The following is a 114,263-nucleotide window of genomic DNA, read 5'->3' on the forward strand; positions in this document are numbered from 1 at the left end:
TTGTTCTGTAATTACATTAGATTTTATAGCCATATGCCATGCAGCAATAATGGTATCCTGTGTTGTTACATTATCGCTCATAGACCAGCCAAGGATTTTTCTACTGAACAAATCAATAATAACAGTTAAAAACATCCAACCCTGTTTGGTTTGAACATAGGTGATCTCCGATACCAAGACCTGGTTGCCCCAAAAACCTTAAAGTCCTGGTTAAGGATATTGGGTGCTATGGGTAGTTGTGTTCGCTGTTTGTCGTAATCTTGAATTTACGTTTCCTTCTGGCAAACAGATTATTGACCCTCATTGCCCTGGCTACCCTGGGTCTTGAGACACGAGGACCTCTTTTTAACAATTCCGCTTTAACGCTAGGAGCGCCATAACTCCCAAAGCTACCTTCGAAAATATAACGGATAGCCGTGGTTATGACCTCTTTTGGATGGACCCCGTCCTAACCAATTGTAATACCCACTTTTACTTACCTTGAACATTTTGCATATCTTCTTAAACTGGAAATTTAAATTTATGGTGTTTTACAAACCTATATTTCTCCAGTCTCCCTAGAAGAAGATGGCCATTGCCTTTTTTAAGATGTCGCGCTCTAGTTCGGCATTCCTTACCCTTTTCTTCCACTCGGCTATTTCTTTTTATTCATCGGTGAATTTGGGGTTGCCCTTGCCTGGGAAACTATGCTTGCCATATAAATTAGGTTCCTTCCGCCAGCGGCTCAATACAGAGGTAGGTATATCCAATTCTCTGCATATTTCCACAACGCTACCACGTGCATAACTCAACGCAATAGCCTTTTCCTTAAAATCTAAGCTGTACTTTCTTTTTTCTATAGACATTTTTCAAAGTTAATTTTAAAAGCAAACACGCTCTTAACTTTATGTCCAGTTAAATATAGTACGTCCAGAAAGGTACTGCCGCTACTTCAAGGCCATAGTATTGGGGAGTATTTTGCCGAAAGTCAATTTTATTTAACCCACTCCAAACTATTTTTCAAAATTGTTTTATACGCTTCAAGTTCATGTGCTCTTTCATCATGGCCCAAGGTATTCCCTATTATTTTTGCCTTGGGATGTTTTACAATCCAGACTGAAGGATATTCCTCACCCGATTCTAAACCCTTGCTTATTGCTAGTACTTCAATCTCAGCATCAGCATCCTTCTCCCATCTGTAAAGTTCATCAACTATCCTGAATTTAGATGGAACACCTTTCATTATTGGGTGATTAGGCTTTACAACTATTACTTCGAATTCTTGTAACGCTTCATGTGAACGAGATCCACCACCAACAAGCTGTTTGTTATATTCGGGCCAATCTTCCCAGTTGTACCATGTGCTTGGGTGATAAATTAGCATATTCAATTTTCCTGCGTTCACTTTAGAAAAAATTACCTGTTTTGAAGTTAGATTTAAAGGTTGATTATTAGTGAGCATCAATACGTCAACTGCTGGAATTAATACATCCATTTCATTAGGATTCTCTGTAAAAATAACCGTATTCGCACCATTTTCACTTAGTACTTTGCCGTCAACTTCACCAAATAGTTTTTTAAAATTGTGTGAGCCACTTCCTCCTGTGACGGCAATTTTGGCTGCATCTTTTTTATCGGAAATATAATATCCCGAAGATGCATCGTTTTTATAATCTTTTGGCAATTCTTGAACTTTGCACCCGAAAATCATTCCGAATAATAATAAAATCACTGCTTTTTTCATTTTATATTTAATTTATCGTTCTGCTTTATATTTAATTTGGGCTTTCATTTCACAAATATCACTACTGTAACCTTAATTAGATTCTGGGGCTGTTACAATAATTACACCTTTCATGAATCGCCAATGACCAGGAAATGTACATACGAAAGGATACGTACCAGGAGTATCGGGCAAGGTGAAAATTATGGATCCGCTTTCGTTCGGGCCCAACATCTCAGTAGCTCCCAGAACATATCTAGAATTCGGTACATAGGCCATTTTTATGGCATCCGGAGTGGTAACGAACTTATCTACAATAGACCCGAAAGCCCCCAAGCTTCCCGGAGTCACCACTACAAGATTATGGGGCATTTGGTCGACATTCTCCAATTTGATTTCTACAGTCTGCCCTGCGACAGCTTGTAACTCCGTTTTGTCAAAGGCCATTTCTTGACTCACCGTTTTTAGATTAAAGGTGACATCAACTTTAATTTTTCCTATTGTACCAATTCCAACATCGAAGTGCTGACCACCACCTGTATTCTTACAATGAACTGCGATTACATTTTTTCCTTTTTTAAATAATTGATTTTTCTCTTTATCTAGCTTCATATATTTATAGGCACTATTGGCGCCTTTTTCAGCTATTAAAAGTTGCCCGTTTACATACATTTCGTAATCGTCGTCATACGAGATTTTTATCACCGCATCCTCTATTTCTTGATTAAGAGTCACTTCTTTGCGTAACCAAATATCGTCAGTGGTCCATTTGGTCTTTGTACGTTCCTCATCGTGGCCACCGAACATTCCTTGCCCTTTTTTCCAAGAACCACCTACAAAGTCTACTGACATCCAATTGTCTGCTGGTTTTTCTATGGTATAGCTCCAGATGGTCAATTTTTCTTCTGCCGACGGTACTACCATTTCTACGGCCGTAGCATCTACCTCTTCATGGTTTAGCTCCCTAAAATAAACTTTGGTCGCGGCGTTCAACCATTTATCTGTACTATTGGAATCATCTTTGACCACTTTTTCCATTTCTGTATACAGGGCCGGGGACTCCGGCAATTCACTGGCAGTTAGAATAGCGGCAAGTCGCAGTTGTGGGTCGGTGTCCGTTAGAAGTCCGGATGAAGCAAGAAGCTCGCTACCTTCGGCCGTTTTAGGCAATAGGGAGATGGCCGCCCTTTTTACTGCATATCCTCCGCTTGTCAATGCATTTACTACCGCTTTATCTGCCTCTGTATTATTTGTATTGACCGCTCCAAGGCCATCCAAGGTCCAAAGGGCATGCAATACGGTGGCGTTCAGTCCATTTTTATCGGTTTTAGACCGGTCATTGGCCAATGTAATGAGGTCTGGAATCAAGGCGGTTTTTTTACCTTCCACTATCAATCGCTGTGCCGTGGTGCGCCAGAACAGGTTGTCGCTCTGCAGTCCTCCAAGAAGTGCTTTAGTATCATTTGGATTTAGTTCCGTTATTTCGGAATCGTCACTATCATCGTATCTGATGACGTATATTCTGCCATGGCCATAGTCCCTATATTTGTTAAGGTGGGCATTGCCCTCTCCCTTATCGGCATTCCAAATTTGGTTGTCCATACCCCTTTTATCGGGGTTGTGCTGTATTACCGGATTGTACCAATCTGCCACCCATAGGTTACCGTCCGGACCTGTCTCGGCAAATACCGGTGCGGTCCAAGCATCGGTGCTAGCAAATATATTACCACCATCGACTTCGATATACCCAGCCCCGTCCTTTACGATTTTGGCCATATGCACCAAATGCCCCGTTGGCTCGCTTACGTACATCTGGTTCTGGTATTCCTCCGGATAATTTCTTGCGGTGTAGAAATTTGACCCGGCGGCTGCGGTATAACCTCCACGAACATCCACTTGTTGCAATGGGATGGTATCTGCCGGCGAAATCTCATAGTGTCCCTGTATGAAATCGGCATTCAGGGCCCATGAGGGCATTTTATCCAGATATTCATAATGTTTTAAGGGTATGCCCACATAACAGGCATGGTTGTTATTGGCGGTAGAGCCGAAAATCTCAAAGTTCTCGTTATAGCCCATGCCCCAAGTATTGTTGTCAAATTGGCCTATTGGCTCCAAGTAGGAACCATCCCTCCCAAAGCGATAGACACCGCGTTCGAACTTTACAGGTTTGCCTTGGAATTGGTTCTCGAAACCGGAATAACCCACGGCGCCCCATATCGCATTGTCTATCCCGTATCTTAAACTGGACGGCCCAGCATGGGTATCGAAGGTGCCAAAACCATCAAAGAGCACGGTGCTCTTGTCCATTTTGTCGTCCCCGTTAGTGTCCTCCAAAAACACCATATCAGGTGCCTGAGCTACAATTACCCCGCCATTGACCAGCACAATTCCGGTAGATAGGCCTTGCTTCGTAGCAAAATCGGTGAACTTGTCGGCTTTGCCGTCCCCGTTGGTATCCTCACAAATGGTTATGCGGTCACCGCCTACATCGTTGGCAAGTTCATGCGGGTAATCCTTGGACTGCACCACCCAAAGGCGTCCCCTTTCGTCCCAAGTAAAGGCTATGGGATTGATGATATTGGGTTCCGCCGCAAAAAGTTCGGCCGTAAACCCTGCCGGAAGCTGTATATGCTTTTGGCTATCTTCCGGACTTAAGGGAACTTGTATCCGAGGGTTTTCCCCATCATACGCCAAGGCCGGGGGCGGTTCCTTTTCGGTGGTACAGGAGACGAATATATGCGTACCGATTACGAGTACTAACAGCGGTAAAATCGACTTTCTCATTTTTTCTATTTTTATTTTTCCATTAATGCTTCATTAGGGTCAACACTCCATGTCGTTGTGCTGACAGTTTATTTAGATCGATAACCGGAATAAGGTTCTTCATTGCTTACATCCAAAGTGCCGGCTCCCCATCCAGCGGGCGGGGAAAGAATGGCGAGAAATTCTAACTCCCCTTCTCCACCATTAAAAGTGGCATGCACCACATCTGCATCTATATAAACAGAATCCCCAATTTCCAATATTTGCATTTCATCCTCTATCCATTGCTCTGCTTTTCCTTTTAGGATATAAAGGATTTCATGCATTTTAGGATGCCTGTGAAAATCATGGCCGGCACCCTCAGGCACAACGACCTTTACCATATAAGACTCCGCATTTTCTGCACCATCGGGATGGTAGTGCCAATAGTGATCGCGGCCAAAGGCCTTCTCGAATAGCATATCTGTTTCTTTTACGAACTTCCAGTTTTTGCTCATTGGGTACTAGATTTTAGATATGAGACGTGAGGTATTATATTTTTGGTAAAATAACTTTAAATCATTGATAGCCATATTATTACAATATCCCATGTCTTATAAAGTCAACTTCTTAAATTCTTTTGTCAGGTTCGTTAAGGAAGCTTCCACTCCCATCCTTTCTAACGAGGATGCTCCTACAAAGCCATGCAGCCCTGTAACATGGTCTAAAGCATAGCGAACATCTTCGGGTGTATTTATTGGGCCTCCGTGCGCCAAGAAAAAGGTATCATGGTTCGCTTTTTTGACCGCATCCACAATTTTTTGCGTACGTTCCAACGCTCCGTCCATAGAAACCGTGGCTCCCGTAACCCCTATAGACCCACCTACCGTAGTTCCCACATGGGCAATAATTGCGTCGGCACCAGCATCCGCCATTTGTATCGCTTCCTCTGGTTTGGCCACATAAACAATAGAGAACAAATCCATGCGCGTTGCCAACCGTACCATTTCAACTTCTTTTTCAAAGCCCATCCCTGTTTCTTCAAGCACATTTCTGAAGTGACCATCTATGATGGAGTGCGTGGGAAAGTTGTTTACCCCAGAAAAACCCATATCCTTTACCTTACTCATAAAGTGCCACATGCGTCTGCGCGGATCACTACCGTGTACCCCGCATATAACAGGGATTTCCTCTACTACCGGCAACACCTCGAACTCCCCGATTTCCATAGCTACCGCATTGGCATCCCCGTAGGCCATCATCCCAGCAGTTGAACCGGCACCGGCCATGCGGAATCTACCAGAGTTATAAATAATAATAAGATCTGCACCACCTTTTTCTATGAATTTTGCACTGATTCCGGTTCCGGCGCCTGCGGCAATGATTGCTTTCTTTTGATTTACAACTTTTTGTAACCGATCTCTAACTTCCTGTTTTGTGTAAGGGTTTCCCTTTCCTGTCCATGGATTTGCCATATTCTCTTCTTTAGTTTAATGTGTATATAGATTTGTATTCAATTGTTATTCTTTTAGTTCTACTTGTGTATAGCCTCCCCGCTTTTTAAAATAAAGGATTAGAATAAGATATCCGATTGCCATTACCACTGGCAGCACTGCGGTACTGACCAAAGCACGGCCAGCGCCATAAAAGCCGGCTTGCTCAACCGGTGCCAAGTCTTCGTCCACATGTGTTTTTGCAAGGTTCCACCATTGACTGAGCGCACTTAGATTTTCATTACTTTCCAACTCGTTTCCCGTACTTTCCCAGCGTTCAATATCGGATGCCAATTGGTCGCCGTCGCTTTTTAAAATGGCTACTTTACTCCCGTCCAGTCCTTTTATCGGTTCAAAAAATAAAAAACTGTTTTCATCATCTGCCTTATAACGATCATAGGTGTCCTTGGATTCTATTTCTATCTTTTTGGATGCAAAGTAATCCTGTTTATAGCCAATCCCGGGACCGCCCAATAGACCTGCGGACAGCATGCCTACGCCCCCAAGAATTCCCATGGTCACGGCACCACCTTTAGGAAAACGCTCCCCGACAACACCCAACATGGTTGGCCAAAAAAATGATTTGGCAATCCCATAAATGGTAACGGCGAACACCATTACAAGACCTGTTGTGGAGTTGCCCAAAATATATAGGCCAACAGCACCGAAAATAGAACAAACGAATAATAGGCCCAAGGGAGAAATGCGTTCAACTATAGGCCCTGCAAAAAAACGGAGTACGAACATTAGGGCGGATGCATAGATAAAAAGCAACACCCCTTTAGTAGGGTTTTGAAGTATATTTCCTGTGATGTTCTGTATCCAACTATCGGTGCCCAGCTCCACATACCCTACCAATACCATTAGGAACAAGAGACCTATCAATACCGGGGAGGCGAATTGCCGAAACATTTCCTTATACCTTATACCCGCCGCAATTGTTTCCGATACTGGGAATTTTTCCTTGAAAATAACAAACCCATAAATAAGTACCGGGATAAGGAAGAAACTCATTAGGACCTCCCATGGCACTAGACCATGAAAGGCAATGGTTAACAATCCGCCTAAAATCATACCTCCCGGCCAACCGGCATGAAGGATGTTCAAGTAGTGTGTCTTTTCTTTGGGAAATAAGTTGGCAACTAAAGGATTTATGACCGATTCACAGATACCGTTCCCGACTGCAAACAGGAACGTGCCGGAAAAGAGGCACCAATAGGCCGCTTCTTTACCCATAGCATCAAATACAAAAACGGTAACGACCGTCACAATCAAAGAGAGAAAGTGGATAATAAAAGCCAGAACCAGTAGGGGTTTATATCCAACACGGTCTACGATAAGACTAAAAAGAATGATTATCACCCCAAAACCAACAAAACCTCCTCCTGTAATAGAACCCAGTTCTGTCATTGTAAAGCCGAACTGGTTACCCCAATCAATTAATATTGCTCCCCGTACGGCAAAGCCTACACCTGCGGCCAAGATAGTAAAAAAACTTGCGAACAGTAATCGGCTTTTACTAACACTACTTTTTTCCATTTTGAGTGAATCTAATTGATTATTTACAATGGTTTGTTTGTTCTCTTGGTTCTTTATATTCCTCTACTTTTATCTATTAATTCTAACAATTCCTTTACTGCATATTCTGCAAAAAGAGCAGTGTTGATATTTGTGTTTACTTCTACTATTTTGACTGATTTATTTACATTTTTCCTTATCGAATCAAATAATACTTCATCTATTTTAGGGTCATGAAATACTTCTCCTTCACCCCCAACTTTTGACAAGCCACCAAGAGGCAATAAAACGGTTACAGGGCCTTTTGCTATATTAATTTTATCAGTAATTATTTTTCCTAAAATAGTATTTTCTTCAACATTTGTTCGCATTAGGGTTACATCGGGAGCCCAGCCAAATAAGTCTCTATTCTTATATTTTTCTGGTACAGTTGATAGCGTCCCAAAATTCACCATATCAATGCAACCTGGTACTACAACTTGCGGTATTCCTAGTTGCCCGGCAGCAGTCAAACGTTCAGGGCCTGAGCTACAAATTCCACCACAAAGTTCATCGGCCAATTCAGTAGTTGTTAAATCAAGAATTGCATCAAAAACTCCATCTGAAGTCAACGCTTCCATAGTTGCACCACCGGTACCCACTGCATGAAAAGCAAGCACATCATATCCTTTTGATTTTAAAACTTGGATACAAGCATCAGCAGCAATCGTGGTATTTCCAAAAACACTAATCGCAATACTACCCTTACTAGTATCATCTTTCTGAATGGTTGTTTCCATCATACCATATAAGGCACCTGCAGCCTGACTAATTATAACCCTGCTTATATTATTTAACCCAGCTACATCAACAATGGAGGGTATTAGAACCACGTCTTTATCTCCCACTTTTTTAGATAAATCTTTAGTAGCCAATGTGCTTATACAAATTTTAGGAATACCAAATGGAACTGCGTTGATCGCTTTTAGCGTCACAAAAGTTCCACCACCACCACCCATTCCTATAATACCATCTACCTTTCCTTCACCTACTAAATCAGCAATAATTGATTCCGCTCCTTTCCCCATTAATTCTAAGGCCAACCCACGGTCATTACCTTCACGTATTTTTGAAAGTTCAGCACCCGCATTTAATGCAACCTTTTCTGCCCTGAAATTCACAGGAAAAAGGTTGGTTGTTCCCATTACTCCAGTATTTATAGTTATTACCTCGACACCTTTGCTAACTAAACAGGTATACATATACTCAAAGTCTGCACCTTTGGTATCGAAACAGCCTACCATAACTACCGTATGATTCTTTGTTTCATATTTATTTGATAGTACTTTCATTTTATTTTTATTTTTCAAAAGCTGAAAACGCGGAGTTCAACCCATAAGTGCAACAGATTTACTTTTTAGGAATACAATAGGTTTGTTATAATTAAATTTTCTAATTGGTCTGTAATTTAGTAATCTTTCCACTTCTTTTATTCTTTTGACCGATACTTCTCTCAGGTCGATTTTCTTAGGGAAGAATCTTCTAACGACGCCTATCCTATTCTCTACCGTTCCTTTGTCCTGTGATGTGTATGGTCTCGTAAAATAGATTTTCACTCTTAGGTCTTCTGCGATTTTAATGTGTTAGGGAACTTCTTTTCCATTATCGAAAGTTATGGTCTTTATCCAGGAAGAGCTGAAATTTATGAGTCTCTTGTTCATTTTTTCATACACTTCATCAGCACTTTTACTCTTTAATTTCTCGAGCATGGTTACAAGGGTCGTTCTATCTGTCATAACCAATAAAGCGGATTTATGATTACTTCCCATCATAAGGTCAACCTCGAAGTCCCCGATACGAAATCTTTCCCTAACGACCTTTCGACGTTTGTCTATGCCGACGCGTCCTTTAATCGCACCCCTATTATCCTGGATATTACTGTGCTTTTGTCTGCGTCCGGTGTGACAATGATATGTCTTGGACTTTGCGTACCAGGCGATATTGCGACCGGCCGTGCGTCAACGTTTAGGGATGTTACGTTTGAGTTCACGACTTATGGCACTCTTGTTTACACCGATTTGAGCGCTATTTTATCATGTGTCAAGAACTTAGTGTATGCTATTGTTTATGGAGCTTAGCGTAAAAAAAAGCACAAACGCTTTGGAAAGTCTTTATTTGAAATGCTATATACTGTTTTTCTTCTCTTTTTTAAACATAATGAGAACGTTGCACGGCGTTGGATATATTGTATTGATTCCATATCTATTATGTGCGAAAATTAGTAACACATCCGACCTTAGCCGATAGCATTTGTGACATGCATTTACCCTGCGGGCCACTATTGTTATAAAAATGAGCACAGGTATCGTTGCACAATTGGGTAAAGACCCAATAAATGGTGTAGTAGTCCTCAAATTTATTTTATGTGTTCGTAGTCCTTTTTTTTAGTTTATACTAGAATTTCACGTGCTTCCGTTAGTAGGGCTTTACGTACTTCCAGATTAATACCCAATGGTAATTGCGCCAAACCCAGAATACGCCGTAGAATTTCGATGGCCATAAATTGTTTACACAAACCCTCATTTAGCGGCGCCAAATCAGTATACATTTTAAGTGCCTTTTCGATTAAGTCTTGGGGTTGAGCAGCCATTTTTAAATGCGCAAGGGTTACCCCTATCTCAAATTCAGGATCCCCGAAAAACGAAAATTCCGGGTCTATTATCTTAATTCCGTCACTTGTTTTTAACCAACTTCCCGGAAAATAATCTCCATGCAATAAAGTCTTACCATCGCTTAAATAGCGGTTCCCTAGTATTTGAACCTTATCGTGTAATATCTTATCCTGCTTAAATTCCTGGCCTACACCCTTTAACCCTGGAAGGATTTCATCGAGGTCAAGACCATTTTCCTTAAGAAAGGGATAAATAAAGATATGCTCATGGTTTAATTTCCGCATTTCTTTGTTGGGAAGCTTTTTCTCGGTAGTATTAGAATTTATGCTGGTATGGAGTGTCGCTACAAAGGTCATGATTTTTTCCAGTTCCACATCTTCCAAAATTTTGTCTTTTTGATATAAGAATGAATAATCCACACCATCACCTAAATCCTCTAGGTTGAGCACATGGTTATCATTATCTACTCCCAACAGTTGTGGCATTTGTTCCCTTAACACATCATGAGCGGACACCAAGGTGTAGAACTCCGCCTCTCGCAGGGCACGCTCTATGGGAGCAGCCACATGGGGATATTTCTCCACATAAGCGCGACTTTGCTTTATAACGAAACTGCGTTCACCGGTTTTAACCCGAAGCGTAAAATTCATATTTCCCGCGCCGGGGATTTCCACAGCAATTATCATTTCGGTACCATGTAGCCAACCTTGTCCCTTTAGGTAGGACTCTAATACCGTTTTGTCCGTTGATAACTGTTCCGCTTTTTTCAAAATTCTTTCTGTTTTCTGTTTACTTTATAAGGCTGTCCATCAATTTTTGATGATAATCATATACCACATCATAACAATAGGTTACTGGAAACCCAACAGTTTTATCACATATCAAGTACTGCTTATACGTATTTTCCGGTGTATCCAAAAGCATATCGTTAGCGTGAATTTTTAGATGGGCATTCAGCTCTTCAATAACTAAATCTTCTGGCGCAATCAGGTAGTGACTTGCCAAGACGTCAAAAGGATTAAAACCGTTATCACCACTCACCAACCATTGTTGCAACCATGGCTGGGATTCTTCTGAAAGCCAATCATTTGCGGGACGGCCATTTTTTAATTCACCCAAATCCTTGGCCGTAAGCCAGACCTTATTAGAAATTTCAAACGGGCAGAGCACCACTTTTACACCATGCTCGAATAGTACCCGAAAGGAATCGTTATCCAAATCGAAATTAAGGTCGGGGGCATGTCTGGATACCGGTTGACCGATTTTAAAGTACGAAGTGGGCGTACGCCTACCCGCAACAAGAACTACTTCCTTTATCTGTGATTTTAGCTCTGGATACAGGAGCAATAAAATACCAATATTGGTTGCCGGACCTATCGCCATTATGCTCAACACTTCATTTTTTAAGGCTTCTGCCAACGCTTCCACGGCTTCGTTGGTCACTACTTTTTTTAATCTTATTTTTTCTCCAGCACCTTTAAAAACCGGAATTTCATAGGGTGCAAATTCAGTTGCCATTTTATTGCAAAGTCTGTAGGCATCATCAATTTTAGTGTTGCCAAAGACTGCACTAATCCCGTGTATCTTAATCGTATCTGCATAAAAAAGTTGCAGTATGGCGTAACCATCGTCTACATCGCTATAACCTTCTTTATGGTATCTTTTCATCCCTACGGAAAGGTCCGTATCTATCCAAACATTTTTTTTCATATCATTTAATTTAGGCTTTCCCAAAAATTAATTTCTTCCTGAACGCCCGTCGTAGTATCGTTTATAAATGCATTTTTGTCTTCGTAAACCTTAAGGTTTCCCGCTTTCATGAATCCTATTTTATCGCCTATTAATAAAGCTTCCTTCAGGTCATGTGTTATAAAAAGTGAGGTGATATTATAAGTTTTGGTCAAATTCTGAAATAGCGTCTGCATCCGTTTTCTAGTTCCTGCATCCAAACTACCAAAAGGTTCATCCAACAATAATAAAGAAGGATTTGTGATTATTGCGCGCCCAAAAGAAACCCGTTGCCGTTGACCGCCAGAAAGTTGATTAGGCATTTTTGTAGCCTGCCCTTCCAATTCCAAACTGACAATAATTTTATCCACCTCCTCCGTTATTTTTGCTTGTGGTAATTTCTTTAATCGCAGTCCAAATGCAATATTTTCAAAAGCATTCAAATGAGGAAAAAGAAGGTCTTCCTGATATAGGTAAACGATATTACGTTTTTCAGGTTTTTTCAAAGTAACTGCTTCTCCTGCCAATAAAACTTCCCCATTATCAGGTTTAACAAGTCCTGCAATCATCTTCAACATGGTAGTTTTGCCACAACCCGATTTCCCTAAAATACTCAGGGTCTGATGCGCGTCCAAGGTGAAATCCAGATTTTTTACGACCTGTTCCTTCTTAAAACTTTTAGTAAGATTGCGAACTTCCAGAAACATTAAATAGGGTTTTTAAATACATAGCGTTTATTGAAGTACAGTAATATAATAGGCGGAAAAATCAACAAACAACAGGCCAAAGCGCCATAATAATAATTGGATTCCTTTATGAATAGAAATACCTTGATGGTTAGCGTCTGTACTTTTCCTACGCCTATTATAGAGGTTAGGCCATACTCAAACCAAGAAATCAAAAACGTTTGAAAAAAGCACATCAACAACATACTTTTTGCTAATGGTAAAATAACTTTTATGAATTTTTGAACTGGACTACCGCCGAGCGTAGCAACCAAATCTTCATAACTGCGGATTTTTTTATTCCAAAAACTACTAAAAAAAAGCAGCGCATAGGGAAAGGCGATTAAAAACTGTGCAACTATTACACCAGTGATATTGCCAAATAATCCTAGTTTTAAGAAAAAGTAGCTAAGACAGGCCGCGAAAACTACCGGTGCCAATATATATGGAAAATAGGTCAATAGAGTAAGGACCCGCTTGCGGGGATGGTAATAGACCGTGCGGCTTAACAGAAAGCCTGTAAGGGTAGAAATGATGGCTACCGAAAGTGATATTATTAAAGAACTAAAAAAACTTTCCAACAATCCTACTTCGGAACCCAATATTGTGTTCCAATTGTTCAGCCCCATGTATTCTGGTATTAAATCAGGAAAACGCCAACCGCTCATAAATGATAGCAAGACCATAAAAGCGAATGGAAACAGTACTAAAATTACGAACAAACTTAGTATAAAAGGCTTCCAATTAAGTCTCATAGGCTCCATGCTTTTTAGGTAAGAACAACATTATGGCGGCCAATGTAACTATTACCGTGTAGATTACGGCTGCTACGTACCCTTCGGATATTTTGGTTAAATCATACTGTTTAATCTCGCGAATGATTAGAACCGATAACATCTGTGGCGCTTCTTGTCCTAAAATCAAAGGAATCTCATAGGCGCCCAGTAAAAAAATAAAATAAAGAACGATAAGTACCCAAGTTTTCTGGAGCAGAATCGGCAAAAACACCTTGCGTACTACTTGATTTTTTTTTGCGCCTAGCGCCTGCGCGAGAATTGATAATTCTTGAATACGCTCATTTTTATAAACGTTCATAAACAGCAACACAAAAAAAGGCAAGACTATGGTCGTAAAGGCCAAGATAATACCAATGGCATAGGCATCATTGACCAAGTCTGGAAATTCTACTGTAGTTTCTGTCCATCCCAAATTATAGCTTATTCTAGAGAAAAATCCACCCTTGGAGAACAACTGCAACGTAAAAAATGCGGCCACCACACCGGGAATTGCAAGCGGAAGGTAGGAGATATAGGAAAGAAACTTCCTCTCCAACTGATTTCTGAACTTTAGGATAATCCATAAGGCTCCGCCAACGGAAATAAGTAGGGAAATGAAGGCAATTACAGCACTATAAAGGAAGGATTTAAAAAACTCCCCCGAAGCAATAACTGCCTTCCAAAACTCTAGGGTAAACCCGGTGTTCACGACCCCGATAATGCCAAAACTATATAAAATTGCATACCCAAAAGCAGCAGCAAAAGGCACCACACCGATGAGGACAAATAAACCTAGGCTTATATTTTCAGATTTATTTTTCAATCACTTTTGTTCTAAAATCTTCGTATAAACGTATCATATATTCTGGTGCAGGTTCTGCAATGGCATATTCCGAAAGTTCTTCCAGTTTAATACCATATTGGCGACCGGGTGCGTTCTTAAATTTATCCTGCCATTGTTGTGGTAATTTTTTTACATCCAAGATAGTGTTAGAATCCATCCCGTTGGCCCTGGCCTTTTCAAATTGTGCTTCTGGTGATATCATAAAGTTTATGACCTGCATAGCGGCCGCTTTTTCAGTAGCGTTACTTAAAATCCCTAAATAATTGGCGTTCTTTATGGTTCCGTTTTTCCAAGGATATGCTTTTGTGGTATTTGGGTAAAGGCCACTAGTAACACGTTCTTCAACACCACCTTCACTAAATCCATAGGTTATATTTACTTCACCGTTGGCAAAAAGTTGACTCATTATACTTTGTTCTTTAGGAAAAGTAGTTCCTTCTTTCCAAAAATACTGTTTATTCCCGTTCACCCAATCCCATAGCTGTCCACTTAGCTTAACATATTTATCTTCATCAAATTCGCCATTAAGACTGGTTGGGCTTCCTCCCAATTCCGCAAGGAAACTTTTCATTAGCGTCATACCGGTAAAATCATTGGAAATGGTGAACGTTCCAGGATGTTTTTTAATATAGGCTTCCAGTTCATCAAGTGTTGCAGGTGGGTCGTCAGCTTTTGTAGCATCATATACCATCGCAAACTGACCCATGCTCCAGGGAGCCTCCATACCTTTAATGGGCTGTTGAAAATCAGTACTGACAAACGGGTCATCAAAATTAATGTATTGGCTATTGGGCAGTTTTGATAAAAATGGGCCCCAAAGGGCATCTATGCTTCTTAATTGAAAAAAGGTCTCACCATTGATCCATACGATATCCACTTGACTTTCGGTAATCCCTGCCTGCCGCTCACTCATCGCCAGCTGAACAATCTCGGGCCCTTGACCACCACTTATTTGTAGGTTGACACCATACTCTTCCTTTACCGTAGGGATTATATAATTATTAATATACTCATTGATGACCGGACTTCCCTGCCACATCATAAAATTGACCGTTTTACCATTGGTCGATTTTGAAATGGTTTCCCAATCTTCGGTTTTTAATGCCTGATTGTCTTTTTTGTTTTCCGAACCGCAACTTAAAAGTGCTGCACACAATATGACAACTAATACTATTTTCTTAATCATAAACATCCTATTTTATTTAAAATGCGACCCTGAAAATTTATCCAAGGTCACAAGTCCAATACTTTACATTTCCCACCAATTTTTGATGTTGATATTATCACCTCCTATACGGGATACGGCGGCATCATAATTTACTTTGTTCGCGGCCTGTTCCGATTCAGGATACAGATATCGTGATGGGTATTGACCATCGTTAAAATTGTCAGACCCTGGCGTTAATGCAGGGATACCCGTACGCCTAATATTAAACCAAGCCTCATGCCCCACCATAAAAAGGCTGAGCCATTTTTGAGTTAGGATTTTTTCCAAATTTGCGTCCGTATTACCGTTTAAGGCAATAGCGCCCCTAGTAAAGTAATCCACAGGCACCTCTGTTCCATAATATGCAAAATGAGCCTGTATCGCATTTTGGTAATACGTTTGCGCATCCCCGGTTATGTAACTCCGTTCTGCTGCCTCTGCCAACGCAAACTGTACTTCTGAATACAACATGATTTGGGCATCTACACCATCTGCCCTAGTCCTAAATCTATCGGACATTATGGAAATATCATTAAGAACAATACCCCGCTCGCTAATCGTTTGGGTACTCAGGCCATTTGGTAACCCCTTAAATTCAGGATTGCCTGCAAGAACACTCTCTGGTGTAGGATTAAAGAAAACTGCAATTCTGGGGTCATCCCAACCCTTTAGAATGGTCTCAACGGTTTCGCTCATTTTCAAGCCTTGATAAATACCTGTAGAAGCGCTAAACAATGGGAATTGGTTTGGTGCCCCACCTAGATAGGGTACTATCGCATTGTCTTCATTTGATTGCAAAAGTAAATTTTCATCTGCTAATTGTTGCAGTTTACTAAAATCCGTTAATCGTTTACTAATACGCATACGAAAACGCACCTGAAGGGAATTGGAAAAACGTACCCATTTAGAAAGGTCATTACCGAACATGATATCTCCACGGATACTTTCGCTGGTATTCTGTAAAAGTGCAGATGCAGCTTCTAACTTAGCCAAAATCCCATTTTCCGGGTTGGTGTAGATACTTTCCTGCGTATCGTAAACCGGTGTAAAATTTAGGGCTTCGAATTTTATAGCTTCACTAAAGGGAACATCTCCCCATATATCAGTAAGTTGTGAAAAAAGATAGCCTCTTAAAATATCCGCTACACCATCGTAGGCATCGTTATATCCAGGTAAGGTTTTCATGGTCTCCAAGTCGGTCAGAAGTCCATAAATGAGGTTCCAGTATCCACTGTTCCCCCCTAATTCATATCTGTCTATGCGCTCAAACTCAACATCCGCATTAAATTGTGCCAAATAATTATTCAGTCTTAATCCTTGATTATAAGTATTCTCATTGGTTTCCGCCGCAATAACGTTGGTCAACAAAAATTCTGGACTTACTTCCTGTGGAGCGTTTGGATTATCGTTAATGGAATCAAAATCCTCCGTGCAGTTCGTAAAGAAAAGACAGGGTAAGAAAATCGATAAAAGTTGTAGATTTTTCATTGGAATATTCTTAAAAATTTGTTTTTAGGCTTACACCAAAACTTCTAGTTGATGGGTACGAAAAGTCATCCACACCATACACGATATTACGTTCTTGTAGGGCATTGAGCTCCGGGTCAAAATGTGGATTCTCCGTAAATAACAATAGGTTACTACCGATAAGACCTATTTTTAAATTCTCAACGCGTAGGTTTTTTGCTATTTTTTCGGGAAATGTATAGTAAACACTTAGTTGTCTAAGTTTTACATAAGAAGCATCATAAAGTGCACTGGCCTCATTACCACGATCATAAAATGCATTGTTGAACGTACTCGCAGCAACAGCCGTGGTATTTGGAGCGTACTGAGGATTTTCTGTAGTACCCACGTTTACCACACCATTACCGATTACACCGTTACCATCCACAAATTGGGTGGTATCCAAACCACCTTCACGACCCAATAATGTTTCTTGTAACACACCAGAAGTACTTCCCAAGGCTTTTATACGCGAAACGATGGTACCACCTTGTCGCCAATCGAACAACATGGTAAAATCAAAGTTTTTGTACGAAAAACTGTTGTTGAAACCTATGGAGAAATCCGGGTTATAATTACCTAGTTTGCGAAGGTTCCCATCTTGTATAGGTAAACCGTTTGCACCATAAAGATCTTGACCATTAATTTGCACAAAACCCGTACCATACATATCGCCTACCCTCCCACCTTCACGGGCAATATAGAAAACCGTATTAGAGCCACCACTTCCTGAAAATACACTTGCCGTAGCCGTTACAAATTGGTCTACCCCTTCCGGAAGTTCTGTTACCACACTTCTAAATGTGCTGAAATTTAAGGCCGTATTCCATGTGAAATCTGCGTTTTTAATAGGTGATGCGTTTAACATCAATTCTATTCCTCGCGTTCTTATTTTACCTCCATTCTCATTAAAACTTGCAAATCCGCTGGAATTAGATACTGGTCTAGAAATAATCTGGTCTTTACTGACATTTTGATATACAGAACCCTCAAACTGTATCCTACCATTTAAAAACCATGCCTCAACGCCACCTTCATAGGCGTCTAAACGCTCTGGTTTAAGATTTGTATTCTTCAATACCGTTTCATTGGTTACCCTAAAGTTAGAGCCATAATTACCATTGAATTGAAAGGTTTGGGTATTCTGAAAAGGATCTGTATCATTCCCTACAGATGCCACACTTAATCTGAATTTTAAGAACGAAATTGGGTCAGGAAGTTCTAAACTTTCTGAAGCAATGTAACTTAGACCTCCGGAATAATACCCAAAAGAATTACTGCCTTCTGGCAAAGTACTGCTCCAATCATTGCGATAGGTTAAATCGATATATAATTCACTTAGATAATTAAAATTAGCCGTTCCGTACACACTGTTAATCCGTTTGTTAAAATTCTCACTGTTGCCTTGCAAAGGGGCTCTTGAGTTCGCTAAAGTATAAATCTCTGGCAAGGCAAGTTGGGAAGCTTCCGCATAGGCATAGTGAATTTTTTGATCTAAACGGTTGGCACCCGCCGTAAGGGAATACTCCCAATTACTATTTATTTTATTGTTGTATACAAATAAAAAATCTGTGTTCATTTCCGTAAAACGGATATTATCTTCCCTATAGGACCCAAAAGGGTTTGCATTGGTACTCACTGCCCTTCTAAATTCCCTATTGTCGTTATAGGTATCTAGTCCTGTCCGCACCTTTAGAGAAAGATGTTCAGAGAAATCATAGGTTGCGGATACATTTCCCAAAACGCGGTTCTTAGTATAACTATTCGTGTTTTCGTTTAGGGTAAGATATGGGTTGGTCAACCACAGATAGTTAATATCGAAATGTTGACGGCCCACCTGGCCAGCCTGCCAATAATCCTTTAGAGCAGCAATATTTGTTTGGCGACCTGTCCAATTAAAACCATATAGTACATTCTCGTACCCGTAGCCCAAATTTGGACGATTACCGCTACGGGTATTGATGTAATTTACAAAGGTGTTTACCTTAAGATTTTCAGTTAAAACCTGGTCAAGGCTCAATGCTAGTCCATCCCGTTTAAGATCTGTATTCGGTAAAATTCCTTCATTGCGCAAATTGCTGTAGGAGATTCTAGTACTCCCCTTGTCACTTGTATTACTAATCGCAATATTGTTTTGATAGGTGATACCCGTATTAAAAAAGTCTTTAACATTATCCGGTCTTGACACCCAAGGTGTAGGTGTTATGTCCGTATACGAACCGTCTGGAAATGTGCGGGCAATTACATCGCCACCACGCACAGGATTGCCATTTATATCTACCGATTGACTATCGAATTGTGGAATTAGAAGGCCAGTATTCAAACGTGGGCCATAGCTACTGATGCCCCCATCACCTATACCTGCGCCTACTCCGTTTTGAAATGCGTAGTTACCATTTGAGCCCAAACCGTATACATTCTGATAATCCGGTAGTGTTAGCAAGGTTTCAATAGTGAAATTACTATTGATACTTACCCCAAAACCTTTGGCCCGGTTTCCTCGTTTTGTAGTAATCAGCACTACCCCATTTGCAGCACGTGCTCCATAGAGGGCAGCTGAACCAGCACCTTTAAGGATGGAAATGGATTGAATATCGTCCGGACTAAATTCTGAACCTCCATTACCAAAATCGACCTCTTGTAAAGCTCCATTGTTGGCAAGATCACTTGTAATCTGTTCATTGCTAATCGGTACACCGTCTACTACAAATAAAGGTTGATTGCTACCACTAAGGGAATTCTCACCACGAATTACAATTCTCGAAGAAGAGCCGACGCCGCTAGATCCATTGGTAATCTGTACACCCGCTACTTGACCGGCCAAACTATTAACCAGATTTGTTTGTGAAACTGTTGTCAGTTTTTCAGAGTTTACCGTAGATACGGATGACACGAGAGCTCGTCTTGCCCGTGCTATACCTAAAGCGGTGACCACCACCTCGTCCAACTGTTCTTGGGAAGGGAATAAAGTGAGTTCGTTTGGCACATTACCCCTCACAACTTGAAAATTCAGCGTGCTAAATCCGATAGAAGAAATTTGAAGCGTAAAATCATCCAAGCTTGTTGTCAGACTGAAGGATCCATTTTCATCTGTAGTGGTATAATTTAGAGTTCCTTCTTCGTATACAGCCGCATAAGGTATAGGTTGACCACTAGTATCTATAATTCTTGAATTATAGGTGTTTTGTTGTGCATACAGGGATAGTACAAATAATTGCATTGAAGCAATCAGTATTGATTTCATAGGTCCTTTAGTTAAATTACTCGAATATGCAGTTTATTATAAAAACGATAACTGCAAAAAAATGATACGGAAGTAATTAAACTGTTGGTGGTGCTCTAAGACCTACATAAGAATATCGGTTAGAAGACGGTATAAAATCATGGGAAATTGGAAAGTCGTTTTTTACAGATGCAATAATCGCGCGGAGGTACCTACTTAAAACTGTCCTTGAATTATTTTTAGCATAATAACGTGCATCCTTACGGGAATCAATATCAGTTAGTTCACAAAGTACATCAAATTTGATTTTTTGAGAGTCAACATAATTTTTAAGAACCTTTTTTAGGTTCGATGTTTGCCATGGCAGTTGCAAAAATACTTTTTTATCGAAAACATCCCTATTGATGCCTAACAGATAAAAACCCCCATCCCTGGATGGCCCAATAACCAATTTTTTAGTACTTAATTTTTGTATTGCTTCCTGTAGCAATCGAACACTAAGATCAGGGCAATCATTACCAATTGAAACTACATTTTTATAACCTGCATCAAAGAGTTTTTGAAAGGCGTTAGTAAATCGTGAGGAAAAACAACCCCCAGTTTGCTGGCGTTCGTCTATCCAAAAAACATCGATACCACTTTGCATCGCGAGCTTTCTAGTCTGTTCAATTAAAATATTGAAAAAAGTGGTATTCTCTTCTCTGGAATTTTTGTCAAAAAAGTACTTCCTTTCTATTTCCTTCTCTGCTGAAAGGGAAAAAACTAATAAGGCAGTATCTTTTTGATTCAAATTCATTTAACAGCAATTCCTTTCAAGACTTTCAGATTTCGAAAGTAAAACATTTAGTTGGACAACGAGTACTTTTTAGTACTAACGAGAATTTTAATAAAAGGTTTTAGTACACATCGAAATTTCAGAAATAGAGCGTTTTTAACTAAAATTAGATTTCCATTGTTAATCCAACAAAGTAAAAATCCATCAACAAAAAATATTAATTTGTAAGGTTCTTAAATGATGATACAAATATTACATTTTTTAAATGAAAAATAACGGATTTGACTTAATCGTCATTGGTACAGAATCTGCAGGATTAGGCTCTGCTTTAGGCATGCTCAAAATGGGTATGAAAGTGTTGATGGTTGACGCTCTAAAACCCTGACTTAAAAATATTGGACTTACATTACTCCCTTTGGACAATCTCTTTGCTTGTCATAGCGTTTCTTGCCTTTAAGGTTTCCGGAACAGACGAGCTTCGTGAAGAATCGTTTTCCAAAGGACGGCAAGAGGCCATAAAAAACCTTAGGGATTATTTCGATGAATATCCGTCGCATTATAAAGAGTATGAACAATGGCTCAAAAAAAGGGATAGTGTTTCAAATCAAAAGTAGCGTGCGCCTTATTTCGATTTTACTTTACGCTTATCTGCCGGAACACTATAAAATCGAAACAGGAACCGTGTATAGGTAAGTTATGGTAAGATTTGGAGACAACCTATTTACATCCTCAAGAAAAGCCCACCCTAATTGGTTTTGATATCAAATATCACCAAATCTATTCATTAAAAAGAGTACGCCGAAAATAATTGATTTGTGTTACCTAGAATTAAAAAAGCCGACTCATAACAGTCGGCTTTCCGGTTGTACAGGCGGAGAGACTCGAACTCTCACACCGTAAGGCACTAGATTCTAATGTAGTTCGCAACTCTAAAACTCTTATTAATTTTACAAAAGTCTAAAAAGCTACAATGCTGCTGCTAAGAATTCAAAACAGCATCCAAGGCATCATCGGCATCCTTATGTATAAAATTTGCCTGATATAGAATCGTAGTTTTCAAAGCGCTATGGTGATATAGTTTTTGTAAAAGGGAAGGCGAGATGGCATCTCCTGCAATATTCCTGAACGAATGGCGGGCAATATGATAGGTTAGGTTTTTGTTAACCCCACATTTTTCGGTAATCTCCTTTAGGTATTTGTTAAGTACAGTGGTTCCATTACGGCTCTTAATAAATACATCTCGCTTGTTATTGGGATTCGCTTTTTTTAAATAAGGGAAAATATAATCGGCATTTGACCCATTTGACGGTCTATAATACTCCAATATCTCCTTAGCTTGTTCCGGAACTTTAAAGCTCACAGGCTTTTCGTTTTTGTTCATGGTATAATAAAGGCGGCCGTCCAAGAGGTCTGACCATTTCTTTTGTAGCACATCCAAAATCTGGATTCTTACAAAATAATAGGAGAACAACCAAACATTACGGGTGTGCCACATGGCAAAATCTTTCTTCAATACCACATTTTCAATAAGTTTTATTTCTTCTCTTGTCAGTCCGATTTTTTGTGTTGGCTTTATTTGGACTTGCAACAAAAAAGTAGACAATTTAGATAATAGTCATGCTGCTATTTGTTAATTGTACATTTCGGTTTCAAATTCCTCTATGGTTTTATACCCCAATATGGAGTGCATCCTTCTTCTGTTGTACCAAGTTTCTATCCATTGAAAGACAGATAGCTCGCCTTCCAATCTAAGTCCATAGCTATGTTTGTATACCTATTCTACCTTTAAGCTCTTAAAAAATGATTCTGCCACCGCATTGTCCCAACAATTACCTTTTCTACGCATACTTTGTTTTACCAATCCACCATAACTTTTAATGATATCCGTAAATCTTTTCTTCAACTCGGCAATCTCACGTTGCGCGTCCGTGAGTTTCGGGTTCCCCTTACCCAGAAAACTGTTCTTCCCATAGGCACCCGATTCCCTGCGCCAGCGATTCAATACGGATGTCGGTATATCCAGCTCCCTGCATATCTCTGCAACACGACCACGTGCATAACTTAGTTCCACAGCTTTTCCCTTGAACTCTACAGTGTAATCTCTCTTTTGTTCTTTCTGATTTATATCCTAAAAGTTAAGGAATCAAACTTAAGAAGTATAAAAATAATAAGGGTTTTGTACTAAATCGAAAGTTAGTGCATCTTAATAAAATTCACCAAACTGAAAAGTAAGTGCATTTTTAATCCCTTACTATTCTTACACTAAACGTTGGCAATTATTAAACTAATAACTCATGAAAAAAATAAAGAATTACGCATCATTTTAATTACAACTTGTTTGCTATCCAGTTGTAATCAAAAGGTTTTATCTCTATCTCAAAAAGTTCCAGACACTATCCCTCAATTATTTGCACCGTCTATAGTGAACACATTCAGTATCGAATTAAATGGTGTATTTAATTCCTCCTTTTAGGAGTTCTTTTTTTCGTGAAAAATTGGCAAGAAGAAAGTAATACATCACTCTGAATTGGTTGACGATACTTGGTCTTCTCCAAAGCCAATGTATATGTTTCCTAATTCAGATTTTGAAATTTGGGCTGTTGGTATGACAATCACACAAGATGGTAATACCATGTTTTTCCTTGGAATCAACCCAGAGAATCAAGTGGATAGAGCATCACCAGATATTTATACAAGTAAAAAGATTAAAGGTAAATGGCAACTACCAACAAGAGTAGGCGAACCTATTACAACAGATGAATACTTAGAATCATATCCAACGGTGGTCGCAGATGGTAGTTTGTATTTCACATCTAACAGACCTGGTGGAGTTAGCAAAATGGATATTTATAGAGCTCAATATTTAAGAGCTGGAAAATTTGACACTCCGGTTAGTATTGGTCCTGTTGTAAATTCGGAATTAGGTTCAGGAGATACTTTTGTGTCATCTGATGAAAGTTATTTAAGCAAACGTGCCGAAGCAGCAGGAATGTATGTGTCTTTCAAAAAAAATGATGCGTGGCAGACTCCTGTTTACTTGAGTGAACTTATCAATACAAAATAGTTGGATTTTTGTCCGTATATGACTCCAGATAATAAATATTTTTTCTTCTCTAGAAGATACAGCGACCCTATTAGTAGTGGATGGCGTGGCACTACTAAAGGAGAATTTTATTGGGTAGATGCAAGTATTATTTTCAAAGAAAAGAAATAAAACAAGTGCTCAATCAACGCAAAAAATATTTTACAATAACGTTGTGCGTCATGAAACACGATAAGTATAAATTGAGAAATTGAAAAACGAGAAAGCTGAAAACCAACTAATATTATGAGAAAATCAGCCCCTTTTTAAACAAATAGCCTTACTATTTACACTTTGTATTTTAGTCATTGGAGTTCAAAGTTGTAATGAAAAGCCGAAAGAAAAAGAAGAGGCCGTTACAACTCCCAAGACAGAAATTACTTCTTCTCAATTAAGTATGGCAACTAATGAAATTTACGGTAAAGAACTTGAATATGAATTTACGGACTATGTGACAATTGACCTTACGTATGGTTCCGACACAAAACTATATTGAATTGAAAGAGAATCAAAAGCGGCTGCCAATGAGGAAATTAGCATAATTCATTTCAATAAGCATACTATAATGGAAGGCTGGAATGAAAGCGACGGAACTAAAGTTTCATTATACTCAGATTTCGCAACTGGAAAAACATATGGATATCAATTCTTTAGTGATGGCAGAATCAGAGATTTGATAGGTACTATCAGATTGAAAAGTGAGGGTAAGAAATAAAAACACGAACGCGCGACAAAACTTATCCGCAATGCCATGGGGACAAATGTGTTTTGCAAAACCTTAGCGTTAATATGTGGCAAAAAGCAAAATCATCTTCTGGGCTTACCCTATAAAAGACTTACTACAGGAACACCATACCATTTAGTTTCCTCTAAATATTTTAAAAACCAAATCCTTGCTTAGTTGTTGTCCCTTTGCTTTTTCACGAATAGAATCGTAGCTAAACCGAAAATTGCAGCCCATTTTATATTGGCTACAACCATACGCAGTTTTTCCCTTAATAATAGTTCCTTTGTTACATTTTGGACAGCTATTTTCTTCGGAAGACCTTGCCGAAACAGGAACACTTTTCGTGTTTAATTGTCTTTTAGGTTCTAATATTAGTTTAAAATTTTCATCAAGTCTAACAAGTCCTTCCACAAGGGAATTATTAACTTTAAAGCCCTTTAAATTTACCGTCGACCCTTTTTGTAACAGTCTAATGTACTGTTTTTCTGAAATGGTTTTACTTTCAAATATAAATGGAATAACAAAATCGCAATGCTGTTTAAATTCTGAACAACCATAAGCAGATTTTCCTTTAAGAATAGCACCATTCTTACATTTAGGACATTTTTCAGATGCTATTCCCGTTGTTTTCTTCACTGCTTTTTTCTTTACGCCTCCAAGCCTATTATGTACTGCTGAAATATTAGCCTTATTAGTTTCGCTTCTCACTTCATAAACCAAACGATCTACCATTTGTTTCATTTGCTTGATAAAAATCCCGGCACTAAATGTTCCTTTTTCAATGTCTTTTAACTGCTTTTCCCATTTACCAGTGAGCTCTGCAGATTTTAATAATTCATTTTGAATGGCACCTATTAATTGAATACCAGTAACTGTTGGGATTACTTGCTTTTTATTTCGTTTTATATATTTTCTACGGAATAAAGTTTCAATAATATTAGCACGTGTAGAAGGCCGGCCAATGCCGTTTTCCTTCATGATTTCACGAAGTTCATCATCATCAATCTGTTTTCCTGCGGTTTCCATAGCGCGCAGCAGTGAGGCCTCGGTAAATTGGTTTGGTGGTTTGGTTTGCTTTTCTAAAAACGACGGTTTGTGTGGTCCTTTTTCGCCTTTTTTAAATGTTGGTAACATTCCTTTTATTGACGAGGTGGGGGTCTCAAACACAATTCTCCATCCTTTTTCTAAAATCTCTTTCCCTGTGGTTTTAAACTTTATTTTTTCAGCTCTTCCAATAACGGTCGTATTAGATACATTACAATCTGGATAAAATACAGCAATAAAACGAAGCACAATAATATCGTAAACCTGTTGCTGATTGTATTGTAAGTTAATTTGAAAACCTGTTGGAATAATAGCGTGGTGATCTGTAATTTTACTGTCGTCGAAAACCTTTTTTGTTTTCTTTATTTTTTTACCCAGTAGCGACTGCGTTAATGTGCTGTATTTAGTTAATTTTTTTAATATTCCCGCTACTTTTGGGTACACATCATTTGGTAAAAATGTGGTATCTACTCTAGGGTAGGTCACTACTTTTTTCTCGTATAATTGCTGTACAATCTTCAATGTTTCGTCTGCAGTAAAACCAAACTTCGTATTACAATAGACCTGTAAACCTGTCAAATCAAATAGCCTTGGAGCATATTCATTACCTGCTTTTTTTACAGTAGAAATAATTTCGAAATCGTATTCTTTTACAATTTCCGCCAGTTTCTCTCCATCTCCGACTTTAAGAAAACGCCCTTCTTCGTAGCTAAATAACGTATCGCGGTAGAGCGTTTGCAATTCCCAATAAGGTTGTGGTTTAAAATTTTCTATCTCCTTAAACCGATTAACTAACATAGCTAATGTTGGTGTTTGAACACGACCTACTGATAATACTTGTTTATAGCCCCCATGTTTTAGCGTATATAAACGGGTTGCATTCATACCTAAAAGCCAATCTCCAATGGCACGAGAAAAACCTGCATAATATAAATTATCGTAATCTGCAGATGGTTTTAGGTTTTTAAAACCATCTTTAATGGCTTCGGTTGTAAGCGAAGAAATCCAAAGCCTTTCGACCTTACCTTTATAATCTGCTTGATTTAAAACCCAGCGTTGTATTAATTCTCCTTCTTGCCCAGCATCACCGCAGTTTATAACAACAGCTGCTTTATCGAATAGTTGTTTTATAATTTTAAACTGTTTTCGAATACCAGAATCTTTAGCTACTTTGGTTTCAAAGTGTTCTGGTAACATTGGTAAATTGTTTAAATCCCAACTTTTCCAATGCGGTTTGTAATCGTTTGGCTCCTTTAGCGTGCAAAGATGCCCAAAAGTATACGTTACAGCATAGCCATTGCCTTCATAATATCCATCACGTTTGGTGGTAGCTCCAAGAACGGAAGCAATTTCTCGTGCTACAGATGGTTTTTCGGCAATACAGACTTTCATTTTATATATTAAAATTTAAAGATTTGTAATACGATTATAGACTTTATGGTTATTATATTTTGTAGAACTTTTTATGTTACCCTTTCCTTAAACTTTGGCAACGTCCTTAACATATGCTTGTATTAATGACATTATACGTATTGGTGTTACCTGGTTTTAGCTTTTTAAGCACCTATTTTCGATAATCCAAAGCCGGTTTTCTATCTCCTAATAAAGCTTCGTATTTGAAATCAGGACCTCTTCTTTCGTTGAACTCAGCTCTCACTCCATCTAATATTTTAGGTGATTTGTAAATATCAATTGCCGTTAATGCTAATGTTTTTGCAGCAACAAGCATCCCTTTGAACCCAATACCAGTTCCGCCTGCAGCGACCGCTTGCCAGCTATGAGGTGGTGTTCCTGGTACCCAAGTTGCTGTTCTAACTGCAGCCGTTGGAGCATTCCAACTTACATCTCCTGTATCGGCAGAGGCTTTTCCGTAGGTAAACACCATTGGCTTAATAATCTTAGCACTTTCAATTGGTTCGGGCGCTCCCAATGTTTTTTGTATTTCTTTAGCAAAAGCTAACTCTTCTCGTGTGTAGTCTACTCCTCCTACCAGGGTCATGTTGGCATGCATTAAAGTTGCTAGTGCTTTATTTGGTAATCTTTCATAGGTACCTCCAATAATTTCATAGGTCATGGTTGTTTCTGTGCCCATAGCTGAACCTTCAGCTGCCTTAACAACCCGATTCCAAACGGCTCTAACTTCATCTCTATTGGCATTGCGAACCACATAATATACTTCTGCTTCTTCTGGTACAATATTAGGAGCATCGCCACCCTTTGTAATCACATAGTGAATGCGTGTAGATTCTGTAGTGTGCTCTCGTAACATATTCACCAAATCGTTCATTCCCTCTACGCCATCTAATGCAGAACGTCCTAGTTCTGGAGCAGCGGCTGCGTGAGATGAGCTGCCTTTAAATCGAAATTTTCCTGATATTGTTGCTAGGTTAGTACCAGGGTTAGACGTATTCTCGTCGCCAGGATGCCAAGAAACAATCGCATCTATATCATTAAAAAGTCCTGCGCGTACCATATAAACTTTTCCCGAACCACCTTCCTCGGCTGGGGTACCATAAAATCGTATAGTTCCTGATTTTCCTGAAGTTTTTAACCAATCTTTTACTGCAATAGCCGCGGCCATAGAGCCGGTTCCAAATAGATGATGTCCACATGCCTGACCAGGAGCATCAACAACTCTTGCTTTTTTAAACGGTTCAGCTGCCTGTGACATGCCTGGGAGCGCATCAAACTCTCCTAAAATACCAATTACCGGAGTGCCTGAGCCGTAAGTAGCAGTAAAGGCTGTAGGTATATTCGCCACTCCTTTTTCAATTTTAAACCCTTCCTTTTCTAGCTCTTTTTGTAATAGTGCAGAGCTATTTTCCTCGAGGTATCCCAATTCCGGCTTCTCCCATAGTTGCTTTGCAATGGTGGTATACTGATTTTGTTTTGAATCTATGGTGCTGATTACCTTTTTCTTATCATTTTGAGCTATTGATAGGGAAGGAATAAAAGCAAACAGCAATACTACTAGTAAAATTTTTTTCATTTTTGGATGATTTTGATCGTTAAATATTTGGACGTTTTGTGTGTTTTCCCAAGTAGAAATAAATCTATTATATGTTAAGTTAAGGAATCCCCTTATTTAAACTTTCAAGGAAGATAATAAAAATAGGATAACACAAAGAACGCTTTACAAAAGGTGCTTTCTATAGAGAGTTTATATAAGCATCCAAAACACTTTTATAATAGCTTACGAAAGTTTAAATAAAGGTCAAAATGTAAACTATTTAATTGATAAGGTGAATTAAACTTTATAAACTCAATGAATGTGTGATTGTGAAAATGTTCAATTAAACAACCGTGGCTGTTGCAGAACTCCAATAAATATAAATTCTTGCTTTCATAAATGTGCGAAAATTCGTAAATTAAAGGTATGCAAGGCAGAAATAATTATACCAAAAAACTCTTCCTCAGCTTCCGGTTATCGGACCGGATTCCAAAGGAAAATCTTTACAGAAGACTCCGTGAAAAGCTTGACCTAAGTTTTCTTTATAAGGAAACGAAGGAACTCTATGGTAAGACCGGTAACCCCTCTATCGATCCCGTGGTCTTTTTTAAGCTACTGATCACAGGATACCTTGAGAACATAACCTCCGATCGAAAACTGGTGGAACATTGCTGCATGCGAATGGACGTGCTCTACTTTCTTGGTTTTGAAATAGATGAAGATCTACCATGGCATTTAACGATAAGCAGAACGAGGCAACTTTATCCTTCATCCCTTTTTGAGACATTGTTCAGCAAGGTATTTGCCCTGTGTGTCGACAGCGGAATGGTATCCGGCCATACCCAGGCGGTAGATTCTGCCCCGATAAAGGCGAACGCATCCATGGAAAGCGTAGTGCCGAAAATGCCGGCGACCCCCATGGACGACCACTTGAAAAAGGTGTCGGAAGAAAATCAGGAAACTGCGAAAAAGCATTTGGGAACCGTATCGCCCGCGCGTGTCTCCGCTCCCGAGCATGAGTTGAAGCGCGTGGAGAAACACCACCGAAACCTGAGGGACAGTCCGGTACGCCCTGCCGGTGCGTCCCACAAAAAAGCAAGGCTACTCAGTAACAAGACGCACTATAATCCCCACGACCCGGATGCCCGTATATCGGTAAAGCCGGGCAAGGCCAGAAAGCTGAACTACCATTGCAGTATGGCGGTGGATACCGCGGAAGGTGTCATCTCCCATATCCAAGCCGACTTTACCGATGGCAGGGACAGCCAGTACCTGATCGATATTAGCCTCCAGGTCCAGGACCGTTTAAGGAAGAACGAGCTTGTAATGACAGATCTGCTAGCGGACGCAGGTTATTCCAATGGCGCCAACTACGATTTTCTCGAACAAAGGAAGGTTGCCGGGTGGATACCCGTCTTCGGGAGATATAAACCTAAAATAAAAGGTTTTCCCTACAACAGGGAAAAGGACGAATATAGATGCCCGATGAACAGGCCCTTGCCCTTCAAGGGATTCCATACCAACCGGGACAGTAGCGTACTGAAAAGCTACTGGGCAGCGCCGAAAGATTGCAAGGTCTGCCCCATGAAATCCCAATGCGTGCCAAATTCAAAATGCAAAAAAATCTCCAAAACAATCTATGACGAACAATACTTGAGAGCCTACGCCCGACAGCACAGTGACAGGGGCAAGCGGATGAAAAAGATTAGACAAAGTACGGTGGAGCCAGTGTTCGGCAGCCTGACACAGTTCTACGGCCTACGGAAAATAGGCGTACTGGGCAAGGCCGGTGCACATAAGGTCATGCTCATGGCCGCAATTGCCTTCAACCTGAAAAAATACCTGAAGAAAGGGGGAGGGAAACCCTCCATTGGTATTTTCAGTACGGTTATGCATACCTTCCGAGCCTATATGAACATTTTTATCGGGCAGATCCAACCAAGACCCATTCTCCAAAAGGCTCCGTAAAAACAGCCTGCCCGGGTCAATATCTTACGCACATAGCACTTCTGCAACGGCCACCCACCTTTAATTAGACTTTACAGTTAAAAGAAAGAAACAACCTTTTGTGCATTGGTAACGACGGTTCATATGAACTTTTTTAGTTCTGTAAAAGGTGCATCAAGAGAACGACTAATGGAATTCCAAACATTTCTTTAAAGTACTTCCGAATTTTGCCCTTAAAAATGGCCGTTCTCCCAGACTACTCTTAGGTATTTAAAAAAGCGCAGTTTTCACTGCACTTTTCAAACTAAACTAACTCCAACTGAAAATTTATAGCAATAGAATTAACCTTACCAATCGACGGACTTTATTCATTACGAAGACCTTTTTGCTCCAAGTATTTCAATAATTCATCAGGCCTATCGGTCATAACCGCTGTGGCGCCTTTTTCAACGAGCCAGCCCCACGCTTTTTCAGGCCCCTCTAACATTGCGAGTTCATCCGTTTTTCCTGCACACAGTTCGTCCCATAAGGCAATTGCCAAAAACCCGTCATTATCCTTTTTTAAATCCTTAATCATCTTAAAGGTTTCCACTTCCGTATTATCAAACAAAGTTTCGTAATAAAAAGGGTTGATAGTCGTTTCAAACTTTTCGCGATAAGATCTGACATCCTTGTTCTCAGACCAAAGTTTAGGCATGTAAATAATACGGTCCATCAAACTTCCGTATTTTTCCCGCATGACATCAAAATCGTCGTTACCTTTGAAGATAGCATGGTCTATAGTCCCAGTTCTTTTTAGGACCTCATAAGCTTCTTTCACCCATCTACTCTCTGTTTTGTCCAGATTGACCATGACTTTTCCCTTGACCATCATCATTACTTCCTCCAATGTCGGCACCTGCTGCCTAGAATGTTTCACGCCTGCCGCATTCTTCAAGCGAAACTTTCTGATTTGGTCCAACGTAAGTTCGTCCACATTTCCATTTCCATTGGTAGTTCGATTCACGGTCTCATCATGCATAGCGATCAAATGACCATCTTTGGTTAGCCTAAAATCCAACTCGATGATGTCAACACCGAGATCAATACATCTTTGAATCGCCTGCAAACTATTTTCTGGCGCGTAGCGCCAATCTCCTCTATGCGAAACGGCCAGAATATATTCGTTTGAAGGATTTTTCAGATGCTCCAAAATTTTAGCGGCTCTATGCTGTTCTTGTGTATATACTAATGAGCTAAATAGAAGGTTTACTACCAACAGCGATATTATTTTTTTCATATTTGATACTTTAATCATTAGAATTCTCTGATGCTCTGCATCGGAGGTATTAGAGGAAAGTTTGAAAACGGTTGGTTTTCATAAAATATTAAACTTTGTTCCGTTGAATACCTCGATGGCTCTGCCTCGAAGATTATTTATGAAGGTTTTTACTCCGTAAATAATCCAATAAAACTTGTGGACGATCCGTCTGAATGATATCTATATTATTATTTATGAACCAGTCATATATCGTTTGATCTAAAACTGCCCTTTCGTCGTCATGTCCGCCGTTATGTTGTGGCCAAAGCGAGTTGACCCAAACACTAGATCCCTTTTCCCGGATTTCATCAAATTGTTCAATAAAGGCAATTGTGTCCTGCGGAACGGTAAATTCAAAGGCTACAGGCACGCTGTCCTTCAAATAATCTTCAACCATCCTTGGAGCATCGGGATTGGCCAAGCGTACAATGGGCATGAAGTACACCTTATCCAAGTATTGGCCAAATTCCTTTTCTACTTCGTTTCTGGTCTTTGCTCCCTTAATAATCACCTGATTTACAGTACCTGTCTTTTGGGCAACTTTAAAGCACTTGTCAAATATCTCGTAGCTTTTGTCCAGATTTACCAAGATTTTATCTTTAGTGATTACGAGTGCTTCTTCTAGCGTTGGTATTTTATGAGATGTACTGTGTCCGATTCCATCTTGCAAATCTAGCGTTTGTAAGTACTCCCATGTCAATTCTGAAACATTGCCCTTTCCAGTAGTTGTCCTATCGATAGCTTCATCATGCATCAGAATCAAAACGCCATCCTTCGTTTCCCTAACATCAATCTCTACCATATCGACACCCATTTTAATACAGTTTTCGATAGCCTGTAAAGAATTCTCAGGAGCATTTCTCCAGTCTCCGCGATGCGCTACGACCATAACCTGATTATTGTTGGAATCTTCCAGGTTTGCAATCAAACTATCTATAGAAATTAAATGATTTGTATTTTTTTCCACTAGAACGGTACTCTCGTCCAATACTTTATTATTTTTTTCCTGTTTACAGGAAAGAGACAATCCTACCAACAACAAATTAAAACTTAGAACAATGAATTTCATATGGGTGTTTTTTAAGAAGAGGGAGCGCATGTTTTGATACGCTCCCATCTTTAGAAAATTAGTATCCAGGGTTTTGGTTGATTACGTCAGGGTCGGTATCTATTTGACTCTGTGGAATTGGAAGTACCAACTTGTTATCGTCAATAGAAACACTAGCCCCGGTACTGGCAAAAAAAGCGTTCATGACCGTTACAGCACTTCCATATCGCTTCAGGTCTAACCAACGATGTCCTTCTCCTATGAGCTCAAAGCGACGTTCTTGTCGTATAGCTGACTGCACATCCGCTAGAGTGGATGCCGTAGTTGCTGCCAGACCTGCTCTTGTTCTTACCGTATTCAATTGTTCGATAGCTTCTGCTGTTCGCCCGTTCTCGTTCAGGGCCTCGGCATATTTCAAAAGCACATCCGCATATCTAATGATCAGATGATCACTACCCCCATCGTTAGCTCCGGTCGCGGAAACCTCATATTTGGTAGAATAGTAAAATGGATTCGCACCCGTATCAACACCGACGTAATCGTTCAAGCGAGTATCCTCCGCTTCAAAGGAATCAATAAACGCTTGTGTGGGTAAGTTATGGCCTTTGGCGTTCGCTGCAGTACCCGATGGTCGAAATTGAGAACCAGCAGGACTTCCTTCAAGTTGCCCATCAACATTGAAGCCGCTTGTAAATTGGACTTCGAACAAAATTTCCGAGTTACCTTCATTAGCTACACCGAATATCTCTGATGTGCTTGGTACAAGCGCATAAGCATTTGAGCTAACTACCGCCTCTAAACTAGTCAATGCTCCACCGAAATTACCTTGTGTCAATTGTACATCACCGAACAAGGCCTGCGCCGCGCCTTTTGCAGGTCTTCCCATTTCTTTTTCAACAGGAAGGTTTTGAACGGCATCCGACAAATCAATTTCGATTTGCGCATACACGGCAGTAGAAATTGTCCGACCTTGTCCAAAATAATCAAAAGGGCTAGTCGTTTCCTCAATCACCAAGGGAACATCTCCATATAAGCGGACTAAATTAAAGTATAGCAATGCACGGACAAACTTCATCTCACCGATTCTTTTTGTCTTTAACGAAGCGTCCCCATATTCAATAGCTGTGATTCGGTTCAGTACCACATTGGTTCTTTGGATACCTTCGTAGGACTCTCTCCAAATATCGGCCACCAAATCGTTTCCGGGATTGGTTGAAAAATCGTCGAGCTGACCAAAACGGCCACCATCGTTCGCAGCGATTTCCTCAAAGGAATCCTCGCCGGAAATTTCACCTACCCCAATCAAATCAAGGCCATAAAGCCCTCCGGTCTGTAGTTGTGCATAAACACCTATGATTGCACTTTCCAGCTCCTGTTCATTAGAGTAAAAGTTATTTGCGGCCTTTTCGGTAATCGGCACTATCTCTAGTTCGCTCTCGCATGAAGAGAATCCAAATAAGACTATGAGTGTCAGAAATATATTTTTAGCAGATTTCATTTTCTTTTGTTTTTTTTAATTTAAAATTTAAGGTTCAATCCAAGAGCGACAAAACGGGTCAAAGGACTGGTAGAATTAATCCAGCCCCTTGTCAGTGCCTGTTTTCTATTGCTACCGGTATCCAAGCCATCTGGGTTATAGCCCCTGAATTTTGAGCTATTGAAAATATTGTTCCCTGTCAAATAAATCCGAAAGGAATCGATTCCCATATATTTCGTGACACCATCATTAAAGTTATAACCCAGTTGTAGGCTCCGTAGTCTAAAATAGTCCGCGTCCAAAACCGCAAGACTGGAAGCTCTTGTGATTCTACCCGCCGAGGAAAAACTAGAAAAATCAGGCCTTCTTAAAAACCCATCTGGGTTGCTGTCACTAAAATAATTATCGACGTAATATTGTGTCGGCACAAAAAAACCTTCACCACTTTCCGCATCATAAACCATATTGTCTGCAGCCTTTCTGCCTTCAACCCCCGTAAATTGGGCGCTTAAGTCAAACCCCTTATAACCTACCGTAAAACCGAATCCATAAGTAAAATCCGGATTGTAGTCACCAAGTGTAACCCTATCATCAGGAGTAATCTCACCGTCGCCATCGGCATCCCTAACAATATAATCACCTACTTCCGTTCCGGCCAAAGGAATGACAGCGGCCGCATCGATTGACGCCTGTTCTTTGTAAACCCCTATAATATCGTAGGTATAAAACTCTGCAATACTCCCACCTACTTTTGTTAGAAAATCCATACCTCCATTATTCGCTATAATCTGCTCTTGACCTTCACCTAAGGCCAAGACCTCGTTCTCATTAGTACTAATGTTCGCATTGAAACCGATGCTGAAATCACCCATTTCAAAATTGCTTCCGCGAACTTCTAATTCGAAGCCCTTGTTTTCGAGTTCGCCAATGTTCTGAAGAGATTGTGAGAAACCCGACTGTTGTGGTACAGGAACTTCCAATAACAAATCTGAAGTTTTGGAATTATAATACTCCGCAGTAAAAAATAATTTATTTTGAAAAAATCCTAAATCCAAACCTATGTTCAATGCGGTATTGGTTTCCCATGATAGATCTGGGTTTGGTGAGGTTCGAGTGTAAGCACCTGGAACCAATTGGCCATCAAGGACGTAATTGTCCGGGTCGGTTAATGCAATGGAACCAAAGTCGCCTATTTGGTTATTTCCCGTCTGTCCCCAACTAGCCCGTAATTTGGTAAACCCTACAAAACCATCCTGTGGAAAGAAACTTTCGTTGCTTAAGGTCCATCCTGCGGATACAGAAGCAAAATTCCCATATTTGGTATTAGCCCCGAATCGAGATGAGCCATCCCTTCTAAAGGAGCCTGATAAGGAATACTTGCCATCATAATCATATTGTAATCGGCTATAATAGGATTCAAGGGCCCATTTACTCCTTCTAGTAACCGCTGAAGGATTAGTCGCCCCAGCAATATTTCGTAAATTATTATCAGCAAAATTATTGCTCTCCAATCTGGTATTAAATGAGCTTTCCTCTTGATAACTAAACCCGAACAACGCATCAAAATTATGCTTGCCAATAGTTCCGTTATAGGTTAAAATATTCTCAGTAATGTAGTTTTCCCTTCTTGCATTATTCTCGAATGCCTGCGCAAGATTGTTTGCTACGGGGGTTCTATAGTTTCCTATGCTAGAAGGAGCGAAGAATTCCGTAAAAATAGTATTATAGTCGCCTCCAAAAGAAGTTTTAAACTTCAAACCGTTCCAAACGTCGACTTCTACAAATGTACTTCCAAATATCCTAAAGCGGCGCTCAAAAAAATCAGTTAAACCTACCTTAGCTATTGTGTTTTCAGAAATGGGTCCATCCCAATTATCATTGTTGTCGTCAATTTGATTTGCAATGGCAAAAGAACCATCCGGATTATAAATTGGATAGTACGGATGCATAAGTACCGCTGCATAACTGGGGTCGGGTTGCTGTCCTGCGCCGGTCCCATGTGAAGACCAACCTCTCTCTCCAGTTGGGTTTGAATTGACCATAGAAATATTGGAAGTGATTCCAAAACGGACACGATCACTTATCTGAGAATTTAGCTGTATGTTGTTCGTATAGCGTTTGTAATCAGAGTCAACAATGATGTTTTCTTGGTTTAGATACCCAAAAGAAACCGAGTAATTTGTTTTTTCCGTACCTCCGCTTAGATTTATATAATGGTTCTGCTGGGATGCAGTTCTAAACGTTGCATCGAGCCAATCTGTATTGATGAGCCCTTGCTGGCCATCCAAATAACCCTGAAGAAAACCTTGGACCCTGCTACGTTTTCCACCTCCATTAGCATCCCTTGTGGCGTTATCGTCGGTAATACTTCTTCCCGGCCCACCGGAAACATAACCGAAATTCCGTGCATCATTGTCGAAAAGAGCCGTGTCATAAGCATCTGCCAATTCAAAATTATCGATGCGGTCTTGAAAACCGTAATAGGTATCATATGCAACTTTAAGTACACCTTGTTTCCCTTTTTTTGTCGTAATAAGAATTACCCCGTTAGAAGCTCTTGATCCGTAGATAGCTGCCGATGCGGCATCTTTCAAAATGTTGATCGATTCAATATCCTGATTATTTATGGAACTAAAGGAAGAACCTTCTGACAATGGGTTACCATCGACCACAATCAACGGGTTAGTGCCTGCCGTTAATGTGTTTAAACCCCTGATTTGTATTACGGAGTTCTCTCCTGGGTTCTTGCCATTCCCTACCACTTGTACCCCCGCAACATTACCGGAAAGTGCCTGTTCAAAATTGGCTGATGAAAAAGTGTTCAGTTTTTTGGTCTCAATCTTGGAAACAGCCCCGTTGAACTTTTCCTTTGTCGTGGTACCATAACCGATAACGACCACCCCGTCCAACTGACCTGTATCCGATTGTAGTTGAACGTTAATACTACTTTGACCGTTTACCGGAATATCTTGGGTTGAATATCCTAAATAGGAAACTTCAAGTATGGCATAAGCACTGGAAACTTGAATCGTGTAATTTCCGTCAAAATCGGAAATGACCCCATTTGTTGTACCTTTCTCTACTATACTTGCTCCAGGGAGGGGTTGTCCAAGTTCATCGGTAACGATACCTTCAATAGAACTTTGCTGCAATCCTATTTGAATAGCTGTGTTGTTCTTTGCGATGCGTATATTATCGCCTTTGATATCATATTGAAATTCAGCTTTCTTTGAAAGTATATTAAGTATTATATCTAGGGAGCTGTTCTTATATATTACATCATAGGTTTCCTTTTTATCGATTACATATTGTCCATATGTGAAACCGTATTCAGTCTTTTTATCGAGTTCAGAAAAAATTTCGGACAATTTAGCATTTTTTAGTTTTATGCTTACTTTTACTTCCTTTGAATTTGTGACACCTGAAGCATAAAGCGGATTTGTGATGCTCAGGACAAAAAATAAAAGGAAAGGTCTTAAAACGTATTTTTTTAAATTCATTTTTTAAGTGTTGTTTTGTTTGATATTCGACGCTTATTCTGGAAGAGCCTGTTACAGCAGGCTCTTCCTATTTTATCTCAATTTTACTTCTATCATATTTTTCTTTGTTTTGGTTATTTTCAATTCGTTTATATAGTTGATATTTTCTAGTATTGTTTGCAGATTTTGTGTTGGCCCAAGACTAATGGTCATCCGGTTATTCTTGGCCTTTTCGTTATAAAACTGAACTTTGACCCCATATCTATAGGTAAGGAACTCCGCCACTTCCCCCATACTCACACCTTCTAATTTGATGATGTTTTTATACCAAGATGTAAATAGTTTATGATTCAAATTACTGGTTCGAAATACTTTTGATGTCGCGGAATACGTACTTCTTTGATTTGATTTTAGCTTAACGGTCTTATTCTTGTACGACACTTCAACAACCCCAGTTGCCACGGTTACACTTATCAATGTATCACGCTCAGAGATATTGAAACTAGTTCCTAACACGCTTGTTTCTAGACCTTCGGTTTCAACGATAAAAGGTTTGTCCTCATTTCTAGTAATATTGAAAAAGGCCTCTCCATCGAGTTCTAGATAACGGATTCCATTTTGATCGTTATTAAATCGAATACTACTATTTCTATTAAGAGTGACTATACTACCATCTTTGAGTTCGACAATTCTGAAGGAGTTGGAATTATTGGTTACTACTAATATATCCTGATTGGTCACGAAATAAATAAAAATTCCGACTCCTAGAAGTATAGCGACGGAGGCAGCGAAACCAATCCATGACCTATTTTTTCTTACTATATGTTTCTTGATGTTGGAATAGACATCCCTTTGGACCTCTGATTTTTCAATATCGCTTTTAAAAACCCCGTCCTTATACTCCGATAGGGAAAATACCTCATATTCGGAAAGTACTTTTTCTTCTTCTGGAGAGATTCTGCCCTCTATAAATTTATCCAGAAGTTCTCTGAATTCTCTATCGGTCATACCTTTGCTTCTAAAACTATATACCATAAGTATGGCAACACACGTAAAATAAAATGGGTTTTTTTTAAAAAAAGGTCGCAAGTATAAGTGCCAAGGGGATAACTATTTGGCTCTTTACCATTCTAATTGCATTTGAGACATGGGTTTCTACCGTCCGTTGAGAAATTCCTAGTTTTTTCGATATTTCTGCATTTTTAAGTCCTTTATTACGGCTTAAAACGAAGACTTCTTGACATTTTTTAGGTAGGTTCTCAACCGCTTTTCTAATTTTCGACTTCGTATCTTCTTCATATAGCTTTTGTAAAATGCCGTCATTTTCCGAAGCCTGAATCGACTCCAAAAATTCATGTGGAATACGTATTGTTTTCGAATCCCTAAGATGCTTATACACCTGAAAACGAGTAGCTCTCAAAATATAAGCCTCGATATTTTCATTATCAATTTGCGTTCTTCGAATCCAAATACTTATCCATATTTCTTGAACAATGTCCCTGGATAGTGAACTGTCCTTCAATATAGCATAAGCAAGTGAATACATTTTTTCCCATAGCCGGTCGTATAAAATCTTTAATGCGTATTCGTCCGAACGTTTTATCCGATGCATCAATTCTTCTGACGGGACCCTGTTTTTTTTCGCTTTTAGCATACTACGAAGGAAGATAAAAGTGCAGTAATCAAGATTAACTAAAAGTAAATCTTTGGTTAAATTTTAGGAGTCCTTAAAAAATTGATTATCAATTGTTAACCTAGGCATTATTATAGCTTAACACTTTTATTTATAAGCATTCCGAACTTTACAAATTCAAAGTAATCTTTGAGTTAGCTAGTCTTAAAAGTCGATGGGTAGTTTCATCGGCTTTTGTCGTTATTCAAAGTTTAATCTATAAAATATTTTTGGTTAGTGTCAAACCAATTTTCTGCTATTGAGAATGCTTCTTTTAGTGCTGAATGATTGTCGTATCCATATGCCGAAATCCTGTCGTTGGTCAATGAGAAAGCCTTTTGGATAACTTATGGTCCTGCACCCTCTAGTAGGGCTCGAATTCTTCATATTTATCGGACAATATGTGAAATTATAAAGGGTAAATTAATAATGTCCCCTTATTCTTCCCAAGGACAGAGTTCAAAAAAATCAAATTTTCGACAACTGGTATTATTTGGCCCAAGATAGAATCTAGTCGGTTGTGCTATTATTACAAATTGAATTGGAAAGAAATTGATTGTTTTCTCGTTGTCCCACAAAACCATCGTTTTTTGGACCTGATTATTTATCTAGTATTTAAGTTTAATCTTTAAGCACAACTAGAAAATTCAAATAAACCTTAATACCACTTAATTGAACTAGTATGATTAAACCCACCCACAATTAAACCTTCCCAAAACACGAACTAGTGTACTTATAATTTAAAGAAACTTCAATAGTTGTGTCGAGATGATTATTCCGATGGGTACCATGCTAGGGTTTTGCTTTTCTACATAATAATGCATACTGCCTTTAAATAAATTATATAATGATTACTACTTTATGTATACATCTTCTTGATGCGATACGGCATAAAATAGATACTAACGGGCAACACAAAAGATAAGAGTTTAGTGTAGTCAAATAATTATATATCCTATCTATTGTAAATTATACGTATCTGTTAGCAGATACTCGGGCGATGACTAAATCAAATTCCTACTAACTGATTTTGAAAATGATTTAATGACTTTGTTCTTTACACGTTTTAAGGAAGATAATAAAAATGGGATAACACAAAGAACTCCTTACAAAAGGTGGATGCTGTGAAGCGTACTGATTGGTTTTTTAAAAAGGATATTTTAATGTAGGTTTAAATACACTCTAGTTTTAGAAAGATAGTCTGATAAGAGTACCCTTTATTAGCCCCACCTTTAAGTAATTGTCTTTCTGTACGTCTAAATCCACCACGAATCTCTAAAAAACCACCAAATATAGATAGTTAAATTTAAGTTAAAAATATACAGACCTGTCTGTTTATTTAAATTATGTTCTATATTTATCCTATGAGAAAATTAGGTGTAAAAGAACGTGTCATTGAAACAGCTTCAGATTTGTTCTATAACCAAGGGTATAACCAGACAGGTATAAATCAGATTATAGATGAGGCAGGCGTTGCCAAAGCTAGCATGTACCAACATTTTAGATCTAAGGAAGATATTGCTGTAGCCTATTTAATTGCCAGACATACCATGTGGATGGGAAAATTAGACGAGTGTGTTGCCAAAGAGAAAAGTCCCAAAAGTAAAGTTATTTGCGTTTTTACTTATCTAACGGAGTGGTTGACAGAAGTCGATTTCAGAGGCTGTGGATGGCAAAATATCATTACTGACCTTCCTACAGATCATAATAAAATTAAGGATCAGGCCATATATCATAAAAACGAACTGAGGGGCTGGTTACAAAAAGAACTCAGTAAAGAAAAAGAATTCACTAACAAAGAAGCCAAAGAATTGGGCGACGAAGTTATGGTTTTGATTGAAGGGGCGATTATTCTTTCGCAAATTCAAAAAGATACTTGGCCAATTGTGACCGCAAAAAAGGCATGTAAAAAAATATTGGCATAAATATTTTTTTTTACTATTTAAACAGACTTGTCTGTACGTATTTATCAGGATGTATTAAATTTAAAATTAGAGAAGAATAATTCAAATAAACAGACTTGTCTGTATTGTGTGTAAATTTAAGAGGTATTAATTACACATCATATAGTTAGGTCCTTACTAAAATAAAAATGAAAAAGATAGTCCCTCCTTTTACAAAGGAAACAGCAGCACAAAAAGTTCAAGCAGCAGAAGATGCTTGGAATAGCAAGAATTCAGAAAAGGTTTCCCTAGCCTATACCCTAGATTCAAAATGGAGAAATAGAGATTTATTCTTTACTGGTAGGCAAGCCATAGTTGAATTCCTATCCGATAAGTGGAACAAGGAACTATACTATAAACTTAGAAAGCACCTATGGTCTTTCACGGATAATAGAATATCCGTCCGATTCGAATACGAATGGCAACATGCCAAAACTGGACAATGGTACAGAACCCATGGAAACGAGCATTGGGAATTCGATTCAGAAGGTCTAATGTGTATTCGGGACATGAGTGCAAACGATGTTAAAATCAACAAGTTGAAACGAAAATTTTAATTCAATACTAATCTAAAACATAATTACAAATGAAAACGTTACAACCTTTACCCTTTGAAGAAGCAAATGTAGCTTCACAAGCCCTCTTTACCGATGTAAAGAGCAAAATCGGAATGCTTCCGAACTTATACGCCGCCATGGGTGTGTCAGATAAACTTTTAGGCGGATTTCTCAACTTCACAGAAACCCTAAAAAGTGGGGAGTTCTCTGCTAAAGAGTACGAAGCCATCGCTCTAGCAACTTCGCAAGCCAATGGATGTGCTTACTGCTTATCGGCACACACTGCTATAGGTAAAATGAATGGCTTTACTGAAGATGAAACGCTAGCGTTAAGAACGAACACCATTTCCAATGAGAAATTAAACGCTTTGGTAAGCTTGGCAAGTGACTTTGTAAATACGAAAGGTCATCCATCTAAATCCTATATCAATACTTTTTTTAATACAGGATTTAACAAACCAGCATTTGCAGAATTAATCGCAATTGTGTCTTTAATAACAATTACAAACACGATTTTTCATAATGGTGGCTTCGAAATTGATTTTCCTAAAGCACAAAACATAGAACAATTACAAGAAGTTTAATTAGAAATAAATTTAAAATAATGAAAACAAAAATCACAAAAGTATTGCTTACACTAGTTGTAACAATACTATCAAGTTCAAGTTTTTTCGCACAATTACCAGATCCAGGATTTACAATTGATGGAGTAACTGCTATAGTAATTACAGATCCTCAAAACGACTTTTTAAGTCCAAACGGAGTCACGTGGGGAGTGGTAGGAGAAAGCGTTACAAAAAATAATACAGTAGATAATTTAGAATCCTTATTCAAATTAGCAGAGGCTAATGGCATTAAAGTTTTTATTTCTCCACATTACTATTACAAACATGACCATTCATGGCAGTTTGAAGGTGCACTAGAAACCTTAATGCACAATATAAACATGTTTGATAGGGGAGATCAGTTGAATAAAGAGGGATTTGAAGAATCGGGAGCAGACTTTTTAGAGAGATATAAGAAATACATAGAAAAAGATTTTGTGACTGTTGTAGGACCTCATAAAGTTTATGGTCCAGAACAAAACGATTTAAGCTTGCAACTAAGAAAGCAAAAAATAGACAAAGTGATTTTAGCAGGAATGTCTGGAAACCTTTGTGTTGAATCACACATGAGAGAACTTTTAGAAGATGGATTTGAAGTTGCCGTTGTTGGAGATGCAACTGCCTCAGCTATTATTCCAGGGTATGATGGAAACGCTGCTGCTCAAACTAATTTTCGCTTCATCGCGAGTCATGTTTACACTACTGAAGAGTTAAAAAAAGAGTTTAAGAATTAATTAATAACCATAAAAATCAAATACCATGAAAACAATTGTTAAATCATTAATTGGAACAGCCTTACTGGTAGTATTGGCTCTAGGAGTTTATTCCTTTAGATCTGTTGAACCATCAATCATAGAAAAATCTATGTTGAATAACGAAAGTTCAAAAACAGCATATAAATCTATAAAAGTAAAAGATGTAAATATTTTTTATCGCGAAGCTGGTGATGTAAATAAACCAACTATTTTATTATTACACGGTTACCCAACATCGTCTCATATGTTTCGAAATCTAATAACAGACCTGTCTGTACGTTATCACGTACTCGCACCGGATTATCCCGGGTTTGGTAGAAGCGACCAGCCTATGATGAAAGACTTTGACTATACATTTGATAATATGGCCCTTATAATTGAAAGCTTTCTGGCGGAACTGGAAGTTGAAAAATATAGTATTTATTTAATGGATTATGGTGCACCAATTGGGTTTAGAATTGCTGCAAAATATCCTAAAAAAGTACAATCGCTAATTATTCAAAATGGCAATGCATATGATGAAGGCTTGAAAGACTTCTGGATTCCTATTAAAAAATATTGGAACGACTATACAATTGAAAACGGTAAACCATTAGAAGGATTTCACTTACCAGATGGCTTAAAATGGCAATATACGCATGGCGTTCAGGATGCATCCAAAATAAGCCCAGACAACTGGACCATAGATTTGCAACATTTAACAAGAGCTGAAAATAATGAGATTCAATTGGCTATGTTTTATGATTACAGAACCAACGTACCATTATATCCAGAATGGCAACAATATTTTAGAGATCATCAACCACCAACATTGATTGTTTGGGGTAAAAATGATTACATATTCCCTGCAGATGGTGCTTATCCTTACAAAAAAGATTTAAAGAATCTCGAATTTCATTTATTGGATACAGGTCATTTTGCGCTTGAAGAAAAGGGTGACGAGATTGCCAATTATATCCTTAGATTTTTAAAGAAAAACAACATTAAATAATGGTGTGATTCGTTGTTTTTAATACTAGTTTATATGTTAAAAAATTGAAATTAATAGGAACACTAAAGCTGGCAATCACATTGAATAATATCATTTAAAAAAAGAAAAAATGAAAACAATTAATTGGAAAAAGGCAATACTAGCGGGAGTTTTAGGAACTATATTATTTGATGTCGTTGGATTATTGATTACAGGGACTTGGTGGGACATACCTACTATCTTGGGCACCAAAACCGGATTGGGATTGGCATACGGAGTGGCAGGACATTATGGGAATGGAGTCCTATTGGCCATTCTCTTCGCCGGGATAGCACCATCACTTTGGGGGCCAAAATGGGTAAGACCAATTATTTTTGTAACAGGTGAAATGATAGCTTTAGTATGGCTATTTATGCTTCCGCTATTAGGAGCAGGAGTCGCAGGAATAGACATGAATCCCATGATGCCCGTAATTACGTTACTACGCCATTTAGCATATGCGGTACCACTATTCTTTCTAATCCAGTACGATTATAAGGCCATTATACGCAATTAAAAATAGGGAGTATTAGGGTATTAAATATTCCTAGTACTCCTAAATTTAAATAAAAAGAGGACGTCTAGCAACAAAGCAAAAAGAATTACGAAATGGTTTTTACATCGAAATAAGAAATCGAATGCGGTTGTGAAAATTAGAAGAGATAATAAGCACCAAATGTTACTTGCTGCCAAGAATTATGAACGAAGTAAAAAAGTTATCCTGTTAGGTGAGATTAAAAACAGGAAACTCATAAACCAACAAAATATAAATTAATCAAAAAAGACGATGAATACTAGTAAGACAATCACTTTAGAACCAAAAACAATTGAAAACTCAGATTCAATATCTAGTGAGATTCTAAAAACTGCGCAAAAACAAATGGGAATGATTCCCAACATGTATGCAGGTATGGCAAATAACACAGCTTTATTAGAGGGTTATTTTTATGCATACAAATCATTTAGAGCAAATTCAGGATTTTCATCACGAGAGCAAGAAGTTGTCTTCCTTTCTGTGGCTTATGAAAATGATTGTGATTATTGTATGGCTGCGCATAGTTTTGTTGCGGACAATTGGAGTAAAGTACCTGTTGAAGTAACAAATGCTATTAGAAGTAATTCAGAAGTCCCGAATGAAAAGCTGAAAGCATTGAGCATATTTTCAAGACAGATGACAGCAAAAAGAGGCCTTCCTTCTGAAGATGATATTACTAATTTTCTAAGTGCTGGTTATACTGAAGAAAACATTTTAGGCGTAATTTCTGGCATAGGTGTTAAAACCATGAGTAATTATTTTAATCATGTGTATAAAACACCAGTTGATGATCCTTTTTCTAGTAGAGTTTGGAAAAAGCCAAATTAATAAAAAAGAGAAGATAAATAAAACTTAATTTATTACAAGGATCATGAAATTAAAATTTTTATTATTTCTATTATCGGTTATCATTTTAAATAGTTGTAAAAACGTTAGTAATCCAAGTATAACTGATGTATCAAGAATTACCAATAATCAAACTCTGATAGATTCTTTGATGAAGGTGTCCTATGAACGTGGTGTTTTTAATGGAAATATCCTCGTAGCAAAGAACAATAAAATAATATATCAAAATGAGTTTGGATATTCAGATAGCTCAAAATCAAAAGAGCTTAATCCAAACTCAATATTTAACCTTGGATCTATAGGGAAAGAATTCAACGCTGTCGCTATAATGATGCTAAAAGAAAAAGGATTACTTAATCTAGATGATAAAATCTCGAAATTTGAAATGCATCTTCCAGAATGGTCAAATACTATAAGTATAAATCATCTTCTTCAGTATACTAGTGGATTGCCAAGAGTGAATTGGAGGAGTGTTAAAAATGAGAAAGACATTTTTGTTGATTTAAGCAAGATTAAACAGTTGAAATTTAAACCTGGTTCTGGTTATACTTATAGTATTAATAATATTATTCTTCAAAGAAAAATTATTGAAAAAGTATCAGGAATGAGTTTCATTGATTTTGTACAGTCAAACATTCTTAGTCCAAGTAATATGAAAGATGCTCTTATTGACCCAAGAAGTGATAACCCTCAATTGGCAACACCATTTAATAATGATTTCATTAATGATAAGCCAATGGATATTGAAATCACAGGTTGGGTTCATCCTACTGTAAATGATATGTACAATTGGATTGTAAGTTTACATTCTGGAAAGTTAATTTCTGAAGAATCTTTAAATCAATTATTCAATTCGTTCTCTGAAAGTAGCGAAGCAGCATTAGGAGGTGGAAAATTTAAAAACAATAGGTTACTTATTCATCAACATCAAGGGTCATCTTTCAACTACGAATCTTTTATCCATTATAATGCAAAAGAAGATTTGGTAATCGTTTTAATGACCAATAATAAAAATTTTAAACTACGGGAAATTGCTGAATCCATTGAAAATATTTCGAAAGGAAATTCCTTTTTAACACCTCAAAAGTCTGTTTATCTTACGATAAGACAAAAATGCTATGATGATGTAAATGAAGGGATACAATTCTATAAAACCTTAAAAAACAACTATCCAGACACGTATAATTTTTCAAATGAAACTGAATTAAATCGAGTAGGTTATAAATTAGTTGAGAAAAATCAGATCGAAGACGCAATTGAAATCTTTACACTGAATGCACATATTTTCCCTAAAAGTAGTAACGCATTTGACAGTCTAGCGGAAGCCTATGGATTGTTTGGAATGACTTCTGAATCCCTAAAAAATTATAAAATTTCGCTAAGACTCAATCCGAATAATATAAACGCAAAAAAACAAATAGAAAGGCTTAAAGAGAGTTTTAAAAATTAAAAGAGAATAAATAAGATGGCTAAAAACTTTGCAGAAATAGCATTTACAGATGCGGTTAAAAAATTACAGGAAAAGTACGGTAGTCGCAAGAGCTATGAACGTATGGAAAGATTTAGTGTGATTGATGGATTGACTGATAATGAGATGACATTCATTGAAAACCGGGACAGTTTTTATTTGGCCTCCATAGGAGTCAAAGAATTTCCATACGTACAACATCGCGGAGGCCCAAAAGGATTCTTAAAAGTGCTAGATACAAAACGCATCGGTTTTATTGATTTTATTGGAAATAGACAATACGTTTCTGTGGGTAATATGGCAACCAATACTAATGTGTCTCTTATTATGATTGATTATCCTTCTAGGTCACGATTAAAAATATTCGCTAAAGCAGAGATTGTTGAGCTTGATGATACTTCTGAATTATTTAAAACATTAAATCTAGAGAACTACAAGTTTCGTCCAGAACGAATGATGGTGTTTCATATCGAAGCCTACGATTGGAACTGTCCCCAGCATATTACACCACGATATACTACTGAGGAAATTGAAGCCGCTTTTTTACCACAACAAAAATATATTGCTTCATTAGAGCAAGAAAATAAAGCGCTAAAACAAAAACGATGAAAACTAAATCATATTTATATCTTGGATTAATTGTCTTATTAACAATTTCATTAGTCGTTATCAGTCATGGACTTGATGGAGTTGTTTTATTTAAAAGTCTTTCTGTACCAATTAACAAACAGATTTTATACCAGACAACAACCTTACTTATTTCAGTTTTTCTTTTACTTGTTTTAAAATCAGTTAAGAAAAATGAATTTAAAGCATACTTTAGAAAAGGGGATGTTTCTGCCAAAATTTATCCAGAACCTTATGTTGGTATTAACCCAAAACCGAATGAAAACTGGTCTCATGTAGGAAAAAATTTGGCAATTGTTATTACTTTGGTAACTGCAATAATAATCTATTTCCAGATTATTCATGAAAGTCAAATTAAGTTTATAAGCTTATTTAAAATCTTACCAATAAGTATCCTTTTTGCTTTAACAAATTCATTTGTTGAAGAAGTAATTACAAGGTTTAGTGTTGTCGTTACTTTAAAAAATATAATATCTGATAAATATATTTCAATAATATCAGGGGTGATTTTCGGGACTGTTCACTTTTGGGGAAATCCTGGAGGATTTGTAGGGCTTCTAGTTGCCGGTTTTTTAGGTTGGTTTTTAGCGAAATCAATGTTAGAAACCAAAGGTATTTTTTGGGCTTGGTTCATACATTTTTTACAAGATATTGTCATCATTACAGCATTATTAAGCATCTAACAGCGTTAGAGAAAAAAATAATAAATAATGAAACCAGTGCCTGAAAAAATCTTGTTATTCTCAACAAAAAACAAATAAAGCTTATGATCACATTGAATATAGAATTATTTGAGTGAACGTTAAAAGAACAGTTAAAAACTAAATAACATGTAATCATGAATAAAATGAAAATAGCAATTAACGGAATGGGACGCATCGGAAGAGCTGCCCTAAAAGTAATAGTAGCAACACCAGAATTAGAATTGGTAGCAGTGAATGATATCGTTTCAGTAGAAAATATAGCGTATCTGCTAAAATATGATTCGGTATATGGAATATATGAAAAGGAAGTGTCGCACGACGAAAATAATCTTATCATAAATGGTAAAAAAATTCAGTTCAATGCTGTTCGCAATCCAGAAGAACTGCCTTGGAAAGAAAACAATATTGATGTGGTCATAGAAAGTACAGGTTTTTTCACCTCTAATGAAGATGCAGAAAAACATATCAAAGCAGGAGCTAAAACGGTCATTATTTCTGCACCCACAAAAAGTGAAGACATTCCTACAGTAGTACATGGGGTAAACTCAAAAGATGGCAAGACCAGTATTTTTTCATGTGCAAGTTGTACGACCAATAACATCAGTCCGGTAGTTGAAGTTTTGGGTCGTAGAATAGGAATTAAAAAAGCCATAATGACAACGGTACATGCCTATACCGCTTCCCAAAGTATTGTAGACGGGCCCTCTGAAAAGAACTTAAGAATGGGGCGTGCGGGCGCGGCCAATATTATACCAACAGCAACAGGTGCAGCCATTGCAACGACTAAGGCTCTACCCCAATATGCAGGAAAATTTGATGGCATAGCACTTCGTGTTCCAATTCCTGTTGGGTCTATTTCAGATTTGACTTTTGTGACAGAACGACGTGTAACTGTGGAGGAAATCAACACTATTTTTGAGGAGGAATCCAAAACAAGCCGGTATACCAATATATTGAACACCACAACAGAACCAATCGTCTCTTCTGATATTGTCAAGAGTCCGTTTGCATCGACCGTAGATTTGAATATGACGCGTGTTGTGGATGGCGATTTGCTAAAAGTAATGACTTGGTACGACAATGAATGGGGATTTACAAATCAAATGATCCGGCAGATTTTAGAAATAAAACAGACTATTTAAAGCACAAATGAAAAATTTAATAATAATTACATTCACTTTAGTTGTAGCACGATAAGGATTTGGCTAATTGATTTTGAAAACTATTTAATGACATTGTTCTTTAAGCGTTTCAAGGAATTATGTTAACCAGAATTCCGATATGTTCCCTAGCTACTGAGGGTAAACGTAGTCACAATTGAATATGTTGATTGAGTCCAATTTCAAACAGGACTTCAAAATATCCTCATTTAACCTATCGGGACACGGTATTAATATTAGCTCCCTAAATAATCTAAAGTGCATTAATAGTAAATGAAAGTGCACTTTCTTCATTCGCCCCATCCTCTACTTCATTAATATAATAGTATTAGTTTTCATAACTGAGTGTTTAACTATTGTTTATGATAGTAATACTTTCAAAATAAAATTTGTTTGTTATCTTTGACATTATTAAACACATGCCTTATGAAAAAACAATTCCTTACTATCACAAGTATAATGACCATGTCCATTAATCTTGCTGCCCACCAGGATTTATTCCAAACTATTGAAATTAATCGTGACCGTATTCTTGTTGAGGAGATACTCACAGAGGCCGAACAGGCATCCCTAACTCCTTTAGATGTTTTAAACAGCTTAGCTGCAGGCAACGAGCGATTTGTAGGTAACGACCTAACCGCAAGGGATCACTCCTTTCAGGTTAGAGAAAGCGCTGATTCTCAATTCCCCAAAGCAATTGTGCTATCGTGTGTCGATAGCAGAGTGCCCGTAGAGGATGTTTTTGACAAGGGTATAGGGGATATATTTGTAGCAAGGGTTGCTGGTAATTTTATAAACGATGATATCCTTGGTAGTATGGAATTTGCCACTAAAGTTTCCGGAGCAAAGCTAATATTGGTACTAGGCCATGAGAATTGTGGCGCCATTCATGCTGCGATAGATGGTGCAGAATTAGGGCATATTACTAAGATGTTGGAGAACATAATGCCCGCTGTAGAAATTTCCACAATAGCGAACGGTCCAAGGTCTTCAAAAAATAGGCTTCTTGTTCATGAGGTGGTGGAAAACAATGTAAGAAACGCACTCCAGAAAATCAAAAAAGAAAGCAGTATCCTTAGTACTATGTTCGAGAAAGGAGAAATCGATATCAAAGGCGCAGTATATGATATGGATACTGGGGTTGTTATTTTTCTGTAAGAATGAGACGTAACAACGTGTACCGTTTGAAGGGTTATTTCAAACTTTTGGTTCAACAAAATTTATTGTTCTCCCCATGGCAAGAGTCAGTTGATTTGAGTTAGATTTTATAGTGGATATTTAGAACAATATATCCTTTTTTTTAAGCCACTAACCTAAAACTATTATTATGATAAAATATCAATTACTATTATTATTCGTTTTTGTCTCATTTATTAAAGATGGAGCGGCCCAATCAAAGTTGGCTTCAAATCAATTTAAAAAAGAATTCTCTAATTTAGAAGAGGCATTAAAGAATCCTGAAAATGTTTACAGGATTGACTTGAGCAATCAAAATTTAAAATTCTCAGACACTATTTGGTCAAAATTTACGAACCTTGAATATTTGAGTCTAAAGAATGATCACCTTAAAAAAATTCCCGCCGGTATTGGTTATTTAAAAAACCTTAAAGTACTAGATTTAAGTGGCAACGATTTTAAAGTTTTACCATCAACTTTCAGCAACTTAACAAAGTTGCAGGAACTATTTCTGAACGATGATAAAAATTTTAAGTTTAAAAAAAACATCTCCATTCTGAGCAGGTTACCAAACTTAAGATCTCTCCACGTTGAAAATGATGGGCTAAAGTCATTACCTAAGGATATATTCAAGCTAAGTCATTTAGAATCATTGTACCTCAATAATAACGAATTCAAACAAATTCCAATTGAATTGAGTGGCCTAGAAAATTTACTATTCTTAGATTTTCATGATAATAAATTCAAGCTATCCTCTCAAAATATACAAAACCAAAATTTTGGTTACAAGATTAGGTTTTAGTTCGTCTAAATAGTCTTAAGAGGTTATTGCGAAAAGAAGCGCAGCGCATACTTTCGTTTATCAACTGGGTACAGATTATAATTTACTCAAAGACTATCGGGTTTTAGAAAGATGTCCTCTAAAAGACAATAGTCGTTAATTATTGACTACTTGATTTAGAATGATCTGTGGCTATGTTTTTCAATATAACATCAATACTATATAGCTATAGTAATTGATAAGATGCTACTTATTAACACCCTCTGCATCTTAATTCAATTATACCAAGTGGATAAAGTTGTACGATAAGTAACCCATGACAATTTAAACAAAGGATGCCGAATAATTTTGATTCCCAAGGTCAAAGAAATAGAACAGGAAAGCGGTTAGAAAAAGATGAAAGTGCATTGGAAGCTATAGTTCTCTATAACGCTAATATCTATCAAAATTTTGAAGGTAGCTTTCCTTATCAAATACTGGAAATACTATAGCGTAAGAAAAATTATGGACTAACCAAATAAGAGTTTTAGAAAAAGTTATCTTTGTTTTTGATTCACTTATTTCGACATAGATAATTGACAATCAACAAAATACGCAATAATTTAAAGAGGCCTTAGATAGGACAAAAGTATAAATGGCGAAATTCAAATAAAGGAAGAGCTAATACACTATGTTGCTAAACCTAAACATACTTTAAGGTTTACATATCTTTATGAAGATGTAATCACAAGGTTTAATTTCAAAATTTTTTGATATGAACTTGAATGGTATTATTTCCACATATTTTGTAAAATCATAAGGAGTCAATTTTTTAGTGTTTGCGAAAACACACTCGAAATGGCTTCAGTTCTGAATCCAAATTAAATAACAGCATAATGAAAAAAACATATGTACTCATTGTATTACTCTTATCTATTTTTTTAGTGCACGCTCAGAATACAACTGATTTCTTTTCAAAGTCTGATATGTTTTTTAAGACCAATGTAAAAAATGGTAGGGTTACTTATAAAAGTATTAAGGATAGTCCGGAACCACTGAACGAATTAATTCAAATTGCCAAAGGAATTTCAGTAGATAAAATAAATCTGGACGAGTATCAGGCATTCTGGATTAACGGGTATAACCTTTCGGTAATTAAAGGAATAATAGCAAATTATCCCCTAAAATCACCTTTAGATATTGATGGGTTTTTCGATAAAATTAAATATGATATTGGAGGGAAAAATATCACTCTTAACGATATGGAACACCAATTGTTAGAAGACAATTATTCCAAAGACCCACGCATGCACTTTGCTCTTGTTTGTGCCGGTTTAGGGTGTCCGCCTATAATTGACGAAGCCTATACGCCCACGAGATTGAATTCACAATTGGCTAGACAAACACAAAAAGCCTTGAATGACCCAAATTTCATTCAAGTAAGCAAAAATAAAGTAAAGATTTCACAGATTTTTATTTGGTACAAGAGTGATTTTAATCCTGATGGAAAGGTGACCGATTTTATTAACAGATACAAATCTGAAAAATTACCTAAAAATATAAAAGTGTCTTATTATCCGTACGACTGGACGTTAAACGACTTTGAATAAATTTTAATTCATTACGGTGGTAAGGTATTCATATTGCCATTCCAAAAATTTAAATAAAGGATTACTTATAATTCATTGTAGCTGAATGGCTAGGAAACAATCCACAAGAGGTTTAATAGTGGTTCGATTCCCTTCGATGCCTTGAGATGAATTAGGCACCTTTAAATGAATTTAAAATCAGCGATTCAATTTGGATAATCGTTACAATAGCATTGTAATTTCTGATTCTACTTCGAAAGCCTGTTATTGTCTCATCAACAATTGGAGCATAAAATTTTTGATGTAAAGAAACTCATACCGCTGTATAATTATTCAATACATTTTATAATACGAACTAAAAATAAGATACGGCTTATGGTTTAATAAAAGTCTAGGCTTCCTGAAAATATGAAATTGTTAGTCCTATTATACAAGGTTTAATTGAACTAGTATAATTAATCACACTAGTCATTAAACTTTTAAAAAAACCTATGCATTTTCTACTTCGATAATCTATACAAATACTTATTTTTAGGTTATAACAAATCAATAATCAGCGAATACGATACCGTATACGGTTTTCATAGAAAAGGTAGTAAAATATCGTGTTTTGGGAGCTTTTTTCAAACTCAGAACCTGAAGATTACTGGTTCGAGTCCAATTCCCGCTACAAAGCTTAACGCCAATATCTACGTGTATACCTTACCAGTGACCCGTTCCCATTTCCCCTTTAAAAGGTCCAACCAAGTCAGGAGTAATCCAACCAGCATAAAATTCACTGTCCTGCGCCACTGCTCGTTCCCCATCTATATAACATTCAAGATGCTGAGGATAGAATGCTATATGATTTTCCAATGCTGTAAATTCTGGAAAAGGTTTCGTGTACGACCAAGCCACTGGGCGGTCAGGCTTCGTTTTTAAAGCCCAGTAAATCGCTTTCCCCTTCCATTCGCACATTGACGTCTTTACGGGTATTCTTACAAATGCACTCATGTCAATATCACACTCGGGAATATAATAAGTTGGTGGGCTAGCCGTCTCTAGAACTGCTAGAGAATTGTGAGAATCTGTAATTTTTTTCCCTTCGTATTTGACTACTATTGGTTTACTCATTCTTTCAATAATAGGTGGACGTGGAAAATCCCAAACAGACCGCTGCCCTTTTTTTGGCTCTATGGCAAAAGGTGGTCTTTTAGTACCCGTATTACCCCAGCTTTTACGAGCCTTTTGCAACCAATTTAATTCCGATTTACGTTTCTCATTTAACCCCATATATTCAGTTTAAACCTTTCATCCTTTTTTTAAGTTTTTAATTTTATCTTGGCTCGCTGACATAATGTCCTAACTAATATTTGATTTAATGCTCAGCCACGTTTAAAGTTAGTAAACTCTAATTTTAAACTTTCTGGTTTAACAGCAGCAGGTCACCTTTTACAACCAAGTTTAAATTCTATCTACATTAGTACCGTTAAAATTCATTCCGCTGCCTTAATTTTAATCCAAACCATTCTATGGTCCGAACTGGATTTCCTATCCAACATTAAATCATGTAATACCTCTCCTTGAACGGGCCAAAAAACACCACAATCCACTACGTTTAAGTCAATAGATGGAAGAACATAATCTGCTCTTAATTTCCAAAGCGCGGTGTGGTATTTTCCACTTTCATTAGTTGGGCTTAAGCGCTCACCGCCTTTGCTAGAAGGGTTGATTTTATGGTTCACTCTTGGATGGCTCAATAAATCCCCTATTCCGCTTCTAATGGAACTGCCTTCATCCGGTGAAGAATTTAAATCTCCCATAATCACAAAGGACGTATCACCTAAAGCTCCCTTTTTACCAAGATCATCGTAAATATAAGAGCTACCTTCATTATCGATATAGTCTCTCCAAAATCTAATTTCATCGTGATTCCTTTTACCATTTCTATCTTCTTCTCCATCAAAGCCAGGTGGAGTAGGATGACTGGCAAGTACATGTATAGTTTGATCGCCGAATTTTATGGGTACATCCCAATGAGATTTTGACGAAAGCCGAAATTTCTGCCAAGCTTCCGGACTATAAAAATTATCGCTATCAACTGTACTTGTTTTCAAATAATCAGGCATGTCTTTCCACTTGAAAAGTTGAAATGTGCGGATGTTCTCCTTGTCGATTGGAAACTTAGAAAGCAATACCATTCCATAATGACCTAGATACCTTCCATAACCATAGGCATCGTTCCCGTTTCCTTCAAATTTTCCATCTCCATTGAGATCAAACGGTGTTGCAACACCTGTGTTAAAAGTTGAATAGTAATAATAAGGATAGTCTATTGCCTCCGTATCTCCATGCCCTAAGTTCAAATATTCCTTAATGAATTTTTCTATACCCTCTTCAGGATTTTCGATATAGTCAAATTCATTTAGCAGAATTACATCTGGCCTTTTTGTTTGTATAATCTTTGCAATATTTATAATATGTTGGCTAGTCCCTTTTGAAAGCTTATCTTTTAATATCTGGGATGAGACACCATCGGCACCCCTACCAAGGTAGTTCTCGGATTCCATACTTACGTTGAAGGTTGCAAACGTCAGATAGCTTGGTTCGTTTCCAATGGTTATATTCTTACATTGAACAATAACAAAGACCAAGCATAAACAAGCCACTACATATTTAAAACGCATCATTCCTATTAATAAGATTACCAGTCTACAATAGTACACTTTTACAAACTTTTCCAAATCATTAATTATACTAAAAGCTTTCCTACTCTTCCTTTTAAAATAGAGCAACAAAGGGTTAACGAATACTACGTTTTTTCATCTCTAAGTTGATCTATGCATCCTATATTTATACTTTTCCTATAACGTATTGTACTACCCAATATCTTCTTGGGAATAATTCATAAAATCCTCTACAATATTAAATATAACGTTCTTATTTAAGAATAAACTTATCCTCTCAGGTTCTTCGGGGGGAACCTATGATTGCAATCTTTTATAGACACTTTTTTAATCTAACCCAACCTTTATTTAAACTCTCAAGAAAGATAATAAAAATAGGATAACACAAAGAACTCTTTATCAAGAATGCACTCCAACTTGGGGTATAAAACCATAGCGGAATTTAAAATAGAAATATGTAATCAAAATATACCAGTATGACCCTTATCAAATTACTCAAGTTTTTGTTTCAAGTACACGTCTGTAAAATTTAATATTTGAGACGGTAAATAGTCGCTGCAAGCTGACTCTATTGTTACAAGTAAATTTTTAGCGTTTATGACAAGTGCAAAATGAAGCTCTTGGAACAATAAAACAGTCATCTAAATGTACTTTCAAAAAAACTATGCGAACTCGATTACCTTTTTTAATTAATAATTGTATTAAACAATACTTAAGAATGGAAGGGGTTGGGTACTTCTAAATTTGATTACAGTCATACTAAAAATTGAGATTAAAACCCCGTTTTTATAACATAGTAGCCATGCACGGTATTGATAATAAGCAACCTAAACAGTTTTTGGTATAAATGATATTTAACCTAGGCAAAAAAAGGAGTGAAAAATTAAAAACATCACTTAGTGAAATTAAAGAGGGTTCTTTTGATTTTGAAATGATTGAGAAATACTTTGAGAACAAAGATAATTCTGAGGTATTTCACATTTTATCAGATAAGACTTGTGATGATTTGGATTCTGAAAAATTGTTCTGTTTTCTTGACAGAACAAACGCAAGAATTGGCCAATAGTTTTTGTATCATAAGCTGAAAACGATTTCTTCAAACACAAAGAATAGTAAACCCAATGAAGAAATTATTTCGATATTTACACAAGATGCCGTTTTTAGAGTGAAAATTCAACGAGAATTGACACCGTTAAATGACTTCAAAACATCCTATGTGTCCTCTCTTTTTCAAGAGAAACATATACCTCCTCCAAAATATTTTTTCATTTTCCAATTATTGTCATTTGCGAGCATATTGCTTTTGGCATTACTTCCGTTTAATTTTTAATTCATTTTCGCCCTTATTTGGATTTTTGTAATTAACCTTGGAATCCATTTTTGGAATAAGAAAAATTTATTCAAATACTTGCAATCAATTAAGCAGTTGTTGCGACTTAATCACAATGCCTCTTCCATTCATAAAGAAGTACTTTTAAGTAGGATTAATACTGATTTAGCCCAATCAGTCAGGGTAATACATCAGGTTAGGAATCGGATGTTGTTTTTTTAGCTAGAGGGGAAACTGCAAGGGGATTTAGCCGTTATATTCTGGAGTACGTTTGAACTCGTAAAACCGCTCTTCCTTTTAGAACCAATTCTACTATTCGCAGTTTTAAAACGATTACATACAAAACGTAAGGAAATCGAAGCCGTTTTTTCATTTATTGGAGAAGTAGATTCGTTAATTCCCATTGCCTCCTTAAGAAAAGGGAGTCATTTGTTTTGCATACCTAAAATCAATAAAGAAGACATTAAGATTATCGCGGAGGAAATATACCATCCTTTAATTCAAAATTGTATAACCCATACCATTTCGGTTTCAGACAAATCAATCCTTCTGACAGGTTCCAATATGTCGGGGAAAACAACTTTTATTAGAAGTGTCGGTTTAAACCTAATCCCTGGTTTAACAATAAACATCTATTTTGCCAAAGCAATTACCTTACCGATGATGCGGATATACTCCGCTATTCGGATACGTGACGACTTAATAAACGATAAAAGTTACTATTTCGAGGAGGTACGCACCATTAAAGAGGTGCTTGAAAAAAGTAGGGAAGGTAAACCAGACCTTTTCCTACTCGATGAGATTTTCAAAGGCACAAATACGGTAGAGAGAATCGCCGGCGGTAAAGCAACACTATCTTATTTAGCGCAAAAAAACAACCTAGTCTTTGTGTCTACGCGTGATATTGAACTAACAGATATGCTAAAAGATTCATATGAATTATATCATTTCAGCGAAAATATAAACCAGAAAACCGTTGATTTCCATTTTAAATTAAAAAAAGCAATGCCTTAAAATTCTTGAAATAAACGATTACCCAGATAGCTTAATCAAAGAGGCAAATGAAATTCCAATAGTACTTGATAAGCATATGCAAAAGGATGAGCTTTCACTTCTGGATTAGCTCCCGAATAGCTTACTTTTAAGCTAAATGACACTAAGGTGACACCTAACTGTCGTAATAAAAGCCCTGGAGAACTGCTAGCTTTGCACCAACAGAAAACTGTAACCCAATGGAAACTCCATCACTTGGAAATAATCTTATTTACCAAAGAAAACTGAAAGGTTATTCACAAGAAGAACTTTCGCAAAAAACAGAAGTGACTATACGCACTATTCAACGGATAGAAAAGGGTACTGTAAATCCGCACCTGCAAACCGTAAAACTACTAGCCGCTGCCTTATCTATAAATATAGATGACCTACTCGTACTAGAAAACCCTAAAAAAGAATCTATACAGCAGAAATGGCTACTCCTAATGCACGGCACACCATTATTGGGGTTTCTGTTGCCCTTTTGTAATGTATTGTTTCCGCTGTTCCTTTGGATTCACAAAAGAGAGGATAATTCCCTTTACGACGAACATGGCACCCGTATTATAAATTTTCATATCACCGTATTAATACTTTATATTCTTTCCTTTGTAGCATTAATTACTATTGAAAAATGGGGGTTTATATTCTTTATACTCGTAATCCCAACATGTGTTTTAATTGTTATAGCTAATATTATTTATGCGGTAAAGGAGCATAAATGTTACTATCCCCTAGCCATTCCTTTTTTAAAGTTCAAAAAACAAAAAGTAAACAAGGTGCTTTTATTACTTCCATTTGCCTTTGTAGTTATAAGTTGTCAAACTTCGATGAAGGAAGGTATTACCCGTTTGGACGGAACAATGATTTCCGCAGATTCCTTAACCCATAAAATAGACCAGTTGCTAACAGATGCAAAGGTACACGGAATGGCAATTTCTGTATTTAATAAAAACACACCTGTATACCAAAAAATCTTCGGTTATAGCGATTACCCTAATAAAATACCACTTACCGATTCTACAAATATTTACGGGGCTTCCTTAAGCAAAGCAGTCTTCAGTATTTTGGTAATGGCCTTAGTGGAAGAAGGCGTAATCAATCTGGATACGCCACTCGAGAGTTATCTGCCAAAGAAAATATATGAATATGAACCACAGACCCGATGGCACGACGACTTTTGCGATTTAAAAAAAGATAGCCTTTACCAAAAGATCACGGCTCGTATGTGCCTTGCCCATACTACTGGATTTCCAAATTGGAGGTGGATAGAAAAAGACCAAAAACTTAAAACTCATAGTACACCCGGGACCAAATACAGCTATAGTGGCGAGGGTTTCGTCTATTTACAGGTAGTTTTAGAAAAATTGTCCGGTATGGGCCTGGAGGAGCTTGCACAGGAAAGGGTTTTTGAACCCTTAGGGATGAAAGCCTCCAGTTACCAATGGAATCCCAAATTTGAAAAGGATTATGCCTTCGGTCATAAAACAGATGGGGGAAAATATGAAAAGGACAAGGATAACGAACCTCGTGGTGGTAGTACTTTAGAAACAACAGCCTTAGACTACGCTACATTCTTGGAGGCCATACTTCATAAAAAAATCGTATCCGTAGCTTCCTATACAGAAATTTTCTCTCCCCATATACGGATTACATCATCTGCTCAGTTCGGAGTTGGAACTGCTATCAAGACCGATAAATATGATCCTATTAACCTTAGTTACGGCCTAGGATGGGGCTATTTAAAAACACCGTTTGGCAAAGGAGTATTCAAGGAAGGGAGCGGAAACGGATTTCAACATTATTCAATTTTGTTTCCAGAAATAGGCATAGGAATTATGATCATGACCAATAGCGATAATGGAAAAAGCATCTTTAAGGAACTATTGGAAGTGGCAATAAAAGACACCTTTACCCCTTGGGAATGGGAGAATTACATCCCCTATAATGAATTATAATTTCCTTCTATAGAAGAAAGTCCGAGTAGCATTGATTTAGGTGCTATAAAACGAACACTTGTTGCTAATTTAGAGAAATTTAAAAACTACAGCGCAGGATTAAACCCACCTTTAATTGAGCTTTCAAAAACTAAAGGGCAAAGGTCATTTGTTAAATAGCCTGAAATACTATGTTTATTTCTTTGAAAAATTAAGAGACTGGCGGTAAATCCATCACCTCCTCAATTCTATTAAACGGGTCATCTGGATTGAAAGGTTTAAATACGAAACCATTCATACCACTTTGAAAAATCTTATTTTTTACTTCGAGAAATACCGAGGCGGATAGCACAATTATAGGTAGCGTGGTATTGAATTTTCTGATTTCGATTGCAGAAGTGTAACCGTCCATTACCGGCATCTGTATATCCATTAGGACTACATCATAACTGTTTTTCCTCACCATATTAATGGCCATTAAACCCTCAAAAGAATCGTCCACAAACAAATCTGCCTTCTCCAATACTTGTTTGCAAACCATTATATTGATTTTGTTATCCTCTACCAACAATATTCTTATGCCTTTTAGATTGCGCTCTTTTTCTCCGGAGTTATGGTCCAACCCCCCAATAGAAGCCGGGCGCAACTCTAAATCAAAGTAAAAACGACTTCCAATCCCTACATCACCTTCAATTTTGACTGTTGAGCCCTTGGCTTCCACTACGCTTTTAACTATGGGCAGGCCAAGCCCTGTGCCACCATAAAAACGATTTGTACTTATGGAGGCCTGAGTAAATGGTTGCCCTATATTTTCCAATTGTTCTTGTGCAATACCGAATCCAGTATCCATGACCTCAATACGAACAAGTATGTTTCCCTTTTTGTCCTCCTGATTTGAAACTTTTAAAATCACACTTCCTTTTTCTGTAAACTTTATGGCGTTGGAGACTATATTATTCATCGCCTGATTGAAACGGTCTATATCCAACCAGACTCTTGGAAAGTCTTTACCAATTTGCAATTATAAAGACTTTCCTTTCTTAAAACAACCAGGCTCATGAATCTATTTTATTTGCTTTACAGCTGCTAGTATATCCCTAGGAATTGGATTGAGTTTGATTCCGCTAGACTCCATTTTGCTAAAATCCAACACGTTGATCAGTAAGTTCAGTACTATTTTTCCCGAGTAGTTTAATGCCTCTATGTTGTCCTGTTGATTCTTTCTTGGGTTTATATCTCCTAAGTAAGATGTCAGAGCGTCCAATAATCGTATTAAGTGGCGTCCGAATCTCATGGCTCATCATAGTTAAAAATTTGGTCTTTGCATTAGATGCTTCAACGGCTTTTTCCCGTTCACTATGTATGCTCGAATAGAATTGGAGATTACTGACAAAAAAAATACCAACTGATATGTAATACGAATTGCAGTGGTGATAATGGAAATTGGATAACTGTATCTTCCAGCAGATAAGACATCCATCTGTGTACTGGTAAATAGGTTAAAATCCGTAAAGTACAGAAGAAACCAAAGTACCATGGATAGTACCGGAAAAATCATGATATAGATTTTTTCCCTTCTAAATAAAAAAAACACAAAAGGCAGTCCCATGGCAAACATTAATATAAACTCGACGCTTTCGGCCTTTCCGATGAAAGAAGAAGCTATGGCAACGCATAAATTAAAAGTGACGAGATAAATCTAACGAGCCAAAGTTAGGTTTCCCCTCTTGGGGATAATCGCCGCTAATATAGATAGAGGTACGGTAACTCCAATATAATTGCTCAATTCGTGCAAATCCAAACTTCGTGCTAAAAAAAACCATAGTATCGAAATAACCATGGTCAAAAGGGAAAGTTTGAATACTAGTTTTACTCTACGCTTAGAGAATTCAACATAATTTAAAATAATTGATATGTATTAAATATAAAAGTTGACCAACTTCTTCGATGACGATAAGCTAGGTATACAATTAGGGCTTTACCCAACAAAACCTTGTGTTTTAATACTTTTATATCTCATAGGTATTAAGCTTCTAAAAATCAACCGATAAGCGGCAAAGGGATATCTTATGATGTCCGTAGTGATAGTAGCAGGATATAAAATCAAGTCCCTAATTTTAATAGCTTATAATCATAATTTTTGTACAGGTACTACATTCCAATTTTGACTTCTTTAACCATTGTTTTTTAGGTAGTTAATTCTTTTAAAAATACTTATACCCTTCAAAAATATATATTAAGATCATGTTACCAAACTAATGAAGAGTGATGCTTGACCTTCTTATCTTCCTTATGGGTTAGGTGGGTTAATTCGATATATTGATTCGTATATTGTCTTTGTACCTGGTGGCGAAAATGATGTGCTACTTTTCTCGGATACTTATTTTTCATATCATCAATTTAAACATATATGTGTAGGAAATTTCTTATTTTATATTCTGAAATTCATTTACATATAAACAAAAGCAGCGAGAAGTGTAGTGAACAATCCCATATAGGACTAGTCGAGTAGAGCTTTTATTGTGGATTAAATTTCCAAAAATTTCAGAAAAGGCTTGCGCTAATAAATTGGACATAGACGTTCAATTAAAGCTGTTTTCACTTGAATAATTTAGGATAATAAATCCTAGCTTTATCTAAATTTTTAAAAATACTAAATAAGTAAAACAGCAACTATTTTTAGTTTAGCTCACTATTCTTTGTCATTTATATAAATCGCTGATTCTGATATTTCTATAAGTTCTCCTATTGGTTCAGCAAAAAGACCCTTACTTTTTAGAATTGATTCAACTTTTTGAGAAGCCTCTTTTTTGACAGCAATTAATAACCCTCCACTGGTTTGTGGGTCACATAAGATATATCGTTGTTTTTTATCTTCAATTTTAAGCTTGTGACCGTAGCTTTCCCAATTTCTTATGGTTCCACCGGGGATACATTTTTTATCAAGATAGCCATGAATCTCTTTGAAAATTGGTACTTTGTTATAATTAACAATGGCAGATACATTACTAGCTTCACACACCTCAAGTAAATGTCCAATAAGTCCGAACCCAGTTACATCGGTTAAAGCTGTTATTTCGTCAATTTCTGAAAGAATCATTCCAACATCATTTAAAACTATCATTGAGTTAGCAGCAATATCTTTATGTTCTTCCTCAAGAACACCTTTCTTTTGTGCAGTAGCCAAAATGCCAATACCTAAAGGTTTGGTTAGATAAAGAATGCTTCCTGCCTGTGCTTTATCATTTCGTTTTAAATTAGAGATTGCAACCGACCCAGTAACTGCGAGCCCAAAAATAGGTTCTGGATTATCAATACTATGACCACCTGCAAGCAGTATTCCTGCATCTGAGCATGCTTTCCTACCACCTTCCATTACCTGAGCAGCAACTTCAGGAGCTATTTTATCAATGGGCCAACCTAGAATTGCAATCGCCATTAATGGCTTACCTCCCATAGCATATACATCGCTGATAGCATTCGTAGCAGCTATTCTTCCAAAAGTGAAAGGGTCGTCTACGATGGGCATGAAAAAATCTGTGGTACTGATGACACCAATTCCATTTCCCATATCGTATACCGCAGCATCGTCTCTCGTATCGTTACCCACTAGAAGACGTGCGTCTTCAACCTGAGGAGCGCTAGACGCTAATATGGTAGTTAATACCTTAGGTGATATTTTGCAGCCACAACCTGCACCATGACTAAAACTTGTTAATTTTATACCTTTATCCATTTATTTAATCTGTTAAGCTCATTAAAAAATCTGCTGTTTCTTCAGGATTCACTGTAGGAATCTCAAATTTTAGAATTGTAGATTCCTGACGTTTTTGTAATCCTCCTAGATAAGATTTGTCGTAATAAAAAAGTGTAATCTCTACAACTTTATAATAATCTTTGCTTTCAAGCGCATCTAAAGCGAATTTGGCTTTATCGTATCCAAGCCTTTTAGTTATTCTACTAATTGCACCCGATAATTTGTCATGACTTAGATTTGCATACGTTTCTACAAGGTGTTTTGTTCTTTCCTGAAAAGGAACATTTAAGAAATATACAGGCATAGTACTCATTTTAAGATAAAATGCATCAGGAATTATCACTTTTCCTATCGACTTGCTTTCATCTTCCACCCATATTGGTAGCTTAGGATTTAAACCTTGTACTATTGAAAATAGATTATTTTGAAATTGCTCCGTTGTTGGTTGAGGCGGAAGATCTATACCTCCAAAAGCAGAACCTCTATGGCTGGCCAAGCCTTCTAAATCAATAATCTGTTGTCCTTTATTTTTTAAAGAGTGCAGTATCTCAGTTTTACCAGATCCAGTATATCCACTTAAAATTTTAAGATTTAACGGCTGTTCAAAAAATTGGAGTAGATAATTTCTAAAAGCCTTGTATCCTTTTTCAATGACATACACCTTTTCAAAACTATTATCGATAAGATGATCGGCAAAAGCATTACTTCTCATTCCTCCACGCCAACAATGTATCACCACTTCCTTTTTAGGTGCAATCTCAATAGACTTCCTTATAAAATCATTCAGCTTGGGTTTTACAAATTCATACCCAATTTCAAAGGCCCTTTCTTTTGACTCCTTTTTATAGGCCGTGCCAACTACGACGCGTTCTTTATCAGTAAATAATTCAAGATTATTAGCATTGGGAATATGTCCTTTCACAAATTCTCCAGGTGATCTGACATCAATAATTGGGACATGTGCCAGATTATGAAAGTAAAAATCTATGGAAATAATTTGTTTCATCTTAACATCTTTATTAAACATTAAAAGTAGACTTATAATCTAACATTGGCTGCTATATTTCAATGAGTATACCCAATATTTTTCGTAATTAGTGGCCTATTTTTGTCAGCAGAATTAATATGGCTTTTAACACCCAAAAAATACAGCTAATCCACTAATTATTTAAATAACATTACATAAATATTTGTAAATACTGTGTAAAAATTATTTAGTAATTATTTACGCATTATACTTCTAATATCAGGTATATTATACATCTTTAGTATAGCACCCCACTAGTTTTTATTTTCTAAAAAGAAAATATAAACGGCCCTTTGGCCTAGATAAGAAATACCCTTTCGTTGACCTTTCTAAAAATTTATAGAACGATGTTACAATAATGAACTTTAAAAAAAGCACTAGAGTTTACATATAAACACGATTGTATTGTTATTAAACTGTACACAAAACTTTAATTCATTGGAGTGCTATTAAACTTTTACCTATCAACAAGTAGTTATCCAAAAAAAACTGTGAAACTAAAAAGGTAATTGATAGTCAACAACTACATCACCTGTTTACGGAGTCTTCTTTTTATTTCATTAAGCTCAATAAAAAATAAAATTTCTAGTATCGTTAACACGGTTATGGGGAAGCCTACAAATCAAAGAGTATTATACTAACTGTCTTCGTTTTACTGCCAATTATATATTTTCAATAGTTCTTAGCTATTGATAAAGTCGGGACTAGTCAAATACCTAAATATCCCGTTACTTTAATAAAGCAATGTTATAGTTCAAATATGCCTATTTCCACTTTATAATACTAGTATGATTTATACCACCTTAATTAAACTTTCCTAAAATTACCCAACACTGTACACTAAACCCCCGCTTAAATATCGATAATTACCTACTTCTGCAAAGTCTAATTAGGGTTGAATTATTAATACCGTAATTTACTTTTTTGTAGTCTTAAAATAATCAACTTACCACATATGCATTTTAATTTAATGACCCTTGTACAAAAGGTCTCTATTGTTAATCATGGCCTTGTAAAATCAAAAAAACTACTCAAATGAGCTTGAAGGTATTTTCTATTTTCAATCGCGAATTTAAAGAGAAAATAGACCGAAATTACTGTTAAAAAAGAATCTCGTCTAAAGCTAGGCCCTATGCTAAAATAAGTGGTTTCGACTGTCACTGAAAGCAATAAAGCCCCATTTTACGAGACTTTATTAATTAGCACATTATAATTCTCAAGATTTAGCACCTGTGATAATCACATTTACACTTATCTGTATGGCCGATGTTACATTAATAGCACCAAGATTCAATCCAGTGGTGGATTCTACTTCCAATAAAGAGTTAAACGTAAAACCATCACCATCCTCGGTGTAAGAGACAAATATAAGTTCATATTCCCCAGCTGCTAAGAAATTTAAACTGTACGCATTATTCAACCCACTCAATTCTGAGCTGGTAATAGCATTAGCGAAAGTTACATTACTTTCTCCTTGACCTTCTGTCTCCACTTCAGCATTAAAGGTTCCCTTTTCATAGGCATAGACCAAAATCTTATCAGATTCATCGCCAGCGTCGTTTGCATTACCAGAAATCTCACCAGTACTTTCTTCGTTTACCGCACGGATTCCTGCAGTAAGTTCAGAAGTAGACACAAATTCAAAATCGCTAGAAAGATCGCTGCCTTCTTCCTTAATGGTCTTCCTTAAATCAAAATCAATAATGATTTCATTAGTAGTGCTTGCAAAGACCTCAAAAGCATTAGTGATATTGATTTTGTTAGTTGAAGCCTCTAATTGGTCTTTTTGACCATTGGCCATCTCTACATAACACCCGGGTTCGTTTCCAGCGGTATCGGTAACATAGTCCAACTCGAGCTCAATACTGGAATATGACCCTGCTTCCAGTTTAAGATTACCTAAGGTCTTCGTCTGCCCGTTAACCAAGGCTGCCAAATTAAAGGTTGTTTTATTAAACCCTTCTAAAGATGTTCCATCAACCTTTACGTTGGAAACGGTCATAAAGACGGCTTCGACATTAGCATTATCGATGGGGGCATCGGTTATCTTGAAAGCGGTCTCATATGATTCAGCGTCCATATTACTGTTTTCATTATCATTTTTACTGCAAGAAACGGCAATAGACACTGTGGCCAAAAAGATTGTTACTGTTGTTAAATAATTTCTCATAAAATTTATTTATTTTAATTTATAGCGTATCTAACTCTTAAAATTAGATTTACCCGGTAAGAAAAAAATTATTAAATGTTTGTTCGTATAATGTTTGCGGTAATTTTCCAAGTATTCCATACGATATTCACTAATCTGGAAAACAAAGTATACCTCGAAGACATATTAAGGCATAAAAAAATCCACGCTTAAAAACTAGGCTTGAAGATTAAATTCCTAATATTTTTGCATCGACAAAGAATATACTTTTCACGGCAATTGAACAATCATTTGTTAGCACTTTGTCGGTAACGGTATTAAGCCTTAAATTGAACTTATCTTTTTTAATATACTCTTTGATGTCAATATTTTCAACATCCAAAGAAAGCGAATTACCAATGGTCTCAGGCACTTGTTTTATATAAGCGATTTTTATTTCATCAAGACCTTCGGCCGATATAAAAACCTCTACAGACTCTAAAAAACTAAAATCTTGATCACTAGGCGCAGTAATATCAAGTTCTAACTTTCTTAACCTGATATCTTCTATAAGGTCTTTTCGAGTATCGTTTACTTCAAATTCAGATTCTGAGTTCGTCTCCACATCTGGTGTGAAAACATCAAACGGTAAGTTTAGGTTTGCAGTTGATTTAATTTCAATAGCAGCGTTGTACTCCATGTTAAATTTTGTGAGCTCATCAATTACATCACAACGAGTCAATAAACAAACAGTAAACATCAATAATGCAATTTTTTTCATTCTTGGGGGATATAAGGTTCAATTTTAGAACGCTATTTATTGGCTCATATTGCCGGAAAACTTTAATTAAGAAATGCCAGCACAAGGAAAAATGGCTATAATTTTAGCTGTATGCCTTATAGAACCCAAATACTCAAATCTGAGACTGGTATCGACTGATGGTTTATATTAAGACATTGCCGGTATAGCGCTTGATATCAGGCTAGAGGTCATTCCCAAACACAATATTTTACAAGGACACAATTGGCTCTTAATTATGCAGTAAAAACAATTAACGATAGCTACATATGGATAGCGAAAGGTTACCCAGCAAAACAAACGTTTTAAGAAACGTTTGTAATTTACTTTAAAAAGAGTTGAAGTGAATTTTATTTGTAAAAATAAAAAGACAGGGTTTCCCCTGTCTTTTCCCCAAATCTTACCATGAACTTAACCTACTTATGCTATGGTTCTATAAATATAATACAAGGTTATTTCACCAAGTAACTTATTAGTTAAACTACCGCTAACTTAGTTCTATGGACAAATAATCAAAATTAACAGGAAACGTGTATCCCATCTTAAATAAGACTTTCCAGAAATAAGTAGTCCTTGACATTTAAACAATTTTATTTCTATAAATGCGCTGTACCAAGAAAATCACAGACCTACCTTCGACATAGACTTTATAAATAGCACTTCTGTCTTAAGAATTGAGCGCTTAATTCATAAAGCTATCTACGTATATTTTAAAGGATAAATTAAAGCAATAAAAGTCACTAACATATTCGTGGTGATTTATTTGCTAAACACAGTCCAAAAGAAGAATTTTGTCAAAAAAATTGAAAGGAGACTTTTATGGAGATTGAAAAATTTATTTTCTGTCTTGAAGCTATTCCAGATGTAGATATTGCAAACACTACGGTAGTTATGAACATCTTAGAGGACATTGCTTTAAAACAAAGTATTGCGAGTATTTACAAAGCTTGTGATACCATCGAAGGATTAGAGGAGAGCTTGAATAACTTACTGTATGAAGATCATAACTTTAAGGATTACGAAATTATTTACCTCGTTATGCCTGGCGAGCCAAATAACATTCTACTGAATGACTATTACTATAGTATTGAGGAAATAGCAGAACTTTTTGAAGGTAAAATGAAGGGGAAAGTGGTACATTTTGCGAATAAAAAAATCTTGGATTTAACCGATGAGGAGTCGCAGTATTTTTTAGATGTTACTGGCGCGCGCGCTATTTCAGGCTACGGATCTAATCATAGCCAAATTTCTAGTACAAGTACTATCGATAGGGTTTTTTTTAGTCTCTACGAAGAAAATGATGATCTTAAGGAAGTGGTAGAAATGATGTTTCAAAAGCATTTTAATCTCTGTAAATTACTTGATTTTAGATTGTATTATTAGAGCGCTTTTTAAACTGGAATTTTATTTTCAACTAGAATTCCGTATTATGTATAAAACTTGGTTTAAATGGTGAAAATGTATCAGAAAACCTTTTGAAGTGTTTTATGTAACTTTAATAAATCATTTATTTACAACAAATCGCCATATAAGAGGCGAACATCATTGCACCACAAGTTGTTGGGGGTTCATGATTACCAAGGGTAAATTTAGACATGTACATAAAATTACCGCTGCTGTTGGCTTTGCTGCATTATCTTTAATAAGGCTTCGAATAGGAGCCATATTATTAGAAATTAAAGTTGGAGAAGTAATGGAAACCTTATGGTTATTGTACTAAACTTCATAATCCTAATGATAACAATTAAATAAATAGTTCTTTTAAAAAATTCAAAAAAATGAAATTAGATTGGGTAGAAAGCAGCTTATTTTTGATGATCGCCAGTGCAGAAGCAACCGACCATTACCTAGATGAGCAAGAAATAGAAACAATTATAGAAAAAACCAATAGCTTGGTGTTGAACTATGGTAAAAAAGAAGAGTTAACAACAAGTGAAACCATTCAGAAGAAATTCAATAAAATGATTGATTGGTATAATACCATAGGTGATACGGCTCCACAAGGTAAGATGGATACTAAAATTGCTGATGAAGTACAAAAAGCCATTACTCATTTAAAAAATCAACCCTGGTTTAATCGAACCTTTGCACAGTCCTTAATTGCAGATTTGGTGGATGTTGCAGAAGCAGATGGGGAGGTAATTGAAAAAGAAAAGAAATCTATAAATGAGATTGCGCGGTTATGGGGCGTCAAGGAAATTTTTAATTAACTACTAATTATCATAAATGGAATCAAACTTAAGATAAATAAAAAAATGGCGCATTTATGTTTAACTCAAAAGTCTGCGTCTATTTACAATGGCGCCAAATAAAAAATTTGGGGTTTAGGAAAAAAATAGAACCTTACTATTAGGCTTATCGGAACTATAACTAGGAAAATATAGTTCCAAAAAACGTTCATTTTATAGAACTGAATCAGGTTTTTTAATAGGATTCATCGTTTTTAGCTTTTTTTACCTCCTCAATATGTTTACAATACGACTATAAAAGACCTCCGATAAATTCCAATTGTGTCCATCAAAATTAGTGGTATTCAAAAATTGAATAACAACCGTGTCTATGTCTTTGTGGTATTTTGCAATACTTTGATAGCCAACAACCAAACCTGTATGTTCGTAAACGTAGATAGAGGAATAGATTTCTTGTTCGCCTTCATCAAATAAGGAGCCATCGTTTAATGCCCTTAAAAATATACCCACATCTTCTGCTGTAGCTAACATTCCATTTTCTTCAGTCTTAAGATCTTCCTCATACCCAACGTAGTAGCCACTCATAACATTATCTATATTCACTTCACTAAGCGAACCAAACGTATTTTTAAGTCCAAGGGTGGTTAAAATTTCTTCTTTGATATATTGGTGATCACTATAACCCACCACCTTTTTAATGAGCTCGCGAAGCAATAGATAATTGGTGTTTGAGTACCCATAGTCTTCATCTGGTCCAAAGCTCGCGTGCATATCAACTGCGTATGCTAGTGCTTCTTCACTATTTTGCGATGGACTTTCCCAAAAATTAGGATGGTCGATATAGTTAGGAATACCACTACGGTGTTGCACCATCATTCTTAAGGTTATTTTATCAGTATTCTCGATTTTTCCTACCTATTCAGGAAAGTGATAGGCAAGCGTTTCATCCAATGAAAAACGCTTGTCATGAACTAACTTTGTAATCGCAACAGCGACATATAACTTGCTAATACTGGCAATCTAGAATAAGGATTGTGGGTCGGCTGGTATCTTGTCTTCCCTATTTTTCCAACCAGCAGCGTAAAATGCCGGTGGCTTACCTGCCTCATCAACATAAACAATCATCCCGTCAAATCCGTATGTAATAGCATCATTAACCTGCTCCTGAATCGTATCGGGTAGGGGTAAAATCCATGCCTTTATGACTATCCATGGCACAAACCACAAAGAACTTATGCTTGCCATAATAAATACTATTCTAAGTATTCGATTTATTTGTTTCTTACTCATAATGTGATATTTTTTTGCACAATTTTCTTTTATTACACGGCTCTTAATTGTGTTGTATGAGGGGGGTTTCTAAAAAAAAGACGTGATAAAAATTTGCTACCCCTTGGCTATTTGCTACTTGTTATCCTTTAAGGTAACAAACGTATTTTTTAATTTCTTAAAGGCTACAATTGAATTGGCATAAGCATCCCGATTTTGAGCTATTGTAACCATTCTCGAAAAAACTATGTTTTCAAAATAGACCTCTTTCCCATAATCTTCCGCAGCATTACCCATGTACCTAAATCTTACATTTGGCATCCAAAAATTCTCATAAAATACTGCGATTCCTTGATGATCTAAAGATTCAAATCTTTTTATAGGGTTAAATGTTTCGTAGGTTTCAGATATAGAATTACGCAAGATTAAATCGCCAATTAAATTTAAATCACCAGAAAATTTTAAATTATCATACGTTATCATTACAGGGTAAAATTTATTGGAACGAAGAAGCACGGGTACTTTTGCTGATAATTTAAGATTATCGTATTCCTTGTTGACCAATAATTGAAACAAGGTGTCTAGCTCTTTAAGCATTTCAATAGCTCCATTTTCATATTCAGTTAATTGTTTTATGTTACGGTCTGCTTCATCGCTTAACTGAATAATGTATAAATCACGTAACTCCAAATTATTTTTGTTTTTCGATTGCTCATTAATTGCTAACGCAATAAGGATTCCAATAATCACAAGAATGATTTCTCCAACGGCATAAGCTAGATACTTTCTAAACTTATTTTTTTCCATAAGGTCTTTTCTAATAGGTCTAAAAATCTGTATCATAATAGCATAGTTAGTTTTTTATTTTTTCGAAAGCGGGTGCCTCAATTAAAGATGTACTAGATGTTTGATCTCGCGTTACGATGCTTCATTTCTCCAATAGTATTAGTTAATTGCTTATCCATAAATTATATACGTTGGAGCGCTAATTTTTATTTATTTCGTGTCCGTTTAATCTTCCTACTGTTTTCAATAGTATAATAGTAGTAATTAGCACCCCTATTCCTAAACCAACAAGAATTCCGACCCAATATTGACTAAAAAACTTTCCGATTCCGAGTCCAACTAGGGTACATCCAATTATATTACTAACTATTGCGATATAAAATAATTGGATTTTATTCACTTTTTTGAGTTCCTTTTTTGTGTTGTTCATTTTTAATTGTTTTTAGGTAAACGTATTTTTATGTCTTATTTATCGGTTTTAAATACGTCTTTCATCGCTGAATCTAGTCCGTTTTTTATACTCAAAAAATCCCTTTTAGCTGCCTTATTATATTGGAATTTTTGCTTTTCTACTTTGTTGAATTTCCATTTCAGTCCAAACAAAGGTTTTAAGAAACCAATCCTTCTAATAATAAATTCATAAATGAGGTAGCAGGCTACACCCGTAAAAGCTACAATGCATATGAATTTTAATAGGATAGGTATTTCCAATGGCAATATGAACATGGCACCAGCGTATAAAACAAACATGTGAATAATGTACACAGGATATGCCGCTTGGCTTAAGTAGTTTAGGGTGTTACTTGGTTTGTTTAAATACGTATAGCCAAAACCGAAAACTCCAAATATCCAGCAATTGGATTCAATAGCTATGAGATACCCAGGTGCTTCAATCCCAAATAGTCTAAGTCTAATACCATACAGAATAATGGCTAAACCAACATACAACCATCTCCATTTCAAAACGGTTTGCCAGAACGTTTTACCACTGTACACAAAAAGGAAACCGAAAAAGAAGGCAAGAAACCCATTAAAAAATCCATGCCAAGTCTCGGCATACAATGCGAACTGCTGGGGCTTTACCAACACAACCTCTAGGGCAAAAAATAGGGATATCAACAAAAGACCACCAGGATGGCTCATTAGAGCGGATAAGGCTCTTTTGATTTTACCGTTCTCATGAGTCTTCAGATAGTAATAAAGCGGTAAGAGTATGAGAACGTACATACAGATATTTCCCAGGAACCATAAATGGCCTTGATGGGGAAAATAGCCCAAAGGCAAATTATAGTATTTCTGAAAAATAAATAGATGCAATGGTGTAATGGCCAATATGCCAAAGGTGAAGGGCAACAAAATTCGCTTTGTCCGTTCTAGAAGCAATTGCTTCCAGTTTCTTTTGCGCATAGCGAAATAGAGTCCCATTCCCGATACATAGAATAAAAGTGGAATTCGCCAAACATTTAGCATGGTCATGGGCGTCCATAAAGTGGCTACCGATTCCTCACTTCTGATGAAGCCAATGAACATGGCCCAAGGTTGAAAAATGATGGCTATATGGTAGATGAGTAACAACCCAATGGCAATAATCCGCAGCCAATCGATATCGTGTCTTCTTTCTGATGTCATTATGGTATTTTTAAATTAGTGAGCGTCTGTGTATAAAGTCTTCGTCTGAACTAGACTATTTTTTGGTCAGGCGTGCGTAGTTCAAAAAACGGGATTTACTTTTGTAAATGCGTCTTGTTTTACAAGCATAACGCAGCTATAGGAACTTATATACAGGCTCTAATTATTGCAGCATCATGGCAATTACGGGACGCGTTTTTTCTAGTTCGTTTAAATCAAGTTTCAAACCTAGCGGACTTAATTGTTGCTGGAGCATTTCATAGATGGGCTTCATATCAGCAAATGGCCCCATCACAGTTTCTCTGGGAGTTGCACCAAAGTTATTTTTTGCGGTCTTGTCCGCTTTGGCATCCATAAGCAACTGTACGATTTCGACCCGAGCAAAGAATGCCGCATTGTGCAAGGCTGTGCCCCCATCATTGTTTATAAGGGTAAGGTCTGCTTTAGCATCAATTAATGCTTTGGAAATCTCAATTTTATTGAAAGTAACTGCAGACATCAATGGTGTTGAACCACTCATTGCGTCTTTCTGATTAATATCGCTACCGGCTTCAATGTGTTGTTTTACAATCTCAAGGTTACCGGATAACACGGCAGTTTGAATATTCATTTTCGGTTTTTCTACTACTGCCTTGGCCTCCACTTTAGTATTCGCTTCCTCTTTAGACTTGGTACCCGACTGAGCGCAGGCAGATGTCAATAGAACAAGAACAAGGGAGGTGTTTACTAAGCTCCTTAAAGAATTGATTTTTGATTTTTTCATGATTTTGATTTTTAATAATTAGTATTAATTTTTGTTTCTACAAAGATGCGATGACTGTTAAGGCGAGACTTATGAGCTATGCGCCAGATTATATCAAGTTTCAGGAAGGTTTAAAAATTATGACGCAAGAGTATCAATTATGACGCAAAACGATACTTTTCGCTTATTACACGAATTATAGACTTGTACAGGTTTCCATAAATTTTTTCTACTTTAGACACACCAAGAAACAGTATGTCAGACCCATCATTTATCGGAACGCATTTTATTAACAAGGCAGAAGCACTTATTGTGGAGAACCTCTCCAATGAACAATTTGGTGTTTCTGAACTAGCGGATGCTATGAACATGAGCCGTTCAAATCTGCTTCGAAAAATCAAGAAACAAACCCAGCTTTCCGCGAGCCAATTTATTCGACAGGTCCGCTTACAAAAAGGAATGGAGTTGCTTAAGGAGGCGTCACTAACCGTTTCTGAAATTTCATACCAGGTAGGTTTTGGAAGTACATCATACTTTATCAAATGTTTTCGGGAACACTATGGTCACCCCCCTGGCGAGGTTGGAAAGGGAACATTGGAATCGGAACCTACTCCAATTCGTTTTTCCAAGCAGTACAGGTGGCAAATTATTGCAATGGCTTCATTGGTGGTTCTAGTCATATCATTCTTTCTTTTCAGTGAAAAGCATATCGTTCCAGAGGTAAAACTTGAAAAGTCCATAGCCGTTTTACCCTTTAAGAATGAGAGCAGCGATTCGACCAACCTATATTTTGTCAATGGGCTTATGGAATCGGCCTTGGGTAATCTTCAGAAAATCGAAGACCTGCGGGTAATCAGTAGAACTTCGGTAGAGAAATATCGAAATACAGAAAAAGGGATTACGGAAATAGCCGAAGAATTGAATGTGAACTACCTGTTGGAGGGCAGTGGGCAAAGGATTGGAAATCAGGTTTTACTAAACATTCAATTGATTGAAGCTTCAACTGATCGGCCTATTTGGGTGGAGCAATATAGCCGTGAAGTCAAAGATGTATTTGCTTTACAGAATGAAGTAGCACGTAAAATTACAGTTGCTATTGAGGCAATGGTAACACCTGCCGAATTGGAACAAATTGAGAAATCACCTACTGAAAGTGTATTAGCCTATGATTATTACCTCCAAGCACTTGACCCTTTTCACACGGATACTAAGAAAGGTTGGGAAAAGGCCATTCTGTTATTTGAGAAGGCAATCGAGCAGGACCCACAGTTTGCGCTGGCCTATGCTAATATTGCCATATCGTATTACTATTTAGACATCATTCAGAAGCAGAAACAATACAAAGAGCAAATAAATAATTATGCGGACAAAGCGCTACTATATGATTCCAAATCCGACATAAGCTTGATTGCAAAGGCATTATATTATATGTATAACGAGGAATATCGATTGGCACTACCCCATTTAAAGAAAGCATTGGAGTACAATCCAAATTCATCGGCAGTAGTTCGATTACTTTCCCTTTTATACGCCAATCACGTTCGGGATACTGGCCAAGCGCTAAAATACGCACTAATGGATGTGCAGCTTGATATCGCTGCTAAAGACTCCATTCCCAAAAGTTATATTTATTTGAACTTAAGCAACGCATTTATCCAAAATGGTTTTCCTGAAGAGGCGTTATCGTATATTAATAAGTCTGTTGACCTGTATCCTGAAAATCCTTATGCACCTTGGTTAAAAACAATGATTCTATTTGCCAAGAACGGGGATATTGAACGCACTACATCCTTATTAGAGAAAGAGTGGCAAAAGGATACTACCCGCTTAGATATCTTGCAGGACGTAGCTAATTTCCACTATTACCAAGAGGACTATGATACTGCCTTTTTTTACTTTGAGAAATTTAGTAAAGCGAAAGAAAAATACGGATTGGGTATTTACCCTCAATCAGATCTTAAGATTGGCTTAGTCTACCAAAAGAAGGGACTGGATGCTCAGGCTGCAAAATTTTTCAATTCGTATGCTGCATTTTGCGAAAAAGATCAATCTATCTATAAAAGTATGCATTTAGCGATGAAGTATGTGAGTGCCGGTAAAAATGAACAAGCAATCGAGCAGCTCAACGTTTTCGCAACGCAAAATAATTACTGGTATTGGATTTTGATATACCAAGATATAAATCCGCTTATGAAACCCCTAAAAAACGACCCAGAGTTTAAGGAGGTCATACAAAAAATCGAAGAGCGCTTTTGGAAAAATCAGAAACAACTCAGAAAGTCGTTAGAGGAAAAGGGACTGGTTTAAGCTATCCAAACACATACACGCTTCGCACGTAGTATGCCCCTTAGAATTCTCTTGCAGCCAAGAAATATGAAAATCATTAATTCCACAAAACAAGCAGTTAAAAGAACGGAACAAGAAATATGCTGTTTTTTTTAAAAAGAAGATTGGTTTTATGAGTGCTAAGTTCAAGGAATAAGAATGCATTTGAAATTATAGTTTTTCAAAAAGTGTGATTTTTCAAAAAGTTTGCGAATAATAAGATAAACTTTAACTCATCATACCATGGTAGCAAGAAAGATTATCGGGATTATATTTTCAATAATAGCAATCGTATCTAGCGTAATTTTAATAACACAATCGAACTTAAGCTTTGATTTCAATGCATATTTTGATTTTTCACTTAAGAGTTATTTTAGCTTAGCGTATTTAAGACAAATAACGCCTCTCTTTATTTGTTTAATCCTTTTATACGGGGGTCTTCTGCTAATTATAAAACCCTTAAAGTCCAATCCTGTCCTAGCTTTATTTGGATTCATAGTACTAGAGGAGGTCATCTTCAACTGGCTCGACATAATACCAATTAATTTTCCAACATATATTGTCGTAACTTTTTTCTGTTGTGCGCTACTAGCCTTATGGATTGCCTACTCAAATACGATTAACCTGAAGCGCCTCTCTTTTCAAGAAGGAATAACTAGTCTAATTCTTGGAACATTAATCAACGCATTCTCTTATTACTTTTAATTTTTTTAGAAAATATGTGATTTTTTGCAAACGCTGCGAATCATATATAAAACATCATCATCAAAAAACGAACAATCATGACAATAGTAGCAAAATTCAGTATTGGAATTGTATTAACCATCAGTCTATCAGCGCTAGCTCAGCATAAAAACGATCCATATAAAAGGGTCGAAACCGAAATCATAAAGCTCATTTATTCACCGGACCCCGCCTTTGACCCAAATATCGTTCAGCAACCCATGAGTCCAGAAGTAATTGCAGATATTGGGTTTGAACAAGTCTATCAAAACAGTCCTCGAGAATTCTCCATGCGTGACGGGAAGCACTTGTTTTCGTATGCGTATAAAAAGGAAAGCGATACAACAATCATTTTAGTACACGGCGTACTTTCCGGTGCTTATATGATGAACAAAACAGCTGGATTGTTACAAGAAACTACCCATAACGATGTAATCGCTTTGGATTTCAGGGGTCATGGGCAGTCAGAAGGTACTCCAGGCGATGTCGACTATGTTAACCAGTATGTAGATGATCTCGAAGATGTAGTTTCGGCTATAAAAAAAGAAAAACCAAATCAAAGCATAGTACTTGCAGGGCATTCCATGGGTGGTGGAATTATATTGCGATACGCCATGGAAAAAGATGCCCCAGAAGTTGACGGCTACCTTTTATTTGCCCCACATTTGGGTGCCAACGCCCCAACACTAAAAGAAGAAGCATTGGAAACTGGCGAAGCACCATTCGTAAAACTACATATCAACAGAATTATTGGCCTGAAGATGTTGAACGCCATTGGAGTAACCAAATACAATAATCTTCCTGTGCTATTCTTTAACCTTCCGGAAACTATGCCAGTTACAAAGTATAGCTATCGCGCCAATGAAAGCATGTCTCCTTCCGATTATAAAGAAGGATTAAATGCTATAGCTAAACCCCTGCTAGTTTTAATAGGAAGTGAGGACGAAGTATTCGATGCCCGTAAATTTAATACCGCCATCACGGAAAATAGCAATGGGGAGGTGTATACCGTAGAAGATGAAACCCATAACGGAATCCGGCACAACAAAAAAGCAATGGAACTGATTTCAAATTGGATAAATCATCATACTTTACAGTAACCTTAGGCAAACGAATGGTAAGCGATAAGAAGGACAGATTCATACGAACGATAGATGAGCACAAAAAAATCATCTATAAAATCGTGAATTCATATTGCCCGAATAGGGAAGATCGCAAAGATCTGGAGCAGGAAATTATCATACAATTGTGGAAGTCCTTTGACAAATATGACGATAGCTATAAATATTCCACTTGGATGTATCGTATTGCGCTCAATGTAGCCATATCCTTTTATAGAAAAGAACGGAAATGGTCGCTCAAAGGTGATTTTTATGATGAGGCATCCATTTTTAACATGGTGGACGAAAATGGTAAGGACGAAGCAGTATTGGATGGTCAAATAAAGTTGTTGCAAACCTTCATCACTAACCTCAACGAATTGAACAAGGCATTGATGCTATTATATCTAGAGGAAAAAAGCTATGAAGAAATAGCCGAGATATTAGGGATTACAAAAACCAATGTAGCGACGAAAATCGGTCGCATAAAAGTGAAACTAAAAAAAGAATTTGAAAACATATAGATTATGGAAGCAAGTGAATTAAAAAATATATTGGAAGGGTACGACAGAAAATTGGATAGGAACCTCAAATTGAATAGCGCAGCTTTAAAAAACATAAATCTGGAGAAGTCTAAAAAAAAGACACGAACAGTTCTTGTCCATAGGGTTATTGAACTAGTTTCCTACACGCTTTTAGCTTTGTTCATGGGCAGTTATATCGCAACCCATTTGGGCCAAACGCATTTAGCTATAAGCGGAAGTATCGTTGGGGTATTTACCTTGATAGCATTAGCAGGTAGCATAGGGCAAGTGGTATTTTTACAACAAATCGATTTTACAAAACCCTTAGTGGAGCTCCGGAAAAAAATAGAACTGGTAAACTCCCATGGACTGCTGTTCGTGAAATTACTTTTTCTTTCTGCTCCAATATGGTGGTCTTATGCCATTGTAGCCCTTGATATCTTCCTTGATATTGATTTATATGTTCATTTAGAACCAGGTTTTGTAGTAAGATATATACTCATTAATGCCCTATTGCTAATTCCCCTTATTTGGCTTTTTAAGAAATTGAGCTATAAAAACCTGCATATTAAGTGGGTCAGGAAAACCATAGGATTTTTTTCGGGAACAAAAACTAGGAAGGCTTTGGAGTTTTTAAATGACATTGAGGAGTTTAAAAAATAATGTTCGGGCAGCTATTCATTAGCCTAAAAGGGAAGAATCACAAAAAAGTTCGCAGTAACCTAGGTGACTTAAAAAACATAATTAATTATAAATCAAGTATTTAAACTTAAAAAATTATTTTTTTAAGCTGAGCATGTGTTAAATATTATATAATATAGTACCTTTTTAAGCATAGTACTGTAACAAAACATATCTTTGAGCGTCTATTAGTTGTAAGTCATTTTAAAAACAACAACGTAACATATAGAAATCATGAAAGCATCAGGTAACAAAACATCAACAGAATCAAAAACAGGACAGTACTTTTCATCATTCCGCTCTAGCAAAAGAGCACAATGGGCACAGTACAGAAATTTTAATCGCTAATCACGATTTGTAGTACCATAATCAATAAACAACAAAATCATGAAAACGTTCATCAATCAATTTCCAAAGGAATCAAGAAAGTTTACTATCCTTTTCAACCGACAAGAAAGCAAACGAATCCGTTGGGTACAACCATCACTTAGCCTTTAATCAAGGCAATCATAATAGCACAAACAAAAGGGATGCCCTTCATCAAGGTATCCTCTTTGTTTGGAATAATAAAATGGATAGATCTTAATCAAAGTCTATCCATTTTTTCTTGGATAAGGTTCTTATCTCCCCTATCTAACTTATCATTATTTTAAGCCATACACATGCTTCAATACATTTCAATTTTATAGCCTTATGTATCTCACATGGGACAAACCAACAGAAGGGTAAGTGAAAAAAGAGCGTGTCGCTACCATCATGTTTACCGCTGTTATAGATGTTACTGCCTTGATACAAAAGAGGACGCTACAGCACTAAATAGGAGGAATCTCCATCGTAAGTAATTTCAAAAATCTCACAAAAAGCAAAGGCGAAATCTTATTATACCATAGGGACGGAACAGTAAGCACATTTTCCCATGACCTTTATACATCTTCAGAAATATATGTTCACTTCAATATCGCTGGCGGGTTTAGTTCTTAAAAGGATTGGTCAGGTTCTAAATTGTGAATGGTGTTTTGAACCGTTCCTTTTAAAGAGACACCATTTACATCTGCTATCTCATAGGAAATTGACATTACATCTACGGGTTTAATATCTTGCAAAAATAGTTTTACCGCTTTGCCTTCTTTTTGTAATTCTACCCTACTAATGGGTAAAACTTGCTCATTATAGCGATCGGACCCATACTTTCTGCTTCTTTTTAAATCCCAAGTTTTAACCACATAATTTTTGATATCTATTCCTTTTTGGGTGTCTAAGCTAGCATCAAATTGTAAGGTAATTCCAGAAGTTGTTGCTTTTAAATCTAATGGAATCGTTAAGGGTTTCCCTGTATATCGAACACGATACAAGCCACCACCTCGAAGCATTTGATTCGTACCCCAGGCGGACATTCCACAGGCGTACAATTGTCCATCACTAGGGTTAAATCTTCCACGCATAACACCTGTTAAAAATTTGATCCCAGGCATGTCCACAACACCTCCTTGCATTTGACCCTTTACTTTCTCATTCAAAACAAACTGAATTTTCCCAAAACCATATGAAAAACTTAAAAGACTTCCATTCAAAGGGCCCCATTGTTTGCTATCTACCCATAACAATTCAGAGGGCGACCGGTCAAACTCCATATCTACCCAAACCATAGGTTGTTCCATAGCAATTCTAGTACTATCTTTTGGTGGATTGTAACCCCACATATTTCCATAGAACTTCCCTTTAGCGTCTACCCAATTGATCCGGTTCATAGGGTTCCAAAACCCTTGCTGATCCGTAACTAAAAAACTTCCATCCGGGTTTATGCACACTCCGTTTGCGGCCCTGAATCCTGTAGCTATAATATCTGTTTTAGAACCATCCTTACTAACTTTTAAAAGCGTGCCATGTTGTGGCACCAATGCTTCGCGCGCATGACGCCCACTTTTGGCGTAATACAAATTCCCTTCTTTATCGGCCTGAAGACCCATTGCAAATTCATGAAAATGGTCTGTCACCTGATGGTCGTGGTTGAAACTTTCATAAAAATCGGTTTCATTATCCCCATTTAAATCTTGAAGTAACACCAATTGATCTCGGCAGATGACATATATTTTATCATTCAAGACTTTAATACCCAAGGGTTGAAAAAGTCCTGACCCGATGCGTTGCCAAGTCAGTTCTCCAGAACTACGTGTAAGGCCTGAAATAAGCCAAATATCTCCATCAGTGGCACAAGCAACAGCCTTATTGGCGTCTTTCATAAAATCAATCCCGCTTAACTTCATTCTACTAGACCACGGGTTCTCGAACGGTGGTGTTAGTAAATCTACTGCAAAAGCACCTTGGTCGAATCCTTTGGTAATGGTGGTTTTTAAAACTTCTGGATAATGCGCTGCGCCATTACCCAAAGTGTATTTCTGTAAATCTTCTGGAATGGCTTTAATCATTTGGAGTTCAGCAAAATCAGATGTGTCGGTATTTGCAATAAACAATTTGACTTTAACTTGTTTTGACCGAGCTACATTCAATACTATAAATCCATCCTCTTTTGATAAACTAGCCCCTTCTCCTATTATTTGAACCCCAACAGTCTCTGGAGCTACTCTCATTTTTAACAATGAGGTAGAAGGAGAAATATTCAGAGTCCTTGTGAAAATGGTATCCTTACCTTGGCTTTCCATTCCTAACTTCTCTAAAATATTGGCCTGCCCGACCGAATAAGAAATTACAATCTGATCTTCATAATGATATAGTCCTTTGTAGTTTGCCCAGGGCTTCGGAAGCGGCCCAAAAGCACGGCCGTCTCTAGCTCTAAACCTTGGGTCTTTAAAAGACCCAGTCATCGGATTTGCCCAACCAGGGCCAACAGGGGTTTCAAAATGGAGCTTTCCAATAGTACGTGGATAGGTTTCATGTTTGTCATTTAATAAAATACCATTCCAATCTATAAAACCTTTACCCGTCCATCCTCCTGCAACACGCATGAGGTCATGGTCAAATATCATCCAAGCTTTTCCTTTGGAGACACCTCCTTCACCTTTGTCCAAACGGACAGCAATACCTTTATACGCAAAGTTATTTTTAAGATAATCTTCATCAGGGTATGGAGCCGGACCTGGAGAATGATATCGTTCAATACCCGTCTTTTCATCAGCCAGTTCATAGGTGTTAATGAAGAAATTACCGTAGTTCATATCTGCCCAAGGTTGATAGGGTTTGGTTTCCGGACCACGGGAAGTGCCTTTGGGTAAACCAGCGAGATAGCCTGGCGTACTCAAAATAAATTGTGCGCTCTCTTTGTCCTTAATGTACTTATGACGGATATAAGAAATGACATCATACTTTTCTTGCGGCGTCAAAGCTAGTTGCGGAGGCATGGAACCATACCCTCGACTTATAGTTTCGTACATAGAAAACGCATCGCTACCCGCTTTCAATTCTTGCTCCCAGAATTTGGTTGAAAGGGGAATCGAACCGTCAACCTCCTCATTACCGTGGCAGTTAATGCAGTTGAAACTATAGATGCGCTCACCGCGCTTATACCCCTCACGATCCATACCTAATAGTATTCCGGTATGGTCAATATCCTTTTCAATTTCGGCTAAATCATTTTCTGATAGCACATACTTGATTTCGGAACGGTCAATAATAAGAGCTTCAGTAGCTTGTTTTTTTGCCGTGAACAGAAACGCTTCGTCTTCAATTTTAATCTTACCAGAAAAAGTGCCACTTTCAAAAGAACCTTCCAAATTGGCTTCCTCTCCATATAATATAAAATCTCCGGATAAACTGTTGTCATAAGCCATGACATTCTCCAGCGTAAATGTGCCATCATCTAAGGATACTAGAGACCCTTCAACACCGCCATTCGTGCTTTTAAGTTTCAAAACCCCTTGAGATTGGTATTCACCAAAATCAATTTCATAATCCCAAAAACCTTCTGGAGTATTGCGTTGACATGCTGCTAATAAAAAAACAAGCACGCATAGACAACTCAATATGGTTTTCTGAAGTAATTTCATAACGATAAGTTTGGTGTAGAAGATAAGAACTATTTGGAAACCAAAAAAGCCATTCAATCTCTGGAATGGCTTTAGTTCAGGAATTTACCGATGTGCCGAAAAAAATTAATACCAGTAACAGATAAAATTATTGAATTTCAAAAAATAAGAGTTGCCCCTATTGCTAATTCCCCTTATTTGGCTTCTCAGAAAAATGAGTTAGAAAAATCTACATATCGAGTGCGTCTAGAAAACCGTAGGATTTCTTTCTGGAACAAAAACTAAGCGGGCTTTGGAGTTTTTAAATGACATTGAGTAGTTCGATAAACAATGCCCTTACAGGAGTATTTAACAACAAATCAAAATTTATAAAAACATCTTGTAGTAGGATATACAACTCTAAAATTTAAACAAAATACTGTAAATCAATTATTTAAGGTGATTATATTTAATCTATAGACAAGAGCAAACGTTAAATATTGCATAATAAAGTACCTTTTTATACATAGTACTGTAACAAAATATATCTTTGTGCGTCTAGTAGTTGTAAGTCAATTAGAAAATAACAACTTAACATATAGAAATTATGAAAGCATCAAGTAGCAGAACAGCAACAGAATCAAAAACAGGACAGTACTTCTCCCCTTTTAGAGGTAGCAAAAGAGCACAATGGGCGCAGTACAGACATTTTAACCGTTAAGATTAGGTCTGGAAAGCAGATTGTACCCTTTAGCCTTTAAAAACTACAACTGAGTCATTATTATTTCCAGTACCACGTAAATCGAAACATCTTTGTACCATCATAAAGTAATAACAATATTAAAATATAGAAATTATGAAAGCATCAAGCAACAGAACATCAACAGAATCAAAAACAGGACAGTACTTCTCCACTTTTGGAGATAGCAAGAGAGCACAATGGGCACAGTACAGGCGTTTTAATCGCTAATCACAATTCGAAAAATAAACAGCAACAACATCAAAAAACAACAATCATGAAAGCATCAAGTAGCAGAACATCAACAGAATCAAGAACAGGACAGTACTTCTCCACTTTTGGCAGTAGCAAAAGAGCACAATGGGCACAGTACAGAAATTTTAATCGCTAGTCACAATTCGAAAAATAAACAGCAACAACATCAAAAAACAACAATCATGAAAGCATCAAGTAGCAGAACATCAACAGAATCAAGAACAGGACAATACTTCTCCACTTTTGGCAGTAGCAAAAGAGCACAATGGGCACAGTACAGAAATTTTAATCGCTAGTCACGATTTGTAGTACCACAATCAATAAACAACAAAATCATGAAAACCTTCATCAATCAATTTCCAAAGGAATCAAGAAAGTTCGCTATCATTTTCAACCGTCAAGAAAGCAAACGAATCCGTTTGGTAAAACCATCACTTAGCCTTTAATCAAAGTGATTATAATAACACAATCGAATGGGATACGCTTCATCAAGGTATCCCCTTTGTGTATACTTATAAAATCGATAGGCCATAATCCAAGTCTATTCATTTGTTTTGAACAGCACCTTTGCGTTCACTCGCGTAAATTATTTCTACCTTAAATCTTATGGAAGTACAACAGCTCAACAAGTCCATTGATAAATTCAGTAGCAATGTGTCCCAAAAATCACGCACGGCATTTACCACTTTATGTATTGAGCAGACCTTTGCCCGAGCGTGTATTTTACTGAAACCTCAACAGTCCGATCAATCAGAATATATTCTACTAGACGGTATAGCACGTACTTTTTTATTAAATACCGAAGGCGAAGAAATAACACTTTCCTTTTTCGAGGCCAATACCGTCCTGCCACCATACATAACCCGAACGGAAAATAAAAAATCCCTCTTATATTGTGAAGCATTGACCGACTGTACTTTTGCGAAAATCGATGCAAAGGCCTTTGAAACCTTAATGATAGGAAATCTTGAGATTAGAGAATTCGGGAATTCAGTAATGCGACATGAACTCGTGAAAAAAGTTCAAAAAGAAATTAGAATGGCCTCTTGGACGGCAAAAGCACGTTTGGAGCAATTCCGAAAAGACTTTTCAATTTTGGAGAACCGCATACCACACTCGATGATTGCCTCTTATTTAGGCATTACAAATGTTTCGCTCAGTAGACTTCGTAAGCAATACTAAAATGCTTTTTATCAATTGTTAATGCAAAGTCTAATTTGAGGTCATTCCTTTGTATAAAATGTAAGGGAATGAAAACTGTTCAAAACATCATACGACGAAATATCCAAGGTAAAAAGGTATTGCTCTTGTTCTTGCTCACCAATATCGTTTATGCAGCCATGCTGCTAGTAACCATTCCCAAAGTCATGGACTTTGCTCCCGGAATGAATTTATTGGATATGATGCCGATGGGGTATACGCTAGAGTATGTCGATTCATTATTTGAAGCCTTAGGACGTGAAGGCCGGAATACATATGTATCCAAACAGGTTCCGTTGGATATGATATATCCCTTTTTATTCGGAATAAGTTATTGCTTAGTACTGGCTTATTTTCTAAACAAGTTCAACAAGCTGAAAACTCCCTTTGTGTATTTATGCCTATTGCCAATAATAGCAGGTATATCCGATTACTTGGAGAACTTTGGAATTCTGACATTATTAAACGGGTATCCCAAAATATCGAATAGCATGGTTACGCTAACAAGCGGTTTTACTGTTCTAAAGAGCATAAGCACAACACTATACTTTATGATTTTAATAGGGTTCCTTTTACTATTTCTACTAAAAAAAAGCAGCTATTATACTAGTGAGTGAATTATTGTATTTTTAAGGTCAATATCTATATGTCACAATCAAAAACCCGCCGTATCGCCGCTATTATGTTTACCGACATTGTCGGGTATACGGCATTGATGCAAAAAGATGAAGCTGCAGCAATGAAAATGAGGGTTCGCCATCGCTCCACATTCCAAAAAAGCCATGATGCGCACACTGGGGAAATAATTCAATATTACGGAGATGGTACCTTAAGTACATTTTCAAGTGCTGTAAAAGCAGTGGAATGTGCCATTTACATACAACAGGCGCTACAAAAAGATAAACCCGTACCCATACGTATCGGATTACATTTGGGCGATATTGTTTTTGATGGGACCGAAGTGTATGGAGACGGAGTAAACCTATCCTCCCGAATTGAGTCCTTGGGGGTTGCAGGTTCAATTCTCGTATCGGGTACCTTGAATGATGAACTTAAAAATCAACCCCAAATTACTACAAAATCTCTTGGTCATTTTGAATTAAAAAACATCGCAAAACCCATTGCCATTTTTGCAGTCGCCAATAAAGGAATAAAAGTTCCTGACCGTTCGGAGCTCAAAAATATTAAACAAAAAAAGACCAAGGCCATCGCAGTACTCCCTTTTGTTAATATGAGCTCCGACGTCGAAAACGAATATTTTTCGGACGGTATGACGGAGGAGATTATCAATGCCTTGGCCAAAATAAAAGGTCTGAAAGTAACCTCCAGAACATCCTCTTTCCATTTCAAGAACAAAAATATCCCGATTTCAACTATCGGGGAAGCGTTGAATGTTCCTACTATTTTGGAAGGTAGCATACGACTGTCTGGGAACAAAATGAGAATTACAGCACAGTTGATTGATGTGGCTGATGATTTTCATTTTTGGTCAGAAACCTGGGATAGAATGCTGGAAAACGTTTTTGAAATACAAGATGAAGTAAGTCTATTAATAGCAGATAAATTAAGAGAGCATTTTGGGCACTTAGAAATAAATGAAACGCTCGTCACAAAACAAACAGAGAATATTACTGCCTATGAATATTGTTTAAAGGGAAAATATCATGAAAACAAATGGAATCCAGACGATATAAAGTTGGCCATCGCTCTTTATGAAAAGGCTTTGGCGCTTGATTCAAAGTATGCTGAAGCCCATTTAGGATTGGCCGGTTGTTATAGCTTTCTCGCTACAATTGCCAGTATACCATTCGAAGAAGGATGGAAAAAAACAAGTAATCATACAAATCAGGCCCTTGCGCTTAATGGTCAGTCTTCTGGTGTTCATTATCAATTATCAAATCAAGCTTTTTTCATTGGATGTGATTTTAATAAAGCACTCCTAGAAGGAAAAAAAGCAATTGCACTTAATCCCAATAATGCAGAAGCGCAACAAAATATTTCTTTTTTATACACGCTTTTAGGAGATCGAGATAAAGCAAGTAATCATCTAGAAATTGCACTCAGTATAAATCCACTATCGGAAGAGACGCTATTTTTTAGTGGCTACTTCCATTATATGATTGAAGACTATCTCCAAGCCTTAGACATGATGGACCAATGTTTGTCGACTAATGATAAAAACATTCCTGCGCATTCTATAAAAGCAAGCTGTCTCCTTCAACTAGGCAAGTACGATGAGGCACTAAATTACTTTGACAATATTCCTACTGAGGTGGTTCTACAAGGAGAAAAAACTGGCATTATCGGATTGGCTTATGCCTTAAAGAAGGATACAGTTAACGCTTCTATCTATTTAGAAAAATTAATTGAACAGTCAAAAGAGGAAGGTGGATTTGCCGCAGATTCCTACCTTTTTATGATGTATGTGGTTCGCGGTGAACTCGATAAAGCTTTTGAATGGGTAACACAAGCAATCGAAAATAATTCTTCTCTACTGTTTATACGATATGTTGACCCCATAGTTAATGCTATCAAAATTGACTCTAGGTATAATGTATTTAAGAGCACCATATTTCAAACAAATCAGCTGGAAGAGGTAGCAAAAGAAAAGACTGCTTTACTTAATGCGACTACGTCAGCTGAATATGCAACGCGACTGTTAGCACATCTTTCTGAACATAAGCCTTTTTTAAACCCTGATTTATCCTTACGAAAATTGGCTAGTCAGATTGAAATTCATCCCAACCATCTTTCTTGGTTGCTTAATAATAATTTTGGTAAAAACTATAATGAATTCATCAATGCCTATAAAATAAAAGCCTTCAAATTGAACGCTAAAGACCCAAATAATGCGCACCTCACTATAGAAGGCTTGGCCTATGAAAGTGGTTTTAACTCTAAAACGGTCTTTAATACGTACTTTAAGAAAGAAACCGGACTAACGCCTAAGCAGTTCCTAAAGAGGTAAGGCTAAAAGTTTCATCAATTCCCATTTCGATTTTGTTCGGAATTATAATTCTGTACCTGCTTACTATAATTCGGAACGCTTAACTTATATGCTATACCTATTTTTGGGTATCTTAAAAACAAAAAGATGAAAGCAATCATCACTACAAAATATGGCTCGCCAGAAGTACTAGAGCTAAAGGATATAGAAAAACCTGTGCCAAATAAAAACGAAGTATTGATACATATAAGAGCCGCTAGCGTAACTACTGCCGATACCATGATGCGAAAAGGAAGGCCATGGGTAGGAAGACTTTTTATAGGCCTAACGAAGCCAAAACACCCTATTTCCGGAACTGGTTTTTCTGGAGTTATTGAAACTATTGGCCAAGACGTTAAACAATTTCGGATAGGAAATGAAGTTTTTGGGGAATCGATTTTTGGAGCCGGCACAAACGCAGAATATGTTTGTGTTAAAGAAGATGGCGTGCTGGTTCTTAAACCTGAACATATAGCCCATGAGGAAGCTGCCGCTATTTGCGACGGACCGTTGACCTCTTGGAATTTTCTAAAGGGAATGGCAAAAGTGAAGCGCGGCCAGTCTGTTTTAATACATGGCGCTTCTGGAAGTCTCGGTACCGCCGCAGTACAATTAGCCAAGCATCTTGGGGCAAACGTTACTGGTGTTTGCAGTACCAAAAATATGGAAATGGTAAAATCCCTTGGTGCAGCTACTGTTATCGATTACGGTAAAATCGATTTTACCAAAACAGGGCAGACCTACGATATTGTTTTTGATACCGTGGGCAAGAGTTCATTTTTAAAATGCAAAAAGGCATTGAACAAAAATGGAATCTACCTCTCCCCCGTTCTTAGTTTATCCTTACTATTTCAAATGCTAAGGACTGCTATGTTGGGGAATAAGAAAGCAATGTTTTCGGCAACGGGAACTAAGCCTATTTCAGTGCTTCGATTGCTCCTTAAAGAACTCAACGAACTTTTGGAGTCTGGGCAATTAAAAACAGTAATTGACAGATGTTACGCATTAGAAGAAATAAGTGAAGCACACCGGTATGTAGACACAGGACATAAAAGAGGAAATGTGGTTATTAGTATGCAATACTAAGGACTCAAATCATAAAATCAGGTGTCAATTAGGCATCAAGAAAACACAATTCTGTAGTGTCGAAAATATAAGAACAGCGGCACATAGCACAAAAAAAGAAATACAAACAACACTTAAACAAACAAATAACATGAAAACAGTAGCAGTAAGAACATCAAAAATAGCAGCGCTAGTATTGGCCCTATTCGCATCCATTACATTGAGTGCACAAGTAAACGGATGGAATCCTAAATTGGAAAGCGATGCACAAGAAGCATTGCATACCATTCTAGAAAAAACACCTAAGCTAGCATCATTTAAGAAAGAAGCCTACGGTTATGCCGTTTTTCCTAGAATCACAAAAGCAGCCATAGGGGTGGGCGGAGCTGCCGGTAATGGCGTCGTTTACAAAGACCATTCAATGGTAGGGACTGCACATCTCAAACAAGCTTCGGTGGGTATTCAATTTGGAGGACAACAGTACGTAGAGGTTATCTTCTTTGAAAACGAGGATGCTTTTGAAAAATTCACCAATGGAAAATTAAAGTTCGATGCCCAAGCGTCCGCTGTAGCCTTGAAAGCCGGGGCTGCAATCGACCTCGCCTATCAAGACGGCGTGGCAGTCTTTACAGCTACGAAAGGGGGCCTAATGTACGAAGCGTCTATTGGAGGACAGCACTTTAAATACAAATCAAGCGGGGTCGAATAAAGCAGTGTGGCCACTACCTGCAGGTAGTGACAATGGCTATCCTAAAAAATAGTGTTCCTATTTACGTACACAACATTTACTTTAAGCGTTTCAGAATATCGTTGTTAGCGATTAGCAAGAACTAAGGAAAAGTATCCTATTTTATTGTACAACCAGTATAATTTAGCACATACAGGATAAGGAAATCTCATTTGAAAGGGTGGCCCTTCAATTTTAAGTATTTAAATCGTATTCATCAATTAAAAAACAACAGTCATGAAAACAGCAATCAATCAATCCCCGACAGCATCCAGAAGGTTCACTTTCTTTTCTAATGTTAAAGACAGTAAGTGAATCCCTTGGGTAGCATCACGGCAGCGCCTTCATTAATTAGTTAGTAGCTAACCAGCCCAAAAATGGGATAGACCCCTACCCATACCTATCGGATTGCATTTGGGAAATATCATTTTTGATGGCACCTAAGTTTATGGGACAGGGTACACCTATCCTCCAAAATTGGGTCCTTGGAGATTGCAGGTTCAATGCTCGTATCGGGTACCTTTGAATAATGACCTTAAAAATTAACCCTAGTAATACCCGGACTCCTTTGAATAAAATAAATAATGTGTTCTAGTCGTTTCAAGAGCCTATATTTTACTATTTACTTTAGTTTTCAAACATGTGTGTTCACATCACCATTATATAAGGACAAAAGCTAAAAATTTACTGCGCCATCCTGCGACTGTACTTTAAGCCCAAGCCCTTACATTATTTGGGAGATACTGAAATACACTTTATACGGAATAGTAACAACCACCTCAATGGTTTAATCTGTAGGGGTACCCATTATAAATGAGAATTATTGAACGTAAAATGAGACTAGCTCCATAATTTGAGGATTTGAAACTGAACAGATATACTGAAGGAAAGGCTAACATAGTAGACTATATCCCTTTAACGTTGCAAACAGTTTTCCTTAATGAACATCTTGACTCATTCCACGGCTTCTTTAATTAAAATCATTTTCGAGACATTTGTTCTTTACCCCAACTTCTAAGTTGTTTAATAAAGGGTATCAATTCTTCTCCAGTTGAAGTAAGTGAATATTCGACCCTTGGAGGGACTTCCAAATAGACTTTTCTTGAAACCAATTCGTCAGCCTCTAATTCTCTTAATGTTTGTGTTAGCATTTTTGGGGTAATCCCAACAACTGCTCTTTTTAACTCTCCATACCGCATAAACTCGTCTCTAATTACCCAAAGTATGCGTCCTTTATACTTCCCTCCTATTCTTTTGAAGGCATAATCTACAGCGCAATGGGCTATTTCATTTTTATTATTCATTTTTTAGTTATTTTAAATATCTGATTGTCAGCATTACTATACTTTTAGTATGTAGCATACTTTATTGTACGTACTTGTAACAAAGATATTAATTCATTTTATTTGTACCACTAAATAAAACCTAATTAACATGGCGCTCAAAATTGTATTTAGCTAAAAAATAAAACTTCAATTCGAAGACTATATACACGAACTGGAAAGCGTATTAACCTCCACAATAAAATGAAGAAAATACAAATAGCATGTATTGCCGTATTGTTATGATCCTTGGCACAAGCACAGATTACAGAATACAGAATACCATAATCAGGCATTAAAACAAATTGCAGAAGATTTCAGGTCTTCAATAATTGAACATAATGATGAAGAAAAGTTCGCCAATTTATTTTTGAACGATTCTATTACTTGGGGAGCAATTGTTACGGGAAAAACAAAAGCTCATGTTCTAAAACAAAAACCTGATTTTACATATAAATCTAGTGATTTGATGCGTTTTTATAAAAAATTAATTGATGGCGTTGAAGAAAAGTTTTATAATGTCAACATTGATGTAAGGGGAGACTTTGCAACCATCTCTTTTGATTATTCCTTCAATTTAAAATCTGTAATTAAACATTGGGGTGTAGCATATTGGTCTTTGATTTTAATCAATGATGCATGGAAAATTACAAGTGTTACATGGTCTATGAACATGGAACAATTAGAAAAATGCTCATTTATAGCAGAAGATCTTTTTGTTATGAGCACTAATTAAATAAAAAAATGTTATTAATAATTGAATATTATAAATGAAAATAGCAATCAAAAATCCGTTTGTAATAACAGCCATCACCCTACTATTATTTTTAGGAATCCTAAAACTTCCTTTAGACACCCTAATAGACAATTTTGATTTATCTAGTCAACAATCTAGTAATAGTAATAAACTCGTCAAAAACTTGGTTATTCTTATTCTAGCCCTATTCGTCATAAAAAAATTAAAGATTGTTGAACTCTCTGGACTGAGCCAACAGATGAAGTTACAAAACAAGTTCTTGATTTTAATCCCTTTTTACTTAGTAATCATAGGGGTATTCTCTCTTTTAGGAACCGATTTATCAAGCATCTCGACTATTGATTTTATACTATTGTCGTTGACAATGCTCTCTGTTGGGTTTGTAGAAGAGTTTATTTTTAGAGGGATTCTTCAATCTGTATTTTTAAAGAAATATGCACATAGAAAAAATGGTATTTTAATAGGTATCTTTCTTCCTGCAGCACTTTTCGGAGCATTGCATTTATTAAATTTAAAGATGTCCAATATTCCTGCTTCCATTGGGCAAGTTGTATATGCATTTTTTATAGGTGTGGCTTTTGGAGCCATTCTATTAAAGACCAATAAGGTAATCCCTTTGGCTATTATACATGGTCTTATCAATACTGTCTTTAGTATCAACACCCTATTAAACGATAGCGCAGTGGCAGGGGAAATTGAACAGCAAGACATTGGACAGGCTATAGGTTCTATGTTGGTGGTTTTACCATTATTTATTGTTGGTTTATGTATCATACGTAAAATTAACATCGGAAGTATTCAAGAAAAAATAGTGCTATCCAGTAAAATTAAACACCTGTAATGTGATACATTTAAAAGAAATACTATCAGAAATTACAGAATATTATGCTCCTAAAATAGTAGGCGAAGTAAATGACGTTTTCATCAAATTAGTGAAGATAAATGGCAACAAAGTCCCTTGGCACATTCATGAAAATGAAGATGAATTATTCTATGTTCTAAGTGGGAGTCTTCTTTTTGAAGTTGAAAATCGTGAGCCTTTTACCATGAGCTATGGAGATCTATTCATAGTTAAACGAGGACTAAATCATCGGATTAGTTCTAAAGATGAATGTCACATAATGCTCGTTGAAAATAAAACGACCCTGCACACTGGAGGAACGGTTAATGAAATAACAAAGGCTATTAAAGAACAACGCATATGAAAACAGTAGCAGTAAGAACATCAAACACAACACACATTACATTGAGTGCACAAGTAAACGGATGGAATCCTAAATTGGAAAGCGATGCACAAGAAGCATTGCATACCATTCTAGAAAAAACACCTAAGCTAGCATCATTTAAGAAAGAAGCCTACGGTTATGCCATTTTTCCTAGAATCACAAAAGCAGCCATAGGGGTGGGCGGAGCTGCCGGTAATGGGGTCGTTTACAAAGACCATTCAATGGTAGGGACTGCACATCTCAAACAAGCTTCGGTGGGTATTCAATTTGGAGGACAACAGTACGTAGAGGTTATCTTCTTTGAAAACGAGGATGCTTTTGAAAAATTCACCAATGGAAAATTAAAGTTCGATGCCCAAGCGTCCGCTGTAGCCTTGAAAGCCGGGGCTGCAATCGACCTCGCCTATCAAGACAGCGTGGCAGTCTTTACAGCTACGAAAGGGGGCCTAATGTACGAAGCGTCTATTGGAGGACAGCACTTTAAATACAAATCAAAAGGGGTCGAATAAAGCAATGTGGCCACTACCTGCAGGTAGTGACAATGGCTATCCTGAAAATAGTGTTCAATTAAAAAACTAGTAGTAAAAACATTCATCAATCAAACCCGACAGCAGCTAGTAGGTAGCTGATAGAATTCACATAACAATTGATAATAATTGTGTTGTTTACTACCACTCTGAGTTATATGAGAAAATAGGTGTTTAAAGGGGTTTACACAGTTACATTAGTTATTCGTAGATATTCGTAGTTATTACCGTATAACAAGTACAATACGCACCGACTCCACTTAAATGGTGTCATTTAGATGCTTAAACCCTGTAAACATATAAGGTACAGGGTTTATAATTATAGCCTTTTACAGTATACTTTATTCACTAATCCTCATTTTCCTTAGGCAATGGCATCGTGAATAACCAAGCCTCAGAATTTTTATGATTACGAGGAATATCGTTTGCATATAACAGCGCATTAAACAGAGACCTATACGTACCCATGGGTTGCCCCCGCCACTGCGGCTGAAACCCAAAGAGAAGCACATGGCCATTACCATATTCAACATCTAAAGCAGCAGCCTTACCATTCAAATACTTTTCACCTAACAAGTACCCAGACAGCAATGGAGAGCCTTTTTCTTGATAACGGGCTAACACTTCTCCTTTAAATCCTTCGGTAGTGCTGAACACAGGACTACCATACACAAAAATACCAGACTTTTTAGCCATCCCTGCCATCACAGGGTGTGCATTATTATTGGTTACTTCTAAAATAGAGCCTCCTGTAAAAAAGTCACTTCTTTTAAGGTCTTTCGCCTCATTTTTAACAGGAAGATGCATCGCCTTTATAGCAAAATCAGTGCTTTTATTTAGGCAAATCAAAGTACCGCCGTCAGTTACAAAAGTATTTAAATTACGAATCCCCTGATTCGTTAATCCACCAGCATATTGCGGTGGTGCCATACCCTTCTCCAAACCGTTTTCAATGGTTTCAGACCTTTCGGAAGCAATCAATATTACATCAAAACGGTCCTCTAAATTTCCATTGATGAAATCTGCATTTCTAATCCTGGTATACGTAAATCCAAAATTATCTAGCAACCAACGCGACCAGCCCATATCCATACTGGCTGCCCAAGGGTCATACACAGCTATTCTAGCGTTCACAAAGGTTTTGGAATTACTGGAAACAAGCACACCGTTCACCGCATAGTCCTTTACCCATTGTTGCATAAGTGTACGGCTGGCATTTTTAATTCCATAGGATTGTTTTTCTGAATCGAATATAACTTTTAACCCTTTAGTCAACGCATTGGTAACTACTCTAAAAGTATTATTCTCCTGTGCGTTCAATAAAAGCGTATTACCACTACCCTTTAAAGAACCTGGCAAAGGCAAGATTCCGGCGGCAACGGCATTCGTATTAAACCCTGTTCCGGGAACAAAATCAACTTTACTTAAGTCTGTATCAATAGCGTCATCCGAATCTAAAGGAGTTCCTTTTACGGGCACCAGGGCTGCACTAAATTCTGGAGTTAAAGGTGTACTCGCTGCAATTACCTCAACTTCCATTTGGTAAGGCAAGGTCCACCCTGCAGCATCATATGGTTGCTCCAAAGGACCATCAGGCGATTCCTTTAAATCAGGATACTCCTGCACATCTAGCACTTGGCGCGCCAACTCAGCAAATTCCTGTGCCATGGGTATGACCCATGTACCTTTAGGATAAGAGACCCCTCCAAAACTACTATTCTTATTTAACTGGGAAATTTTTATACCGTTAAATGCCAGCCTCCTCAATAGCTCTACCGGACGTACTGGATCTCGCTGCTTTTGTTTTATGAAATAGGCATAAGGTGGTTCATTTTCATACTTTTTAATTGTAGCCATACCGGATTGGTATTTATTAAAAAGCAAAGTCTCTTTATATTTGGTGGCATAGTCTAATACAGCAATCGAAGCGACCTGCATGTACTGCATGGCATCCTCTAAACGCCACCATCCCCCTTTCCATGGACTAGAATACAAAGACTCCACCCGAAAGTCTCTCTTGTCCTTTGGAAAATCCTTAATGGTATAAAAATAGGGAGTAGCATACCGGTAGAGTGCTGTTTCCGTCCAAAAAGAGGGAATGTTCTGCATCGCGGGTAAATAATCAATATAACCAGGGTACCAAGCATCAAAACCCTTGCCCATATGCACTGCACCAGGCAAACCTTCTGTTTCTAATTCCTGCGCCATCGCCATACCGATCATATTTACTTGGCGCGCCACAATGGGCGGTGTTTGTGAAGCAATAGGCTCAGCAAACGGTGGCAACCAAATACGTGTTGGAAATGGAGATGATTGATGGTGCACATGGATTATATTTGGCTCCCATTCTCGCCATGTTCTTCCTACAACCCTAGATTCTAGCTGATTAAGCATATAGGCATCGCGATTATTATCGTGTCCTACATATTTTTGATATAACCATGGTGTTGGAGCCGTTTCGTAAGGGGTACCTACATTGCTTAAATACCAATTCGCTATAATATCTTGTCCATCTGGATTAAGCGAAGGCCATAGCACCAAAATAACATCCTCTAAAATATCCTTAAACTTCTTTTCCTCTGCCCTGCTGATAAGTTCATAGGCTAAGGTAATTATATGTTGAGCGCCAGCGACTTCTGAAGCATGCAATCCTCCACTGATATCAACAATAGCTTTTCCTTCTAAAGCCAGTTGCTTTGCCGTTTCCTTTGTTAACCCCTCTGGATGTGCAAGTTGCTGAGAAATAGCCTTGTACTTATCTATATTCTTTAAATTATCTGGTGAAGAAATAAGCACATACTGCCAATCTCTACCCTCCGATGTTTTACCAGCGTACTTCATTTCTACAAATTCGCTTGCACTCGCAAGTTTCTTAAAATAGGCCATAGATTGTTCATAGGTCGCCAAATGAAAATCAGATCCTACTTCAAAACCAATTACTTCTTCAGGTGTTGGAATTGCTGTTCGCTGCGCTTGACCATAAGTGACACCAAAAAAACAAAAAATTAGGGCAGCAATAGTCGTATAATTGGATATTACACGCTTTTTATTTAAAAAAAAGAAAACGTAAAAAAATCTACTCATTGGTTTTATTTTAGTGGTTGACTCAAAGTATTAGGTTTTTTAGTAAAGCTACATTTTTTTTAGTTTTATCCTTAAGTATAGTTCTAAGTTTTATCTTAAGCCCTCCTGCGGTTATCTTTAATTCAAAAGATTATTTTTTACGGTAATTCAGAAGTTATGTCGACTGGTTTTGACATTGAGACCAATGGCAATGTAAGTATACGGATTCATGGTCAATAGCTCGGATATAGCATTTTCCACACGTTGATTAGGCCGTAATAACTGCGCTCTTATTGCAAAATCTGAATTACAGTAAGATGCCCTCCTGTCTGCTAGGTAGCGAAGTGAAATGTGCCTAAATTATCGCTATCGCCGGGGATTCAATTCGGAGTACCATAAATATTGATATAAGGCTGCTAATGCTTAGGTAGTAGCACCAAAATTATAGACCATAAGCGTTTGACAGGCTATTTCTGGTCAGGTATACCTCAAAAATTAATCGGAAACTAAACCTGGAAAAGGCATTGTAATTGCTTGTTTGGACGGTGATTATGGGGAAGCTTGCATAAACACAACAAGGCTTGCAAAGAGGTATACGAGCGTATTGTAAACAAGGGCAAGAGCAAGAAACTTACCTTGACAGCAGTATCGAACAAACTGCTCAAACAATGTTTTGCTATAGCCAAATCGGGTAGGCCTTGTGATGAAACCTACGTTTCTATCTTACCAGTAAAGTAGCTGAAAATTACCTATAAGAAAACTAAGGAATCATTAAAGAGAATCTGTGGACATAAAATATCAATGTCCTGAATTAATGAAGAAAAGAGTTGTTTTTACCTCAGTTCTTTGTCGTGGTAGTATTTTTAAATATTGTTTTTAGTCCCAATAATTTTATTTAATTTTTTTTCTATCGCAGGTGTCCACCATAATTTGTAACCAGCCTTATGTGGATGGACATGGTCAAAAAGCATGTACAGATTGAGAGTGTCTTTAGGAATATTATTGAGCTCTTTATCATTATACAAATCAATTATATCAATTTCCCATTTGTCTTTTATTTAATACAATTTATCAATCAATACTTCATAATTTCTATCATTAAAGTGTGTATTTGTATAGAATATAACAGGGCAATTCCAAGTTTCTCGTGTGTAGGAAATTATATGCTCAATTGCGCCAATAGTTGTGGATGTGTTCAAATCATTTCAATTTTTGGAGGGGCTTATAGTTCCAAGTTCATCAAGCCCGCTATAACGTGTATCGTTTGTTGATAATTGTACTATGAAGCCATCAATTTTCACCTGAGCATCAAAAGATTTCATCCTTTGAACATAGGAGTTTTTTTCCATTATCCATCAAGGTGGTGCCTGATTTTGCCTTCTTTACACAGGTGCTATTATTCCGTTTTCTTATGAAATCAACAAATGACTCGTTCTCTGCTGCAAATCCAACAGTTACCGAAGACCCAAGAAAAAATGGAGATTTACCCGATAGAGGACTCGAAGTAAAACTTTATGTTTGATTGACACTGTATTTTTCTGCATTTCCTTGAACCCAGGGACCTACTAGGAAAGCTTATAATGTATAGGTAGAAAAAATAAGGATAAGTATAATTCCTGTAAGCCACTTTACTATTTTTTTCTTTTTGCCTATCATATGTTTTATACTCTTTTTTGTAGGTATCCCTTTATTACCACCAACGTTTAGGCAATATAGCGCTAGCCTACGGCGCACCATATGTTCTTAGTTATTGGTGTTAGTTGTTTTAGTTTATTACTGTTTTATTTTTCACGTTTGGGTAAATTTAGAATGCGCAACAGGCTACAATCCAGATAAATTCTTTATTAATGCGTGGTTTCACTTTTTACAAACAAACTACTTCCAAAGATTAAAACCTTAACTAATCGGTTACAGTTATAACGGATCAATCTTTTAGTAGTAGATACTAAAAGTTATTTTTCTAAAAATTTAATGTTATTCTAAATTCAAGTTAAAGAGATATTCAATCTCTGCTTCGGTTTGTTTTGATTGTGGATTCCAAAGAATTTTGAATAACGCTGTTTCTTTAGAAGGAAACATCTTCTCGTTGATGGCATGAAAAACGATTGTAAACACTGCCTCATCAAAATACCCCAATTCAATATCAACAGGAATCTTAGAAATACTTAAGACTAATTTATTTACACCGTCTTTTAATTGCTTTAATTCTAGGTTTCCACTAAGTTGTGTAGGTTGATCATTGAAGTCATGAATTTTATCCCCATTAAGCTTTAGTTCACCAGAAAGTCCAAAGGTCGTATTAACCTGTATTTGATGATATTTATAGGTGCTGTTATTTTTAGTTTCGATTTGAATAGTTTGCATATTAGATTGCGACATACATTGAATTTGTATAATGATGAAGAGTAAAAATATTATTGTTTTGAACATTTCATTTTATTTGTTTGCTATTGTATTTGTCAAAAGAGTATACAGCATTTATGTATAAAAAAGGCGTGACTAATCATTAAACCCATTATAGCAATAAATTATATAGGTCTATGTTAGCGCATAGTACTTTACTTTTTGTTTAACGTTACAAAAAGTTGAGATTATATTTTCCACTAGCCTGATTCTTTAATCCACATTGCCGAATATTTTCTGTTTACAATTGGATTGCTTCCTTTTTTTAAATCATACCCGCTCCAAATTCCACTCTCCCATGCTTATCCTCGCTCTTTATTCAATTCAAGTTCATCTGTCGTAAGAATCCAATACATTGTGTTGTTATCAAATTCATTATCATATTTTCTGTATTCTTCTTTTCCATTTATAAGTATCCTATTGCCAGTTGTAATCAGTACATCATCTGTGAGTACGGTATAGCTTACTTCAGTATCGCACGATTTTAAAGCATCATTTGAGGTGTTTCTAACTTTTATGATTTGCTCTAAATCTGTTTGTGTATTTACCGGAGTAAACGAAATGAGTAATAGCGGTATTAGAACAGCAAATTTAATTCTTAAGGAATTAAATTTTTTGGATATAATTTTTTCTGATTTATCATAAATTTATGGTGTCTGTTAATTTTCTACAACGGTCTTGTAATCGAGTAGGCAAAGGAATTTTCACCCCAAGCCCCTCAAAGAACCGTGCTTGAAAGTCTTACCTCAAATGGCTCTTATAATTTGTAACATATAAGCTCACACTCTTTAAAGTTGGCAAACGGTGTTCCAAATTAGCTAAGCGCACAAAAAATATCCTAAATTATGCTGATTTTATTGAATTTTTATGAAATTAAATTACAATTTCATAAAAATATTATACTAAAAAATACAGATTTAGTACAGATTTGAATTGTAGTTTTAGAAATTAGCAAAAAACCTTTCAAATTTCCAAACCAAAACCAGATGAAACAATCGTTCAAAGTTACTAAGCAGTTGATTTATAACATATTTATTTTTATTTCTATGTGTTATTGTCAAAGTGTATTTTCACAAGAAAAGGCAGCAATAAAAGGGGTAGTTACAGATACCGAATTAAACGGACCACTACCAGGAGCAAATATAGTTGTTGTTGGTAGTTCAAATGGAACAACGTCGAATTTTAATGGGGAATACACCCTTTTTGTTACGCCTGGCACTTTTGAAATCTCGGTAAGTTATATGGGGAGTACAACAAAAGTAATACGTGTTGAAATTGGAGCAGGAGAAACAAAAAACATTGATATAAATTTAGAGCCAGAAGCTACAACGTTAGATGAGGTTGTTTTAACAGGATCACTTGATGGGCAGCGTAAGGCACTAAATCAACAAAAATCTTCCGATAATTTAATAAGTATCGTTTCTGCAGATCAAATGGGAAAATTCCCTGATCAGAATTCAGCTGAATCATTACAAAGAGTCTCTGGTGTAAATTTGCAAAGAAATGAAGGTGATGGGCGTTTTGTCTTAGTACGTGGTTTGGCACCACAGTTTACCAACATAAGTATTAACGGAGAGCAAATTCCTTCTCCTGAAGGAGATTCTCGTTTTGTAGCACTCGATGCAATACCTTCTAATCAATTAGCTTCGTTAGAAGTTAGTAAATCTCTTACTCCTGATATGGACGGTGATGCCATTGGAGGATCCGTTAATTTAAATACCCCCATGGCTTCTAGTAAAGAGTTATCTGCTAATGGATCGGCCGCTATTGAATATAATGATGCGTCAGAAAAAACTACGGGTCAGGCCAGTATTAACCTTAGCAAACGCTCAGAAAGCGGTAAATTTGGATTTATAGTTAGTGGTAGTTATGCTGCTAGTAAAAAAGCAAATGACAGATATGAGTTTGAAGAGTGGGACCCTTCGCCAACTGTTCCAGTTGAGAGAGTAGAGATTTCGGATTATGAAATTGAAAGAAATCGTTATGGTGCAAGTACCACCTTAGATTATAAAGGAGAAACAACAAATTTTTATGTGAGAGCCTTGTATAGTGAATTAAAAGAAATTGAATTACGTCGAAGAATAACCTTAGCAGGTGAGGATGATGGTGATGGAGGAATTGAATACGAATATACCAAGCAACTTAAAGACCGTCCAGAAAATCAAGGGGTATTTAGTTTAAATTTAGGAGGTAATACAGTAACATCAAAAGTTAGAATTGATTATGAGTTTTCTTATGCCGAAGCATGGCAAGACACCCCTAGAAACAATCAATATTTATTTGAAAACGAAGGAACGCCCTTTGAGTTTGATTTATCAAACAGATTAAGTCCAAAACTTACGAGTTTTAATGGTATACCAGCCGGTGCTAACCCACTTGCCGACAATAGTATTTTAGAATTTAAAGAATATGAAGCTGAAAGTACGCGCGCAGATGACACCAATATAACTTTAAAAACTAACTTGACGATGCCTTTTAAAGTTTCTGATAATACGGGTGAGTTTAAATTTGGAGGCAAAGTGCGTTTTAAAGATAAAGATTTTGATGTAAGAGCATTTAATCTATATGAGTATGATGGCCCTGGAGATTTAACCTTAGATAACTTTTCTGATGGATTTGTTGGAAGTGGATTTATGGATGGGGAATTTAACTCAAACTTAGGAGGGTTTCCTTCCATAGGTCTTTTTAATACTTTTTTTAATGCCAATACTGACGATTTTGAGGAAGATGCCACAAAATCAGAAGAAGAGATTATTACTCAAGAATTCACCGTATCTGAAGATGTGTATGCGGCGTATGTTATGGGTAAAATAAATTTTGATAAGTTAATGGTTTTAGGTGGTTTAAGGTATGAGGCCACACAGTTTGATTATACATCGGGTATTTTTGATGAAGATTTAGAAGTAGCGGAAAAAACTGAAGGATCTTCAGATTATAATTTTCTCTTACCCATGCTGCATTTAAAATATAACTTTAATGAAAACACCATTTTAAGAGCTTCTGCAACGCAAAGCTACTCAAGACCAAATTTTGGAGATTTAGCACAAGGAGCCGTATTCAACACAGCAGATTTAGAAGCGGAAATTTCGAACCCAGATTTAGTACCGGTTGAAGCCATTAATTTAGATGTGTTTGCAGAGCACTATTTTGGTGTAGTCGGTTTGTTAAGTGGAGGCGTGTTTTATAAAAAATTAGATAATTTTATATATCAAACCACCACAGACAGAACCTTTAGAGGGGTTCCAGATGTTGAAGTCACACAGGCTATCAATGGAGATACAGCAGATTTATTAGGTTTTGAATTTGGATATCAGCAAAAATTAGGGTTTTTACCTGGCTTTCTAAGTGGATTCGTAATTTATACGAACTACACGTTTACTCAATCTAAAGCCGAGGTAACTAACTTTACTGAAGGTGATGATGGTGCCATTACGGAAATTGACTTACCTGGTCAAGCCAAGCATATTGGAAATGCCGCTTTAGGTTATAACAGAGGTGGTTTTGATGCTAGAATATCTTTAAACTATAATGGTGCTTTTACTAGTGAATTTGATGGTGGCGACGCTATTAGAATAGATGATAGAGCACAAGTAGATTTCTCAGCAAGTCAAACCTTTGCTAAAAAACGCTTAACTGTCTTTTTAGAGTTAGTAAACTTAAATGATGAAAATCAAATTGAAATTTACAACAATATAGCAACTCCAAGAGAAAGGCAACGTTTTGGCACTTGGGGTAGATTAGGGATGCGATTTAACTTTTAAATAATTTCTTAAGTTTTTCTCATAAACTAGTATTGAAGAGTGAAAAATAATTTAAAAAAAATACTTGTAACCATAATTATCTTAGGGTTGGTTTTTTGTTGTTCTTCCACAAAAGAAGTTCGAACAAGTGCCACTGCACTAGGAACGGAACAGCCTTATGATATAACCGATAGTTTGGTTGTTTGGAAAGATGCATTGCATTTTTTAGTACTAGGCGATTGGGGAAGAAAAGGAGATTACCATCAGCAAGATGTGGCAGATAGAATGGAAGAAGCTGCTAAGAAAATGGATGCTGAATTTGTAATAGCCTTAGGAGATAATTTTTATCCAAATGGAGTGGCAAGTATTGATGACCCTAATTGGATGTTTTCTTATGAAAACATTTATAAAGGATACCATCTTGAAATCCCTTGGCATGTTGTGCTTGGAAACCATGACTATAGAGGTAATCCACAAGCGCAAGTAGACTATACTAAAAAGAGCCAACGTTGGAATATGCCATCGCGATACTTTGACTATCAATTTGAAGACGAGGACACGGGATTATTAGTAAATTTTATATTTTTGGATACCTGTCCTTTTGAAAAGAAATATTATTCTGAAGAGGCATATCTTAATGTTAAAACCCAAGATTCTACGAAACAGATAAAATGGATAGATAGCCTTATCACCGCTAAGCCCAAAGCGGATTGGACTATTTTTTCGGGCCATCATCCATTGTATTCTGGCGGAAAAAGAATCGAAGACACAGAGCAGATAAGGAATTCACTAGCACCCATTTTAAACAAAAGTAAGGCAGACGTGTATTTTGCTGGGCACGAACATGATTTACAGCATATTAAGCCTGAAGGAAAAACCCATCATTTTATTTCTGGTGCTGGTTCAGAAGTCAGAAAAACAGGCATGATAGATGGGATATCTAAATTTGCTGCATCTATACAAGGGTTTATGACTGTTTCAATAAAAAATGAAAGTATGTTGGTGCAAGTTATAAGCTACAAAGGTAATTTGATTTATTCTACTGAAATTATAAAAGAATAGCGTTTTACAATATTCAAAATCAAAAGGTTAGAAACAGGTCTAACCTTTTGATTTTTTAAAATTTTAGACATCATACGTATGCTCTTTGAACAAACGAATTTATAGAAGCAAAGAACATTTTAGTATCTTTCTATTACAAAAATTTATGAAAAGAGTACGCAATGAAACTATTAATAGTAGAAGATGAACAAGAGCTTCAAGAAGATATTTTGGCTTTTTTCAAGGCAGAAAAAGTAGTATGTGAAGCGGTATCAACGGCCTCTATGGCCAAAGAGAAAGTTTATATGCATAATTATGATGCTATTATTTTAGATATCGGTCTTCCTGATAGCAGTGGTCTTGAAGTTTTAGAATATTTAAAAGAAATAAATAAAGACATAGGGGTCATTATTCTAAGTGCACGCGGTGCAATAGATGATAAAATTTCCGGTTTAAATCTTGGGGCGGATGACTATCTCTCAAAACCTTTCGATTTTAACGAGTTGAACGCAAGAATTAAATCAATAGTAAGAAGAAAGCACTTCCACGGCAATAACACTATAAATTTTGAAGACATCGAAATAAATACAGATTCGCATGAAGTTTACGTAAACAATCAAATAATCATCCTAACCCAAAAAGAATACCAACTGTTGCTTTTCTTGATCAGTAACGAAAATAGAGTAATTACCAAAGAATCAATTGTTGAGCATTTATGGGGGGATGACACGGACATGTTCGATTCTTTTGATTTCATCTATAGCCACATAAAGAACTTGAGAAAAAAAATAATAACGGCAGGAGGTAAAGACTACTTAAATACAATTTATGGTGTAGGATATAAATTCCAAAGAAATTGAAATTACTAGTTAAAACATCACTTTATTATGCCATCGCTTCGCTACTTTTCTTTGCCATAGCGGGCTTTATTATTCTATTTAATTTTAATACTGTTATTGATAACGACATCAATGAGTTTCTAATTAATAGAGAAGAAATTGCCACTACACAAATTGTCAATGATATTCCTATTGAAGCATTAAACAATTATGAGCAAATAATTACGATTACAAAAAACAGGAATGAAACAGATAATTTAAAATTCAAAGACACCATTGTATATGATATTATTGACGATGAATTTCATACATATAGAAAACTGAATGTAATTCGAAAAATTGGAACCGCCTATTATGACATTACCTTATTCAAATCATTAATAGAATCAAACCTTTTAATAAAAGAGATATTAAAACCGATGATGTTTGTTTTTTTAGGATTGCTCGCCTTTCTCATACTTGGCCATCTATTTATTTCAAGAGGTTTATGGAATCCTTTTAAAGAAACACTTATTACATTAAAAAATTACGAATTAGGAAGTACTCGATCTATAGCGTTTAGCAAAACAAATACCAAAGAATTTAATCAGCTCAATAGTATGTTAAATACTATGATCAAGAAAATTCATTATGATTATTTGAATCTTAAGGAATTTACCGAAAATGCCGCACATGAAATCCAAACCCCTTTGTCCATAATTCGTAATAAATGTGAAATACTCTTACAATCAGAAAAACTTGATGATGTTGAGTTGAAGCACACAAAGTCCATTTACTACAATTGTTTGCGATTATCAAAAATCAACCATGGACTTACTTTGCTTGCTAGAATTGAATCCGGTGCTTTTGAAAATTCAGAAAAAATCAATATTACAAAAGTATTAAAGAGTCAAATCAAGCATTATAGTGAGGTTGTTGAACTCAATGGGCTATCCATAAAAACGGATTTAAAGCAACAAATACACTTTCACATCAACCCAGATCTTATAGAGATCTTAATATCGAATTTAATAAGAAATGCTGTTAAACATAATATTTCAAATGGCAAAATACACATTAATACCACAAAAAATCGCATTCGGTTTTCAAACAACGGAGATGCATCTCAAATTGAGATTAATCAATTCAAAAGGTTTAACAAATCGAATAAGAATTCTTTAGGTTTAGGGCTATCCATTATAAGTAAAATCTGTTTAGTAAATACAATTCAATTAAAGTATAACTATGAGAATGGCTTCCATAATTTTGATTTGAACTTTTAAGCCTCAAGACAGATTCTCTACAGATTCAAACCATAGTTTTACATAACTAGAAAAAATGAAGCAGTTAATTTCAATATTATTAATAGGTTTAATGTTTTGTGCATGCAAGCAAAAAACAGTTCCAAAAGAAATTCAAATCAAGATCTCAAAAATAGAACCATTAGCTCGAAATATAGAATGGAGTTTAAAAAAGGATTTATATAGGTTGCATTACACGTTGAACAATCATAACTACACCTCTTATTTTGATAAAGATGGGAATTGGTTAGAAACTGAATCTGAAATAGACGAAAGTGATCTTCCCATTGCAATATCAAATACATTGACCGAAAAATTAAACGATTACTCAATTATTGATATCGAGTTAGTGAAAACAGTAGATACTAAAATATTGTATGAAATAGACCTTAAAAAAGGAGATAAAATTTACGATATCCTTTTCAACGAATCAGGAAAAATTTTAAGAAAAAAGATTTAATATTATGAGAATACAACATCCAAGAGCAAGTTTTTTAATTTTGATAAGTGTCTTAATACTTAGTGCATGTGAATCAGAACCAAAAATATCAGAGAACGCTATAAAACCAAAAATCACAACTCAGGCTGTAAAACATGATACTGATGATCCAGCAATTTGGGTAAATGAAGACAACCCTGAAGAAAGTCTAATTCTAGGAACCGATAAAAATGAAGATGGTGCATTATACGTTTACGATTTAAGAGGCAATATTATTGAAGATAAGACGGTCAGAGGTTTAAAACGTCCAAATAATATTGATATTGAAGAATTTGAAATGGATGGTGAGGAATTTTCAATTGCAGTTACTACCGAGCGATTGACAAATAAATTAAGGATTTTTAGACTTCCGGAAATGACCCCAATTGATAATGGTGGTATTGAAGTTTTTGAAGGGGAAGCACAAAGAGACCCTATGGGAGTTTCATTATATAAGGATGCAAACGATAGGATATTTGCTTTTGTTGGGAGAAAATCTGGACCTAAAGATGGGTATATTTGGCAGTATCAATTAGAAGGTGACGAGAATGGAAATGTAATAGGTAGCAAAGTAAGGGCTTTTGGAAAATATAGTGGCGTAAAAGAAGTTGAGGCAATAGTTGTAGATGACGAATTGGGTTATGTGTACTATTCAGATGAAGGCATAGGGGTGCGAAAATATTATGCAGATGTGGATAAAGGTAATGAAGAGTTGGCACTTTTTGCAACGGAAGGTTTCGCGCGAGATCATGAAGGGATAAGTATATACCCTACTGATATTGGTACTGGCTATATCATTGTTTCGGATCAACAAGCGAATAAATTTCAATTATTTTCCAGAGAGGGTACAAAAGAAAATCCTCACGAGCATAAATTTGTAAAATCAATTGATGTTTCAACAAACAATAGTGACGGATCTGAGGTAACAAATGCTTCATTGGGAGATTTATTCCCTAAAGGAATGTTTGTTGCCATGTCGGATAATAAAACATTTCAGCTCTATGCCTGGGAAGATATTGCTGGAGATGATCTTATTATTGCTCCAGATGGATTACCCCAGCATACCAAAGATGCCATACAGCCAAAGTATATTACCGAAAAGGTTGTTTACGATACAGATGACCCTGCTATCTGGATCAATAAAAATGACCCTACTCAAAGTTTGATTATTGGTACAGATAAAGAAGATGGCGGTGGGTTATATGTTTTTGATCTGCATGGCAAAATCATTAAAGAAAAAAGCATCCCCAATCTTCAACGTCCAAATAATGTTGACATAACTTATGGTTATATCTTAGATGGGAAAAAGATAGATATTGCTGTTACTACGGAAAGAAGTAAAAATCAACTACGCGTTTTTAGCGTCCCCGATATGAAACCTATTGACGGTGGAGGATTGCCAGTTTTCGCTGACAGAGAAATAAAAGATCCCATGGGACTTGCACTTTATAAAAATCCTAAAGATGGCCTTGTATATGCCATAGTTGGCCCAAAGGACGGCCCTTCAACAGGATACCTAACCCAATATCGAATTGATAACGCAGGTAATAATAAAGTAAAATTGACAAAAATTCGAGATTTTGGAAATTATAGTGGTGTTAAAGAAATTGAAGCTATTGCTGTAGATAATGAATTGGGATATGTGTATTGTTCGGATGAGGCATTTGGTGTTAGAAAGTATTATGCAGATCCGGCCTTGGGAGATGAAGAGTTGGCTTTATTCGGGACAACAGAATTTGGAAGGGATATTGAGGGCATAAGTATCTACAAGAATGATGATGGTACGGGGTATATTTTAATATCAGATCAGCAACAAAATACATTCAACGTATTTCCTAGAGAAGGTTCCGTAGACAATCCTCACGACCATGCACTTATAAAGTCTATAGAATTAATGACTCTTGAAAGCGATGGCTCTGAAGTAACTTCGGTTAGTTTGGGTAACGAATTCCCAAAAGGAATTTTCGTAGCAATGTCCACTGATAAAACATTTCATATCTACGACTGGCGAGATATAGCTGGAGACGATTTAAAGTAAACCAATATTCTATAAATAATCTTAAACCCCATCTTTACATGCGTGGTCTAACTAAACATATCTTTTTTATACTATTTTACTGCTTGTTTTCAGTACATAGTTTTTCACAACAAACTCATGTTAAAACGAAACTTGTTGTTGGGGTTATCGTAGATCAAATGAGAGCGGAATATTTGTATAGATTTCAAGATAAATTTACCAGTAATGGATTTAAACGATTGATGAATGATGGCTTTGTTTGCAGAAACACCCATTACAATTACATTCCTACCAAAACCGCACCGGGGCATGCATCAGTTTATACTGGGACTACCCCAAAGTACCATGGGATTATTGCCAATGAATGGTATGATCGAGTTTTAAAAAAAGAAATTAATAATGTTGACGATTTTAGCACACAAACATTAGGTGGTGCCGAGGCTAGCGGGCGACGTTCCCCACATAAAATGTTATCGACAACCATTACCGACGAATTGCAACTATCAAATGATGGTAAGTCGAAGGTAATTAGTATTTCCTTAAAAGATAGAGGCGCCATTTTACCGGGTGGGCATATGTCTGATGGATCCTATTGGTATGATATTGAAACCGGAAATTTTATTACAAGCACCTATTACAAACAAGAACTTCCGAAATGGGTCGAGAAATTCAATAAAAAGGAGCAGGTAAAATCATTGCTGAAAAATGGTTGGCATACTTTGCTGCCTATTCCCAGTTATACTGAAAGCACTATTGATGAGCAAACCTTTGAAAAAGTTTTCCATCATAAAAACAATGCTTCTTTTCCTTATGAATTTAAAGGATTATCAGATCAAGAGCAATATGACATATTTCAGGAAACTCCATTTGGGAATACTATAGTGGCAATGATGGCTTATGAAGCACTTAAAAATGAGAAATTGGGACAAGGTATTGAAACCGATTTTCTGGCAATCAGTTTTTCAAGCACCGATAAAGTTGGGCATGCATTCGGACCTCATTCCATAGAAATAGAAGATACCTATTTACGATTAGACCAAGATATTGCTACCTTATTAAACAAGCTAGATGCTCAAGTGGGGAAAGGAAATTACACCTTCTTTTTAACGGCAGATCATGCCGCTACAGATGCGCCACAATATCTAATGAACAATAAAATTCCTGCTGGATTTTACAATACTACAAACATAGTGACCCAAGTGAACACACAGTTGGCTAAATCATTTAATGTAGAAGGATTAATTGAAAACATGTCTAATGGTCAGTTGTTTTTCAATATGGAAAAGATAAAAGTCAATCAACTTAATTTCAATATTGTTTTAAACGAGAGCAAAAAAGAACTTTTAAAAATAGAGAGTGTTTTTCAGGTATTACTTCGTCCGGACCTTGAAAAATTTGAATATACAACAGAAGAAAAAGGCATGGTACAACGCGGTTTTCATATAAAGCGTTCGGGCGATATTGTAGTGTTATTTAATCCTTCTTGGAGCAAAGAAAGAGTATATGGCACCGAGCACGGAACAGGATATAGCTATGACACCCATGTCCCATTGCTTTGGTACGGAAATAACATTCCCAAAGGATCATCGACAGAACACTATGATATTACAGATATAGCACCGACACTATCGATGTTATTGAACATAAAACTCCCTAATGCCAGCATTGGCAGACCCATTAATGAATTGTTTGAGAATTAAATGAAAGTACCGGCTAATTATCCTTTTTAAAAGAATACATCGCTACTTTTAATTAATAATTTCAACTGTGCTTTACCTAAGGTAACAGAAGTAAGTTCTCGCTACTTTCTGTTGGCCTTAAAAAATAAAAACCAGTGAACTTCGCAACCTTTAGTTTTCAACCTCATTAAAATTAGATGTTTGTTAAACTTATAGCTCAAACCAAGGGGATAAATGTTTGTTAAACTACAAGTCATAAATTAGAGGGAGTTTTTATTAACTATTCAGCATCACCGAGTTCAGATTTACTATACCATTTTTATAAATAAAAAAACAGTTTTCAACTCTACAATCGATGAGCACTTTTTTTGGCTAGGGATTTCATATTACCTATCATGGAAGCAATCGAAGACAATGGCTATCGTAAACTAAAATCAAATTCAATAGAAGACTCATTATTGTTAAAAAGTACAAACTTACCTTCTAGGTTTTGAGCCAAGGTATAAGTTTTACTATAACTCAAATCCGCTAATAATTCAGCTTTGATTTTATCAATAATTTTCCATTTCTAAGGATTAAAATTTTTTTTGAAGTTTTATTGTAGGTAAATTTTGAGGATTACCGCGATAGCTACAACCATATTGAAGCGCGTTACATAGCTGAAAACGTTCTGTTGTTTGACTAAACTGAGGATGCCGCATTTCATCTATAGCACTCTGTCTGTGGTTTTTATTACCACCTGATACATTAAGTCCTAATTGAGTGTGGTTTATTTCGTGAGAAAGTATACCATTTCGAATATTTTCTACTGAAGCTTCAAAAAAGGTATCAACGTTAAAACTAGAACTATATTCATCCCTTCCTGTAAGTAGTACCATATTCCCTGACTTTGCTTCTCTAGCATTGCAAAGAGCATCTCCAATATCAGCACTTTTAATCGTGATTATTTCACTTGCACTTAATCCGTTGTTTACATCTGCATTTACCATATGTGTTTCAATCGCATCTCTAATACTGTTCGTTAAGGCACATAGTTTACAAAGTTAAAGTCACATGCTTTACACTAGATTCTGACTTAGCCTAATTGATACTTGTTTGTCTCTTATGTCCTTTTCGTTAAAGTAACCTAAAAATACGTCTCTATAAAACACGCTCTAAATTCCGTTACCTTGATCTTCAGCACCAATGTATTTTCCCTTAAGTGCTGCAGTTAGATAGACCCAGTAATACGACTTCCAGCGTATGGCTTCATTTTGGCATACCTTCATCACTTTCATGGTTGATAGGTAGTCATATTTCGGAATTTTCTCAGGGTATGGTCTATTAGAAAAATCATGGCAATCCGCAGGTGTTCTCACCTCTAAAGATTCATGGGTCCTAATGTGGTTATATTCTTTTACAAAGCTATTCAGGCTGTGTTGTTGAGCCTTCAGGTCGAACGATGAGGGCTTTGCACAAGCTGCCTTCAAATCACGGTGCATACGTTCGTGCCGTCCGTTCTGGTTCGGGCGTGCCGGGTCGGAATAGACAGGATCGATTCCCAATTCGATGAACCATATGATAGTCTGATATATCTTTGGATGGCGGCTGCAGATTCGAACAGACTTCCGTTTTTGGTATGTATCTGTTTCGGGATACCGTACTTTCTAAAAACTTTTGTGAACTCTTGCTTGGCGAACAGAAGGTTTTCTTTGTAATGTCCCTTTGCCGTAAACAAAAACCTGCTCTTCGAATCGGCAATAGTAAGGAGGTGACAGTATATTTTATTCCCCGTTAAAAACTTCCCTTTATAGTCTGCGCTCCAAACCTCATTGCACTTCTTAGGATCGAAAATGGGAAATACCGGCTTTACCCTTCTGCTCCGCTTTTGAGGTTAAACTAGACCATTTTTAAAAAGAATGTTGTGAACCGTAACCACACTTGGAATAAGTTCTTCCGGGTACCGTTTAAACAACAAGCTGCGGATTTTCTTCGCATCCCAGAGCATGTGTTTGTTTTTTAATTTTAAGATTGATTCTTGAACTTTATGATTGGTTCTGTTGGGGTGGTTGATTGGAGCTCTTTCTTGTTCGATTACCAACTGCTTGTGGCTGTCCGATAAATCTGGGAGATGCTCGGTTACTAAATCAGAATAAATATCCTCAAAGACAATACAGTCTCTTCTTTTGTTAGCATCAGAGATTGTGCTCCTTTTTGGAGAGTAATCAAACTTGCAGTGCAAAATTTTATCACCATAACTTACAATGCCTCCGCACAGTTCACGCAGTGAATTGCATTCTGAGGTAACCCATATACCATTGTGATTAAGTGTTGGAATGTTGAAAACCGCTTGCAGTAATGATTTGATTTGTGAGCTAAAGCACGAGTCGTTATTTTACTCTTATTTAGCAAACTTAGCATTTGACTGAATATCGGCTGTCCAAAAAAAAATAGCACTTTTACCCGTAGTTAAATTTTTAATCAGAGATTAATTCTTCTGTAATACGAAAAAAGCCTCAATTATTGAGGCTTTTTTTATCTGACACTAATGTTACAAAGACCATAAAACAAGCAAGATACTTGTAGCAGCTATAGTTTTTGTTAGTCTTTGTATTTGTGCGTTTTTCCTAAACGCTTCCGTATTCTACTCAAAGCCTCAGGAGTAATACCTAAATAAGATGCAATCATATATTGAGGTATAGATTGTATCACTTTTGGTCTGTCTTTAATCAAATTAGTATACCGCTCTTTTGGGGTATTCAAAATAAAAGAAGCATTAATATCGCATACTTTTATGTATAAACTTTCAGCTAGCAACTTTCCGAAGTGCACAAAATTTGGAATGGCTTTGTACATAACATCAACATCCTTTTTTTCAAAAACAATAACCGTACTATCTTCAGTAGCCTGTAAATAAATCAAAGACTTTTTCTCGGTTAAAAAACTTGCATAATCTGTACAAAACCCACCTTCCAATAAAAATT

The 114,263-nt window shown here is 36.7% G+C and carries 90 protein-coding genes and 6 pseudogenes; 45 read left to right on the top strand and 51 right to left on the bottom strand.

The features are described from left to right. From Q360_RS26680 to Q360_RS0112645, 17 genes and pseudogenes are all read right to left on the bottom strand, one after another. Window positions 1-845: pseudogene (locus Q360_RS26680) on the bottom strand (IS3 family transposase); the annotation flags it as partial. Window positions 846-973: 128 nt separating this feature from the next. After that, entirely contained in the window at window positions 974-1,723 is a 750-nt protein-coding gene (locus tag Q360_RS23115; RefSeq protein ID WP_051554693.1) for a ThuA domain-containing protein, read from the bottom strand. Between the two features lie 72 nt (window positions 1,724-1,795). Continuing rightward, a complete protein-coding gene (locus tag Q360_RS0112575) occupies window positions 1,796-4,489 on the bottom strand; it encodes a PVC-type heme-binding CxxCH protein (protein ID WP_027077426.1) in 2,694 nt (897 codons plus the stop codon). Window positions 4,490-4,557: 68 nt separating this feature from the next. Continuing rightward, complete coding sequence (locus Q360_RS0112580) at window positions 4,558-4,965, bottom strand: cupin domain-containing protein (protein ID WP_027077427.1); 408 nt, start codon at window positions 4,963-4,965, stop codon at window positions 4,558-4,560. Between the two features lie 96 nt (window positions 4,966-5,061). Continuing rightward, window positions 5,062-5,922: a phosphoenolpyruvate hydrolase family protein gene (locus Q360_RS0112585; protein ID WP_027077428.1), complete on the bottom strand. Its 861-nt coding sequence runs from the start codon at window positions 5,920-5,922 to the stop codon at window positions 5,062-5,064. Between the two features lie 45 nt (window positions 5,923-5,967). Further along, window positions 5,968-7,479: an MFS transporter gene (locus tag Q360_RS0112590; protein WP_027077429.1), complete on the bottom strand. Its 1,512-nt coding sequence runs from the start codon at window positions 7,477-7,479 to the stop codon at window positions 5,968-5,970. A 53-nt stretch (window positions 7,480-7,532) separates the two neighbouring features. After that, window positions 7,533-8,789 (bottom strand): Tm-1-like ATP-binding domain-containing protein, encoded by a 1,257-nt coding sequence (locus Q360_RS0112595; RefSeq protein WP_051554694.1) that lies wholly within the window; start codon window positions 8,787-8,789, stop codon window positions 7,533-7,535. Window positions 8,790-8,825: 36 nt separating this feature from the next. Continuing rightward, window positions 8,826-9,401 (bottom strand): annotated as a pseudogene (locus tag Q360_RS27590) (IS30 family transposase); the annotation flags it as partial. Between the two features lie 485 nt (window positions 9,402-9,886). Continuing rightward, window positions 9,887-10,879 (bottom strand): phosphotransferase, encoded by a 993-nt coding sequence (locus Q360_RS0112605; protein ID WP_027077432.1) that lies wholly within the window; start codon window positions 10,877-10,879, stop codon window positions 9,887-9,889. A gap of 19 nt (window positions 10,880-10,898) precedes the next feature. Continuing rightward, entirely contained in the window at window positions 10,899-11,819 is a 921-nt protein-coding gene (locus Q360_RS23120) for a nucleoside hydrolase (RefSeq protein ID WP_036195852.1), read from the bottom strand. 5 nt (window positions 11,820-11,824) lie between these two features. Then, window positions 11,825-12,544: an ABC transporter ATP-binding protein gene (locus Q360_RS0112615; protein ID WP_027077433.1), complete on the bottom strand. Its 720-nt coding sequence runs from the start codon at window positions 12,542-12,544 to the stop codon at window positions 11,825-11,827. Further along, the gene (locus tag Q360_RS0112620) at window positions 12,544-13,317 is read right to left on the bottom strand and encodes an ABC transporter permease (protein ID WP_027077434.1); all 774 of its coding nucleotides are present in this window, start codon (window positions 13,315-13,317) and stop codon (window positions 12,544-12,546) included. Before Q360_RS0112620 ends, Q360_RS0112615 begins: the two co-directional genes overlap by 1 nt. Then, complete coding sequence (locus tag Q360_RS0112625) at window positions 13,307-14,161, bottom strand: ABC transporter permease (protein ID WP_027077435.1); 855 nt, start codon at window positions 14,159-14,161, stop codon at window positions 13,307-13,309. Before Q360_RS0112625 ends, Q360_RS0112620 begins: the two co-directional genes overlap by 11 nt. After that, window positions 14,151-15,368, bottom strand: a complete 1,218-nt coding sequence (locus tag Q360_RS0112630; RefSeq protein WP_084273436.1) for an ABC transporter substrate-binding protein — start codon at window positions 15,366-15,368, stop codon at window positions 14,151-14,153. The genes Q360_RS0112625 and Q360_RS0112630 overlap by 11 nt, the downstream gene beginning before the upstream one ends. A 63-nt stretch (window positions 15,369-15,431) precedes the next feature. Next, on the bottom strand, window positions 15,432-16,877 hold the full coding sequence (locus tag Q360_RS0112635) for a SusD/RagB family nutrient-binding outer membrane lipoprotein (RefSeq protein WP_036195859.1): 1,446 nt from the start codon (window positions 16,875-16,877) through the stop codon (window positions 15,432-15,434). Window positions 16,878-16,887: 10 nt separating this feature from the next. Beyond that, complete coding sequence (locus Q360_RS0112640; RefSeq protein ID WP_027077438.1) at window positions 16,888-20,139, bottom strand: SusC/RagA family TonB-linked outer membrane protein; 3,252 nt, start codon at window positions 20,137-20,139, stop codon at window positions 16,888-16,890. A 76-nt stretch (window positions 20,140-20,215) separates the two neighbouring features. Further along, window positions 20,216-20,914 carry a TIGR04282 family arsenosugar biosynthesis glycosyltransferase gene (locus tag Q360_RS0112645; RefSeq protein WP_027077439.1) on the bottom strand — a complete coding sequence of 233 codons (699 nt, stop codon included), beginning with the start codon at window positions 20,912-20,914 and terminating at the stop codon, window positions 20,216-20,218. A gap of 374 nt (window positions 20,915-21,288) precedes the next feature. On the opposite strand from Q360_RS0112645, the gene Q360_RS0112655 reads away from it, so the two are divergent. Next, window positions 21,289-21,507, top strand: coding sequence for a hypothetical protein (locus Q360_RS0112655; protein ID WP_156950104.1), 219 nt, complete (start codon window positions 21,289-21,291; stop codon window positions 21,505-21,507). Between the two features lie 365 nt (window positions 21,508-21,872). Here Q360_RS0112655 and Q360_RS23125 read toward each other — a convergent pair whose 3' ends face one another. The 3 genes and pseudogenes from Q360_RS23125 to Q360_RS27435 all read right to left on the bottom strand — a co-directional run. Beyond that, the gene (locus Q360_RS23125) at window positions 21,873-22,484 is read right to left on the bottom strand and encodes a tyrosine-type recombinase/integrase (protein ID WP_156950105.1); all 612 of its coding nucleotides are present in this window, start codon (window positions 22,482-22,484) and stop codon (window positions 21,873-21,875) included. A 39-nt stretch (window positions 22,485-22,523) separates the two neighbouring features. Next, a pseudogene (locus Q360_RS27595) lies at window positions 22,524-22,757 on the bottom strand (integrase core domain-containing protein); the annotation flags it as partial. Window positions 22,758-22,793: 36 nt separating this feature from the next. After that, window positions 22,794-23,018 (bottom strand): annotated as a pseudogene (locus tag Q360_RS27435) (transposase); the annotation flags it as partial. Between the two features lie 441 nt (window positions 23,019-23,459). On the opposite strand from Q360_RS27435, the gene Q360_RS25820 reads away from it, so the two are divergent. Together Q360_RS25820 and Q360_RS25825 are read left to right on the top strand one after the other, a co-directional pair. Then, window positions 23,460-23,957, top strand: coding sequence for a TolB-like translocation protein (locus tag Q360_RS25820; protein ID WP_169734647.1), 498 nt, complete (start codon window positions 23,460-23,462; stop codon window positions 23,955-23,957). A gap of 583 nt (window positions 23,958-24,540) precedes the next feature. Continuing rightward, window positions 24,541-24,690, top strand: a complete 150-nt coding sequence (locus Q360_RS25825) for a hypothetical protein (protein ID WP_156950107.1) — start codon at window positions 24,541-24,543, stop codon at window positions 24,688-24,690. Between the two features lie 144 nt (window positions 24,691-24,834). On the opposite strand, the gene Q360_RS0112680 is transcribed toward Q360_RS25825, so the two are convergent. After that, complete coding sequence (locus tag Q360_RS0112680; RefSeq protein ID WP_027077441.1) at window positions 24,835-27,138, bottom strand: DNA topoisomerase 3; 2,304 nt, start codon at window positions 27,136-27,138, stop codon at window positions 24,835-24,837. A gap of 172 nt (window positions 27,139-27,310) precedes the next feature. Beyond that, complete coding sequence (locus tag Q360_RS0112685; protein WP_027077442.1) at window positions 27,311-28,735, bottom strand: amidohydrolase; 1,425 nt, start codon at window positions 28,733-28,735, stop codon at window positions 27,311-27,313. A 387-nt stretch (window positions 28,736-29,122) separates the two neighbouring features. On the opposite strand from Q360_RS0112685, the gene Q360_RS0112690 reads away from it, so the two are divergent. Further along, entirely contained in the window at window positions 29,123-30,664 is a 1,542-nt protein-coding gene (locus Q360_RS0112690; protein WP_027077443.1) for an IS1182 family transposase, read from the top strand. A gap of 343 nt (window positions 30,665-31,007) precedes the next feature. On the opposite strand, the gene Q360_RS0112695 is transcribed toward Q360_RS0112690, so the two are convergent. The 6 genes from Q360_RS0112695 to Q360_RS23150 all read right to left on the bottom strand — a co-directional run bounded on the left by Q360_RS0112695 (window position 31,008) and on the right by Q360_RS23150 (window position 39,601). Continuing rightward, window positions 31,008-31,922, bottom strand: coding sequence for a glycerophosphodiester phosphodiesterase family protein (locus Q360_RS0112695; RefSeq protein WP_027077444.1), 915 nt, complete (start codon window positions 31,920-31,922; stop codon window positions 31,008-31,010). A 133-nt stretch (window positions 31,923-32,055) separates the two neighbouring features. Next, window positions 32,056-33,012, bottom strand: a complete 957-nt coding sequence (locus Q360_RS23145; RefSeq protein ID WP_051554710.1) for a glycerophosphodiester phosphodiesterase family protein — start codon at window positions 33,010-33,012, stop codon at window positions 32,056-32,058. A 58-nt stretch (window positions 33,013-33,070) separates the two neighbouring features. After that, window positions 33,071-34,489, bottom strand: a complete 1,419-nt coding sequence (locus Q360_RS0112705; RefSeq protein ID WP_027077445.1) for a RagB/SusD family nutrient uptake outer membrane protein — start codon at window positions 34,487-34,489, stop codon at window positions 33,071-33,073. Between the two features lie 20 nt (window positions 34,490-34,509). Further along, window positions 34,510-37,968 carry a SusC/RagA family TonB-linked outer membrane protein gene (locus Q360_RS0112710; RefSeq protein ID WP_051554696.1) on the bottom strand — a complete coding sequence of 1,153 codons (3,459 nt, stop codon included), beginning with the start codon at window positions 37,966-37,968 and terminating at the stop codon, window positions 34,510-34,512. A 72-nt stretch (window positions 37,969-38,040) separates the two neighbouring features. Then, window positions 38,041-38,955, bottom strand: a complete 915-nt coding sequence (locus tag Q360_RS0112715) for a FecR family protein (protein ID WP_169734648.1) — start codon at window positions 38,953-38,955, stop codon at window positions 38,041-38,043. A 64-nt stretch (window positions 38,956-39,019) separates the two neighbouring features. Further along, window positions 39,020-39,601, bottom strand: a complete 582-nt coding sequence (locus Q360_RS23150) for an RNA polymerase sigma factor (RefSeq protein ID WP_051554697.1) — start codon at window positions 39,599-39,601, stop codon at window positions 39,020-39,022. A 1,382-nt stretch (window positions 39,602-40,983) separates the two neighbouring features. Between Q360_RS23150 and Q360_RS0112725 the strand changes: the two genes are divergently transcribed. The 15 genes from Q360_RS0112725 to Q360_RS0112795 all read left to right on the top strand — a co-directional run bounded on the left by Q360_RS0112725 (window position 40,984) and on the right by Q360_RS0112795 (window position 53,374). After that, window positions 40,984-41,544 carry a TetR/AcrR family transcriptional regulator gene (locus tag Q360_RS0112725; protein WP_027077448.1) on the top strand — a complete coding sequence of 187 codons (561 nt, stop codon included), beginning with the start codon at window positions 40,984-40,986 and terminating at the stop codon, window positions 41,542-41,544. 167 nt (window positions 41,545-41,711) lie between these two features. Next, window positions 41,712-42,119 carry a nuclear transport factor 2 family protein gene (locus Q360_RS0112730; protein ID WP_027077449.1) on the top strand — a complete coding sequence of 136 codons (408 nt, stop codon included), beginning with the start codon at window positions 41,712-41,714 and terminating at the stop codon, window positions 42,117-42,119. Between the two features lie 29 nt (window positions 42,120-42,148). Further along, the gene (locus Q360_RS0112735) at window positions 42,149-42,703 is read left to right on the top strand and encodes a carboxymuconolactone decarboxylase family protein (RefSeq protein WP_027077450.1); all 555 of its coding nucleotides are present in this window, start codon (window positions 42,149-42,151) and stop codon (window positions 42,701-42,703) included. A 20-nt stretch (window positions 42,704-42,723) separates the two neighbouring features. Next, the gene (locus Q360_RS0112740) at window positions 42,724-43,458 is read left to right on the top strand and encodes a cysteine hydrolase (protein WP_084273430.1); all 735 of its coding nucleotides are present in this window, start codon (window positions 42,724-42,726) and stop codon (window positions 43,456-43,458) included. Window positions 43,459-43,483: 25 nt separating this feature from the next. Beyond that, window positions 43,484-44,470, top strand: a complete 987-nt coding sequence (locus Q360_RS0112745) for an alpha/beta fold hydrolase (RefSeq protein WP_027077452.1) — start codon at window positions 43,484-43,486, stop codon at window positions 44,468-44,470. A gap of 109 nt (window positions 44,471-44,579) precedes the next feature. Further along, entirely contained in the window at window positions 44,580-45,005 is a 426-nt protein-coding gene (locus Q360_RS0112750; protein ID WP_027077453.1) for a hypothetical protein, read from the top strand. 270 nt (window positions 45,006-45,275) lie between these two features. After that, complete coding sequence (locus Q360_RS0112755) at window positions 45,276-45,851, top strand: carboxymuconolactone decarboxylase family protein (RefSeq protein ID WP_027077454.1); 576 nt, start codon at window positions 45,276-45,278, stop codon at window positions 45,849-45,851. A gap of 43 nt (window positions 45,852-45,894) precedes the next feature. Further along, window positions 45,895-47,319, top strand: a complete 1,425-nt coding sequence (locus Q360_RS23155) for a serine hydrolase domain-containing protein (RefSeq protein ID WP_051554698.1) — start codon at window positions 45,895-45,897, stop codon at window positions 47,317-47,319. Window positions 47,320-47,334: 15 nt separating this feature from the next. Then, entirely contained in the window at window positions 47,335-47,946 is a 612-nt protein-coding gene (locus tag Q360_RS0112765) for a pyridoxamine 5'-phosphate oxidase family protein (RefSeq protein WP_027077455.1), read from the top strand. Continuing rightward, window positions 47,943-48,647, top strand: coding sequence for a CPBP family intramembrane glutamic endopeptidase (locus tag Q360_RS0112770; RefSeq protein ID WP_027077456.1), 705 nt, complete (start codon window positions 47,943-47,945; stop codon window positions 48,645-48,647). Before Q360_RS0112765 ends, Q360_RS0112770 begins: the two co-directional genes overlap by 4 nt. A 155-nt stretch (window positions 48,648-48,802) precedes the next feature. Further along, entirely contained in the window at window positions 48,803-49,810 is a 1,008-nt protein-coding gene (gene gap, locus Q360_RS0112775; protein WP_245603250.1) for a type I glyceraldehyde-3-phosphate dehydrogenase, read from the top strand. A 444-nt stretch (window positions 49,811-50,254) separates the two neighbouring features. Beyond that, entirely contained in the window at window positions 50,255-50,986 is a 732-nt protein-coding gene (locus tag Q360_RS0112780; protein ID WP_027077458.1) for a carbonic anhydrase family protein, read from the top strand. Window positions 50,987-51,155: 169 nt separating this feature from the next. Further along, a complete protein-coding gene (locus tag Q360_RS0112785; protein WP_051554699.1) occupies window positions 51,156-51,806 on the top strand; it encodes a leucine-rich repeat domain-containing protein in 651 nt (216 codons plus the stop codon). Window positions 51,807-52,120: 314 nt separating this feature from the next. Continuing rightward, window positions 52,121-52,276 carry a hypothetical protein gene (locus Q360_RS25830; protein ID WP_156950108.1) on the top strand — a complete coding sequence of 52 codons (156 nt, stop codon included), beginning with the start codon at window positions 52,121-52,123 and terminating at the stop codon, window positions 52,274-52,276. A 384-nt stretch (window positions 52,277-52,660) separates the two neighbouring features. Further along, window positions 52,661-53,374, top strand: coding sequence for a DUF547 domain-containing protein (locus Q360_RS0112795; protein WP_027077460.1), 714 nt, complete (start codon window positions 52,661-52,663; stop codon window positions 53,372-53,374). Between the two features lie 681 nt (window positions 53,375-54,055). Here the strand turns inward: Q360_RS0112795 and Q360_RS0112800 are convergent. Together Q360_RS0112800 and Q360_RS0112805 are read right to left on the bottom strand one after the other, a co-directional pair. Then, on the bottom strand, window positions 54,056-54,625 hold the full coding sequence (locus tag Q360_RS0112800; protein WP_084273431.1) for a DUF427 domain-containing protein: 570 nt from the start codon (window positions 54,623-54,625) through the stop codon (window positions 54,056-54,058). A 203-nt stretch (window positions 54,626-54,828) separates the two neighbouring features. After that, window positions 54,829-56,076 carry an endonuclease/exonuclease/phosphatase family protein gene (locus tag Q360_RS0112805; protein ID WP_245603251.1) on the bottom strand — a complete coding sequence of 416 codons (1,248 nt, stop codon included), beginning with the start codon at window positions 56,074-56,076 and terminating at the stop codon, window positions 54,829-54,831. A gap of 790 nt (window positions 56,077-56,866) precedes the next feature. Between Q360_RS0112805 and Q360_RS26685 the strand changes: the two genes are divergently transcribed. The 3 genes from Q360_RS26685 (at window position 56,867) to Q360_RS23165 (ending at window position 60,339) form a co-directional block, all read left to right on the top strand. Beyond that, window positions 56,867-57,085, top strand: a complete 219-nt coding sequence (locus Q360_RS26685) for a hypothetical protein (RefSeq protein WP_027077463.1) — start codon at window positions 56,867-56,869, stop codon at window positions 57,083-57,085. 693 nt (window positions 57,086-57,778) lie between these two features. Next, a complete protein-coding gene (locus tag Q360_RS26690; protein ID WP_027077464.1) occupies window positions 57,779-58,363 on the top strand; it encodes a MutS-related protein in 585 nt (194 codons plus the stop codon). A gap of 218 nt (window positions 58,364-58,581) precedes the next feature. Further along, complete coding sequence (locus tag Q360_RS23165; protein WP_051554700.1) at window positions 58,582-60,339, top strand: serine hydrolase; 1,758 nt, start codon at window positions 58,582-58,584, stop codon at window positions 60,337-60,339. A 190-nt stretch (window positions 60,340-60,529) separates the two neighbouring features. Here the strand turns inward: Q360_RS23165 and Q360_RS25835 are convergent, their stop codons facing one another. From Q360_RS25835 to Q360_RS0112845, 7 genes are all read right to left on the bottom strand, one after another. Next, entirely contained in the window at window positions 60,530-61,339 is an 810-nt protein-coding gene (locus Q360_RS25835) for a response regulator (RefSeq protein ID WP_051554701.1), read from the bottom strand. 118 nt (window positions 61,340-61,457) lie between these two features. Continuing rightward, window positions 61,458-61,622 carry a histidine kinase dimerization/phospho-acceptor domain-containing protein gene (locus Q360_RS25840; protein WP_156950109.1) on the bottom strand — a complete coding sequence of 55 codons (165 nt, stop codon included), beginning with the start codon at window positions 61,620-61,622 and terminating at the stop codon, window positions 61,458-61,460. A 2-nt stretch (window positions 61,623-61,624) separates the two neighbouring features. After that, window positions 61,625-61,876: a hypothetical protein gene (locus Q360_RS25845; protein WP_156950110.1), complete on the bottom strand. Its 252-nt coding sequence runs from the start codon at window positions 61,874-61,876 to the stop codon at window positions 61,625-61,627. A 1,134-nt stretch (window positions 61,877-63,010) separates the two neighbouring features. Beyond that, a complete protein-coding gene (gene selD, locus Q360_RS0112830) occupies window positions 63,011-64,054 on the bottom strand; it encodes a selenide, water dikinase SelD (RefSeq protein WP_027077465.1) in 1,044 nt (347 codons plus the stop codon). A gap of 4 nt (window positions 64,055-64,058) precedes the next feature. Next, window positions 64,059-65,081, bottom strand: a complete 1,023-nt coding sequence (gene mnmH / locus Q360_RS0112835; protein WP_027077466.1) for a tRNA 2-selenouridine(34) synthase MnmH — start codon at window positions 65,079-65,081, stop codon at window positions 64,059-64,061. A gap of 1,237 nt (window positions 65,082-66,318) precedes the next feature. Further along, window positions 66,319-67,272, bottom strand: a complete 954-nt coding sequence (locus Q360_RS0112840; protein WP_027077467.1) for a DUF4382 domain-containing protein — start codon at window positions 67,270-67,272, stop codon at window positions 66,319-66,321. Between the two features lie 208 nt (window positions 67,273-67,480). Next, window positions 67,481-68,011 (bottom strand): hypothetical protein, encoded by a 531-nt coding sequence (locus Q360_RS0112845; protein WP_027077468.1) that lies wholly within the window; start codon window positions 68,009-68,011, stop codon window positions 67,481-67,483. Window positions 68,012-68,848: 837 nt separating this feature from the next. Between Q360_RS0112845 and Q360_RS0112850 the strand changes: the two genes are divergently transcribed. Next, window positions 68,849-69,412: a DUF6642 family protein gene (locus Q360_RS0112850; protein ID WP_027077469.1), complete on the top strand. Its 564-nt coding sequence runs from the start codon at window positions 68,849-68,851 to the stop codon at window positions 69,410-69,412. A gap of 395 nt (window positions 69,413-69,807) precedes the next feature. Continuing rightward, a complete protein-coding gene (locus Q360_RS0112860; RefSeq protein ID WP_027077470.1) occupies window positions 69,808-70,239 on the top strand; it encodes a tellurite resistance TerB family protein in 432 nt (143 codons plus the stop codon). 243 nt (window positions 70,240-70,482) lie between these two features. On the opposite strand, the pseudogene Q360_RS23185 reads toward Q360_RS0112860, so the two are convergent. The 5 genes and pseudogenes from Q360_RS23185 to Q360_RS0112885 form a co-directional block, all read right to left on the bottom strand. After that, window positions 70,483-71,508, bottom strand: a pseudogene (locus tag Q360_RS23185) (serine hydrolase domain-containing protein). A 114-nt stretch (window positions 71,509-71,622) separates the two neighbouring features. Further along, window positions 71,623-72,330: a hypothetical protein gene (locus Q360_RS0112870; RefSeq protein ID WP_027077471.1), complete on the bottom strand. Its 708-nt coding sequence runs from the start codon at window positions 72,328-72,330 to the stop codon at window positions 71,623-71,625. Window positions 72,331-72,472: 142 nt separating this feature from the next. Next, complete coding sequence (locus Q360_RS0112875) at window positions 72,473-72,703, bottom strand: hypothetical protein (protein ID WP_027077472.1); 231 nt, start codon at window positions 72,701-72,703, stop codon at window positions 72,473-72,475. 35 nt (window positions 72,704-72,738) lie between these two features. After that, complete coding sequence (locus tag Q360_RS23190) at window positions 72,739-73,902, bottom strand: acyltransferase family protein (RefSeq protein WP_051554703.1); 1,164 nt, start codon at window positions 73,900-73,902, stop codon at window positions 72,739-72,741. Between the two features lie 163 nt (window positions 73,903-74,065). After that, on the bottom strand, window positions 74,066-74,665 hold the full coding sequence (locus tag Q360_RS0112885; protein ID WP_027077473.1) for an ankyrin repeat domain-containing protein: 600 nt from the start codon (window positions 74,663-74,665) through the stop codon (window positions 74,066-74,068). 234 nt (window positions 74,666-74,899) lie between these two features. Here Q360_RS0112885 and Q360_RS0112890 point away from each other — a divergent pair, with 234 nt between their 5' ends. The 4 genes from Q360_RS0112890 (at window position 74,900) to Q360_RS0112910 (ending at window position 79,979) form a co-directional block, all read left to right on the top strand. Continuing rightward, window positions 74,900-76,951: a helix-turn-helix domain-containing protein gene (locus Q360_RS0112890; protein ID WP_027077474.1), complete on the top strand. Its 2,052-nt coding sequence runs from the start codon at window positions 74,900-74,902 to the stop codon at window positions 76,949-76,951. Between the two features lie 800 nt (window positions 76,952-77,751). Next, entirely contained in the window at window positions 77,752-78,792 is a 1,041-nt protein-coding gene (locus tag Q360_RS23195; protein ID WP_051554704.1) for an alpha/beta hydrolase, read from the top strand. After that, a complete protein-coding gene (locus Q360_RS0112905) occupies window positions 78,765-79,316 on the top strand; it encodes an RNA polymerase sigma factor (RefSeq protein ID WP_245603252.1) in 552 nt (183 codons plus the stop codon). Before Q360_RS23195 ends, Q360_RS0112905 begins: the two co-directional genes overlap by 28 nt. Window positions 79,317-79,319: 3 nt before the next feature. After that, the gene (locus Q360_RS0112910) at window positions 79,320-79,979 is read left to right on the top strand and encodes a hypothetical protein (protein WP_027077477.1); all 660 of its coding nucleotides are present in this window, start codon (window positions 79,320-79,322) and stop codon (window positions 79,977-79,979) included. 995 nt (window positions 79,980-80,974) lie between these two features. Here the strand turns inward: Q360_RS0112910 and Q360_RS23200 are convergent. Further along, complete coding sequence (locus tag Q360_RS23200; RefSeq protein ID WP_051554705.1) at window positions 80,975-83,998, bottom strand: DUF6797 domain-containing protein; 3,024 nt, start codon at window positions 83,996-83,998, stop codon at window positions 80,975-80,977. Window positions 83,999-85,556: 1,558 nt separating this feature from the next. Here Q360_RS23200 and Q360_RS0112925 point away from each other — a divergent pair. The 5 genes from Q360_RS0112925 to Q360_RS0112945 all read left to right on the top strand — a co-directional run bounded on the left by Q360_RS0112925 (window position 85,557) and on the right by Q360_RS0112945 (window position 90,910). Further along, complete coding sequence (locus Q360_RS0112925; RefSeq protein WP_036195870.1) at window positions 85,557-86,132, top strand: Crp/Fnr family transcriptional regulator; 576 nt, start codon at window positions 85,557-85,559, stop codon at window positions 86,130-86,132. A 68-nt stretch (window positions 86,133-86,200) separates the two neighbouring features. Then, window positions 86,201-86,767, top strand: a complete 567-nt coding sequence (locus Q360_RS23205; RefSeq protein WP_027077479.1) for a hypothetical protein — start codon at window positions 86,201-86,203, stop codon at window positions 86,765-86,767. Window positions 86,768-86,796: 29 nt separating this feature from the next. After that, on the top strand, window positions 86,797-89,118 hold the full coding sequence (locus tag Q360_RS0112935; RefSeq protein ID WP_027077480.1) for an adenylate/guanylate cyclase domain-containing protein: 2,322 nt from the start codon (window positions 86,797-86,799) through the stop codon (window positions 89,116-89,118). A 126-nt stretch (window positions 89,119-89,244) separates the two neighbouring features. Continuing rightward, window positions 89,245-90,222: an NAD(P)-dependent alcohol dehydrogenase gene (locus Q360_RS0112940; RefSeq protein WP_027077481.1), complete on the top strand. Its 978-nt coding sequence runs from the start codon at window positions 89,245-89,247 to the stop codon at window positions 90,220-90,222. Between the two features lie 130 nt (window positions 90,223-90,352). Then, window positions 90,353-90,910, top strand: coding sequence for a lipid-binding SYLF domain-containing protein (locus tag Q360_RS0112945; protein WP_027077482.1), 558 nt, complete (start codon window positions 90,353-90,355; stop codon window positions 90,908-90,910). Window positions 90,911-91,908: 998 nt separating this feature from the next. Here Q360_RS0112945 and Q360_RS0112950 read toward each other — a convergent pair. Then, the gene (locus Q360_RS0112950; protein WP_027077483.1) at window positions 91,909-92,232 is read right to left on the bottom strand and encodes a winged helix-turn-helix transcriptional regulator; all 324 of its coding nucleotides are present in this window, start codon (window positions 92,230-92,232) and stop codon (window positions 91,909-91,911) included. Between the two features lie 247 nt (window positions 92,233-92,479). Here Q360_RS0112950 and Q360_RS24725 point away from each other — a divergent pair, with 247 nt between their 5' ends. From Q360_RS24725 to Q360_RS0112970, 4 genes are read left to right on the top strand one after another with little or no spacing between them, the layout of a single operon-like run. Beyond that, a complete protein-coding gene (locus Q360_RS24725) occupies window positions 92,480-92,986 on the top strand; it encodes a hypothetical protein (protein ID WP_027077484.1) in 507 nt (168 codons plus the stop codon). Window positions 92,987-93,020: 34 nt separating this feature from the next. Then, window positions 93,021-93,848, top strand: a complete 828-nt coding sequence (locus Q360_RS0112960; RefSeq protein WP_027077485.1) for a CPBP family intramembrane glutamic endopeptidase — start codon at window positions 93,021-93,023, stop codon at window positions 93,846-93,848. Window position 93,849: 1 nt separating this feature from the next. Then, window positions 93,850-94,212, top strand: coding sequence for a cupin domain-containing protein (locus Q360_RS0112965; RefSeq protein WP_245603253.1), 363 nt, complete (start codon window positions 93,850-93,852; stop codon window positions 94,210-94,212). Then, entirely contained in the window at window positions 94,209-94,742 is a 534-nt protein-coding gene (locus tag Q360_RS0112970) for a lipid-binding SYLF domain-containing protein (RefSeq protein ID WP_027077487.1), read from the top strand. Before Q360_RS0112965 ends, Q360_RS0112970 begins: the two co-directional genes overlap by 4 nt. A 366-nt stretch (window positions 94,743-95,108) precedes the next feature. Here the strand turns inward: Q360_RS0112970 and Q360_RS23215 are convergent, their stop codons facing one another. Further along, entirely contained in the window at window positions 95,109-97,844 is a 2,736-nt protein-coding gene (locus Q360_RS23215; RefSeq protein WP_051554706.1) for a M14 family metallopeptidase, read from the bottom strand. Between the two features lie 546 nt (window positions 97,845-98,390). On the opposite strand from Q360_RS23215, the pseudogene Q360_RS26695 reads away from it, so the two are divergent. Beyond that, window positions 98,391-98,561: pseudogene (locus Q360_RS26695) on the top strand (IS110 family transposase); the annotation flags it as partial. Window positions 98,562-99,797: 1,236 nt separating this feature from the next. Here the strand turns inward: Q360_RS26695 and Q360_RS0112990 are convergent. Next, window positions 99,798-100,202 carry a hypothetical protein gene (locus Q360_RS0112990; protein WP_027077488.1) on the bottom strand — a complete coding sequence of 135 codons (405 nt, stop codon included), beginning with the start codon at window positions 100,200-100,202 and terminating at the stop codon, window positions 99,798-99,800. Between the two features lie 1,010 nt (window positions 100,203-101,212). On the opposite strand from Q360_RS0112990, the gene Q360_RS0112995 reads away from it, so the two are divergent. The 7 genes from Q360_RS0112995 to pafA all read left to right on the top strand — a co-directional run bounded on the left by Q360_RS0112995 (window position 101,213) and on the right by pafA (window position 111,321). Further along, entirely contained in the window at window positions 101,213-103,987 is a 2,775-nt protein-coding gene (locus tag Q360_RS0112995) for a TonB-dependent receptor (RefSeq protein WP_084273432.1), read from the top strand. A gap of 39 nt (window positions 103,988-104,026) precedes the next feature. Then, window positions 104,027-105,028, top strand: a complete 1,002-nt coding sequence (locus Q360_RS23220) for a purple acid phosphatase family protein (protein WP_051554707.1) — start codon at window positions 104,027-104,029, stop codon at window positions 105,026-105,028. Between the two features lie 161 nt (window positions 105,029-105,189). Then, window positions 105,190-105,867 carry a response regulator transcription factor gene (locus Q360_RS0113010; RefSeq protein WP_027077490.1) on the top strand — a complete coding sequence of 226 codons (678 nt, stop codon included), beginning with the start codon at window positions 105,190-105,192 and terminating at the stop codon, window positions 105,865-105,867. Beyond that, on the top strand, window positions 105,864-107,108 hold the full coding sequence (locus Q360_RS0113015; protein WP_027077491.1) for an ATP-binding response regulator: 1,245 nt from the start codon (window positions 105,864-105,866) through the stop codon (window positions 107,106-107,108). Before Q360_RS0113010 ends, Q360_RS0113015 begins: the two co-directional genes overlap by 4 nt. Window positions 107,109-107,163: 55 nt before the next feature. Continuing rightward, the gene (locus Q360_RS0113020; protein WP_027077492.1) at window positions 107,164-107,586 is read left to right on the top strand and encodes a PepSY-like domain-containing protein; all 423 of its coding nucleotides are present in this window, start codon (window positions 107,164-107,166) and stop codon (window positions 107,584-107,586) included. A 4-nt stretch (window positions 107,587-107,590) separates the two neighbouring features. Further along, a complete protein-coding gene (locus Q360_RS27200; RefSeq protein ID WP_316931521.1) occupies window positions 107,591-109,642 on the top strand; it encodes a phytase in 2,052 nt (683 codons plus the stop codon). 38 nt (window positions 109,643-109,680) lie between these two features. Further along, window positions 109,681-111,321 carry an alkaline phosphatase PafA gene (gene pafA, locus Q360_RS0113035; protein ID WP_084273433.1) on the top strand — a complete coding sequence of 547 codons (1,641 nt, stop codon included), beginning with the start codon at window positions 109,681-109,683 and terminating at the stop codon, window positions 111,319-111,321. Window positions 111,322-111,875: 554 nt separating this feature from the next. Here the strand turns inward: pafA and Q360_RS0113040 are convergent. The 5 genes from Q360_RS0113040 to Q360_RS26145 all read right to left on the bottom strand — a co-directional run. Further along, complete coding sequence (locus Q360_RS0113040; protein ID WP_027077494.1) at window positions 111,876-112,289, bottom strand: hypothetical protein; 414 nt, start codon at window positions 112,287-112,289, stop codon at window positions 111,876-111,878. 165 nt (window positions 112,290-112,454) lie between these two features. After that, window positions 112,455-112,844: an integrase core domain-containing protein gene (locus Q360_RS0113045; protein WP_027077495.1), complete on the bottom strand. Its 390-nt coding sequence runs from the start codon at window positions 112,842-112,844 to the stop codon at window positions 112,455-112,457. Between the two features lie 329 nt (window positions 112,845-113,173). Further along, window positions 113,174-113,521, bottom strand: a complete 348-nt coding sequence (locus tag Q360_RS25855; RefSeq protein WP_156950111.1) for a hypothetical protein — start codon at window positions 113,519-113,521, stop codon at window positions 113,174-113,176. Between the two features lie 17 nt (window positions 113,522-113,538). Continuing rightward, window positions 113,539-113,736 (bottom strand): DUF4372 domain-containing protein, encoded by a 198-nt coding sequence (locus Q360_RS27440; protein ID WP_394331951.1) that lies wholly within the window; start codon window positions 113,734-113,736, stop codon window positions 113,539-113,541. 144 nt (window positions 113,737-113,880) lie between these two features. Further along, window positions 113,881-114,263 (bottom strand): Crp/Fnr family transcriptional regulator (locus tag Q360_RS26145; RefSeq protein WP_027076972.1); only part of this gene is annotated, 383 nt, incomplete at its 5' end.

Origin of the sequence: Maribacter antarcticus DSM 21422 (genome assembly GCF_000621125.1) — a bacterium.
GTDB lineage: Bacteria > Bacteroidota > Bacteroidia > Flavobacteriales > Flavobacteriaceae > Maribacter > Maribacter antarcticus.

Bases quoted from the DNA above. Each gene is read 5' to 3' on its own strand.
- Q360_RS0112725 (WP_027077448.1), top strand. From the start codon at position 40,984: ATGAGAAAATTAGGTGTAAAAGAACGTGTCATTGAAACAGCTTCAGAT.
- Q360_RS0112615 (WP_027077433.1), bottom strand. From the start codon at position 12,544: ATGTTTCTGGAAGTTCGCAATCTTACTAAAAGTTTTAAGAAGGAACAG.
- Q360_RS23155 (WP_051554698.1), top strand. From the start codon at position 45,895: ATGAAATTAAAATTTTTATTATTTCTATTATCGGTTATCATTTTAAAT.
- Q360_RS23200 (WP_051554705.1), bottom strand. From the start codon at position 83,998: ATGAAATTACTTCAGAAAACCATATTGAGTTGTCTATGCGTGCTTGTT.
- Q360_RS23115 (WP_051554693.1), bottom strand. From the start codon at position 1,723: ATGAAAAAAGCAGTGATTTTATTATTATTCGGAATGATTTTCGGGTGC.
- Q360_RS0112960 (WP_027077485.1), top strand. From the start codon at position 93,021: ATGAAAATAGCAATCAAAAATCCGTTTGTAATAACAGCCATCACCCTA.
- Q360_RS26685 (WP_027077463.1), top strand. From the start codon at position 56,867: ATGATATTTAACCTAGGCAAAAAAAGGAGTGAAAAATTAAAAACATCA.
- Q360_RS0112645 (WP_027077439.1), bottom strand. From the start codon at position 20,914: ATGAATTTGAATCAAAAAGATACTGCCTTATTAGTTTTTTCCCTTTCA.
- Q360_RS0112845 (WP_027077468.1), bottom strand. From the start codon at position 68,011: ATGAAAAAAATTGCATTATTGATGTTTACTGTTTGTTTATTGACTCGT.
- Q360_RS0112745 (WP_027077452.1), top strand. From the start codon at position 43,484: ATGAAAACAATTGTTAAATCATTAATTGGAACAGCCTTACTGGTAGTA.
- Q360_RS0112875 (WP_027077472.1), bottom strand. From the start codon at position 72,703: ATGAACAACACAAAAAAGGAACTCAAAAAAGTGAATAAAATCCAATTA.
- Q360_RS23150 (WP_051554697.1), bottom strand. From the start codon at position 39,601: ATGCTAAAAGCGAAAAAAAACAGGGTCCCGTCAGAAGAATTGATGCAT.
- Q360_RS23190 (WP_051554703.1), bottom strand. From the start codon at position 73,902: ATGACATCAGAAAGAAGACACGATATCGATTGGCTGCGGATTATTGCC.
- Q360_RS0112735 (WP_027077450.1), top strand. From the start codon at position 42,149: ATGAAAACGTTACAACCTTTACCCTTTGAAGAAGCAAATGTAGCTTCA.
- Q360_RS0112945 (WP_027077482.1), top strand. From the start codon at position 90,353: ATGAAAACAGTAGCAGTAAGAACATCAAAAATAGCAGCGCTAGTATTG.
- Q360_RS23165 (WP_051554700.1), top strand. From the start codon at position 58,582: ATGGAAACTCCATCACTTGGAAATAATCTTATTTACCAAAGAAAACTG.
- Q360_RS0112800 (WP_084273431.1), bottom strand. From the start codon at position 54,625: ATGGGGTTAAATGAGAAACGTAAATCGGAATTAAATTGGTTGCAAAAG.
- Q360_RS0112730 (WP_027077449.1), top strand. From the start codon at position 41,712: ATGAAAAAGATAGTCCCTCCTTTTACAAAGGAAACAGCAGCACAAAAA.
- Q360_RS0112770 (WP_027077456.1), top strand. From the start codon at position 47,943: ATGAAAACTAAATCATATTTATATCTTGGATTAATTGTCTTATTAACA.
- Q360_RS0112870 (WP_027077471.1), bottom strand. From the start codon at position 72,330: ATGATACAGATTTTTAGACCTATTAGAAAAGACCTTATGGAAAAAAAT.
- Q360_RS23145 (WP_051554710.1), bottom strand. From the start codon at position 33,012: ATGAAATTCATTGTTCTAAGTTTTAATTTGTTGTTGGTAGGATTGTCT.
- Q360_RS0112925 (WP_036195870.1), top strand. From the start codon at position 85,557: ATGGAAGTACAACAGCTCAACAAGTCCATTGATAAATTCAGTAGCAAT.
- Q360_RS23120 (WP_036195852.1), bottom strand. From the start codon at position 11,819: ATGAAAAAAAATGTTTGGATAGATACGGACCTTTCCGTAGGGATGAAA.
- Q360_RS0112940 (WP_027077481.1), top strand. From the start codon at position 89,245: ATGAAAGCAATCATCACTACAAAATATGGCTCGCCAGAAGTACTAGAG.
- Q360_RS23205 (WP_027077479.1), top strand. From the start codon at position 86,201: ATGAAAACTGTTCAAAACATCATACGACGAAATATCCAAGGTAAAAAG.
- pafA (WP_084273433.1), top strand. From the start codon at position 109,681: ATGCGTGGTCTAACTAAACATATCTTTTTTATACTATTTTACTGCTTG.
- Q360_RS0112785 (WP_051554699.1), top strand. From the start codon at position 51,156: ATGATAAAATATCAATTACTATTATTATTCGTTTTTGTCTCATTTATT.
- selD (WP_027077465.1), bottom strand. From the start codon at position 64,054: ATGGATAAAGGTATAAAATTAACAAGTTTTAGTCATGGTGCAGGTTGT.
- Q360_RS23195 (WP_051554704.1), top strand. From the start codon at position 77,752: ATGACAATAGTAGCAAAATTCAGTATTGGAATTGTATTAACCATCAGT.
- Q360_RS0112950 (WP_027077483.1), bottom strand. From the start codon at position 92,232: ATGAATAATAAAAATGAAATAGCCCATTGCGCTGTAGATTATGCCTTC.
- Q360_RS0112850 (WP_027077469.1), top strand. From the start codon at position 68,849: ATGGAGATTGAAAAATTTATTTTCTGTCTTGAAGCTATTCCAGATGTA.
- Q360_RS0113010 (WP_027077490.1), top strand. From the start codon at position 105,190: ATGAAACTATTAATAGTAGAAGATGAACAAGAGCTTCAAGAAGATATT.
- Q360_RS0112740 (WP_084273430.1), top strand. From the start codon at position 42,724: ATGAAAACAAAAATCACAAAAGTATTGCTTACACTAGTTGTAACAATA.
- Q360_RS0112860 (WP_027077470.1), top strand. From the start codon at position 69,808: ATGAAATTAGATTGGGTAGAAAGCAGCTTATTTTTGATGATCGCCAGT.
- Q360_RS25825 (WP_156950107.1), top strand. From the start codon at position 24,541: ATGGAAGGCTGGAATGAAAGCGACGGAACTAAAGTTTCATTATACTCA.
- Q360_RS25845 (WP_156950110.1), bottom strand. From the start codon at position 61,876: ATGATTTTTCCGGTACTATCCATGGTACTTTGGTTTCTTCTGTACTTT.
- Q360_RS23215 (WP_051554706.1), bottom strand. From the start codon at position 97,844: ATGAGTAGATTTTTTTACGTTTTCTTTTTTTTAAATAAAAAGCGTGTA.
- Q360_RS0112780 (WP_027077458.1), top strand. From the start codon at position 50,255: ATGAAAAAACAATTCCTTACTATCACAAGTATAATGACCATGTCCATT.
- Q360_RS0112765 (WP_027077455.1), top strand. From the start codon at position 47,335: ATGGCTAAAAACTTTGCAGAAATAGCATTTACAGATGCGGTTAAAAAA.
- Q360_RS0113020 (WP_027077492.1), top strand. From the start codon at position 107,164: ATGAAGCAGTTAATTTCAATATTATTAATAGGTTTAATGTTTTGTGCA.
- Q360_RS0112840 (WP_027077467.1), bottom strand. From the start codon at position 67,272: ATGAGAAATTATTTAACAACAGTAACAATCTTTTTGGCCACAGTGTCT.
- Q360_RS0112680 (WP_027077441.1), bottom strand. From the start codon at position 27,138: ATGAAAGTCTGTATTGCCGAAAAACCATCTGTAGCACGAGAAATTGCT.
- gap (WP_245603250.1), top strand. From the start codon at position 48,803: ATGAATAAAATGAAAATAGCAATTAACGGAATGGGACGCATCGGAAGA.
- Q360_RS0112595 (WP_051554694.1), bottom strand. From the start codon at position 8,789: ATGAAAGTACTATCAAATAAATATGAAACAAAGAATCATACGGTAGTT.
- Q360_RS0112690 (WP_027077443.1), top strand. From the start codon at position 29,123: ATGCAAGGCAGAAATAATTATACCAAAAAACTCTTCCTCAGCTTCCGG.
- Q360_RS0112750 (WP_027077453.1), top strand. From the start codon at position 44,580: ATGAAAACAATTAATTGGAAAAAGGCAATACTAGCGGGAGTTTTAGGA.
- Q360_RS0112935 (WP_027077480.1), top strand. From the start codon at position 86,797: ATGTCACAATCAAAAACCCGCCGTATCGCCGCTATTATGTTTACCGAC.
- Q360_RS0112995 (WP_084273432.1), top strand. From the start codon at position 101,213: ATGAAACAATCGTTCAAAGTTACTAAGCAGTTGATTTATAACATATTT.
- Q360_RS0112685 (WP_027077442.1), bottom strand. From the start codon at position 28,735: ATGAAAAAAATTTTACTAGTAGTATTGCTGTTTGCTTTTATTCCTTCC.
- Q360_RS0112990 (WP_027077488.1), bottom strand. From the start codon at position 100,202: ATGTCGCAATCTAATATGCAAACTATTCAAATCGAAACTAAAAATAAC.
- Q360_RS25830 (WP_156950108.1), top strand. From the start codon at position 52,121: ATGCCGAATAATTTTGATTCCCAAGGTCAAAGAAATAGAACAGGAAAG.
- Q360_RS0112705 (WP_027077445.1), bottom strand. From the start codon at position 34,489: ATGAAATCTGCTAAAAATATATTTCTGACACTCATAGTCTTATTTGGA.
- Q360_RS0112885 (WP_027077473.1), bottom strand. From the start codon at position 74,665: ATGAAAAAATCAAAAATCAATTCTTTAAGGAGCTTAGTAAACACCTCC.
- Q360_RS0112635 (WP_036195859.1), bottom strand. From the start codon at position 16,877: ATGAAAAATCTACAACTTTTATCGATTTTCTTACCCTGTCTTTTCTTT.
- Q360_RS0113040 (WP_027077494.1), bottom strand. From the start codon at position 112,289: ATGGTAAATGCAGATGTAAACAACGGATTAAGTGCAAGTGAAATAATC.
- Q360_RS0112630 (WP_084273436.1), bottom strand. From the start codon at position 15,368: ATGATTAAGAAAATAGTATTAGTTGTCATATTGTGTGCAGCACTTTTA.
- Q360_RS27200 (WP_316931521.1), top strand. From the start codon at position 107,591: ATGAGAATACAACATCCAAGAGCAAGTTTTTTAATTTTGATAAGTGTC.
- Q360_RS0112620 (WP_027077434.1), bottom strand. From the start codon at position 13,317: ATGAGACTTAATTGGAAGCCTTTTATACTAAGTTTGTTCGTAATTTTA.
- Q360_RS0112640 (WP_027077438.1), bottom strand. From the start codon at position 20,139: ATGAAATCAATACTGATTGCTTCAATGCAATTATTTGTACTATCCCTG.
- Q360_RS25840 (WP_156950109.1), bottom strand. From the start codon at position 61,622: ATGATGAGCCATGAGATTCGGACGCCACTTAATACGATTATTGGACGC.
- Q360_RS0112755 (WP_027077454.1), top strand. From the start codon at position 45,276: ATGAATACTAGTAAGACAATCACTTTAGAACCAAAAACAATTGAAAAC.
- Q360_RS0112890 (WP_027077474.1), top strand. From the start codon at position 74,900: ATGTCAGACCCATCATTTATCGGAACGCATTTTATTAACAAGGCAGAA.
- Q360_RS25820 (WP_169734647.1), top strand. From the start codon at position 23,460: ATGTTTCCTAATTCAGATTTTGAAATTTGGGCTGTTGGTATGACAATC.
- Q360_RS0112585 (WP_027077428.1), bottom strand. From the start codon at position 5,922: ATGGCAAATCCATGGACAGGAAAGGGAAACCCTTACACAAAACAGGAA.
- Q360_RS0112695 (WP_027077444.1), bottom strand. From the start codon at position 31,922: ATGAAAAAAATAATATCGCTGTTGGTAGTAAACCTTCTATTTAGCTCA.
- Q360_RS0112795 (WP_027077460.1), top strand. From the start codon at position 52,661: ATGAAAAAAACATATGTACTCATTGTATTACTCTTATCTATTTTTTTA.
- Q360_RS0112910 (WP_027077477.1), top strand. From the start codon at position 79,320: ATGGAAGCAAGTGAATTAAAAAATATATTGGAAGGGTACGACAGAAAA.
- Q360_RS0112580 (WP_027077427.1), bottom strand. From the start codon at position 4,965: ATGAGCAAAAACTGGAAGTTCGTAAAAGAAACAGATATGCTATTCGAG.
- mnmH (WP_027077466.1), bottom strand. From the start codon at position 65,081: ATGAAACAAATTATTTCCATAGATTTTTACTTTCATAATCTGGCACAT.
- Q360_RS0112575 (WP_027077426.1), bottom strand. From the start codon at position 4,489: ATGAGAAAGTCGATTTTACCGCTGTTAGTACTCGTAATCGGTACGCAT.
- Q360_RS0112590 (WP_027077429.1), bottom strand. From the start codon at position 7,479: ATGGAAAAAAGTAGTGTTAGTAAAAGCCGATTACTGTTCGCAAGTTTT.
- Q360_RS0112710 (WP_051554696.1), bottom strand. From the start codon at position 37,968: ATGAATTTAAAAAAATACGTTTTAAGACCTTTCCTTTTATTTTTTGTC.
- Q360_RS0112970 (WP_027077487.1), top strand. From the start codon at position 94,209: ATGAAAACAGTAGCAGTAAGAACATCAAACACAACACACATTACATTG.
- Q360_RS0112715 (WP_169734648.1), bottom strand. From the start codon at position 38,955: ATGACCGATAGAGAATTCAGAGAACTTCTGGATAAATTTATAGAGGGC.